Genomic DNA, 115,343 nt, shown 5'->3' with positions numbered 1-115,343 from the left:
TAGCGGTAGTGGTCCGCCTTGTACGGGCCGTCGACGTCGACGCCGATGTACGAGGCCTGCTCGGGGCGGAGCGTGGTGAGCTTCACGCCGAGCGCGGCGAGGTGCAGCCGGGCGACCTTCTCGTCGAGGTGCTTGGGCAGCGTGTAGACCCCGATGGGGTACTCGGACTGCTTGGTGAACAGCTCGATCTGGGCCAGGGTCTGGTCCGCGAAGGAGTTGGACATCACGAACGACGGGTGACCGGTGGCGTTGCCCAGGTTCAGCAGGCGGCCCTCGGACAGGACGATGAGGACCTTGCCGTCGGAGAAGGTCCACGTGTGGACCTGCGGCTTGACCTCGTCCTTGACGATGCCCGGGATCTTGGCGAGGCCGGCCATGTCGATCTCGTTGTCGAAGTGGCCGATGTTCCCCACGATGGCCTGGTGCTTCATCCGGGCCATGTCCGAGGCCAGGATGATGTCCTTGTTGCCGGTCGTGGTGATGAAGATGTCGGCCGTCTCGACGACCTCGTCGAGGGTCGTGACCTGGTAGCCGTCCATCGCCGCCTGCAGCGCGCAGATCGGGTCGATCTCGGTGACGATGACGCGGGCGCCCTGTCCGCGCAGGGACTCCGCGCAGCCCTTGCCCACGTCGCCGTAGCCGAACACGACGGCGGTCTTGCCGCCGATGAGGACGTCGGTGGCGCGGTTGATGCCGTCGATCAGGGAGTGGCGGCAGCCGTACTTGTTGTCGAACTTCGACTTCGTCACGGCGTCGTTCACGTTGATCGCCGGGAAGAGCAGCTGGCCGTCACGCTGCATCTCGTACAGGCGGTGGACGCCGGTCGTGGTCTCCTCGGTCACGCCGCGGATCTCCGAGGCGAGCTGGGTCCACTTCTGGGAGCCCTCGGTGATGGTGCGGTTGAGGAGTTCGAGGATGACGCGGTGCTCCTCGTTCTCGGCGGTGTCGACGGCGGGAACCTTGCCGTCCTTCTCGTACTCGACGCCCTTGTGGACGAGGAGGGTTGCGTCACCGCCGTCGTCGAGGATCATGTTGGGGCCGCCGGTGGGGCTGTCCGGCCAGGTCAGCGCCTGCTCGGTGCACCACCAGTACTCCTCCAGGGTCTCGCCCTTCCAGGCGAAGACGGGGACGCCCTGGGGGTCGTCCGCGGTGCCGTTCGGGCCGACCGCGATCGCGGCGGCGGCGTGGTCCTGGGTGGAGAAGATGTTGCAGGAGGCCCAGCGGACCCGGGCGCCGAGGGCGACCAGGGTCTCGATGAGCACGGCGGTCTGCACGGTCATGTGCAGGGAGCCGGTGACGCGGGCACCGGCGAGGGGCTGTGCCTCGGCGTACTCCTTGCGGATCGCCATCAGGCCGGGCATCTCGTGCTCGGCGAGGGTGATCTCCTTGCGGCCGAACGCGGCCAGGGAGAGATCGGCGACCTTGAAGTCCTGCCGGTTGTCGACAGTCGTCATGAAGAGCTGCTCCTCGGTTTCGGGGCGAGGGTGGTCAGGGCTGGTCTGCGCGGCGGCGGACACAGGGGTGCCCCGAAGAGGACACAGGGATGCCCGCGTGCGCGCAGCGCAGTCCGTCGGAGGCCCTCTCTCCCTCGGCCGGTCCCCGGTGGGACCGCCCGACCGCCATCAGCAGCGACGTCTGGCTCCGTCCCAAGCTACACCGGTCGGCCCTGCCTGCCCCAGTCCGCCTGGGTACGGATTGAGCCGAAGCCGGGGTCGGCACCGGCGGTGTCCGGGGCCGGGGTCCCCGTCCGTGAGCCCCGGGCGGGGTGGGACCAGGGACGGGAAGGGCCCGTCGCGCGCGTGCGCGACGAGCCCTTCCCGCGTCGGTGCCGGCCGGTGGGCTCAGTGCTCGGCGGTGGGGGCCGGGCCGCCGGGGGCAGCCTCGGCGTCGGCTCCCTTGGCGGCCTCGGCCTCGCTGTAGATGTCGGGTTCGAGGTAGATCACGCGGGCGATCGGGACGGCCTCGCGGATGCGGGCCTCGGCGGCGTCGATCGCGTGGGCGACCTCGGTGGCCGTCTCGTCGTGCCGGACGGCGATCTTGGCGGCGACCAGCAGTTCCTCGGGGCCGAGGTGGAGCGTGCGCATGTGGATGATGGCGGGGACGGTGTCGCCGTCGACGATCGCGGCCTCGATCTTCCTGACCTGGTCCGCGCCGGCGGCCTCGCCGAGCAGCAGGGACTTGGTCTCGGCGGCGAGGATGATCGCGATCAGGATGAGCAGGGCGCCGATGCAGAGGGTGCCGATGCCGTCCCAGACGCCGTCGCCGGTGAGCAGGGCGAGGCCGACGCCGCCGAGGGCGAGGACCAGGCCGACGAGGGCGCCGAGGTCCTCCAGCAGGACGACGGGCAGCTCGGGGGCCTTGGCGTGCCGGACGAACTCGGTCCAGGACTCGCCGGCGCGCAGGCCGTTGGACTCCTTGATGGCGGTCCGGAAGGAGAAGGACTCGGCGATGATCGCGAAGACGAGGACACCCACCGGCCAGTACCAGTGCTCGATCTCGTGCGGCTCCTTGATCTTCTCGTAGCCCTCGTAGAGGGCGAACATGCCGCCGACGGAGAAGAGGACGATGGAGACGAGGAAGGCGTAGATGTAGCGTTCGCGGCCGTAGCCGAAGGGGTGTTGCGGGGTCGCCTCGCGCTGGGCCTTCTTGCCGCCGAGCAGGAGCAGTCCCTGGTTGCCGGAGTCGGCCAGGGAGTGCACCGACTCGGCGAGCATCGATGACGAGCCGCTGAAGACGAACGCCACGAACTTCGCTGCCGCGATCGCGAGGTTGGCGGCGAGTGCCGCCACGATCGCCTTGGTGCCGCCTGACGCGCTCATGTGTCCGAGGTGTCCCTTCGCCTACGCGTGTGTCCGTGCGTGGGCTTGGGTACCCACGCTTGCGTCCGTCACCGGCCGGGCTTTGCCCGCCTTTTGCAGGGGGCATTGTTGCAGCCCGGTCCGGCGTCGGTGCGCCAGGCTGTGGATAAGCGGGCCGCCGCCTCGTCCACGGGGAGCGTGCCGCTCAGGCGATGACGGTGGCGCGGAACAGGGTGCCCGGTCCGGACACCTCCGCCCGCTCGTCCGCCGGTACGAAGACGGACTCGCCGGGGGCGAGCGTGTGTTCGCCCGCGCGGACCGAGCCGGCCGTGCAGAGGAGGATCTGCGGGGTCGCCCGGGTGAGGTCGTGCGGGGCTGTGGCCTCGGGCAGGACGTAGCGGGAGAGGCGGAACTCGTCGATGGGGGTCTCGTAGACCTCTTCGCCGTCGGGGGACGCCTCGGGGCGCAGCACGCCGGGGTCGGTCGCCTCGAAGCGGACGACGCGCAGGAGTTCGGGGACGTCGACGTGCTTGGGGGTCAGGCCGCAGCGCAGGACGTTGTCGGAGTTGGCCATGATCTCGACGCCGAGGCCGTTCAGGTAGGCGTGCGGGATGCCGGCGCCGAGGAACAGGGCCTCGCCGGGCTGCAGGGTCACGTGGTTGAGGAGCATGGCGGCGAGGACGCCGGGGTCGCCCGGGTAGTGGTGGGCGATGTCGGCGTACGGGGCGTAGGCGCCGCCGAGGCGGGCGCAGGCGGCCGCGGCCTCGGTGACCGTGTGGGCCGTCTCCTCGGGGTCGGCGCCCAGGATCGCGGTCAGCACCTCGCGCAGCGCGGCCTCTTCGGGCCGGGCGTGCAGGAGGTCGACGTACGGCTTGAGGGAGTCGACGTCTAGGCCGGCGAGCAGGTCGGCGGCCCGCAGCGGGTCGCGGAAGCCGCACAGGCCGTCGAACTCCGTGAGGGCGCAGATGAGTTCGGGCTTGTGGTTGGCGTCCTTGTAGTTGCGGTGGCCTGCGTCGATCGGGACGCCGCGCCGCTCCTCGTCCTCGTACCCCTCCTTGGCCTGTGCGAGGTCGGGGTGGACCTGGAGGGAGAGGGGGGCGCCGGCGGCGAGGAGCTTGAGGAGGAAGGGGAGGCGGGGGCCGAACCTGGCGACCGTCCGGGGCCCCAGCTCGCGTTCCGGGGCCGCGTCGATCACCGCGGTGAGGGGTCCGCGCCCGGTGCGGGAGGGGGCGCCGGGGTGGGCTCCCATCCACATCTCCGCCTGCGGTTCGCCGGTGGGCGCCACGCCGAGGAGCTGCGGGATGGCCGTGGTCGAACCCCAGGCGTAGGGGCGGACGGTGTTGTCGAGGCGGTCCATGCTGTGAGTTTCTCCGTACGTGGGGAGCCTGCGGGGCCCGGCCGGGGGCCGGGCTGCGGCAAGGATCAGGCTCCGGAGGCGAGCGACAGGTAAACGGCGGCGAAATCCGTGATGGCGATCATCTCCGCGAGGGTCTCCAGGTCGCTGCCCTCCTCCGGTTCCAGCTCGCTGATCGCGGTGTCGTGGCCGAGGGCCAGCTCGCGGGCGGCCGGGACGGCGCTCAGGCCACCGGTCGGGCGGTCGCGCAGCAGCACCACGCGCGCGTGGAAGGCGGGCGGGTCCTCGACGCGGTCGCGGAAGAAGTCGTCGGGGTCGGCGCTGGCGGCCAGCGGGCCGGAGAGCAGCACCGCATGGGAGGCGAGGGCTTCCGGGAGCTGGGCGGCGAGCGCCGGACGGCCCGCCAGGTCGGCGAGCGCGGAGGCGAAGCGGCGGCCCACGGGTCCCGCCGCCTGGCCCTCGGTCCAGATCACCGGGAGCGAGTCGGCCAGTTCGGCGGCGAGCGTCTTGGCCGGGTTGCCGTAGGTGGCGATGGCCGGGCCGCAGCGCTCGGCGACCTGGTCGAGACGGTCGGCGACCTTCTGCAGGGCGTCGGGCGGGGCGGTGACCACACCGGTGCGGTCCAGCAGGGCGAGCATCGGCGTGAGCAGGGCCCACAGGACGCCGGGGGCGGCGGCGCCGAGCGGCACCTCCTGCTCGTACGGACCGGTGGCCATCGGGACGAAGAGGCCGTGGGCGCGTTCCACCGCCTCGGCGACGGGGGTGCGGGCCGGGGCCACGGCGACGACCGTGCTGCCTCGGCGGTACGCCTGGTCGACGAGGAGGGAGAGGCCGGGCTCGCTGCCGTCCGCGGTGGCGACCAGGAGGAGGTCGACCGGGCCCGCCCAGCCGGGCAGCTCCCAGCGCAGGGCGCCCGCGGCGGGGGCCACGCCGGTGGGGTGGAGGCGGGTGAGGGGGCAGTTGGCCCCCGCGAGGGCGCCGAGCAGGTCGGCGACGCCCGCGGACGCCATGCCGGGACCTGCGACGAGGAGGGCGCGGGGACGCCCGTCCGGTTTCAGCCCCGGGATGCCGGCCTCGGCACCGAGCCGGATGGCCGTACGGACCCGGGCCCCCGCCTCGGCGGCGCCCCGCAGCAGGTCGCGGCGGTCGGCCTCCGACAGGGCGTCGGGGGTGTCCAGCAACGATTCGTCCAGCATGGGCGGAAGCCTCCGATTCGCCGGGTGCCCGGGTACGCCTTGTCGCCAGTTCGCCGGGTTTCCCGGCTCGGGCGGATCACGCCTCGCGCGCGAGCCCGATCGCGCGGGTCACGCGGGGCGGCGGGCCTCGTCGACGAGGAGTACGGGGATGCCGTCCCGGATCGGGTAGGCGAGGCCGCAGTCCTGGCTCGTGCAGGTCAGCTCGGTGTCCTCCTCCGTGAGGGGGGCGTGGCACGCCGGGCAGGCGAGGATCTCCAGGAGGCCGGCTTCGAGCGGCATGTCGGGTCCCTTCGGGGGCGGATTCGTGCGGTGTGCGGCCTGGTCAGGGTACCGCCGTGCGGGGGTCGGCGCCGGGGTTGGGGGCGGGTGCCGTTCGCCTCCGGCGGTCCTGCCCGTCCCTCCCCCGCTCTCGGCTTCGCTCGAGCGGGAGGTGTCCCCACCGAAGGACTGCGCCCCTTCGGCCCCCAGACGTCCGCCCGGTGGGGGCTGGTCGCGCAGTTCCCCGCGCCCCTGACGGGGCACGCTCACGCCCTGATGATCGCCAGGACTTCGTCTCTCACCTTCGCCATCGTCGGCTCGTCCTTCGCCTCCGCGTTCAGTCTGAGCAGCGGTTCCGTGTTGGAGGGGCGGACGTTGAACCACCAGTCGGCGGCCGAGACGGTGAGGCCGTCGAGGTCGTCCAGGGTGACGTCCTCCCGGTCTCCGTAGGCGGAGCGCACCGCGGCCAGACGGTCCGCCTGGTCGGCGACGGTGGAGTTGATCTCGCCGGAGCCGGCGTAGCGGTCGTACCGGTCGACGAGGGCGGAGAGCGGGCCGTCCTGGCCGCCGAGGGCGGCGAGGACGTGCAGGGCGGCCAGCATGCCGGTGTCGGCGTTCCAGAAGTCGGCGAAGTAGTAGTGGGCGGAGTGCTCGCCGCCGAAGATCGCACCGGTTCTGGCCATCTCGGCCTTGATGAACGAGTGGCCGACGCGGGTGCGCACCGGCGTGCCGCCGTGCTCGCGCACCACCTCGGGGACGGACCGGGAGGTGATCAGGTTGTGGATGATCGTGCCCTTGCCGCCGTGCCGGGCGAGTTCCCGCGCGGCGACCAGGGCGGTGATCGCGGAGGGCGGGACGGGGTTGCCCCGCTCGTCGACGACGAAGCAGCGGTCGGCGTCGCCGTCGAAGGCGATGCCGAGGTCGGCGCCCTCCTCGCGGACCCGCTGCTGGAGGTCGACGAGGTTCGCCGGGTCGAGGGGGTTGGCCTCGTGGTTGGGGAAGGTTCCGTCCAACTCGAAGTAGAGCGGGACGAGGTCGAGGGGCAGCCCGGCGAAGACCGTGGGGACGGTGTGGCCGCCCATGCCGTTGCCCGCGTCGACGACGACCTTCAGCGGGCGGACGGAGGTCAGGTCGACGAGGCCGAGCAGGTGCGCCGCGTAGTCCTCCAGCGTGTCCCGCCGGGTGATCGTGCCCGGCGTGGCGGCCGGTGCCGGTGCGCCCGACTCGCTCCAGTTCTCGGCCAGTTCACGGATCTCGGTGAGGCCGGTGTCCTGGCCGACGGGGGCGGCGCCCGCGCGGCACATCTTGATGCCGTTGTACCGGGCGGGGTTGTGGGAGGCCGTGAACATCGCGCCGGGCAGGTTCAGCGCGCCGGACGCGTAGTACAGCTGGTCGGTCGAGCAGAGGCCGATCTCGGTCACGTCCACGCCGAGCGCCGCCGCACCGCGCGCGAAGGCACGCGACAGGCCGGGCGAGGAGGGGCGCATGTCGTGGCCGGTCACGATGGCGTCCGCGCCGGTCACCCGTGCGAAGGCCGCCCCGAAGAGTTCGGCCAGGGTCTCGTCCCACTGGTCCGGGACCACCCCGCGCACGTCGTACGCCTTCACGATCGTCGACAGATCAGCAGCCACGGGCACATCCTCCAGAAGTCCTCACCGGCCACCCAAACTACCCGGCGGCGCCGGCGGTGGACCGTGTGACCTCCTGGAACGTCCGGCCGCATGGGCCGAAGGCGGGTGGGGCGGGCCGGGGGCGGGGACGGCGACCGCGCGACGTGCGTGGGCGGGGAGCGCAACGGCCTTGCGCGGGGCGCCTGTTGCCGAAGGAGCGGGTGCTCAGTTGTCCGGGGAGCGCAGGACCCGGAGGTGGCCGCGGCGGGCGACCTCCATCGGGTCCGCCGTGCGCGGACCGCCGCCGGCCTGCGCGGCGCGCTGCTGCGGACGGGCCGCCTCGCGCACGGCGTTGGCGAGCGCTTCCAGGTCGTCACCGCTGGGGCGCGCGGGCGCCGAGGCGTCCAGCAGCCGTACGACCTCCCAGCCGCGCGGCGCGGTGAGGCGCTCGGAGTGCTCGGCGCACAGGTCGTAGCAGTGGGGTTCGGCGTAGGTGGCGAGAGGGCCGAGGACCGCGGTCGAGTCGGCGTAGACGTACGTCAGCGTCGCGACGGCGGGGCGGCCGCAAGCGGTGCGCGAACAGCGACGTACAGGGCTCACGATGTTGGACGGTACCGCACTCTTGAGCGGGCCGCGACGACTCTCCACCAGGTCACTCCACCGTGTCGTGCTGTGAAACGCCCCACACTCCCCTCCGAACCCGGGGCGTTGACCTGCGAGTAACCCCTTGTCCGGGATGCCGAACGACATGGAAACCGGTCAAGTCTATGTACATATCATGCTAATTGGGGCCAGTTCGCCGATCTCGCAGAGGAACGGAATCGAGCCCAACCTTGGCTTGAATGGTCAATCTCCGACACGGCCGACCACCCTCCGGAGACCGTCGCGCGGCGAGCCGGTTGGACGCGCCGGGCCGGCCGTGCCAGGTCAGCGGCGGCGGACCGGCGGCGGCGCCGGGGGCGTGGAGCCGGGCGGGCGGGCCTGCCGGGGATTACGCTTCACAGGTGATGGACGACCTCGTACCGCCCCGCGCCGCCTTCGCACCCGGGCCCCGCCGCCGAGACCGGCACGGCAGGGGGATGCGCGGGCCCATCGCGCCGCCCCAGGTACCGCTCGCGGCGAGTCGCGCGGAGGTGTTCGCGGATCTGGTGCAGGACTCCGTGGAGCGACTGGAACGGCGGTTGCCGCAGCTCGCGGACATCGACTTCCTCGTGCTGGAGGTACCTCGGCTCGACGGGCCCGGCGACGGGGCGTGGAACGACGAGGCCGTGCCGCTCGGGGGGACCGTCGCGGCGCGGGAGGGGCGGCCGGCCCGGGTGGTGATCTACCGGCGGCCGGTGGAGATCCGTACCAAGGGACGCGACGAGCGGGCGGCGCTGGTGCACGAGGTCGTGGTGGAGCAGGTGGCGGAGCTGCTGGGGCTCAATCCGGAGAGCGTGGATCCTCGGTACGGGGAGGACTGACGCGGCACGGGGTGGTGGGGGTTTTCGCCCCCGCCGCCCCCACCCGTCCCCTCCTCGTCAGGGGCTGCGCCCCTGCGGCCCCCGGACGTCCGCCCGGTGGGGGCTGGTCGCGCAGTTCCCCGCGCCCCTGGAAAGCAGGGGCCTGCGCCCACTGCTCCCCAGGGCCTCGAAATCACCTCTGCAGGATCGACAGGTCCTGGTGTGCCTTCGGGACCGCTACCGTTCCGCGGTCGTCCGGGAGGGTCTGGATGGTGAAGGCGGGGACGGAGTCGAGCTTGGACTGCAGGAGGCGGGAGGCGTAGACGGGGGCGCCGGACGTGGTTTCGACGGTGAGGGCGTAGCTGCCCTTCAGGCCGCTCGGGGCCGGCATGTCCACGTGCTGGGTGGTGCCCGCCTTGATCGTGAAGGTCTTGGTCGTGGCCTCGCCGCCGCCACTGCCCGCGGACGCGGTGACCTTGACCTCGGCCGTGCCGGTCGGGGCGGTGAGGGCCAGGGTCGTGCCCTTGGCACGGTTGTCGGCGACTGTGGCGCGCGCGCCGACCGGGCGGGTCGCCGGGATGAAGGCGGTCTCCCGGTTGTCGCCCTTGCCGCGGACCACCCGGAGGGCGGCCACCACCGGGATCGCCCTGCCCGTGGGGGCGAGGAAGAGGGAGCCCTCCTCGCCACGGGTGATGTCGCCCAGATCGGCCGTGGCGGTCATGCCCGACTTGATGTGCAGCGTCTCGTGGCCCGCCGGGGTGATGGGACCGTTCGGCGAGGCGAGGCGGAGCTTCAGGTCGGCGTCCGTGTCGCCCGGGGCGAAGGCCACGAGGGTCACGGAGGTCGCGTCCTTCGGGATGCCGGGGAGGACGAGGCTGCCGGCCGGGTCGGCCGCTGCGGAGAGCCAGTCGCCGCCCAGCTTGTCGTCGAGGGCCTGGACGGCGGCGGCGACCCGGCCGCTGCGGACGCTGACGTGGACCGTGAGGTCGGCCTCCTTCGCCGCGGAGAGCGTGGAGAGCAGGACCGGCTCGGAGGCGCGCGGCCGGACCGTGATGCCGTCCCCCACCGTCGACTTCAGGACGCCGTCCTTCCCGTACAGCTCGATGTCGACGACGGCCGCCGAGTCGTCGGGGTTCACGAGGTGGACGTAGTCGGTGCGGCCCGCGGCGGTGCTCGCGCCCGGGAACCAGAACTCCGTGTCCGGGGCGGTGCAGTTGACACCGAGTAGGCCGCGGCCGGTGCCCGCGGCGACCTCGGTGGTCTCCTGGACCGTCCAGCCGGGGGCGGACTTCCCCTCGGCCGTGCCGATCAGCGCGGGCGCGTCACCGCCGTCGGTGCTGCCGGTGACGGGTTTGCCGGGCCCCTTGGCCTCGATGACGGGCTTGACGGGCTTGCCCTTGGCGTCCTTGCCGGGCTTGTCGTCCTTGCTGTCCTTGCTGTCCTTGTCGCCCGCGTCCGTCGACTGCCCACCCGCCGCGACGAGTTCGGCGCCTCCTTCGCCGCCGGTGTCCTTCGTGACGGGGGTGAAGGACGTGTACGCGGTCTCCGCCAGGTCCGAGGTGCTCGGCTGCGGGCAGAGCAGGCTCGTGCGCTGCACGGGCAGTTGGGCGGCCGCCTTCGCGGTGGTGTCACCGCCCGCCGTGTCGGGGGTGCTGATCACGGCGAAGCCGGTGACGGCGGCGAGGGCGGTCGCGCCGGCGATCAGGGACAGGGTCTGGCGGTTCACTGCTGGCTCCCGTCGCGGCGCTCGCTGTCGGCGCCGGTGCCGTGCGACGGGTCGTACGTCGCGTCGTAGCCCTGGGTGTACGTCTGGTCGTAGGGGGCCGTGGTGCCCCCGTAGGAGGCGTACGGGTCGTACTGGCCGCCCTGGTAGGGGTCGGCCTGGTAGTGCTGCTGGTCGTACGCGCCCGCCGGGTACTGCTGCTGGGCGCCCTGGAACTGCTGGTCGTACTGCCCGTATCCGGCGCCCGCGTCCGCGGGGGCCGCGTCCCATTCCCCGTAAGCCTGCTGCTGCGGGACCGGCGCGGCGACCGGTACCTCCTGCGGGAGGTCGGGCAGGCCGGGGTCGGTGGGCTGTTCGGCCTCGGCCTCGGCCTGGGCGCGCAGGCGGCGGGCGCGGCGGCCGTCGCCGGTGACGTCCTGGGCGGGGACGGCGACGGGCTCGTCGGGCAGGTCGTCGTCGACGTCCCGGCGGCGGCCCGGCAGGGCGAGGACCACGAGGACGACGGCGAGCGCGCCCTGCGCCCACAGCCGGCCGGTGTGGGTGACGGGGGCGTCGAAGGTGACGTCCAGCCGGCCGCCCGCCTCGGGCAGCCGGAAGCCCTGGGCCCAGCCGTCGACCGTGGTCGGGGTGAGCGGCTTGCCGTTGAGCGTGGCGGTCCAGGACTCGTCGGCGGTGTCGGCGAGGCGCAGGAGACGGCCCGGCCCGCCGGCCGGGAGGGTGGTGTGCACCTCGACGGGTCCCGCGGCGACGGCCTTCGGGACGCCGGAGCCGGTTTCGACGGTGACCCGGGAGACCTGGCGGTCCACCCGCCACAGGGCGCTGCCGTCCTGCTGGCTGAGGCGGCTCAGGCCGGGCGTGGCGTCCAGGACGCGGCTGACCTCGCGGGGGGAGCCGGGGCGGACGAGGACGTAGCGCACGGCGAAGCCGCCGAGTTCGTCGCTCTGGTCGGCGCCGGAGCCCGCGACGAGGTGGGCGACGACCTTGTCGAGCCGCTCGTTGTCCCCGGCCGCGGCCGTGAGTTCGGCGTCGCCGAGGCGGACGCCGGAGCCGCGGACCAGGGTGTAGCCGACCTCGGCGGTGGAGTCGCTGTCGAGGACCAGGGTGCGGGCCTGGTCGCGGGTGACGCTCTCCTCGGCGACGAACGCGGGCACCTGGACGGGGTCGCGGCGCTCCAGGGGGCCGTCGGCGCCGCCGAGGACCCAGCCCGCGGCGGCCAGCAGCGGACCGACGGCGGCGGCCAGCGCGATGAGCACGGCGACCGGCTGCCGCCAGCCGAAGCTCTGCTCGGCCACCCGGTGGCGGGCCCCGTCGGCGCCGAGGAGGGCGGCGGCGAGGAGGGCGATGCCGTAGACGAGGGTCGAGGGTCCCGCCCAGGTGGAGCCGTTGGAGAGGACCGCGAGGACGAGGGCCACCAGGGCGGCGGTCCAGGCGGTACGGATCGCCGGCTGACGCTCCGCGCGGAGCAGGGCGGCCAGCGCGGCGAGGACGACGCCGACGAGGGTCAGCCCGCCGACCGTGCCGGGCCCGCCGGGGCTGATGCCGAGCAGATCGGTCGCCGAGGCGGGGCTCCCGCCGTACTCCAGGCCGGCCTCCTCGAAGAAGCCGAACGGCAGCAGGGTCAGGGACCAGGGGGCGAGCATCAGCAGCGGGGTGCCGAGCTGGGCGACGAAGCGCGGGCCGTAGGCGGTGATCTCGCGGCGGCGTACGACGAGGACCCCGAGGCCGAGGAGCAGCGCGAGGGGCCACACGACGGGCGTGAACGCGGTGGTGATCGTCAGCAGCAGCGCGTACGCCCAGGTGGCGCGCCAGGTGCCGCGCGCCCCGGTGCGGTGGGTGAGCCCTGCGGCCGCGGCGCCCCCGCGGGCGGCCAGCGGCAGCAGGACCGCGAGGACGGCGGTGCCGATGCGGCCGGTCGCGAGCGCGCCGGTGACGGCGGGCAGGAAGGCGTAGACGACGGCGGCCCAGGCCCGCAGCAGCCGGGACTCGACCAGGGAGCGGGAGGCGAAGTAGGCGGTGAAACCGGCCAGGGGCACGGACGCCACCAGGAGCACGGTGACCGCCAGTCCGGCGGAGCCGAACAGGAGGGAGCCGAGCATGGCCACGATCGCCAGGTACGGCGGCGCGGCCTCGGAGCCGCCCGTCCCGACCGGGTGCCAGCCGTCCAGGTAGCGCGACCAGAGCGCGGCGGAGTCGGCGGGGGCGGGCAGCAGGGTGCCGCCCGCGAGCGCGCCGCCGCCGAGCAGTTCACGGCAGGCGAGGAGCGAGGCGAGCAGCAGCAGGGCGAAGAGCACGGGCCCGGGTGCGCGTGCGATGCGCTTGAGCCGGGCGAACCGCTCGACCTGGAGGAATTCGGCGTCGTCGTCCCCGGAACCCGGCTCGACGGCGCCGCCGTGCCGTCCGGCCTGGGGGGTCTCGGCGTCGGAGCTGCCGAACAGATCGCCGGCGACCTGTTCGACGGTGGCCCGGACGGTCGCGCCCGGGGGCGGGAACAGCGGTCGCAGCTCGCCCTTGTCCAGCTGTGAGCGGCCTCGTGCGCGTCGCCCGGCGATGATCCGTTCGGGCCGCAGCAGCGTGCTCAGCAGACCGCGGATCTCGTCGACGGCCTGTCCGGGGACCTTGCCGACGAGGTACGCGACGGTCCTGAGCAGGGTGCCGAGGACGATGCGCAGCAGCACCCAGGGGAGCTGCGCGGTACGGGAGTTGACGAGGAGGGTGTAGACCGCGCCCGCCTTGTCGACCATGTGCGGGGAGGCGGCGCTGCGGCCCACGCAGTCGACGGTGCGGCGCTCGCGCGAGGCGGCCTCGGCGTGCCGTACGACGGCCTCGGGGGCGACGAGGACGCGGTGTCCGGCGGTGGTCGCGCGCCAGCACAGGTCGATGTCGTCCCGCATGAGGGGCAGGCGGCGGTCGAAGCCGCCCAGTTCCTCGAAGACGTCACGGCGGATCAGCATGCCGGCGGTGGACACGGCGAGGCTGGGCTTGACGTGGTCGTGCTGGCCCTGGTCCTGCTCACGGCGGTCCAGGCCGGTCCAGCGGCGGCCGGAGTCGGCGATGGTGACGCCGACCTCCAGCAGCTGACGGCGGTCGTACCAGCCGCGCAGCTTGGGGCCGACGACGGCGACGTCGTCGCGGCCCAGCTCGCGTTCGTTCTCCACGGCCCGCAGCAGCTGGGCGAGGGCGCCGGGCTCGGGGGCGCAGTCGTCGTGCAGCAGCCACAGCCACTGGACCGGCTCTCCGTGCGGGAGTTCCGGCATGTCGTACGCGTCGTCGCGCCAGGTGCGGGTCACCGGGTCCCAGCCGCTGGGGCGTCTGAGGTACGCCAGGTCGTCCTCGGTGAGGACGCCCGCGGTGCGGTTGGCCTCCTCGACGGCCTGGCCGAAACCGGTCCGCCGGGCGAGGTGCAGGACGCGGTCCGCGCCGAGGGCGTCGGAGAGGAGCCGGGCGGAGTCGTCCGCGCTGCCGGTGTCGGCCGCCATGGCGCTCTGCACGGGGCGCTCCTGGCCGAGCAGTCCGGCGAGCGCGTCGGGCAGCCAGCGGGCACCGTCGTGCGCGACGAGGACCGCGGTCACCACATGGCGTGGGAACTCAGGAGCGGTGTCCTGGTGAACTGAGGTGTGGCTGTGCACGGACATCGAGGTACGGGCCCCGGTTCGATGGACTGCGGTGGACGTCTGTGTCCGGCGGGGACAGCGGGACGTCTCGGACGAGGGCCCACACTAACGGCTGAGCAGCACGGCGGCCCGCCGCCTGTGGACAACCCACGCGCGACGGGCCGTACGTGTTCGGTTGTCTCTGTTCGACTGTGCCCGGGACGGGTCGGGTGTTCCGGGACGGGTCAGACGGCCGCCTTCTTCAGACGCCGGCGCTCGCGCTCCGACAGGCCGCCCCAGATACCGAACCGCTCGTCGTTGGCGAGGGCGTACTCGAGGCACTCGGAGCGGACCTCGCAGGCGAGACAGACCTTCTTGGCCTCGCGGGTCGAGCCGCCCTTCTCGGGGAAGAAGGACTCGGGATCGGTCTGGGCGCACAGCGCGCGCTCCTGCCAGCCGAGTTCTTCGTCCGCGTCGTCGACCAGCAGTTGCTGCACGAGCTCGGTCATGTGCGCCCCTCGTCCGTCTTTCGCGTCCCCGTCGTGCGGCCGTTACCGATTTCGGCTGAACGACACGAGTGAAATTACAAGTGTGCTGCTACGGGCGAGTCAAGCCGAGATCTGCTATTGAGCCCCTTATTCACTCTGCGGAACCAAGGCTATGCGGAAAGTGTTCAAATCGGCATAAACCCTGACAGCAGCCTGACGGCAGGCGGGAGTTCCGGTGGGGGTTCTCCCTCCCTTACGGGAGAAGACGACCGGGAGTTCGATCTCGTTCCGACTCGTTGGAGTCGGCCCGCTCCGGACGCGCCCACGGCCCGCCACGCGCGTGCCGGCGGCTTGCCCGGTTGGACGCCATGTCTCCCCGAGACCCGGGGCACAAACCTTTCGCCGCGCGGATGCACCGAAAGAGGTGAACCGGCATCCACATACCGGACGGGAAGTTGACAGCGGAGGTGTGAGCCGCTGTGCTTGTGGGCATGCTCGCGAACTTGGCACTCACCTCGACCCGCTCCGCCGGGTCCCTCGGTGCTGCTCGCTGTAGCTGTCGCTGTTGCTGTCCCAGCTGTTGAGCCCTACGCGCTCCGGCTGCCACTGAGCCCCTCCCGGCTCGGCCGCTGTTCCCTCTTCGCCCGGACGACCGGGCACCCACCCCGACCGCGACCCATGCGGACGGCAGGTGACACCCCGCCCTCCCCCACGCACTCCGTCGAGGACATCCCCACTTCATGAACAGCGACAGCGACCTCCAGATCGCCGGCGACCTTCTCGAAGTACCGCACCTCCTCCAGGCGCCGCGCCAACACCCGGTCACCGTGGCCGAGTTCGCCGGACTGGCCCGTTCCCTCGCCGACGACCGCTCCCGGTGGGAGCACCTCGTCGAGTACGACGCGACCACCCGCTGGTACCACCGGCTGCTGACCGGCCCCGGGTACGAGGTGTGGCTGCTGTCGTGGGTGCCGGGGCAGGGCACCGGGCTGCACGGCCACGGGGGCTCCTCCGGCGTACTGACGGTGCTCGACGGCACGCTGACCGAGCGCACCGACCGGGGCACGCGCGTGCTCGGCGCGGGCGCGCAGCGCGTGTTCGCGCCGGGTTACGCGCACGAGGTCGTCAACGACGCGCTGGAGCCGGCCGTCAGTCTGCACGTCTACTACCCGGGCCTGACGGAGATGCCGATGCACGCGACGGCGTGCGCGGCGCAGGAGCCCGCCGTCACGGCCTGACCGGGGACCGCGGGAAACCGGCCGTGGTCCCGGGCGGGCGACCCGGTGTCGGTCCCGCCTGCGAGACTGCTTCCATGCGCATTGTGGTTCTGGCAGGCGGCATCGGTGGTGCCCGGTTCCTGCGCGGTCTGAAGCGGGCCGCGCCGGACGCGGACATCACGGTCGTCGGCAACACGGGGGACGACATCCACCTCTTCGGGCTGAAGGTCTGCCCGGACCTCGACACGGTGATGTACACGCTCGGCGGCGGCATCAACGAGGAGCAGGGCTGGGGACGGGCCGACGAGACCTTCCACCTGAAGGAGGAGCTCGCGGCGTACGGTGCCGGGCCCGAGTGGTTCGGGCTGGGGGACCGGGATTTCGCCACGCACATCGTGCGGACGCAGATGATCAGTGCCGGGTATCCCCTGAGCGCGGTCACCGAGGCGCTGTGCGACCGGTGGAAGCCGGGTGTGCGGCTCATCCCGATGACCGACGACCGTGTCGAGACCCATGTCGCCGTCACGATGCCCGCCGACGGCTCGGACACGGGGGCGGACTCGGGGTCGGGCTCGGGGTCCGGCGAGCGCAGGGCGATCCACTTCCAGGAGTACTGGGTCCGGCTGCGGGCCTCCGTGCCGGCCGAGGCGATCGTGCCGGTCGGCGCCGAGCAGGCGAAGCCCGCGCCCGGGGTGCTGGAGGCCCTGGCCGCGGCGGACGTGATCCTCTTCCCGCCGTCCAACCCCGTCGTCTCCATCGGCACGATCCTCGCCGTGCCCGGCATCCGGGAGGCGATCGCCGAGGCCGGGGTGCCGGTCGTGGGGCTCTCCCCCATCGTCGGTGACGCCCCCGTGCGCGGCATGGCGGACAAGGTCCTCGCCGCCGTGGGCGTGGAGTCCACCGCCGCGGCCGTCGCCGAGCACTACGGCTCGGGGCTGCTCGACGGCTGGCTCGTCGACACGGTCGACGCGGGCGTCGTCGAGCGTGTGCAGAGCGCCGGGATCCGGTGCCGGGCCGTGCCGCTGATGATGACCGACCTGGAGACGACGGCGGCGATGGCCCGCGAGGCGCTGGCACTGGCGGAGGAGGTGCGGGGAGCGTGAGCACGGGGAGCGGGAACGCGGAGAGCGGGAGAGACGTGATGCCCGGCGCCGGGTACCGGGTGTGGGCCCTGGAGGGCATCCCCGAGGTGCGCGAGGGGGACGATCTCGCCAAGCTGATCGTCGCGGCCGCGCCGGAGCTGGCCGACGGGGACGTGCTGCTCGTCACCTCGAAGATCGTGTCCAAGGCCGAGGGGCGTGTCGTCGAGGCGGCCGACCGGGAGGCCGCGATCGACGCCGAGACCGTGCGGGTGGTGGCGCGGCGCGGAACGCTGCGGATCGTGGAGAACCGGCAGGGGCTGGTGATGGCCGCCGCCGGGGTCGACGCCTCCAACACGCCCTCCGGGACCGTGCTGTTGCTGCCCGAGGACCCCGACGCCTCGGCGCGGGCCGTCAGGGACGGTGTCAGGGACGCGCTCGGCGTCGAGGTCGGGGTCGTCGTCACCGACACGTTCGGGCGACCCTGGCGCAGCGGGCTGACGGATGTCGCCATCGGCGCGGCCGGTGTGCGGGTCCTCGACGACCTGCGCGGCGGTACCGACGCGTACGGCAACCCGCTCAGTGCCACCGTCGTCGCCACCGCCGACGAACTGGCCGGAGCCGGTGACCTGGTGAAGGGCAAGGCCGCCGGGCGGCCCGTCGCCGTCGTGCGGGGGCTCGGGCACGTGGTGGCCGAGGACGACGGCGAGGGCACGCGGGGCCTGGTCCGGGGGGCGCGGGACGACATGTTCCGGCTCGGCACCTCCGAGGCCGTACGGCTGGCGGTGACGCAGCGGCGGACCGTCCGGGCGTTCACGGACGAGCCGGTCGATCCCGGGGCGGTGCGACGGGCCGTGGCCGCCGCGGTGACCGCGCCGGCGCCGCACCACACGACCCCGTGGCGGTTCGTGCTGCTGGAGTCCGAGGAGTCGCGGGTACGGCTGCTCGACGCCATGCGGGACGCGTGGATCGCGGATCTGCGGCGGGACGGCAGGAGCGAGGAGTCCGTCGCGAAGCGGGTGCGGCGCGGGGATGTCCTGCGCAACGCGCCCTACCTGGTGGTGCCCTGTCTGGTGACGGACGGGTCGCACGTCTACGGGGACGCGCGGCGGGACGCGGCCGAACGCGAGATGTTCGTGGTCGCGACCGGCGCCGGGGTGCAGAACTTCCTCGTCGCGCTGGCCGGGGAACGGCTGGGTTCGGCGTGGGTCTCGTCGACGATGTTCTGCCGGGACGTCGTACGGGACGTGCTGGAGTTGCCGCGGGAGTGGGACCCGATGGGGGCGGTCGCCGTGGGACACGCGGCGGGGGAGCCTCCGGCGCGGGCCGGGCGGGACGCGGGGGCGTTCATCGAGGTCCGGTGAGCCGAGCGGGCTCCGGAAGTCGTCGGGCGCCCTAGGCTCGTAGGACACGCATCTCTCTGCTCAGGACCTCCTCCTAGGATCTTCTCTTGGCCGGACGCTTCCCCCAGCGGCCCACCCGTACGACGGTGCGGGGCGGGCATGTCGTCGTGCCCGGCGGGGTGCCCCGGCAGGCCGTGGCGGCGGGGAAGCGGCGGACCTGGGTGCCGGAAGGGCCGCTCGATCCGGGGCTCGTGCTGGGGCCGCTGCGGCGGGGGCCGCACGATCCCACCTTCCGGGCCGTGCCGGACGGGTCCGTGTGGCGGGCCACCCGGACACCGGTGGGGCCCGGCTCCCTGCGGGTGGCCCTGCGGGGCGGTGTCGTCGAGGCGGAGGCGTGGGGGCCCGGGGCCGAGTGGCTGCTCGACGGGGTGCCGTCGCTGCTGGGGGCCTCGGACGAGCCGGACGCGTTCGTGCCCCGGCACCGGGTCGTGGCGATGGCCTGGCGGCGGCGGCCGGGGCTGCGGCTGACGCGGACCGGGCTGGTGCTGGAGTCGTTGATCCCGTCGGTGCTGGAGCAGAAGGTCACGACGGACGAGGCGTACCGGGCGTGGCGGCTGCTCGTACGGAAATTCGGGGAGCCGGCGCCGGGGCCCGTGCCGCCGGGGATGTTCGTGATGCCCTCGGTCCGGGAGTGGGCGCTGATCCCGTCCTGGGAGTGGCATCGGGCCGGGGTCGACGACAAGCGGGCGTCGACGATCCTGCGGGCGGTGCGGGTGGCGGAGCGGCTGGAGGAGGCCGTGGGGATGTCGCCGGAGGAGGCGCGGGCCCGGTGGGAGAAGGTGCCGGGGATCGGGCCGTGGACCTCGGCGGAGACCGTGCAGCGCAGTCATGGGGCGGCGGACGCGGTGACCACGGGGGATCTGCATCTGCCGGGGATCGTGGGCTTCGTGCTGGCCGGGGACCGGGATGCGGACGACTCGGTGATGCTGTCGTTGCTGGAGCCGTATGCGGGGCAGCGGCATCGGGCGGCTCGGTTGATCCTGTTGTCGGGGCGCGGGCCGGCTCGGCGGGCACCCCGGATGCCGCGGGGAGACATCGGGCGCCTGTAGTCGGCCCGGCCGCGGGCCCGGCGGGGGCTGCGCCCCGTGCTTTTCAGGCCCGCAGAGCCTGGGCTTTTAGGGGCGCGGGGAACTGCGCGACCAGCCCCCACGCACCCGCACCCGCACCCGCACCCGCACCCGCACCCGCACCCGACAACCACACCCGGCGCTCACTGGTCCGACGAGAAGCGGAGCGCCCCCGTGGGGATTTGGGCGTCGCACCAGACCCGGACCCCCGTGCGGAGTTCGTTGTCGGCGCCGATGACCGCGCCGTCGCCGATGACCGCGCCGGTGAGTACGGAGCGTTCGCCGATGCGGGCACGGGCGCCGATGAGGGAGTCGGTGATCACCGCGCCGGGTTCGACGACCGCGCCGGCCAGGACCGTGCTGCCGTAGACCCGGGCGCCCTCGCCGACGAAGGCGCCCTCGCCCACCACCGTGCCGCCGGTCAGCTTGGCGTCGCCCGCGACCCGGGCGGTGGGCAGGACCAGGCGGTCGCCGCAGCGGCCGGGGACGGCGGGTGACGGGGCGCGGCCGAGGACGAGGTCCGCCGAGCCGCGGACGAAGGCCGCGGGGGTGCCGAGGTCCAGCCAGTACGTCGAGTCGACCATGCCCTGCAGATGCGCTCCCGCAGCCAGCAGGTCCGGGAACGTCTCCCGCTCCACCGAGACCGGGCGGCCCGCCGGGATCGTGTCGATGACCGAGCGGCGGAAGACGTACGCCCCGGCGTTGATCTGGTCGGTGACGATCTCCTCGGGGGTCTGGGGCTTTTCCAGGAAGGCGAGCACCCTGCCCGTGGCGTCGGTGGGGACGAGGCCGTAGGCGCGCGGGTCGGTCACCTGGGTCAGGTGGAGGGAGACGTCCGCGCCGGTCGTTCCGTGGGTGGTGACCAGGCGGCGGATGTCCAGGCCGGTGAGGATGTCGCCGTTGAAGACGAGGACCGGGTCCTCGGGGCAGGAGTGCAGGTGCGAGGCGGCGTTGCGGATCGCGCCGCCCGTGCCCAGGGGCTCTTCCTCGGTGACGTATTCGAGGTGGAGGCCGAGGGCGGAGCCGTCGCCGAAGTGGGGTTCGAAGACCTCGGCGAGGTAGGAGGTGGCGAGGACTATGTGGTCGACACCCGCGGCTCTGGCTCTCGCCAACTGGTGGGTGAGGAAGGGGACTCCGGCCGCCGGGACCATGGGCTTGGGAGTGTGCACCGTGAGCGGACGCAGCCGGGTGCCTCTGCCGCCGACCAGGAGGATCGCTTCTGTCACCTGTCGTCTCTGCTTCCTGCCGGGACCGGCCGAACTGTCATTCGACCGGCCAGTGTATGCAGACCGTTCCACGGCGCCTTCGCGGCCGTGCGCCGGGCCGTCGGCGGGTGGCGAGGCGCGCAGGCGGCGGAGTCGCGTCGAGGGCGCGGCGGGCGCGCCCTCGGGTCCCCCGTGCTCCTGTGGCCGCGCTACCGGCCCTGATAGCGGGCGGCCTCCGTGCGGGCCGTACCGAGCTTTCCGTAGAGGCGCACCCCGGGGCACTCGGTCGCGAACCCGTCCCGGTGACCGGAGATCACATGCAGTTGTACCTTCTTGCCCTTTGCGTAGAGATTGCCACCGCCCGACGTGAGGTAGGTCTTGCCCTTGGGGTTCGCACCGTAAAGACCGAGTTTCCAGGCGGTTAGTTGCGCGATTCCCTTGACGGCCACCGCGGGCGGCTTGGTGGTGCCGTAGCTGCCGAGAACCGCGACACCCATGCTGTTGGTGTTGAAGCCGAGGGTGTGCGCGCCCATGACCGGCTTCGCGACGCCACCCGCGCGCCCCTCGTAGATGTTTCCGCACTTGTCGACGAGGAAGTTGTAGCCGATGTCCCGCCAGCCGCTGCTCACGACGTGGTAGCGGTAGATACTGCGGATGACCGAAGGGGCCTGCGCGCACTTGTAGTTGTTGCCGGAGGCCGTGTGGTGGACGAAGGCCGCGCTGACCCGTGTGGTGTAGCGGAAGTCGCGCTCGCGCAGCTTCTCGTCCGCGCCCCAGCCGGCGCGCGTGACGATGCGGGGGCGCGGGCCGATGTACGGCTTCACCCCGGGCACCACGTTCGCCAGCCGCTCCTCCGTCTCCTTGCGCGTCAGCGCCGGAATGGCGGTGGCGCCGAGCGGCGCGAGGTCGGCGTTGACGGCGGAGGCGGCGGCCGACTCGGCGGTCAGGGCGCCCAGCCGCGGCGCGTCGGCGGGGGTGCCGACGGGCGGCGGGTCGGCCGCGTGCACGGCGTTCGGGCCCGCGGCGCCCTCCAGGGTGCCGGTGCCCGGGTCGACCAGTTCGAGGCGTAGGCCGTCCGGGAGCATCTGGACGCCCGGCGCGGTTGTACGGCCCTGGGTCTCGGCGCGTACGCGCACCTCGACGCCGTCGGAGTCGCCGACCCACAGCGGGGCGGTGGAGCCGCGCACCCGGCCCGAGGAGCGCTCGGCGGTGTCGGGGTCGGCGGCGTGCTCGTGGTTGTGCGTCTCCACGTCCTGCCAGCCGGACCAGCGGTCGGTGCCCTTGGCGCGGGTGCGGACCTGGACGCGGCCCTGGAGTTCGGTGTCCGGGTTGTCCCAGACGACACCGACCAGGGAGAAGGACCGTACGTCCCGCTTGCCGAGGCCCTGTTCGGCGGCGGCCGGGCCGAGGTTCCGGTCCGTGCCGAGGGGGAGGAGGGGAAGGGACTGGGTGCTGCCGGACGCGGGCGCGAGCGCGAGCGGGGCGGTCGGGGCCGGGGTCCGCGCCGGGTGCAGGGCCGCCGTGGAGGACGAGTCCGTCGGGGTCGCCGCGGAGGCCGTCGCCGGGAGTGCCGCCGGGAGGGCGAGTGCCGCCGCGCAGGTGACGCCGATCGAGGACGCGAGGAATCGTGATCTACGCATGCGTCCGATCCTGGACATAGTCATACATATCTGTCCATCGCGGAATTGACGGTCCGTCGGCTGTGCTGCGCCGAACCGGTGGCGATTCCGGTCCGTCCGGGGCCGCGGGCAGGCCGGCCCCCGCGTACGCTTACGCGGGTGAACGCCACCGACCGCACCCCTGCCGACCTGCTGCGATCCGCGCTGGCCGCGGATCCCGCGCGCCCCCTGGTGACCTTCTACGACGACGCCACGGGCGAGCGGGTCGAATTGTCCGTGGCCACCTTCGCCAATTGGGTGGCCAAGACCGCGAACCTCCTTCAGGGCGAACTGTCTGCGGAGCCGGGTGACCGGGTCGCGCTGCTGCTGCCGGCCCACTGGCAGACGGCGGTGTGGCTGCTGGCCTGTTCGTCCGTGGGGGTGGTCGCCGAGATCGGCGGGGACCCGGCGGCGGCCGACGTCGTGGTGAGCGGGCCGGACACGCTGGACGCGGCCCGCGCGTGCACCGGGGAGCGGATCGCGCTCGCGCTGCGGCCGCTCGGGGGGCGGTTCCCGCAGGTGCCGGCCGGGTTCGCCGACTACGCGGTGGAGGTGCCCTCGCAGGGGGACCGGTTCGTGGCGTACGCGCCCGTGGATCCCGAGGAGGCGGCGCTGGTCGTGGCCGGGCGGGAGTTCAGCGGGGCGGAGGTCGTGGAGCGCGCCCGCGCGGAGGCGGGGGGCCTCGGGCTGACGGGGCCCGGGTCCCGGCTGCTGTCGGGGCTGGGGTACGACACGTGGGAGGGGCTCTCGGCGGGGTTGTACGGGCCGCTCGCGAGCGGCGGGTCCGTGGTGCTGTGCCGGCATCTCGGGGAGCTGGGTGAGGACGCGCTCGCCAAGCGGGTGGAGAGTGAGCGGGTCACGGCGACCTCGCGGTGACGCTCCGCTGCGGGGGGGGGCGGGCTCGGGTGTCGTGGCTCTTGGTGATGTGGCTCTCGGGGGTTGCGTGACGCGGTGACGCCGTGGGGGGTGCGGGGGGGGGTCGGGCGGCTGCGGGACCGGTGGGGGTTCTCGCGCCGTTCCCCGCGCCCCTATCGGGCGCGGCTGCCGCTCAGGCCCCTCGGGCAGCGCGGCCGTTCCCGGCGCTCCGGCACGGAGCTGTCGGCCCGGTGGGGGTTCTCGCGCCGTTCCCCGCGCCCCTGTCGGGCGCGGCTGCTGCTCGGGTCCCTCGGGCGGCGCGGTCCCTTCCGCCGCTCAGGTCGCCGAGCAGGCCGTCCCTCCCCCGTTCGGCCCAGCCCCGGCCGCCTCCTGGCCCCCCTCGCGCCATCGTCGTAGGTGTGGACGACGTCGGAGGCAGGGCGGTGGGGCTGGGGCCCGGTGCGGGCGGGTCGCCCACCGGGGCCGGGCCCCGGCGTCGGCGGCGGCGGTGGGTGCGGTGGGTGGCGGGCGGCGTGGGGCTGCTGGTCGTCGGGGCCGTGGGCGTGGGGTGGGTGGCGTACCGGAAGCTGGACGGGAACATCACGTCGGACCGGACGGCGGCGGACGAACTGGCGCGGTTCGAGAAGGAGCGGCCGACGGCGCTCGTGCGGGGCGCGCAGAACATCCTCGTGATCGGGTCGGACTCGCGGGCGGGGAACGGGAACGGCGCGTACGGGCGCGATTCGGGGACCGAGCGGTCGGACACCACGATCCTGCTGCATCTGGCGGCCGACCGGCGCAGCGCGACCGCGGTGTCGCTGCCGCGGGACCTGATGGTGGACGTGCCGAGCTGCCGACGGGCGGACGGCCGTCGCTCCGCGCCGGCGTTCACCATGTTCAACCGCGCCTTCCAGGTGGGCGGTTCGGCCTGCACGGTCCGGACGGTGGAGCGGATGACCGACATCCGGATCGACCATCACATCGTCGTCGACTTCCAGGGCTTCAAGGAGATGGTCGACGCCGTCGACGGGGTCGAGGTGTGCCTCGCCGCACCTATTCACGACAAGCAGGCAGGTCTGCGGCTGCCCGCGGGCAGGGTGAAGCTCACCGGGGAACAGGCGCTCGGATACGTGCGGGCCCGCAAGTCGCTCGGGAACGGCAGCGACACGGAACGGATGGACCGCCAGCAGCGATTCCTCGGGGCGCTGGCCGCGAAGGTGCGCGGCAATGACGTCCTGCTGAATCCGGTGAAGCTCTATCCGGTCCTGGACGCCGCCACCTCGTCGCTCACCACGGACCCGGGGCTGGCGAGTCTGCGCGGGCTCTACGACCTTGTGCGCGGTCTGCGCACGATTCCCATGGAAAAGGTGCAATTCCTGACCGTTCCCAGGAAGTCGTATGCGTACGACGCCAATCGTGATGAGCTCGTCGAACCGGCGGCACGGAGACTTTTCGCACGGCTGCGCGCCGACGAACCCCTGGCGATCGCCCGTGAACTGCCCGGCGGGAAGCGGGAAGCGCGCACGGATCGGCTTTCGGGAAGCCCGTCCGGGACTCCCGATCCGGTACCGACTTTCCGCGGGAGTACGGCCGCGGAGAAGGACTGCGCGTGACCCGAAAGCGGTTCCGCAGGTAAAGCGCGCGTCAACACCAGGAACAAATGCTCTAGGAAATGGGCAGATTGCCCAGGTGTAGGGACGTGCAATTTGTCACCGCCGTCGCTTGACGCCTGATCGGGCGGCTAGTGTGAGCGATCCGGTGCGTCAGGCCTTCGGTCGCGCACCAGTTGTATCGAGACCCGAGCGTCCTTTGAGGGGGAAGGCGCCGCGTGGCCCCGACGGAGGAATCAGACAACCGTGGACGCGCAAGGCCGTGGGCGGGCGGACGACATCGACCCCGCAGACCAGTGGGTACTCAACCCGAGCACCGGTGAATACGAACTGCGACTGAGTCCTTCCGCACCGCAGTCGGCGGTGCCGAGGCCGCGCCGGGCGGCGCCCGCCACGGCGGGGGCCAAGGTGACGGCGGGCGCCTCCGCGCGCTCCGCGTCGGCGGGCACGGACACCCGGGAGATCCCCGACACGCTGCCGGGACCCCGGCGTCGGCGGGGTGCGCCCGAGGAGGACCCGCTGCCGGGCCGTCGTGGCGGCCGGGGCAGGACCAAGGCGAAGCCCAAGAAGTCGAAGGGCAAGCGGATCCTGGTGTGGACGGGCGGCACGCTGGCCTTCCTGCTGATCGGGGCGACCGCCGGGGGTTACCTGTATCTCCAGCACCTCAACGGCAACATCGACAAGATCCCGGACGACGGCGCGAGCACCGGCGGCTTCAGCAAGGACCGGGCGATCAACCTGCTGGTGATCGGCACCGACAAGCGGACCGGCGCGGGCAACGGGAGCTACGGCGACAAGGAGAGCGTCGGCCACGCCGACACCACGATCCTGCTGCACGTCTCCAAGGACCGTACGAACGCGACCGCGATGAGCATCCCGCGCGACATGATCGTGGACGTACCGGACTGTCTGACCACGCAGGAGGACGGCTCCAAGGAGAACATCCGGGGCACGCAGAAGGTGCGCTTCAACACCAGCCTCGGCCAGGACGGTCGCACGCCGAGCTGCACCATGCGGACGGTCACCGAGCTGACCGGCATCAAGCCCGACCACTTCATGGTGGCCGACTTCAACGCCGTGAAGACGCTCTCCACCGCCATCGGCGGCGTCGAGGTCTGCCTCGCCAAGCCCATCAAGGACTCCAAGTCCAAGCTGGACCTCTCCGAGGGCAAGCACACCATCGAGGGCGAGCAGGCGCTGGCGTTCCTGCGCACCCGGTACAGCGTGGGCCTCGGCAGCGACCTGAGCCGGATCGAGCTGCAGCAGCAGTTCCTCAGCTCGATGATCCGCCAGATGAAGTCCGAGGACACGCTCACCGACCCGACGAAGGTGGTGAAGCTCGCCGAGGCCGCCACCAGCGCGCTGTCCGTCGACTCCAGGATCACCGACATCCAGAAGCTGGCCTCGCTGGGCCAGGAGGTCGGCAAGGTGAAGACGAAGAACATCACCTTCACCACCGTCCCGGTCGTCGACAACACCGACGGCGCGACCGTGCTGCCCATGCCGCAGAAGGCCGAGCAGCTGTTCTCGACGATCCGGAACGACATCTCGCTCACCGAGGTGAAGAAGCAGAAGAAGGCGAAGGAGGCGGCGAAGCTCAAGGGCAAGCGCGCCGACGCCTCCGAGGTCCGGGTCAGTGTCTACAACGGCGGTGCCGAGGCCGGCAGCGCACAGGCCACTCTCAGCTGGCTGCAGAATGATGTCGGCGTGACCAAGTCGAGCCAGCTCGGCAACGCCGACAAGACGTTGTCGAAGACGACCCTCGCGTACGACCCCGGCCAGGCCGACCAGGCGCGCAAGCTGGCCGACCTCATGGGTCTGTCCGCGTCCGCGCTCAAGCCCGGCAAGGGCAACAGCGAGACCAACGCCCAGGGACTGCCCTCGATGGTGCTGACCCTCGGCAAGGACTTCCAGGGAGCCGGGGTGCCGCTGGACGCGACGTCCGCGGCGGATCTGGACGTCGAGAAGAACACCGCGGACAAGGAAAAGTGCGCCAGTTGATGACCTGAGGGGGTCGTGGCGCGTCTTTCAGGACGCAAGTGCAGTCGAGGGTCGGTGACTCACCGGGCGGGCGCGGGAACGCGCCCGGCCGGTCGGTTCTGATGTCGCCGTGATGCCGTGGGGCGGCACGTGCCGCCGTAGCGACCCATGCCCACGTGTCATCCGGCCGGAACGCATGACGCGTTCAACAGAACATGAGTACATCCGAGCCGGGGTCTCGACAGTCCAACAGGAGGCGGGGGCGGCCCCGTCACAGCAGGGTGGGGAGGGGCAGGGAGATGGTACGGAGTGACGTGCGCGGGGACGGGGGGCGACCGCGCGTCGAGGAACCCGGCGACCAGGAAGGGGACCTGGAGCCACAGGGCGACGCATCCGGTTCCGACGGCGACTCGTCCGGCTCGGCCGGCGACGCGGACGTCAAGGTCCCGGAGCAGAGACGGGGCAACCGCCGGGGCGGCGGTGACGGCGGCGGGCGGGGGCGCGCGAAGACGAGCGCGAAGCCCCGGCGCAGACGGGTGCTGCGCTGGTCGGCGACGGTCCTGGCGGTAGTGATACTCGGCACCGCGGGCGCCGGTTACGTCTACTACCGGCATCTCAACGGCAACATCAAGAAGGAGAAGCTGAACCTCGGCGACACGAAGATCGCCGAGCCCACGCCCAACGCGGCCGGCCAGACCCCGCTGAACATCCTGCTCATCGGCTCGGACGCGCGGAACACCAAGGAGAACCAGAAGCTCGGCGGTGCCCGCGACACCTTCGACGGCCCGCCGCTGGCCGACGTCCAGATGCTGCTGCACCTGTCCGCCGACCGCAGCAACATGTCGGTCGTCAGCATGCCCCGGGACACCCTGCTCGACATCCCCAAGTGCACCGACCCGGACAGCGGCGAGGTGTACGGGGCGCTCACCCACACGATGACCAACCAGTCGCTGGAGCGCGGTGGCCCCGGCTGCACGGTCGCCACCTGGGAGAAGCTGACCGGCATCCGTGTCGACCACTTCATGATGGTCGACTTCGCCGGTGTGGTGTCGATGGCCGACGCGATCGGCGGTGTGCCGGTGTGCGTGAGCGCCAACATCTACTCGCACACCAGCGAGGGCAAGGGCTCGGGGCTGAAGCTGGAGAAGGGCACCACGTACATCAAGGGCAAGCAGGCCCTGCAGTGGCTGCGCACCCGGTACGGCTTCGAGGACGGCAGCGACATCGCGCGGGCCAAGGCCCAGCACCAGTACATGAACGCGATGGTCCGCGAGCTGCGCGAGAACGCCACGATCACCAACCCGAACAAGCTGCGCAGGCTGGCCGAGAAGGCCACCGAGTCCCTCACCGTCGACGACGGTCTCGGTGACGTCGCCAAGCTCTACGACCTCAGCACGGAGCTGCGCAAGGTCGAGCCGGCCCGGATCACGATGACGACGATGCCGTTCACGTACGTCGGCGCGCGCGTCGTGCCGAAGGAGGGCGACGCGGAGAAGCTGTTCCGGCTGGTGCGCGAGGACATCGCGCTGGACGGCAAGGACAAGAAGAGGACCGCCGCCGTGGAGGCGGGATCCGACGACCCGGCGGCGGCGACGGACCGGATCGGCGTGCTGGTGCGCAACGGCACCATGACGTCCACCCTGGCCCCGGTCAGCGGCCGCGCGCACACGGTGTCGCAGCTCCTGGTCAAGGACGGCTTCGCCAAGGCCACGTCCGACACGACCACCGCCGTCGTCGAGGACAAGACGGTCGTGCGCTATCCGAGCACGGAGCTGGAGGGCGACGCCCAGGCGGTCGCCAAGGCGCTCGGCATCCCGCTGGGCCAGGTGGAGAAGTCCACCGACGTCACGGGGGTCACGCTGTTCGTCGGCGCCGACTGGCGCGAGGGCGACACGTACAAGGCCGCGAAGACGGACGACAAGACCCCGGAGTCGGCGGACGCGCTGAACGGGGCGAAGACGGACGCCTGCATGGAGGTCAACCCGGGCTTCACCTGGTAGGTCCCGGACACGCTCGGGCTTCACCTGGTAGGTGCCGCACACGCCTCGGGCCCCTCTCGCGGACGGGAGGGGCCCGAGGCGTCGTACTGCTTCCGTGCCCAGCTCTCGGCGAGCACCGCGGGCTCAGCTCTCGGCGAGCACCGCGGGGCGGCGGGAGGCGATGACCTTGCGCGCCAGGGACCTCGGGCTGGTGAGGAAGCCGAAGCCCCAGGACATGTGCATGGTGGCGAGGGCGACGGGGATCTGCAGGCGGGCCTTGAGCGGCAGCCCCTTGCCCGCCGGGACCGAGCCCGCGACGATCGCCGCGAGATAGCCGCCAGGGACGACGAAGCCCAGCGGGGTCAGCAGGGCGCCGACCAGGACACCGGCCGCGATCGCGCAGACCGCGGCCGGCGGGGCGAGATAGCGCAGGTTGATGGAGCCCTCGTGGTAGCGGGCGACGACATGCCGCCAGCGCCCGTAGTCCTTGTACTGCTTGGCCAGCGCCTTCACGCTGGGCCGCGGCCGGTAGGACACCCGCAGCTCGGGCGAGAACCAGATGAGGCCGCCCGCCTCCCGGATGCGGAAGTTCAGCTCCCAGTCCTGGGCGCGGATGAACTCCACGTTGTAGCCGTCCTGCCGCTCCAGCGCCTCGCGCCGGAAGACGCCCAGGTAGACGGTCTCCGCCGGGCCGGCCTGCCCGCCCGTGTGGAAGGCCGCGTTGCCGACGCCGATCTTCGAGGTCATCGCGGCGGCGACCGCGTGCTCCCAGTCGTTCTCGCCCTCGGCGTGCATGATGCCGCCGACGTTCTGCGCGCCGGTCTCCTCCAGGAGCCGTACGGCGGTGGCGATGTAGTTCGGCGAGAGGATGCCGTGGCCGTCGACGCGGACCACGATCGGGTGGCGGGACGCCTTGATCGCGGCGTTGAGCGCGGCGGGTGTCCGCCCGGTGGGGTTCGGGACGGTGTGCACGCGCGGGTCCTCGGCCACGAGCCGGGCCGCGATCTCGTCCGTGCGGTCCGCGGACGGACCCAGGGCGATCACGACCTCCATCTCGCCGGCGTACTCCTGCGCGAGGATCGCTTGGACGGCTCCGCGCAGATGCCGCTCCTCGTTGAGGACGGGCATGATCACGGACACGGCGGGGAGCGGCACGTCGGGCTTGGCGTTCATAGAGGGCTCACGTTACCGCGAACGGGGGACACCGACGCGCGCCGCCCGGTCGCGTGGACGGGCCGTCGATCCCGGGGCCCTACGGTGCTCACGGTTCCCTGACTCCCCTCACCGGTCTCGCGGAGGTGTCCCCCGTGTCCACACCGCCCCGCCGCCCAGCCCGTCCGCAGCAGCCCCGCCCTCCCGTGCCCCCGCGGCGGCGGAGCTGGGCCATGCGGGCGGTGACCACGCTCTCCGTGGTGGTGCTGGCCGCCGCGGGCATCGGGCACGCGGTGGTGACCCGTCTGGACGGCGAGATCAAGCGGGTCGACGCCTTCAAGGACATGAAGAACCGCCCCGAGGCCGGCCACGGCATGAACGTCCTGCTGGTGGGCACGGACGGGCGCGACCGGATCAGTGAGGAGGAGCGGCGCAGGTACCGGCTGGGCGGCGCTCCCTGCCACTGCACGGACACGATGATGATCGTGCACATCTCGGAGGACCGGGAGCGCGCGAGCGTCGTGAGCCTGCCGCGCGACTCGTACGCCGAGACGCCCGGGCGGACCGACCGCGCCACGGGCCGGACCCACAAGGGTCACCCGATCAAGCTGAACGCGGCCTACGCGGAGGGCGGCCCGCAGCTCACCGTGCGCACGGTCGAGCACATGACCAGGGTGAAGATCGACCACTACGTCGAGGTCGACTTCACCAGCTTCATGCGGACCGTCGACGTCCTCGGCGGTGTCCGGATCTGCACCGCCCAGCCCCTCAAGGACTCCTACACCGGCCTCGACCTCACCGCCGGCACCCATGAGCTGGACGGCGGCCAGGCCCTGCAGTACGTCCGTTCCCGGCATGCCGACGGCTCCTCCGACCTCGGCCGCATGAAGCGCCAGCAGCGCTTCATGGCGTCGCTGATGTCCCAGGCCACCTCCTCCGGTGTCCTGCTCAACCCGATGAAGTTCCGGGACATCACCCAGGCCGTCCTCGGCTCCGTCCGCGCCGACAAGGAGTTCGGCACCGGCGAGCTGATCGACCTCGGCCGCGCGCTGCGGAACCTCACCCCGGCCTCCTCGGAGTTCACCACCGTGCCCATCGGGCGCATGGGGTACGCCGTGGAGGGCATCGGCTCGACCCTCAAGTGGGACGACGCGAAGGCGGCCCGCCTGTTCGAGGCCCTGCGCGACGACCGGCCCCTCTCCCCCTACAAGGCGCGTGCCCGCCACGCCCTCGTCGACGTCGCGCCCCAGCAGATCCGCGTCCAGGTCGAGAACGGCACGGCCGTCCCCGGCCTCGGCATGAAGGTCGACCGGCAGCTGGCCGCCACCGGCTTCCGCACCACGAAGGCCCCGGTCAACGCCCCGCGGCAGGACGTCCGCCGTACGGTCGTCGTCTACGACCCCCGCTGGGACCGCTCCGCGCACTCCCTCGCGACCGCCCTCCCGGGCTCGGAACTGCGCCCGGTGCGCGCCCAGGGCCCCACGCTCCGGGTCGTCGCCGGCACGGACTTCAAGCAGGTCCGCAAGGTGCGGGCGGAGAACACCGGGCAGGGCGAGTCGGGTGTGGTGCGGGGCGACCAGGTCTCGTGCTCCTGAGCGTCCCGATCATCCGGAGCGCCTGCTCTCCTACAAAACCGTGCAATTTGTGTCGGCTTCGCAACAGCCCTGCCTTTGTTTTTCATCGACCCTTGAAAAGGGCATGGCCCGACCCGGCACACTGGGCGCATGAACGATTGGCCCGAGGGATGGTCCGGCAACAACCGTGGCGGCGACTACGCCCAGCCCGACGGTCCGCATGTGATGCGCCAGGTCCGTCGCGGCCCGTCGGCACCCCCTCAGGGTGGTGTGCCCCAGCAGCCGTCGTACGGCGACCCGTACGGTGACGGCTACGGCAACAGCGGCCCCGACCAGTACGGCGGCAACCATCAGAGCGACTACAACACGGGCCAGGTCTACGGCGCCGGCGGCACCGGCGGGCCGGGCGGCCACGGCGGCGGCCGGGGCGACCGTCCCGCGCCGGACTGGCGGCGTCGTATCAAGCTGACGGCGATCACGGTCACCGTGGTGCTGCTCGCGACGACGATCGGCACGTACTTCTGGGCCGACTCCAAGCTGAACCGCGAGGTCGACCTGTCCAAGGTCATCGACCGGCCGGAGGCGGGCGAGGGCACCAACTACCTGATCGTCGGCTCCGACAGCCGCGAGGGCCTGTCCGCCGACCAGAAGAAGGAGCTGCACACCGGCTCCGCCGACGGCAAGCGCACCGACTCGATGATGATCCTGCACACCGGGTCCAACGGGCCGACGCTGGTCTCGCTGCCCCGTGACTCGAACGTCACGATCCCGACGTTCGTCGGCTCCGAGTCCGGCAAGACGTTCAAGGGCACCGGCCGGCAGGTGAAGCTGAACGCGGCGTACGCGGAGGACGGGCCCGAGCTGCTGGTCCGCACCGTCGAGGCCAACACGGGTCTGCACATCGACCACTACGTGGAGATCGGCTTCGCGGGCTTCGCGAACATCGTCGACGCGGTCGGCGGTGTGGAGATCGACATCCCCAAGGGCGGCCTGAAGGACACCAAGTCCGGCGCCAACTTCGAGGCCGGCAAGCAGACGCTGAACGGCGAGCAGTCCCTCGCCTTCGTCCGCACCCGCTACGCCCTGGCGCGCAGCGACCTGGACCGTACGAAGAACCAGCAGAAGTTCCTCGCGGCCCTCGCCGGCCAGACGGCGACGCCGAGCACGATCCTGAACCCCTTCAAGCTGTATCCGACGATGAGCGCGGGCCTGGACACCTTGATCGTCGACAAGGACATGAGCCTGTTCGACCTGGCCGACATGTTCTGGGCGATGAAGGGCGTGACCGGCGGCGACGGCAAGTCCATGAACATGCCGATCTCGGGCAGCACCGGCAACGGCAACCTCCAGTGGAACGCCGAGAAGGTGAAGCAGCTGGTGCAGCAGCTGAAGAACGACGAGACGGTGACGGTGTCGGACGGCAGCTGACCCGCACCGCGTGACCGAGGGGCATCCCGTGACGGGGTGCCCCTCGGTGGTTCGCGTACGTGTCGGTCAGGCGGTCGCGCCCGCCATCGTCCGGCACGTCTCGGAGCAGCGGCGACACGCCTCGGCACAGCGCATCATCTGCTGATCGTCCGGCATGGACATACACGCCTCCGCGCACATGTCACAGGCGCGGGCGCACATCGCGCACATCTCGGCGGACAGCGGCGAGCGGCGCATCATCATGTCCGCGCACATACGGGTCATCTCGGCGCAGTCCATCAGGGCGCGCATGATCTGCATCTGGGCCTGGCCGCCGGCCTGCATGCAGGAGCTCATGGTCTCCTCGCACATGCTGTGGCACGTCATGCAGGCGTCGATGCACTCCTGCATCTCCTTGCTCATGGTGGTCATGGCTCCGGCGTGCTGCGTCATGGCTCCTCCTGGGGGTGGTGGGAGCGGGGTCCGGGGCGGACCCCGTGCACTTCCGTCCTACGCCCGCCCGCCCCCGTCCGCCATCGGGCGGACGGAAACAATCCGCCCCTCATCGCCCCGGAAGACAACAGCCCCCGGCGGGGTGCCGGGGGCTGTGCACAGACCGATCCGCAGGGATTACGGCAGGTTGCGGGCCATGACGATCCGCTGGACCTGGTTCGTGCCTTCGTATATCTGCGTGATCTTGGCGTCGCGCATCATGCGCTCGACCGGGTAGTCGCGGGTGTAGCCGTAGCCGCCGAGGAGCTGGACGGCGTCCGTGGTGACCTCCATGGCGACGTCCGAGGCGAAGCACTTGGCGGCGGCGCCCTGGAAGGTGAGGTCCTTGTCGCCGCGTTCGGACTTGGCGGCGGCCTGGTAGGTCAGGGCGCGGGCGGCCTCGATCTTCATGGCCATGTCGGCGAGCATGAACTGGATGCCCTGGAAGTCGGCGATCGGCTTGCCGAACTGCTTGCGCTCCTGGACGTAGCCCTTGGCGTAGTCGAGCGCGCCCTGGGCGACACCGAGTGCCTGGGCGGCGATGGTGATCCGGGTGTGGTCCAGGGTCTTCATCGCCGTGGCGAAGCCGGTGCCCTCCTCGCCGATCATGCGGTCGGCGGGGATGCGGACGTTGTCGAGGTAGACCTCGCGGGTCGGGGAGCCCTTGATGCCGAGCTTCTTCTCCGGGGCGCCGAAGGAGACGCCCTCGTCGGACTTCTCGACGACGAAGGCGGAGATGCCCTTGGAGCGCTTGTCCGGGTCCGTGACGGCCATGACCGTGTAGTAGTCGGAGACGCCCGCGTTGGTGATCCAGCGCTTCACGCCGTTGAGGACGTAGAAGTCGCCGTCGCGGACCGCGCGGGTCTTCATGCCGGCCGCGTCGGAGCCGGCGTCCGGCTCGGAGAGGCAGTACGAGAACATCGCGTCGCCCTTGGCGAGCGCGCCCAGGTACTTCTTCTTCAGCTCCTCGGAGCCGGAGAGGATCACGGGCAGGGAGCCCAGCTTGTTGACGGCCGGGATGAGGGAGGACGACACGCAGGCGCGGGCCACCTCCTCGATCACGATGACCGTGGCGAGCGCGTCGGCGCCGGCGCCGCCGTACTCCTCGGGCACGTGCACGGCGTGCAGGTCGTTGGCGACGAGCGCGTCGAGCGCCTCCTGCGGGAAGCGGGCTTCCTCGTCCACGGCGGCGGCGTGGGGCGCGATCTTCGCCTCGGCGAGGGAACGGATCGCGTCACGGAGCATGTCGTGCTCCTCGGACGGGCGGTACAGGTCGAAATCAGCCGATCCGGCCAAGGTCTCTCACGCTCCTGACGCTAACTACCGTTAAGTAACTCAAATTTTAGAGGTCGGCCCACGGGACCGGTACGTGAGTTTGACGACAGGCCGCGGCGGCCCCGTCGGGGGGAATCTGCCCGGTGAGGGCCCCGGACACGCCCCGACTATGCTCACGTGCACGCATGCACTCGGTTGTGCGTGCGTGCAGCCCCGGCCGGACATCCCAGGAGCACTCATGGCCCTCAAGATCACCGTGATCGGCACCGGCTATCTCGGCGCGACCCACGCCGCGGCCATGGCCGAGCTGGGATTCGAGGTGCTCGGGCTCGATGTCGTCGAAGAGAAGATCGACATGCTGCGCCGGGGCGAGGTCCCGATGTACGAGCCGGGCCTGGAGGAGCTGCTGCGCAGGCATGTCGCCGGGATCGAGGGCTCCACCGGGCGGCTGCGCTTCACGACCGACTACGCCGAGGTCGCGGCCTTCGGCGACATCCACTTCGTCTGTGTGAACACCCCGCAGCGGCACGGCGAGTACGCCTGTGACATGTCCTACGTCGACGCGGCCTTCGCCTCGCTCGCCCCGCATCTGACGGGCCCGGCCCTCGTCGTCGGCAAGTCGACGGTGCCGGTGGGGTCCGCCGACCGGCTGGCCGCGTATCTCGCGGAGCACGCGCCCGCCGGGGCCGATGCCGAGCTGGCCTGGAACCCGGAGTTCCTGCGCGAGGGCTTCGCCGTGAACGACACGCTGCACCCGGACCGGATCGTGGTGGGTGTGCGCGGCGAGCGGGCCGAGAAGCTGCTGCGGGAGGTGTACACGACACCGGTGACCGAGGGGTCCCCGTTCGTCGTCACCGACTTCCCTACCGCCGAGCTGGTGAAGACGTCCGCGAACTCCTTCCTCGCCACCAAGATCTCCTTCATCAACGCGATGGCGGAGGTGTGCGAGGCCGCGGGCGGCGATGTCGCGAAGCTGGCGGAGGCCATCGGGCACGACGACCGGATCGGCAAGAAGTTCCTGCGGGCCGGCATCGGGTTCGGCGGGGGCTGTCTGCCGAAGGACATCCGGGCGTTCATGGCCCGCGCCGGCGAGCTGGGCGCCGACCAGGCGCTCACGTTCCTGCGGGAGATCGACTCCATCAACATGCGCCAGCGCGGTCAGATGGTGGAGCTGGCCCGGCAGGCACTGGGCGGCGGGTCCTTCCTGGGCAAGCGGGTCGCCGTGCTCGGCGCGACCTTCAAGCCCGACTCCGACGACGTACGCGACTCCCCCGCCCTCAACGTGGCCGGGCAGATCCACCTCCAGGGCGGCCAGGTCACCGTCTACGACCCCAAGGGCATGGACAACGCCCGGCGGCTCTTCCCGACGCTCGGGTACGCCGACTCCGCGCTCGCGGCCGTGCGCAACGCCGACATCGTGCTGCACCTGACGGAGTGGCGCGAGTTCCGCGAGCTGGACCCGGCGGCGCTCGGCGAGGTCGCGTCGACCCGGCTGGTGCTGGACGGCCGCAACGCCCTCGACCCGGAGCTGTGGCGGCTGGCGGGCTGGACGTACCGGGCGATGGGCCGGCCGACGGCCTGAGGACGCCGTCCGACGATGCAAGGACATCCGTCCGGTGCCGGGGTACGCGGGTGTCCGTCCTCCCGGGGACGGGCGACGCCGCTCCGGCCGAGGCTCAGTCGGCCGGAACGGCGTCTCCCCGCATTCTCCACGGTTCCGGGCGCCGGTGGGGGCGAAGCGCTTACTTCGCGCGGTAGCGGCGCATCTTGGCGCGGGCGCCGCACACCTGCATCGAGCACCAGCGGCCCCGGCCGGCCGGGCTGCGGTCGTAGTACGCCCAGTGGCAGTCGGGGGCCTCGCACGCCTTGAGGCGCTGCCAGGTGCCCGCCGTGAGGGCCTCGGCGACGGCCGCGGCCACGCGCGCGACCAGGGGTGCCGGGTCGGTGGCGGGGCGCAGGGCCGCGGAGCCGTCCTCGGCGGAGACCGCGACGATCAGGGGCGCGGCGGCCAGCAGCGTGCCGAGCGGGGTCACGGGGCCGTGCGGCGCGTGCCCGGCGTGGGCCAGCAGGGTCGCCCGCAGGGACTCCCGCAGCTCGCGTACGGCGGTGAGGCCGTCGTCGGGTGCCAGGCCGAGGCGGACGCGGCTCTCCGGGGTGTCCAGCGTGTCGGCGCCCGTCTCCAGGTCCAGCGTGTTCACCAGGCTCTCGACGAGGGCCAGGCCGCCGGGGGCGGACGCTCTCGCACTCATACCGGGGACGTTACCTCTATTTGGAATGCATGAGGTAACCGTTACTGGTTACTCTCCTCTACAGGTAACCGGAATCGCACGCAGCAACGAACAGGGAGAAGGCCATGGCCATCGCCGAGCTGGATGTCGTCGTTCTGGACTGTCCCGACCCGGCCGCGCTCGCCGGGTTCTACGCCGAGGTGCTGGGCGGGAAGGTCAGCGGGGAGGGGGACTGGGTGGATCTGGAGGTGCCGGGCAAGGGGGTGCGGCTGGCGTTCCAGCAGGCGCCCGGGTTCGAGGCGCCGCGGTGGCCCTCGGCCGAGCGGTCGCAGCAGTTCCACCTCGACCTGAACGTGGCGGACATGGACGCGGCGGAGAAGGAGGTGCTGGCGCTGGGGGCGACGGTGCTGGACGCGGAGGACCGGGAGCGGGGGTTCCGGGTGTACGCGGACCCCGCGGGGCATCCGTTCTGCCTCTGCCGCGCCTGAGTCCCCGACCGGGGCAGGGGTGCGGGGAACCGGGCGGCCGCGGGTCGTTCGCGGCCGGTCGCACGGTTCCCCGCACCCCTGACCGGGGCGCGGCGGCCCCCGTCAGCCGTCCAGGTCGGCGATGCTCGCCGTCGAGGCCTCCCGGCGGTCCTTCGCCGCTCTGGCCGTGAAGTCGGCGGTGCGCAGGACCCGCTGGACGTTGCCCCAGGTGAGGAGCGCGAGGTCGGCTTCGGGCCAGCCCCGGTGCATGAGTTCGGCGATCAGGCGGGGGTAGCACGAGGCGTCGTTGAGGTCCTCGGGGTGGGCGGCGCCGGAGTCGTACGTGCCGGACAGGCCCACGCACTCGGGGCCGGCGATCGCGCGCACGTGGTCGAGGTGGTCGGCGACGTCGCGGACGGACGGGCCGGTCTGCTCGGCCGTGAGCGGCACCATGCACAGCCCCCGTGCCTCGCCCAGCGCGGCCAGGAGGTCGTCGGAGAGGTTGGCGGGGTGGGCCCGGAGGGCGCCCGCCGCCGAGCGGGTGCACACGACCGGGGCGCGGGAGAGTGCGAGCGCCCGGCGCACGGTCGCCTCGCCGGCGCCGGAGAGGTCGGCGAGGACGCCGATGCGGTTCATCTCGCGGACCACCTCCTCGCCGAACCGGCTCAGCCCCGACTCGCCCGCCCAGGAGGCTCCGGCCAGGGTGAGGGCCTTCAGGCCGAGCGTCTGCAGCGAGCGCAGGATGCCCAGGGAGCCGCCGATCGCCGGCGCTCCGGCGGGGCCGAGCAGCACGGCGACGCGGCCGCGGTTGCGGGCGTCGGTGGTCTCCCCCGCGCTGTTCACCAGCCGCAGGCCCTCGGGGTGGGCGTCGACGACCGTCCGGACCAGGTCCAGCTGCTCCAGGGTGGCGTCGACGGGCCGCTCGCCCGCCGGGCCCTCCGGGAGGTGCAGCGACCAGAACAGGGCGCCGATGTGGCCCTTGCGCATCCGCGGCACATCGGTGTCCACACCGCCCTCGCCCAGCTCCAGGTCGTACCGGGGGAGCTGGCGCAGCACCCAGGGCAGTCCGCTGTAGCCGTCGGCCACGGGGTGGGCGGCGAGGAAGGCGTGCGCCTCGGCCAGCTCGTCGGAGGGCTCGGAGGACTCCGAGGACGGTTCCGTGGACGGCCCGGTGGACGGCCCGGTGGACGGCTCGGTGACGTGGGAGGCGTCCGGGGCCCGGCTGCCGTCGGACCCGGGTCCCCCGTCGCCGGGGGCTATGGGCTCCGTGCCCGGGGGCCGGTGGCCGCGTTTCCCGGGCCGGTCGTGGGGGGTGTCGGGGGGCGTGTCGAGTTCGCCGGCCTCCCCCGCGGCGTGCAGTTCGTCCTGCAGATCTGCCATGGCGGACCTCCGTAGCCGTTGGGTGATCGCAGTACTCGTCACCGTGGCACGGAGGCCGTCCGCCTTCCTGGTGGGTGGGGCGTTCGGGTTGAACGGCGGCACCGGGCCCGCCGTACGCCACCCGGGTGATGTCCGGGCGGCGCCCGGGGTCACCCGTGCGGCCGTGTCAGCCGTCCAGCTGTTCGCGCGTCGCGTTCGACGGGCCCGTCCGGGCCTGGAGGTCCCGGGCCACGTCCTCCGCGGCGCCGAGCACCCGGACCGCGTTGCGCCAGGTCAGCTTGGCCAGGTCGGTCCGGGACCAGCCGCGGTCGAGCAGCTCGGCGATCAGGTGCGGGTAGCAGGAGACGTCGCCCAGGCCGTCCGGGAGGAAGGCCGTGCCGTCGTAGTCGCCGCCGATGCCGAGGTGGTCGATGCCGGCGACCTCGCGCATGTGGTCGAGATGGTCCGCGACCGTGGACACCGTGGCGGCCGGGCGGGGGTTGCGCTCCTCGAAGGCCCGGTGGACCGCCATGGCCTCGGGGGTGGTGTCGAGGTGGTGCAGACCGTGGGTCCGCATGTTCTCGTCGGCGTCGGCCGTCCAGTCCACGGCGGCCTGGAGGACGAACTTCGGCACGAACGTCACCATCGCCACGCCCCCGTTGGCCGGGAGCCGTTCCAGGACGTCGTCCGGGATGTTGCGAGGGTGGTCGCAGACCGCCCGCGCGGAGGAGTGGGAGAAGATCACCGGGGCGGCGGAGGTGTCGAGCGCGTCGCGCATCGTCGTCGCGGCCACGTGCGAGAGGTCGACGAGCATGCCCTCGCGGTTCATCTCCCGCACGACCGCCCGGCCGAAGGCCGACAGACCGCCGACCGCCGGCTCGTCCGTCGCGGAGTCCGCCCAGGGGATGTTGTCGTTGTGGGTGAGCGTCATGTAGCGCACGCCGAGCGCGTACAGCGCCCGCAGGGTGGCGAGGCTGCTGTCGATGGAGTGGCCGCCCTCGGCGCCCATCAGCGAGGCGACCCGGCCCTCGGCGCGGGCGGCCTCCATGTCGGCGGCGGTCAGCGCGGCCCGCAGCTCGGCGGGGTAACGGTCGATCAACTGCCGTACGCAGTCGATCTGTTCGAGGGTCGCGGGCACCGCCGCCGGCAGGAACGCCTCGTTCGAGGGCACGTACACCGACCAGAACTGCGCGCCGACCCCGCCCGCGCGCAGCCGTGCCAGGTCGGTGTGCAGGAACGCGCTCTGGTCGACGGCGATGTCCCGCGCGTCGAGGTCGTAGCGGACCTGTTCGCGCAGCGCCCAGGGCAGGTCGTTGTGCCCGTCCGCGACCGGGAACTCCCGCAGCAGCTCCCGGGCCGCCTCCAGCGATGTCATGGCCATCTCCCCCGTGTCCCCCGTGATCCCCGTCATGTCCGTGCCGCCTACTTCCCGAAGCCGAAGCCGCTGCCCGCTCCCTCGGCCTTGGCGCGCAGCCGCTTGCCCTTCTCGGTCGCCTGGTCGTTCAGCTCTTGCTGGAACTCCCGCATCCGGCCGAGGAGTTCCTCGTCCTGCGTGGCCAGGATGCGGGCGGCCAGCAGACCGGCGTTGCGGGCCCCGGCGACGGAGACCGTGGCGACGGGCACCCCGGCCGGCATCTGCACGATCGACAGCAGCGAGTCCATGCCGTCGAGGTACTTCAGCGGCACGGGCACGCCGATGACCGGCAGCGGGGTCACGGACGCGAGCATGCCGGGCAGATGGGCGGCGCCGCCCGCGCCCGCGATGATCACCTTGATGCCCCGGCCCGCCGCGTCCTCGCCGTAGGTGATCATCTCGCGCGGCATCCGGTGCGCGGAGACGACGTCCACCTCGTACGCGATCTCGAACTCGGCGAGGGCCTGCGCGGCGGCCTCCATGACGGGCCAGTCGGAGTCCGACCCCATGACGATGCCTACGACGGGGCTCATTCTGTGATCGTGCCTCTCAGGTATCCGGCGGCGTGACGGGCGCGCTCCAGCACGTCGTCGAGGTCGTCGCCGTAGGTGTTGACGTGACCGACCTTACGGCCGGGCTTCACGTCCTTGCCGTACATGTGGATCTTGAGCTTGGGGTCGCGGGCCATGCAGTGCAGGTACGCGGAGTACATGTCGGGGTAGTCGCCGCCCAGCACGTTGACCATGACGGTCCACCGCGCGCGCGGGCGCGGGTCGCCCAGCGGCAGGTCGAGGACGGCGCGTACGTGGTTGGCGAACTGCGAGGTGATCGCGCCGTCCTGGCTCCAGTGGCCGGAGTTGTGGGGGCGCATGGCCAGCTCGTTGACGAGGACGCGTCCGTCGCGGGTCTGGAACAGCTCGACGGCGAGGTGACCGACGACGTCCAGCTCCTTGGCGATGCGCAGGGCCATCTCCTCGGCCCCGAGGGCGAGTGCCTCGTCCAGGTCGGGTGCGGGCGCGATGACGGTGTCACAGACGCCGTTCACCTGCCGCGACTCCACGACCGGGTAGGCGACGGCCTGGCCGTGCGGCGACCGTACGACGTTGGCGGCCAGCTCCCGGACGAAGTCGACCTTCTCCTCCGCGAGGACCGGGACCCCGGCGCGGAACGGCTCGGCGGCGTCCTCGACGGAGCGGACGACCCAGACGCCCTTGCCGTCGTAGCCGCCGCGGACCGTCTTGAGGATGACCGGAAATCCCTCACCCTCGGCGGCGAACGCGGCCACGTCGTCGGGGTCCGCGACGATGCGGTGCCGAGGACAGGGCACACCGATCTCCATGAGCTTCGCCCGCATCACCCCCTTGTCCTGGGCGTGCTGGAGCGCCTCCGGACCGGGGCGCACGGGGATGCCGTCCGCCTCCAGAGCCCGCAGGTGCTCGGTGGGTACGTGTTCGTGATCGAAGGTGATCACGTCGCAGCCCTGCGCGAACGCACGCAGCGTGTCGAGGTCGCGGTAGTCGCCGATGACGACATCACCGACGACCTGCGCCGCGGAATCCTGAGGGGTGTCACTGAGGAGCTTGAACCTGATGCCGAGCGGGATGCCCGCCTCGTGTGTCATACGAGCGAGCTGCCCCCCGCCGACCATGCCGACTACCGGGAACGTCACGCCCCCAGGGTATCGGCCATGGAATCGGCCACTCCCGGGTGCCCTTCTCCCCGCCCGATTCCGCCCAGGAGCGCCCCGGCACGGCCCCGTGACCTCCTCCGTGTCCCGGCTGTGAGCTTCCGCACAGGCATTGCCCAGGGGGGCTGGTTAGCATGGCGGAACCAGTGGATTTTCGACCGAAGATCAACTCATTTCGGACGGGGCAGCGACCGGCCGACCACCGGCACGACACCGACCGGACCGAACGACGGGGGCCGCACACGATGGGACATACCAGCTCGGGGCCTGATCCAAGGCCCCACGGCGCCCTGCGCCGCCGGATCGACCTGCTCGTACGCGAGGTCGTCAAGTTCGGCGCGGTGGGCGGTGTGGGGCTGCTGGTCAACCTCGCGGTGTTCAACCTCGTACGGCACACCACCGAGCTGCAGGTCGTGCGGGCCAGCGTCATAGCCACGGTCGTCGCGATCGCGTGCAACTACGTCGGCTTCCGCTACTTCACGTACCGGGACCGCGACAAGAGCGGCCGGACGAAGGAGATGTCGCTGTTCCTGCTGTTCAGCGCGGTCGGACTGGTGATCGAGAACGGGGTGCTCTACACGGCCACCTACGGCTTCGACTGGGACACCCCGCTGCAGTCCAACGTCTTCAAGTTCCTCGGCATCGGCGTCGCGACCCTGTTCCGGTTCTGGTCGTACCGCACCTGGGTGTTCCGGGCGCTCCCGGCGCGTGAGGCCGTGGCGAGCGCGGAGTCGTTCCTCGAAGCGGAGGCCGTCCACCCGCCGGCGGTCACGGGCAAGCGGCGCTGAGGGCTCCCCCGGTCACGGGCGGGCACCCCTGAGGGTCACCGGACGGGCCGGTCGTCACCGGACGGGCCGGGCGTCACCGGACGGGCCGGGCGTCACCGGACGGGCCGGTCGTCACCGGACGGGGTGCGGACCGGCGTCCGCGACAGGAAGAGCCCGAACACCGGCGGCTGTGCCTGCAGCATCTCCAGGCGCCCTCCGTCGGCCTCCGCGAGGTCGCGCGCGACGGCCAGACCGATGCCCGTCGAGTTGCGTCCGCTGATGGCGCGCTCGAAGATCCGCGCCCCGAGGTCGGCGGGCACCCCGGGCCCCTCGTCGGTGACCTCGATCACCGCCTGGTTCCCGATGACACGGGTGCGCAGGGCCACCGTGCCGCCGCCGTGCATGAGCGAGTTCTCGATCAGCGCGGCCAGCACCTGGGCGACCGCGCCCGGCGTGCCCACGGCCTGCAGGTGCCGCTTGCCCGAGCTGACGACGGCCCGCCCGGCGCTGCGGTAGGCCGGCCGCCACTCCTCCAGCTGCTGCTTGATGACCTCGTCCAGCTCGAAGGAGACGGCCGAGCCGTTGCGGGGGTCGCGGGAGTTGGTGAGCAGCCGTTCCACGACGTCCGTGAGGCGCTCGACCTGGGTGAGCGCGATGTGCGCCTCCTCCTTCACCGTGGCGAGGTCGTCGGTGAGGGTGATCTCCTCCAGCCGCATGGACAGCGCGGTCAGCGGCGTGCGCAGCTGGTGGGAGGCGTCCGCCGCGAGACGCCGCTCGGCGGTCAGCATGCGGCCGATGCGCTCGGCGGAAGCGTCCAGGACGTCCGCGACCCGGTCCAGCTCCGGGACGCCGTACCGCTTGTGCCGGGGGCGCGGGTCGCCCGAGCCGAGCCGTTCGGCGGTCTCGGCGAGGTCGGTGAGCGGTGAGGCGAGGCGGTTGGCCTGGCGTACGGCGAGGAGGACCGCGGCGATGACGGCGAGCAGGGCGACCGCCGCGATGATCAGCAGCGTACGGCCGACCTCGCGGCTGACCGCCGAGCGGGACTCCTCGACGGTGACGGTCTCGTCCTTCTCGCCCCTGGCCTCGTGGCGGATGACGTCGCCGACGGGCTTCTCGCCGATCTCGATGGTGCTCTGGCCGGGGATCTCGATGCGGGCGTAGCGCTGGTCGCCGACCTGGTCCCGGAGGACCTCGGCGGTGATCCGTTCGTCGCCGATGATGCGGCTGTCCACGATGCTCGTCAGCTGGACCGCCTCGGACTCCACCCGCTCCTGGGCGCTGTTGCTGATCGTGCGGGTCTCCACGATGACGAGGGAGACCCCGAAGACGGCGATGACGACGAGGACGACGGCGAGGGTGGACTGGATGAGACGGCGGCGCACGCTTGCCCTCCGAACGGGGCGGGGTGTTCTGGGGACCTCGGGGTGGAGTGTTCCGGGGACCTTCGATTGTGCGGCACCCGGGGCGGGCCGCCGGGCCGGGAGCGGGCGCCTGCCCGCGCGGGGCCTGCGCGGCCGGGGGGTGACCGTGGTGCGGTCCTGCGGTCGGGGGTGACCGCGTGGAGCCTTCCCGTCGGGGGCGGCCTGTGTGGCCTTCCCGTCAAGGGTGACCGCTCGGGCCCCCGTCAGGGCGGCCGTGGTGGCGCCCTCCCGTCGGGGGTGGACGTCACCCGTGGCCGACCCCTCGGGAGCGCGGACGCCACACCCGTGCTGCCGCGGCGGGTGCCCGGGGAACCGCGCGGCCGGCCACGACCCACCGCGGCCGGCACACGACGCACTCCCCCGGGCCGCGGGGCGCCCGGCCCCACCGACCTGCTCAGTTCTTCTCGAACCGGAACCCGACGCCCCGCACGGTCGCGATGTACCGCGGATTCGCCGCGTCGTCGCCCAGCTTCTTGCGCAGCCAGGAGATGTGCATGTCGAGGGTCTTGGTCGACGACCACCAGGTCGTGTCCCAGACCTCCCGCATCAGCTGGTCCCGGGTGACGACCCGGCCCGCGTCGCGTACGAGCACTCGGAGCAGGTCGAACTCCTTGGCCGTGAGCTGCAGCTCCTCGTCACCCATCCACGCCCGGTGCGACTCGACGTCGATCCGCACCCCGTGGGTGGCGGGCGGCTGCGCCGGCTCCGCGGCGCCGCGCCTGAGCAGCGCCCGGACCCGGGCCAGCAGTTCGGCGAGCCGGAAGGGCTTGGTGACGTAGTCGTCGGCGCCCGCGTCGAGGCCCACGACGGTGTCCACCTCGTCGGCACGCGCGGTCAGGATGAGGATCGGCACGGTGTGCCCCTCGGCGCGCAGCCTGCGGGCCACCTCCAGGCCGTCCATGCCGGGCAGCCCCAGATCCAGGACGACCAGGTCGATGCCACCTTGCATGCCGGCGTCCAGCGCGGTGGGACCGTCCTCGCGGACCTCCACCTCGTACCCTTCCCGGCGCAGTGCGCGAGCCAACGGCTCCGAGATGGACGCGTCGTCCTCGGCGAGCAGTACACGGGTCATGGGGTGATGGTAGTCCGACGAGAACCGCAGGTGGAGGGTGATCGGCAAGCGGGATTCACACCTTGTCCGAGGGTTCTCTCACCTTCCCCGCGCATGATCCACTGCGGCGGGCGATTCGTCCCGCCACCCGTGAAGATCCACACCGGTGTGTGATGCCAGGTGAAGAAGGCGGCGCGAAGCGGTGCGGATCGCGCGCGGGTCTCGTGGACACGGCACTCCGGCACCCCCCACGCCCGGTCCACCACCTGCGTCCATCCATCCCGAACTCGACCGGGACCTTCGAATGCACGCCCACGGTTGCGTTCTTACCTGTGATCCGCCTCTCAAGCGCTTCCTTTTCGCGCGTCCTTCTGACGTATGGTGACGGAACGCCTGTAGCGACACGAGGGGACCTTCAGCGGCATATCCGCGCGGAAGGTCTCTTTCCTGTGCGTAAGGACAGGTACGCAATGACCTGTGGCCGGGCCCCGGACACGCGGGACGCAACGCTGCGTCAACGCGCGTAGAGGGGCGTGGATCCCGGTGGTCGCCGTCCGCCGTCCCGTGACCCGGGGCGGACCCCCGTGTGGCGGGGCGGACGTTCCGGCCGTCCGGTGCCGGCCGCCCCACCACCGGGCGCGCGCCCCCACGTGCGCCGTCCCGATCTGCAAGGAACGACCATGGCGTCCAGCCTGACGAAGGACCCGGCCGGCCGGGGAACCCCCGGCACCGAGGCCACCTTCTTCGGCCACCCCCGCGGACTGGCCACTCTCTTCATGACCGAGATGTGGGAGCGGTTCTCCTACTACGGCATGAAGGCCCTCCTCACCGTCTACCTGCTCTCCGGCGGCCCCGACGCCGGCAAGGGGAGCATGGGCGGCGGCCTGGCCATGGACCTGGCCACCACCACCACGATCGTCGCCGTCTACTCGGCGATGGTGTACCTGCTCGCGATGCCCGGCGGCTGGCTCGGCGACCGTGTCTGGGGCCCCCGCAGGACGGTGGCGATCGCCGCCGTCACCATCATGGCCGGGCACCTGGTGCTCGCCCTGCCGGGCGGTCAGGCGCCGTTCTTCGCCGGCCTGGCACTGGTCGCGGCCGGTTCCGGTCTGCTGAAGGCCAACATCTCCACGATGGTGGGCCACCTCTACGACGGCCCCGGCGACCCGCGGCGCGACGGCGGCTTCACGATCTTCTACATGGGCATCAACGCGGGCGCCTTCTTCGCCCCGCTGGCCATCGGCACCGTCGGCCAGGAGGTCAACTGGCACCTCGGCTTCGGTCTGGCGGCGGTCGGCATGGCCATCGGTCTCGCCGTCTTCCTCGCCGGCAGCCGGACCCTGAGCCCGACCAGCGACATCGTCCCCAAGCCGCTGGCGGCCGAGGAGCGCGCCGCCTGGCTGCGCGAGGGCCTGCTCTGGCTGGCCGTCGCGGCCGTCTTCTACGGTGCCGTGGGTCTCAGCGGCCACTTCACCCTGAACTGGGCGATGATCCCGCTGACCGTCATCGGTCTCGTCGTCCCGGCTGGTGTGCTGCTGCGCATCAAGCGGGACAAGGAGCTGACCACCGCCGAGCAGTCCAGGATGACCGGCTACATCTGGTTCTTCGTCGCCGCCGCCGTGTTCTGGATGATCTACGACCAGGGCGCCTCGACGGTCCAGGCCTTCGGCTCGAACGACCAGAAGGTGGCCGGCTCGCTGCTCGGCTTCGAGTTCCCGACCTCCTGGTACCAGTCGCTGAACCCGCTGTTCATCATGGCGCTGGCCCCGGTGTTCGCCTGGCTCTGGCTGTGGCTCAACCGTCAGGGCCGGGAGCCCAGCACGGCCGTGAAGTTCGCGATGGCCCTGGTGCTCATCGGTGTCTCGTTCTTCTTCTTCCTGATCCCGCTGGGCATGGCGGCGAACGGCACCCTGGCCAGCCCGATGTGGCTGGTGGGCATCTACTTCATCCAGACCGTGGGCGAGCTGTGCCTGTCCCCGGTCGGCCTGTCGGTGACGACGAAGATGGCTCCGGCCAAGTACGCCAGCCAGATGATGGGCGTGTGGTTCCTCGCGGTCACCGCGGGCGACTCGATCACCGGTCTGCTCTCCAACCCGGCCGTCGGCGGCTTCGACCTCAGCGGCACGGGCATGGTCGCCGTGGAGGCCACCCTCGCGGTCCTCGCCGGCTTCGCGATCCACATGTACCGCAAGAAGGTCAGGGCCCTCACGGGCGACGTCAACTGACCTCCGGCTCCGGCCGATCACGGGCAGGGCCGCCGTACCTCCGGGTGCGGCGGCCCTTACCGTTCCGCTTCCCGTGCCGCGCTCCCGGCGTCACGCGCGTACGCCCCTCCGCCTCAGGCGGGCGGTTCGGGGACGGTGGTGTCGCGGCGGGTGTCGGGGGTGAACCACGGCAGGCCCGGGTCCGGGACCGTACGGACGGCGGGCGGCGTACGGGGGTGTGCGTGGGCCGCGTTCGAGGGGCCCGGCCGGGGCACCCACGCCGGCAGGCGCCGCCCGCGTCCCCTCCCCTCAGGCGCCGTGCGCGCCGGGCGCGCACGGTCCACCACGGCCATGCCCGTCCGGAACAGCACCGCCGGGACGACGAGGCAGAGCATCAGCCAGAAGAGGGTGACGCCCCAGGGACGGCCCACGGTCCACGGCCGTTCGGCGAGGACCTTCCCGCCGTACGTGAGGGAGACGGTGTAGTCGCCGTGGGCCCCGGCCGCGAGGTCCACGGGCAGCGTGATCCGTGCCCTGCCGCCGGGCCGGATCGTTCCGCGCCAGCGCTGTTCCTCCCGGCGCGGGGCGAACACGCCGTGGGAGGTGCCGACCTGGAAGACGGGGTTCCTGACCGGTGAGGTGCCGACGTTGCCGACGGTGAGGACGAGTTCGCGGGCGGGGGGTGCGCCGAACCAGGTCAGCAGCCCGTCGGAGCCCGTCAGGCGAGCGTCCGTCAGCAGCGAGAGCCGGCCGCCGCCGGCCTCCCTCGGCAACGGTTCGACCGAGTGCCCGGCGACCTGGAAGGCCGCGTCGGCCGCCGCCTTCGGGCCCGTGATGGTGGAGACGTGCACGACGCAGGGACAGGGCACCGGGGGCTCGGACACCGGCAACTCCCGTCGGAAGCCGCCCTTGCCATCGGCGGTGACGGCCCGCCCGTCGGCGTTGGCGCAGGAGTCGGTGCCGCCGGGCACCCCCCGCGAGGGCGTTGCCCGGCCGCAGATGAGCATCATCAGGATCGCCTTCGGCCGCCATCCGTCACCGGTCACGGTGACCGAACCGCCGGTTCCGGCCTGCGCCTTGGACAGCTTCACGGTCGGCCTGTCCGCGGCCAGCGCGCTCCCGCCGCCGAGGGGCGCCGCCAGGAGGGCCAGGACGAGCCACACGGTGAGCGCCCCGGTGAGCGCCGGGGCGCGCGGGGTGGGGTGCCGTGTCGGGTGTGCCGCCGGGCCCGGCCGCCTTCTGCTCACGTTCCGGCTCCCGTCAGCGACGTACCGCCTGGTTCCTGCGGGTCACCCACAGGGCTCCCGCCGCGCCCGCGAGCAGGACCGTCCCGCCGAGCGTGCCGAGCGCGACCGCCGAGTCCAGGGGCCCGGTCCGCGGAAGCTCGCCGCCCGAGCCGCCGGTGCCACCCGTGGCGCCCGAGCCGCCCGTGGCGGATCCGCCGCCCGTACCGCCCCCGCCGGCGGCCTTGACGTCGAGGGTGAGCGAGGGGCCGGGATCGTTCCCCGGTGTGCAGGTGGTCACCGTGCCGAGGGCCTTGATGGTGAGGACACCCGCGGTGAACTCGACCTTGCCGGTCTTCTTCGGGGTGTACGTACCGCTCAGGTCATTGATCTTGATCGGCGTGTTGGGCGGGATCGCCTCTTGGTTCGCCGGCCCGGTCACCGTGAGCGTCCCGCTGTCGGCCCCGCCCAGCTCGATCGTGGCGCTCGGCGTCATCGCGCCCTTGCCCAGCTCCACCGGGCTGGACGACACGCCCTTCTGCCAGGACATCGTGATCTTGTAGCCGTCGCCGCTCTCGACACCCTTGATGTCGATCGGCGACACCGCGGACTTGTCCCCGATCGGCGTCTTGCAGTTGTACTCGACGTCCACGACCTCGGCATGGGCCACCGGGGCGGCCATCAGCACCGCCGATCCGGCCAGGGCCGCGAGGGTCGCGAGCGCGGCGGTTCGTTTCTGGTACGTCCGGTACGACACCTCGGCACCCCACATTTCTGACGGAACATCAGATCGGCGGCTCAAGGTACGCCGGGGCCCGTGTAGAAGGAAGACACACGCAGGTGTCGGATGCGTGTCGATGCCCCGGGGCGACTGCCCGGGGCGCAAAGGGGGGCGGCAGGGGCGTAGTGGGCACGGCGCGGCTCGACGTCCACACCGGCGCCCGGCTCTCCATGGCTACACGCTGGACCCACGGTCAACGGTCCGCGCCGGCCGCCTCGCGCTCCGCGACCACGGGCTGGACCCACGGTCAACGGCCCACGCCGGCCGCCTCGCGCTCCGCGACCACGGGCTCGGCCCCACCGCAGCAGGCCCGGCCCGCATCGCCGCACCATCGGCCCGCATCGCCGCACCATCGGCCCGCATCGCCGCACCATCGGCCCGCATCGCCGCACCATCGGCCCGCGGCGACCCGCCGGAGGCGGCCCGCCCCGGTCAGGCCGGCGCCCCCAGCTCCGCCCACACCGTCTTCCCGGACGCGCCGGGCTCCCGTACGACCCCCCAGTCCAGACACAGCCGCTGCACGATGAACATGCCGTGCCCGCCCGGGCGGCCCGCCCGGTGCGGGGTCCGGGGAGCCGGATCCCCCGTCCCCCGGTCGGAGACCTCGATGCGCAGCACCTTGTTGTCGGACCCGATCCGCAGCTCGGCGGGGCCCTCGGCGTGCAGGCACGCGTTGGTGACCAGCTCGGAGACCACCAGCAGGACGTCCTCGGCCGCCGCCCGCTGGTCCGCGGTCGCGGCCGGCAGCCAGCCCCACTCGTACAGCGCCTGGCGGGTGAAGTCGCGGGCGAGCGGCACGACGCCGCTCTCGCCCTCGAAGCTGAGCCGACGGGACCGACGCCCCGTGGCGGGGACCACGGGCGGGTCTCCCCCGGGCGCTCCGGAAGCGCCGCCGGCACCCGGTTCCGGGCCGCGGTCGCCCGGCGAGAAGGGCCGGGTGGTGCTCATCAGCGCTTCACCTCACCGATTCACCAGTACACGATTCAGGACTCATCAAGGATGCGGGACGCCGGCCCGCGGCACATGCTGTCTTCCGATGTCACCCATTGCGCCATCCGTACTCCCCGTCACATTCGCCGAACTTCCGAGTCGCCGCCGAGCCGTCGTCGGGCCGCCGTCGCACCGCCGTCGAGCAGCCGCGGAGCCGCCCGCGGACCCGCGCCGTACGCCCCGTCGCCCGTCCACGCCCCGCCACCGGGCCCTGCCGGCGGCCGGCCCGCTCGCCGGGACGTTCAGCATCTCTCCTGCCCGAGCGAACCGTCAGAACACCCATGTTTTCGGCACAGAAGCTGTGACGCGAACAATCAGCCGGTCGGGACGGGATGCCGGGGCCCTTTCGCGGGCCGGGCGGCAGGCCCGACGGACGTGGCGGCCGGACCGACGGCGCCCTCGGGCGAGGGCCGCGGACGACGGACGCGGGCCTAGTCCCCCAGGGCCGCGTCGAGGGTGTCGTGGACGGTGAACACCGCGTCCGCCCCGGTGATCTCGAAGACCCGCGCCACCGCCGGGAGCATGCCCGCCAGGTGGACTCCGCCGCCCGCCGACTCCGCCTTGAGCCGCACGCCCAGCAGGACGTTCAGCCCGGTGGAGTCACAGAACTCCAGCAGCGAGCAGTCCACCACCAGACGCGTGAAGCCCTTTTCCAGGCAGCTCTCGAGTGGCTCGCGCAACAGATCGGCGGTGTGGTGATCCAGCTCACCCGCCGGCGTCACCACGGCGCTGGAGCCCTCTTCCCGCACCTCGACCCGTAGCCGGCCCGACTGTGCGCTGCCGACCGTCCCACGGTCCATGCCGTCTCTCTCCCGACCGTCGTGACTGCTGACTCGCCCTCGAACACTACGCCTTCTCCACACTCTCCGACACCCGAACAATCCCCCGAAAAGGGACATTTCAGTGCAGGACGCACTTGCGACGACGTCCGGAAAGCGGGTAGGGCTAGTACTGCACCAAACGACACGGCCGGCTTTGGAGGCGCCGCACACCGCAGTGCACGTACAGGCATCGGCGGCCATATGCCGAGAACGATGGAGGACATCATGTCACCCCGGCTCGACGCATCGCATACCCAGAGGGCGACGTCGGCATCCGCCCCGGAAGAGACGCAGGACGACCTCGCCCACGATCCGGGCGACGGACTCGCCGACCTGCCGGAGATCCCCCCGTACGACGAGGTGGGACCGGTGGACGCCCGGGCGTTGTCCAAGACCCTCTTCGAGCGGCTGGAGTCCCTCGAGGAAGGCACGTACGAATACTCGTACGTCCGCAACACGCTGGTCGAACTCAACCTGGCGCTGGTCAAGTTCGCCGCCTCCCGGTTCCGCTCGCGCAGCGAGCCCATGGAGGACATCATCCAGGTCGGCACGATCGGCCTGATCAAGGCGATCGACCGCTTCGAACTGAGCCGGGGCGTCGAGTTCCCCACGTTCGCGATGCCCACCATCGTCGGTGAGATCAAGCGTTTCTTCCGCGACACCAGCTGGTCCGTACGCGTACCGCGCAGGCTTCAGGAACTCCGGCTCGACCTGGCCAAGGCCGGTGACGAACTGGCCCAGAAGCTCGACCGCGCCCCCACGGTGGGCGAGCTGGCGGAGCGCCTGGGGCTGACCAACGACGAGGTCGTCGAGGGCATGGCGGCCTCGAACGCCTACACCGCCTCGTCCCTGGACGCCCAGCCGGAGGAGGACGACTCCGAGGGCGCGCTGGCCGACCGGATCGGCTACGAGGACCACGGGCTCGAAGGCATCGAGTACGTCGAGTCCCTGAAGCCGCTGATCGCCGGACTGCCGCCGCGCGACCGGCAGATCCTCTCCCTGCGGTTCGTGGCCAACATGACGCAGTCCGAGATCGGGGACGAACTGGGGATCTCCCAGATGCACGTCTCCCGGCTGCTGTCCCGCACGCTGGTGCGGCTGCGCAAGGGACTGACTCTGGAGGAGTGACAGCGGTCACCGTGACCGTGAGAGAAGGCGGCCGGGTGCGGCAGGAGTTGCGACACTCCTCGCGTACCCGGCCGAACCGTTTCCGGCCTGCCGATCTCTCACCCCCCTTACCGCAAGAAACCCCTTCCCTCCGGTTCACCTTCCGTCACTATGGTCACGCGCCAGAGTGTTCGGTGTTCCAGAAGCCGACTGGCGGTCACGGGGGTGCGAGGAGGCACGAGGATGACTCGGGCTCGGGACGAGCGCTCCGGCGACGACGACGGCCACGAGAAACGGCAGGACACCGGTACGCCGGGCGCACGCCCCGACGACGGGTCCGAGCACCGGCACGCGAACGCGTCGGACGCGCGGCTCACCGCGCTGTTGCGCGCCGACTCGCCGATCGCGTACACGGCCCTGCGCGAACTGCGTGAGCGCCACCACCCGTCGGTTCTCGCCTACGCCCGGCTGTGTGCCGCGAGCGAGTCCTCGGCCCTGGAGCTGGCGACACAGGCGTTCACGACCGCCACCCGGGAGACGGCGCGCGGCACCGAGGCGGCCGTGCCCTGGCGCCACCAACTGCTCCTGCTGACCGTCCGCGTGGCCGCCACCTGGACCACCGACGAACACGCGACCGGTCTCGCACCCGCCCTGCGCCCGGTGCTGGCCGCGGCGGGCCCCGAGGGCCCCGTCCCGCCCCTGCTCGCGGCGTTCCAGCTCCTGCCGCCCCGGCCCCAGGGACTCATCTGGTACGGCGCCGTGGAGCAGGAGCCGGACGAGCGCACGGCCGTGCTGCTCGGCCTCACCCCCGACGACGTCGCGTACAGGCGGGAGTCCGCGCTCCAGCCCCTGCGCCAGGCATGCCTCCGCGTGCGTCTCGCCGCCTCGGACGACCCGCGTTGCCAGGACTTCCGCCGGCTGATCGAGGAGTCCGTACGACCGGACTCCCCTCGCCACAGCACCGATCTGCACGCCCACATGGCGTACTGCCCCTATTGCGCCGGCGCCTACGAGGAGCTGTGCGCCCTGCGCGACAGCCCGCGCGCGACCCTGGCGGAGGGGCTGCTGCCCTGGGGCGGTACGGCGTACACGCGCGGCTCCCGCGGCGCCCGGGGCGCGGGCGCGGAGGACTTCACGGACCCGGAGGCCCAGGGGCGGGACGAGGCGGCCCGGACGCCCGGGGCGGGCGCCAGAGGGGGCGGGTGGGCCGAGGCCGCCGCCGCGACCGCCGCGGCGGCGGAGGCGTGGACGGAGTCGGGCCTGGGCGGCGGAGCCCCCGGCAGGAGCGCAGCTCCCGGGGCCGGTCCGGCGGGGGCGTCGGACTCGGGTACGGGCACGGCGTCGGGCTCCGGGTCTGGCAGAGGCAGCGGCTCCGGCACTCGCTCTGGGCCCGGCCCTGCCTCTGCCGCTGCCTCCGGCTCCGGCTCCGGCTCGGGGCAGGGGTCCGGCGCCTATTCCGCTTCGGCTTCCGGATTCCCCTCCGGTGACTCCGATTTCGGCTCCGCTTTCGGCTCCGATTTCGGCTCCGACTTCACCTCCGGGTTCGGCTCCGGCGACGGGGACCGTTCCGTCGGCGGGATGGGAGCCGAGCCTCGGGCCGGGGCGGCGACGGCCGCCGGGGCCTGGGCGGCGGGACCGCCCACGGAGCCCCTGGCCCCGCTCGGGGCCGAGGCGCCGGACGGGGTGCCGCGGGCCAAGTGGTCGCGGTCCCGCCGGATCGCGCTGACCTCGGTGGCCCTCGGGGTGGCGCTGGCGCCGCTGCTGGCGTTCCTGGTGTTCTCGGGACCGGTCGGCTCGTCGTCCGACGACGCGGCCGGTTCCGGTGGTACGCCCGCGGTGCCGCCGTCGGAGTCGGTGACCCCCACCGCCCCGCCGAGCCCGACGCCGTCCCCGACCCCCTCGGAGACCGCGAGCCCCTCGAAGCCCCCGCGGAAGGAGAAGCCGACGCGCAGCCCCAGCCCGAGGCCGTCCGACACGGGTTCACCGACGCCGTCGCCGCCGTCCGGAGGGCCGCTGAGCGGTGCCTACACGCAGGTCGTGAACGTCGCCTCGGGGTTGTGCCTGGACATCCGGGGCCCGTTGGCGAAGGGCACCGACGTCGTCACGGCCACCTGCTCCTCGCGCGCCACCCAGCGCTGGCGGCTCGATTCCGGGCGTGCCGTCCTCCAGTCGTTCGCTGATCCCGACCTGTGCCTGGACAGCCGTGGGGCGGTCGACGACGGGGTGGGCGTCTGGGAGTGCGACTCGCTCGACGGGGAGAACGGCGACAACCTCAGGTTCGAGGTGGACTCCCGGGGGGCGATCCGCCCGGCGGTCGCGGGGCGGTTCGCCGTGACGCCGGACGCGCTCGGTTCCGTCGGCTTCGCCGTGGCGTCGGGGCGCGAGGGGCAGCGGTGGAAGGCGGGGGCCGGGCCGGTTTCTTCCTGAGACAGGTCCGGACCGGCCCCTTCCTGGGACCGGTCCGAACCGTCTGCGGGCCGGGGCCGGTCAGACGACGCGTACGCCCCTGCGCCACACGCCCGTGACCAGGGGCACTCCCGGCCGGTAGGCGAGATGGACATGGCTGGGCGCGTCCAGCAGAGCGAGATCGGCGTACGCGCCCGGCGTGAGCCGGCCGACGTCGTCGCGGCGGAGCGCCCGCGCGCCGCCCGCCGTGGCCGCCCAGACCGCCTCGTCCGGTGTCATCCCCATGTCCCGTACGGCGAGCGCGACGCAGAAAGGGACGGACGAGGTGAACGACGACCCCGGGTTGCAGTCCGTGGAGAGGGCGACGGTGACACCCGCGTCGAGGAGGCGGCGGGCGTCGGGCCACTCGGCGCGGGTGGAGAACTCGGCGCCGGGCAGGAGCGTGGCGACCGTGCTGCCGCTCGCGAGGGCGTCCACGTCGGCGTCGGTGAGGTGGGTGCAGTGGTCCGCGCTCGCCGCGTCCAGTTCGACGGCGAGCTGGACCCCGGGGCCGTAGGAGAGCTGGTTGGCATGGATGCGCGGGTGCAGGCCCCTGGCCCGGCCCGCCGTGAGGATCGCGCGGGCCTGGTCGCCGTCGAAGGCGCCCTTCTCGCAGAAGACGTCGATCCAACGGGCGTGCGGGGCACAGGCGTCGAGCATCTCGCCGGTGACGAGCGCGACGTAGGCGGCGGGGTCCTCGGCGTGGTCGGGGGAGACGATGTGGGCGCCGAGGTACGTCACCTCGTCCGTGTGCCGGGCGGCGATGCGCAGCGCCCGCGCCTCGTCGTGGACGGTCAGGCCGTAGCCCGACTTGGTCTCGAAGGTGGTCGTGCCCTGGCGGAGGGCCTCGCGGAGGTAACGGGTGAGGTTGGCCTCCAGTTCCTCGTCGGTGGCGGCGCGGGTGGCGGCGACGGTCGTGCGGATGCCACCCGCGCTGTAGGCCCGGCCGGACATGCGGGCGTTGAACTCGGCGGTCCGGTCACCCGCGAAGACGAGGTGGGAGTGGGAGTCCACGAAGCCCGGGATCACCGCCCGTCCACCGGCGTCGACCCGATTGTCAGTGGCGGGTGCTTTGCTCTGATCACCGGTCCACGCGATGCGGTCGCCGTCGATGACGACGGCCGCGTCCTGGATCAGTCCGAGAGGGGAACCGTCGCCGAGAGAGGGGTCGTTGGTGACCAGGGCGGCGATGTTGGTGATGAGCGTGCTGGCGGTGCTCGCCGAGTGGGCGGGGCTGTCGGTCGTCGGGCTGCTCATGGCGTCCTTGGTTGCCTGGTCGGCGGTCGGTTCGGGGTCGGGATCGAGGTCGGGGGGCCGGCCCGGGGGCGGGCCGGCCCGGGTCATCCGCGCAGCGCTGCGACGGCGTCCGCGAGGGCTCTCGGCACATCCGGTACGCGCGTGTGCGCCCCGTCCCGTACGACGTGCCGACCTCCCACCACCGTGTGCGACACGTCCGCTGCCGACGCGGCGAATACCGCCGTCTCCGCGCCGAGCCGTGGCAGCGGCCCCGCTGTCCTGACCGAGTCGAGCGCGATCGTCGTGAAGTCGGCGAGCGCGCCCGTCTCCAGGGTGCCGGCGTCGTCCCAGCCGATCGCCGCGTGGCCGTCGGCCGAGGCCGCCCGCAGAAGGGCCGCCGCCGTCCAGTGACCGCGCGTACGGGTGCGCAGACGCTCGTTCAGCTCCATCGCGCGCGCCTCTTCGAGCAGGTCGATGACGGCGTGGCTGTCGGAGCCGAGGGAGAGCGGGGAGCCCGCCCGTTGCAGGGCGACGGCCGGGCCGATGCCGTCCGCGAGGTCCCGTTCGGTCGTGGGGCACATGCAGGTGCCGGTGCCGCTGCCGCCGATGAGGGCGATGTCCTCGTCGGTGAGGTGGGTGTTGTGGACGCCCGTCGTGCGGGGGCCCAGCACACCGTGGTCGGCGAGGAGCTGGGCGGGGGTGCGGCCGTGCGCCGCGTGGCAGGCGTCGTTCTCCGCCGTCTGCTCCGACAGGTGCACGTGCAGCGGGGCCCGCCGCTCCTCGGCCCAGCGCGCCACGGTCGCCAGCTGCCCGGCCGGCACGGCCCGTACGGAGTGCACGGCCGCACCGATCCGCGCGTGATCCCGGTCCTTGAGAACAGAACAGCGTTCCGCCCAGTCCTCCGCCGTGCCGTCGGAGAAGCGGAGCTGGTGCTGGTCGGGTGCCTTGCCGAAACCGGCGGAGAGGTAGGCCGTGTCGAGGAGGGTGATCCGGATGCCCGCCTCGGCCGCGGCCTCGATCAGCGCCTCACCCATGGCGTTCGGGTCGGCGTACGGGGTGCCGCCGGGAGCGTGGTGCACGTAGTGGAACTCGCCCACCGCCGTGATCCCGGCCAGCGCCATCTCCGCGTACACGGCCCGCGCGAGGGCGTGATAGGTGTCCGGGGTCAGCCGGTCCGCGACCCGGTACATGACCTCGCGCCAGGTCCAGAAGGTGCCCGAGCCGACCTGCACGGTGCCGCGCAGGGCCCGGTGGAAGGCATGGCTGTGGGCGTTGGCGAGGCCCGGCAGGGTGAGCCCGCGCAGAACGACCGCGCCCGGCGGCGGGGCGGGCGTGCCGGTGCGCACCGCGGTGATGCGGCCGCCGGTGCCGCCGGTGCCGCCGGTGGTCACCGTGAGGGTCACGCCCGGCTCGACGTGCGTGCCGAGCCAGGCGTGTTCGAGCCAGTAGGTCGTCTCCGTCACCTGCGGGCCAGCCCTTCCAGTACGTCGGCGAGCGCGGTCACCCCGGCCAGGCAGTCGTCCTCGGCGGCGTGTTCGGCCGGGGAGTGCGAGACACCTGTCGGGTTGCGCACGAACAGCATGGCGGTCGGGACGGTCCCGGAGAGGATCCCGGCGTCGTGTCCGGCACCGGTTCCGAGGACCGGCACCTTCAGGCCTGCCGTGTCCCGGCCCAGGATGCGGGCGATCTCGTCACGCAGGGCGTGCTCGAACTCGACGACGGGGGTGAAGGACTCCCGGACGACGTCCAGTTCGATCCCGTGCTCCCGGGCGTAGTCGCGGGCCGCCTCCTCGATCGCGCCGACGACCGTGTCGAGCGTCGCCTGGTCCTCGGCGCGGGAGTCGAGCCAGCCGCGGACCAGGGAGGGGATGGCGTTGACCCCGTTCGGCTCGACGGAGATCTTGCCGAAGGTGGCGACGGCTCCGGCCAGCCGGGCCTCGCGGCGGGCCGCGAGGACGGTCTCCGCGTACGACAGCATGGGGTCCCGGCGGTCGACGAGGCGCGTGGTCCCGGCGTGGTTCGCCTCGCCGCGGAAGTCGAACCGCCAGCGCCCGTGCGGCCAGATCGCGCTGGCGATCCCGACGGCGTCCCCGGACAGGTCCAGGGCCCGCCCCTGCTCGACGTGCAGTTCGACGAAGGCACCGATGCGTGCGAGGCGTTCGGGATCGGCGCCGATGCCCTCCGGGTCGTATCCGGCGGCCTCCATCGCCCGGGGGAGGGTGACGCCGTCGCCGTCGGTGAGCCGTCCCGCCTGCTCGGCGGTCAGCTGTCCGGTGGCCAGCCGGGAGCCCACGCAGGCCAGGCCGAAGCGGGCGCCCTCCTCGTCACCGAAGTTGACGATGGCGAGCGGCTTGTCGAACCGCGCTCCCCGGGCGCGGAGTTCGTCGAGCGCGGCGAAGGAGGAGACCACGCCGAGGGGGCCGTCGAAGGCCCCGCCGTCGGGCACCGAGTCGAGGTGCGACCCGGTGACCACGGCGTCCCCGGCGGTGGGGTCGCCGAGCCAGGCCCACTGGTTGCCGTTCCGGTCCACCTCGTGGTGCAGGCCCCGGTCCCGGGCCTGCTCCTCGAACCAGGCCCGGCAGTCGGCGTCGGCGGCGGTCCAGGCGAACCGGCGGTAGCCGCCGGAGCCGGGGTGCCGGCCGAGGGGCAGCAGGTCGCGCCACATCTCGTGGAAGGAGGCACCGCCGGTGACGGGGCGGGGGGCACGTTCGTGCGCTCCCGCCTCCGCGCTGCCGTCGCGCCCCTCTTCACGCTCCCCTGCGCGCTGGGTCACGCGTCCTCACCCTCGCGCATCGGCACCCGTACGCCCCGGTCGTCGGCGACGGACTCGGCGATGTCGTAGCCCGCGTCGACGTGCCGGATGACGCCCATGCCGGGGTCGTTGGTCAGCACGCGGCGGATCTTCTCGCCGCCCAGCTTCGTGCCGTCGGCGACCGTGACCTGGCCGGCGTGGATGGAGCGGCCCATGCCCACGCCGCCGCCATGGTGCAGGGAGACCCAGGACGCCCCCGAGGCCACGTTCACCATCGCGTTCAGCAGCGGCCAGTCGGCGATGGCGTCGGAGCCGTCGAGCATGGCCTCGGTCTCGCGGTAGGGGGAGGCGACGGAGCCGCAGTCCAGGTGGTCGCGGCCGATCGCCAGCGGTGCCGCCAGTTCCCCGCTCGCCACCATGTCGTTGAACCGCTCACCGGCCTTGTCCCGCTCGCCGTAGCCGAGCCAGCAGATACGGGCGGGGAGGCCCTGGAAGTGGACGCGTTCGCCGGCCATCTTGATCCAGCGGTGCAGGGACTCGTTCTCCGGGAAGAGGTCGAGGATCGCCTTGTCGGTCTTGGCGATGTCGGCGGGGTCGCCGGAGAGCGCGGCCCAGCGGAAGGGGCCCTTGCCCTCGCAGAACAGGGGCCGGATGTAGGCGGGGACGAAGCCGGGGAAGGCGAACGCCCGGTCGTAGCCGGCGAGCTGGGCCTCGCCGCGGATGGAGTTGCCGTAGTCGAAGACCTCGGCGCCGGCGTCCTGGAAGCCGACCATCGCCTCGACGTGCCGGGCCATGGACTCGCGGGCGCGGGTGGTGAAGCCGGCCGGGTCCTTGGCCGCGTAGGACGCCATGTCGTCGAAGTCGACGCCCACGGGCAGGTAGGCCAGCGGGTCGTGGGCGGAGGTCTGGTCGGTGACGATGTCGACGGGGGCGCCCGACGCGAGGAGCCGGGGGAGGAGGTCGGCCGCGTTGCCGAGGACGCCGATCGAGAGCGGGCGGCGGGCGTCACGGGCCTCGACGGCCAGCTGGAGGGCGTGGTCGAGCGAGTCGGCCCTGACGTCGAGGTAGCGGTGCTCGATGCGGCGGTCGATGGCGCGGGGGTCGCAGTCGATGCAGATCGCGACGCCGTCGTTCATGGTCACCGCGAGGGGCTGGGCGCCGCCCATGCCGCCGAGACCGGCGGTGAGGGTGATGGTCCCGGCGAGGGTGCCGCCGAACTTCTTGGCGGCGACGGCGGCGAAGGTCTCGTAGGTGCCCTGGAGGATGCCCTGGGTGCCGATGTAGATCCAGGAACCGGCGGTCATCTGGCCGTACATGGTCAGCCCGAGCTGTTCCAGCCGGCGGAACTCCTCCCAGTTGGCCCAGTCGCCGACGAGGTTGGAGTTGGCGATGAGGACACGGGGCGCCCACTCGTGGGTCTGCATGACACCGACGGGGCGGCCCGACTGGACCAGCATGGTCTCGTCCTGCTTGAGGGTCTGCAGGGTGCGGACCATGGCGTCGAAGGAGCGCCAGTCCCGGGCGGCCTTGCCCGTGCCGCCGTAGACGACGAGCTTGTCGGGGTGCTCGGCGACCTCGGGGTCGAGGTTGTTCTGCAGCATGCGCAGGGCGGCTTCCTGCTGCCAGCCCAGGGTGCTGAGTTCCGTACCGCGCGGCGCTCGAACGGGGCGGGGTCCTGACACGGTCTGCCTCCAGCTCTATACAGCAACTATTCACATCCTGACTTGCTGAATAGAACTAGTCAATACATCGGTAGGGCCAGCGGCGGCGCGCCGCGGGTGTTTGGCTGGACACACTGGATCCATGGGCTCGGACGACGACACGACAGCGGGGGACGGGATGGGAGACACGACGAACGGGACCGGCGGGGACGGGCCCACCGCCCGGCACGCGGAGGCGGCCGGGGACGGCGAGCCGACACTGCGGCTGTACGACACCGACGACGAGCGCGCCGCGCGGCGGGACGAGGCCGTGCGGGCGGCGGTGGAGCAGGGGCTGCTGTCCCCCGGCACCCCGGTCGTCGCCCTCCTCGACGTCAACGGGATCCGGGCCTCGGCGGGAGCGCTGCGGAGGGCGTTCGACGCGGTGACGGCGCCGGGGACGCCCGTGCTGCACGCCTTCGCGGTGAAGGCGACACCGCTGGTGCCCGTGCTGCGGCTGCTGCGCGAGGCGGGGATCGGCGCCGAGGTCGCCAGCGCCGGGGAGCTGGCCCTCGCGCGGGCGGCCGGGGTGTCGCCGCGGCGGACCGTGCTGGACTCGCCCGCCAAGACCCCGGCCGAGCTGCGGGAGGCGCTGGCGCTGGGCATCGCGGTCAACGCGGACAACCCGCAGGAGCTGGACCGGATCGACGCGCTCGTCCGGTCGGCCACCACCCGCTCCCCCGTCGGCATCCGGGTGAACCCGCAGGTCGGCTCCGGCGCGATCGGCGCGCTGTCGACGGCGACGGCGACCTCCAAGTTCGGCGTGGCCCTCCGGGACGAGGGAGCCCGGGAGTGGGTCGTCCAGGCGTATCTGGACCGCCCCTGGCTGAGCCGGCTGCACGCGCACAGCGGGTCCCAGGGGATGCCGCTGTCGCTGATGACCCGGGGGATCACCGAGACGTACGAGCTGGCCGAGGAGATCAACCGGCGGATCGGGCGGCGGCAGATCGACACGATCGACATCGGCGGCGGACTGCCGGTGAACTTCGCCTCGGAGGCGGCCACCCCGACGTACGAGCAGTACGCGCGGCTGCTCGCGGAGGCGGTGCCGGGGCTGTTCGACGGGCGGTACGGGCTGGTGACCGAGTTCGGCAGGTCGCTGCTGGCGAAGCACGGGTCGATCGTCGCCCGCGTCGAGTACACCAAGAGCGCCGGCGGGCGGGCCATCGCGGTCACGCACGCGGGGGTGCAGGTGGCAACGCGGACGGTGTACGCGCCCGGGTCCTGGCCGCTGCGGATCGCCGCGTACGACGCGAAGGGCCGGGTGAAGAACGGGCCGGTGGCGGTGCAGGACGTGGCGGGCCCCGCCTGTTTCGCGGGGGACCTGCTGGCGGAGGGGCGGCCGCTGCCACTGCTGGAGCCGGGCGACTACGCGGCCGCGCTGGACACCGGCGCGTACTACTTCGCGCACCACTACGCCTACAACTCCCTTCCCCGGCCCGGGATCTACGGATACGCCCCCGGGGACGGCCGGACGCGGTTCGCGGTGGTGCGGCAGGCGCAGACCGTGGAGCAGATCGTGGCCGAGGCGGGGGGAGCGGAGAGGTCGGGGCTGCTGGGGCTCTGACCCGCACCGCCGGACTCGACCGATGGCCCGATGTCGCCCGCGCCCCGGGTCGCCGAGGAGCGCCCGGAGGTGGCGCGGGGCGCCCGGCCCCGGGATGCGCACCAGACATACGCCCCTCACGCCCCCCAGAGTGAGGGACATCCGGCGCCCGGCCCGCGCCCGGTATGCGGCCCGGCCGCATAGCCGCACCTCAGCGCGTCGGCGGACCGCCCGGCACCCAACAGCGGCGAAAAGCAGGCAAGTCGACCTACCTTAGTCGGCTCTCCGCATGTTCCGCTGGAAAATGCCAGATCACTCACTCCCCACGCACACGTTGCGTAGCGTCTGCGTCACTCAGCCGAACCGCAGGCAGGAGGGGAGCCACGGTGCCCGGAATCGACGAGTGTCTGGTGGAGGCCATGAGGCTGCCCGGTGCCCTGGGCGCCGCGGTGGTCGACTGGACCAGCGGGCTGGCCCTGGGCACCGTCGGGGAGGCACCCGGCGGTGACCACGAGACGACCGCGGCGGAGGCGGCGGAGCTGGCGCGGCTGGCGGCGGAGCACCGGGCGTTCGCACCGGAGGAGGGCTCGGACTGGTCCGGCGCCGATCTGCCGGTCGAGGACCTGATCGTCAGCAACCGGGACACGTACCACGTGCTGCGGTTCGTGCGGACGACGTTCGACAGCAGTGTGTTTCTGCACCTGTGGCTGACCCGTTCGGACGGCAACCTCGCGCTGGCCCGGATCCGGCTCGGCGAGATGGCGGGACGGCTGGTGCTGGCATGAGCGTGATCACCACACCGGCGCCCCCGCTGCCCGTGCGCGGCGAACACTTCCGGCAGGCCGTCTCCCCGATGCTGAGCCGGCTCGCCGCCGAGCGGGCCACCGGCGTCCTGCTGCGCGAGAGCGGCTCGTTGTACCTGTCCGAGGGGGAGGTCGTGCATGCCGAGAGCCCCCGCTCCCCGGGCCTCGACGTGCTGCTCGCCACCGGGGGCGTCCTGGACCGCGACGGCTGGCGGGAGGCGGTCGACACGGCCGGGGCCGGGCTGCGGGTCGGACGGTTCCTCGTGGACAGCGGCCGGGTCGCGCGGGGCGCTCTCGAACTGTGCCACGCGGGGGCGCTGTTCGACGCGGCGTACTTCGTGCTCGGCCCGAGCAGCGCGCCGGCCAGCTTCCGTTACGGGGCCGCGCACTGGCTGGGGCCGATCCGTCCGGTGCCGGTGGCGGCCGTGGCGCGCGAGGCCCGGCGCCGCCGCGACCTGCTGCACCGCATCTGGCCCGACGCCGAGACGGACGACGCGCCGCTGACCAGGGCCGCCGACCGGGGCGTGTCCCCGGTCCCGGCCCGCCAGGGAGCCGTGCTCGGCCAGGTGAACGGCCTGCGCACGGCCGCCGAGATCTCCCTCACCCTGGGCCGTCCGGCCTTCCACACCCTGGTGGACGTACGGCGGCTGGCGGCCGCGGGGCTGATATCCGCGACCCGGCCCAGCCCGGTGGGAACCCCACCGGCACCGGCAGGCCCGGACCACCACTCCCGGGCCCCCCACCCCGAGCACTCCCCCGCCCCGCACCCGGCCCACACCGCGACGCCACCCGGTCCGGACCGCCTCACCCCACCGTCGGCCCTCACCCCACCGGCCGCTCCGGGCAGGCACGCGGCCACCGGACCCGCGACGGCCGGACCCATGACCGCCGGATCGGCGATCGCCGGATCCGCGGCCACCGCCGCGGCCCCGTCCCTCGTCCCACCTTGGCCCCTCACCACCACAGACCCCGACGTGGCTCTACTGCAAAGGCTCAGGGATGCGCTGGAGGCCCTTTGAGCGGCAGCGGGAGCGTCCCGCCGAGAGGAGACTGCTCATGGCCGCGGAGGCCGAAGTCCTCGACGAACTGCATCGGTTGAGGGCCCGTGTACCCCAGCTGACCGGCGCGCTCGCGGCCAGCGTGGACGGGCTCGTGCTCGCCCACGACACCCCCGGCGTCGAACCGGAGGGCCTCGCGGCACTCACCGCCGCCGCGCTCGGCGTCGCCGTACGGATGACGGACACCGCCGGCCGGGGCGAGCTGCGCGAACTGCTGCTGCGCGGCGACGACGGTTACGTGGCCACGTACGCGGCGGGCTCCTCCGCCGTGCTGACGCTGCTGGCCCGGGACCGGGTCAACGTGGGCCGGCTGCACCTGGAGGGCCGCCGGGCCGGCGGCCGGATAGGCGAGCTGATGGACGCCCGGCCCCGGCCGGACGACACCGCGACCACCGAGACCAGGCCGGTCACCAGGAACCCGGCCCGTGCGGTGGCGAGGACGACGAGCACGGCCACGAGCACGGCCACGGCCGCCGCCTCCCCGGCACCGGCCAAGGCCACGGTCAGGTCGACCATGCCCCGCCGCACTCCCCGTGCCCTCCCCACGCGCACCACCCCCCGAACCACTCCCAACGCACCTACCACCAGTGAAAGCTGAAAGGACACCGCACACCATGGCCAACACCGAGACCACGTTGAAAGAGGCCCTCGCGTCCATCGAGGGCGCGACCGGCGCCGCCCTGGTCGACTACACCAGCGGCATGGCACTGGGCACGATCGGCGGCAGCAAGGGGTTCGACCTCAACGTCGCCGCCGCCGGGAACACCGACGTCGTCCGAGCCAAGCTGCGCACCATGGAACACCTCGGCCTCAAGGGCGAGATCGAGGACATCCTGATCACCCTGTCCGACGCCTACCACCTGATCCGCCTGCTCACCGGCCGCGGCGGCAACGGCCTCTTCCTCTATCTGGTGCTCGACGCCAAGCGGGCCAACCTGGCCATGGCGAGGCACCAGTTGAAGCGGATCGAGGCGGAGCTGGAGGTCTGACCCGACCGACACCAGGGCTCCGGCGGCGCACCCCACCCGGGGAGCGCCGCCGAGCGCGTTCCCGGCGCCTCCGGCCCCACCTCCCCCGCCCGCACACTCGTGCGAACACCGCCCCTCCCGCTCCGCTACCGTGTCCGCCCTGGGACCAGGAGAAGAGGACGACGGTGGGGACAGTGGTACGGGGGACGGTGCTGGCACAGCTGGCGCTGCTGGCCGGCGTGCTGACGGGGTGCGCGGAGCCGGCGGAGGTCGGCGACGGAAAACCGTCGGCGAGCGCGGGCGGGCCGGCGGAGGAGCGGTCCGGGTCGGGGTCGTCGAAGGACACCGTCAGGAGCGGCGGCAGCGTGGGGGCGGCCGGTTCCGCCTGCGAACTGCCGGTCACTTTCGAGACCGCCGAGAAGTGGCGGCCGGAGGCCGTCGAGACCGGGGCGCCCGGCGGCGGGAGCGGTTCCGAGGAGGACGAGCTCGCCGCCGAACTGGCCGAAGGGCTGCTGCACCAGGGCCCGTTCACCGCCGCGTGCGAGATCGACGCCAAGCCCGCCGGGAACATCGGCTTCCTCCGCGTGTGGACCGGCGAGGCCGGCGCGAAGGGCGGTGACGCGAAGGCCCTGCTCAAGAAGTTCGTGGCGGCCGAGGGCGACACCGGCGAGGCCGAGTACCGCGCGTTCCGCTCGGAATCGGGTGTCTCCGGCGCCGAGGTCGAGTACCTCTACACCAGTGAGGCCCTGGAGGAGACCAAGAAGGAGCGGGCCTTCCTGACGGTCACCCCGGAGGGGCCCGTCGTCGTCCATCTCGGCGGCCTCGACACCGAGGAGCACGAGGAGATGCTCCCGGCGTACGAGCTGGCCAGGCGGACCCTGAGCGCCGGCTGAGGGGGCGCGCGGCCTGGGCCCTTCTGGCGGATCTCCGCGGCGTCGCGACGCCCGGCACGCCGGGAGCACGCACCGAACGCCGCTCCTTCTCCCACGGAGATCCGTCAGAAGGGCCCTACCGCCGGCCGCCCCCGGGTGCCGCGTCACCCGCGCCGAGCCCGGTGATCCGGTACGCGTCCACCCGCTTGCCCGCAGGCCCGCCGCCCCGCGCGGACAGCCGGTCCACCGGGACCCAGTGGAGCCGGCCCGCGGCGTGTTCGCGGCGGCCGAGCCAGGCCGCCCTGAGGCGCAGGCCGGCGCCGACTCCGGCGAGCAGCAGACCGCCCGCCGCGGGCAGCGCGAGGGACGAGCCCAGGGCGAGCGCGAAAGCGAGCAGCAGCCACCAGCGGTGCCCCCGGCGCCAGTTGCGCAGGGTCACGGCACGGTCCTGGAGGACGTCGTGCTTGCCGGCGCGCACGGCGGCGCGCTCCGGCGCGAGATACCGGCCGCGCCGTGCCCACGCCACCGCTGCGGCGGCGACGAGGAACATGGCGGCCCCGGCGAGCACGCCGATCCGCCGCCCGGTCAGCCCCGGCGGTACCGCACCGGCCCCCGCCGCGATCAACCCCAGCCACCACGACGGCCCCGCTCCGGCCCGCACCACCACGGCCACCCGAGCGAGCCCCTGCCCTCCGCGCGCCACGCTTGTCCCCCTCCCGTCCCGTGCTCGGGACGTCGTCACGACGGTCGCGGGCACCGTATCCGGCGAACGTGAAACGCGCCTGAGAAGCAGCGGATCTCCCGGTGGGAGGGGCTACTCGACGAACAGACCCCTGCTCGCCGCCCTCGCGTCGAACTCCTCCAGCCGGGCCTGGGCCTCCGGCAGGTCGTCGCACATCGCCTCCAGGAGCACCCGGCCCAGCAGCATCGGGGCACAGGCCGTGTCGAAGGCCAGTCCGGTGCCGACGGCCGCCGGCAGCAGCAGGTCGGAGACCTTGGCGACGGGCGCGAACGCGGAGTCGGCGACGGTGACGACGAAGAGGCCGGCCTCCCTGGCGTACGCCAGGGTCTCGACGACCTCGCGCGGATGCCGGGGCAGCGCGAAGCAGAGCAGCGCGCTCGCGCCCGCCCGTACGGCGGCGTCGATACGGTCGTGCAGCATGCTGCCGCCCTCGTGCAGCAGCCGTACGTCCGGGTGGACCTTGGCGGCGAAGTAGCCGAAGCCGTACGCCTGGGAGGCCGCGGCCCGCAGCCCGAGCACGGGCAGCGGGCGGGACGCGGCCAGCAGGCGCCCGGCCCGCGCGACCGGGCCGGGATCGGCGAGCACCTCGGCCAGATGCCGCAGGTTCTCGATCTCGGCCTCCACGGCCTGCTGGTACTCGTTGTAGGCGGTGGTGTCCGGGGCCGGCTCGGCGGGCGCGACGTCGCGCAGGTGGCGGCGCAGCGCCGGGTAGCCGTCGAAGCCCAGCGCCACCGCGAAGCGCGTCACGGACGGCTGGCTGACCCCGGCCAGCTCCGCCAGTTCCACACTGGACAGGAACGGCACGTCGGCCGCCCGCCGCACCATGCTGTGGGCGATGCGCCGCTGCGTGGGCGTCAGCCGGTGGCCCTCGAAGAGCGCCTGCAGCCGCGCGGCGGGACTGTCCGTCACGCCCGTGCCCTTGTCCGCGCTCATCACGCGCTCCCCCTCAGTGGGTCCGCCTGGACGTCCGTCCAGATCTCGGTGAACCGGTCGAGCAGTACGGCCGCCGCGCCGACGTCCGCCGTCAGCGGCCGGTCGGCCGGGTCCGCGTCGAGCACGGTCTCGGCCAGTTCCAGCGCCCTCGCGACGGGCAGTCCGGGATCCGGCCGCAGATCGCGCTGGCGCAACGCCCGGACCGCGGCGACCAGTTCGCACCCGACGACCAGCCGGTACGGGCCGCACGCCCGCAGGGTCTGCCGGGCGGCGAGCGAGGCGAAGCTGGCCTGTTCCTCGACGCCCCGGGAGAGTACAGCGTGGCCGAGCGACGCGGGCGCCGAGAAGGCCCGCAGATCGCCGAGGGCGGCCCCGGCGGCGTACTCCAGGATCATCACGCCCGAGGACGCGGGTTCGTGGTCCGCGAGGAAGGGGCGCAGCCGGGTGTAGGCGGGCTCGTTGAGCGAGGAGAGCCGGGAGGTCGACAGCCGCGCCACCTGCGTCACGGCGAGCCTGAAGTGGTCCAGGGCGAGGGCGAGCTGGGCCTGGTAGAAGCCGCCGTGGTGGTAGGCGGCCAGGTCCTCGGGGCAGATCAGCGGGTTCTCCGCCGCCGCGTTGATCTCGATCTCCAGGACACCCTCCAGGGCGTCGGCCGCGTCCAGGGCGGGCCCGTGGATCTGCGGCAGACACCGGAAGCCGTACGGGTCCTGGATGCGGCCCAGCGGGGGCGTGGGCCGGTCGGCCGCCCCGATCAGCTCCCGCATGCGCCGGGCCACTTCGCGCGACCCCCGGTGGGCGCGCGCGACGTGCACGGGCGCCGCGTACGCCTCGTGCGAGCCGTCCACGGCGAGCAGCGACAGCGCGGCCACGACCTGGGTGGCGGCGATCAGCCCCCGCAGCTCGTGGAGCGCGAGCGCGGCCTGTCCGAGCGTGAGCGCGTTGCTGCTGATCAGCGCGAGGGCGTCGTTGTTGTCGAGCGGCTGGGCCTCGGGGACCCCGGTGCCGGCCTCGAACCGCGCCCCGGTCTCCCCGCCGGTGCCCGGTCCCCGCCACGGGTGCTCCCCCGCGAGGGCCAGCCCCATCTGGGCCAGTGCCGCGATGTCGCCCGTACCGACGGACCCGAACTCGTTCACCACGGGGTACGCGCCGCTCTCCAGCGCCTCGCAGAGTGCGGTGACCACGCTCGGCCTCAGTCCGGCGCCGCCCGCGAGCAGCTGGTTGGCGCGGACGGCGAGCATGGCCCGTACCTGCCGGGCGGGCAGTTCGTCCCCGACGGCGCCCGCGTGGCTGCGCAGCAGCCGCAGCCCGTGCTCGGCGGCGGCCTCGGTGGGCACGTCCTCGCTGCGGTTGGCGCCGACTCCGGTGGAGCGGCCGTACACGCGTCCGGTCGCCGCGATCTGCCGGGCCGCGTTCCAGGACTCCTCGGCCCGCCGCATCCCCTCGCTGCCGGGTACGGGCCGCGCGGTCCCGTCGGCGAGCCGGACGACGTCGGCGACCCCGAGGGCGTGCCCGTCGAGGACGACGAGGCCGCCGCCCCCGGCGACGGCGGCGGTGCCCGACGCACCCACGATCGGAGAGGACCTCATCCGCAGCCTCCAGCCCCGCACGGACACCGGTGTCCTGGCACCGGCCGGTCGGCGGCCGGCCGTTCGGCCACCCGGTATTCAGACACCGAGAACTCTGCATGAGGCTATACAGGCAGGGCAAGAGATGCCGGGCACCGGCGTGCGCGGACGTGCTCCCCGGCGGCCGGAGACCCGGTGGCGGTGCGCGCGTGAGGCGCGGGGAAACCGGTGCGCGAACAGGGGGGCTAACCCCAGTGCCAGGCGGCCCGCGGCTCCCTACCGTGGACGGCATGACCGGTATGGACGCTCGTGACACCCGGCTCGGGGACACCGAGCTGAAGAAGGAACTCGCCGCCACCCTGCACGCCCGCCGAGAGCTGGGCGAGGAGTACGAGTCGGCGCTCGTCGACTCGTTCCTGGAGAAGGTCGACCAGCGCATCGACGGCGCGGTGGACCGCAAGGTCCGGCGTCAGGTCGCCGAGCAGCAGATGGTGGTGGCCCGCGGCAGCCGCACGCCCAGGTCGACCGACAGCTGGGGCGAGCGCTACGGCTTCGGGGTGGTCTCCCTCGTCGCCGCCATCCCCCTGTCCGGCATCGGCGGCGGCGTGGCCGACCTCCGGGGCCTCTTCGTCACCTGGGCGGGCATCGTGGGCGTGAACCTGGCCTGGGCCCTGCGCGGTTCGTCGACCCTGCGCCGGCTCGGGCGCGGGAGCACGGACCCGGACTGACGGCGGTGACCCGCACGCCGGTCGCCGGAAGAGGTGTGCGCGGGGACCGCCGCACCCCCGTGTGACGGGGGGCGGGACGACGGCGGTCCCCGCGGGGGACGCGGGCCGGGTCAGGACCGGGCTTGCGCGTCCTTGGCGTCCATGGAGGTCCGGGAGCCGCTCCGGAGGTCCTTGACGCCGTTTCGTCGTCGGCCGGGGCGGGGAGCCGCTCCCGCCCTGCCGACATCCACCAATGTGCCGGACCCGTGTTAAGCGAGTGCTGCGTGGACGTGACGCCCTCGTACCACTTCTGCGAAGTCAAACCCCTGCCTCGCAACAATTTTCGACGCAGGGGGCCCTTTGCGGGCATTTCGTCTCCGTGACACGCGTCCGGCGGGACCGCCGGGCGGCCTGTCGCCGCTACACCCCGCCCTTGGCGAGGAACGCGAGCAGGTCCTGCCGGCTGACGACCCCGGTCGGCTTGCCCTCGACCAGCACGATCGCCGCGTCGGCCGTACCGAGCACGGACATCAGGTCGCCCACCGGCTCTCCGGAGCCGACCTGCGGCAGCGGCGCCGACATGTGCTTCTCCAGCGGGTCGTCGAGCGAGGCACGCTGGGTGAACAGGGCGTCCAGCAGCTCCCGCTCGACGACGGAGCCGACCACCTCGGCGGCCATGACGTCCGGGTGCCCGGCGCCGGGCTTCACGATCGGCATCTGCGAGACGCCGTACTCGCGCAGCACCTCGATGGCCTGGCCGACCGTCTCGTCCGGGTGCATGTGGACGAGCGAGGGGATGGCGCCGTGCACCTTGTCGTTCAGGACGTCGGCGACGCGGGCGCTCGGGCCCTCGTCCTCCAGGAAGCCGTAGTCGGCCATCCACTCGTCGTTGAAGATCTTGCTGAGGTAGCCGCGCCCGCTGTCGGGCAGCAGGACGACGACGACGTCGTCCGGGCCGAGCCGCTCGGCGACCTCCAGCGCGGCGACGACCGCCATGCCGCAGGAGCCGCCCACCAGCAGGCCCTCCTCCTTGGCGAGGCGGCGGGTCATCTGGAACGAGTCCTTGTCGGACACGGCGACGATCTCGTCGGCGACGGTCCGGTCGTAGGCAGTCGGCCAGAAGTCCTCACCGACGCCCTCGACGAGGTACGGCCGCCCGGAGCCGCCCGAGTACACGGACCCCTCGGGGTCGGCTCCGATGACCTGGACGCGGCCGTCGCTGGCGTCCTTGAGGTAGCGGCCGGTGCCGGAGATGGTGCCGCCGGTGCCCACGCCCGCCACGAAGTGCGTGATCCGCCCCTCCGTCTGCTCCCACAGCTCAGGGCCGGTCGAGTGGTAGTGGGAGAGCGGGTTGTTGGGGTTGGAGTACTGGTCCGGCTTCCAGGCCCCGGGGGTCTCCCGCACCAGCCGGTCGGAGACGTTGTAGTACGAGTCGGGGTGCTCGGGGGCGACCGCGGTGGGGCAGACGACGACCTCGGCGCCGTAGGCCCGCAGCACGTTGATCTTGTCGGTGCTCACCTTGTCGGGGCACACGAAGATGCACTTGTACCCCTTCTGCTGAGCCACGATGGCGAGCCCCACGCCCGTGTTTCCGCTGGTGGGCTCGACGATCGTGCCGCCGGGCTGCAGCTCGCCGCTCTTCTCCGCCGCCTCGATCATGCGCAGCGCGATGCGGTCCTTCACGGAACCGCCGGGGTTGAAGTACTCGACCTTGGCCAGGACGGTCGCCTGAATGCCCTCGGTCACGCTGTTGAGCCTCAGCAGCGGGGTGTTGCCGACGAGGCTGATCATCGAGTCGTGGAATTGCACCGTTGTCTCCGGAGCCGCAAAAAGGGATGGTCGTAATGTTCCGCCAGCCTAAGCCCCACCCTCACTCTTCTTCTCCCTGTTCACCCGTCGTCGGGATTGGCCGAGGGCCGGTACGGGGCAAGGAGTGGGTACGGAACGAGGAGGTGGCGGCGACGCATGACGAGCATGTCGAGAGCACGGGTGGCCCGCCGCATCGCGGCGGGCGCGGCGTACGGCGGGGGCGGCATCGGGCTGCTGGGCGCCGCGGCCGTGGGTGTGCTGCTGGCCGAGGTACGGATGGCCAGGCGGATCGTGGGCAACGGGCACAGCCCGCACCCGCCGAGCGCGGAGGGTGTGTACGGTCACACGCACGGCAGCCCGTACGGCCGCGCGTACGGCTACGACTCGTACGGCAGTTCGTACGACGCCCCTGACGATCCCCCGCTCCGCCTCGTCATGCTCGGCGACTCCACCGCCGCCGGCCAGGGCGTCCACCGGTCCCGGCAGACCCCGGGCGCGCTGATCGCCTCGGGGCTCGCCGCGGTCGCGGAGCGCCCGGTGCTGCTGCGCAACGTCGCGCTGCCGGGCGCCCAGTCGGACGACCTCGACCGGCAGGTCGCGCTGGTCCTGGAGGATCCGGCCCGGCTCCCCGACGTCTGCGTGATCATGATCGGGGCGAACGACGTGACCCACCGGATGCCGCCGACGCGCTCGGTCCGCCATCTCTCGGCGGCCGTGCGGCGGCTGCGGACCGCGGGGGCCGAGGTGGTGGTGGGCACCTGTCCCGACCTCGGCACCATCGAGCCGGTACAGCAGCCGTTGCGCTGGCTCGCCCGCCGGGCCTCGCGGCAGCTGGCGGCCGCCCAGACGATCGGAACCGTCGAGCAGGGCGGCCGCACCGTGTCGCTGGGGGACCTCCTCGGCCCCGAGTTCGAACAGAACCCCCGGGAGCTCTTCGGCCCCGACAACTACCACCCCTCCGCCGAGGGCTACGCGACCGCCGCGATGGCCATGCTGCCGACGGTGTGCGCGGCGCTGGGCCTGTGGCCGGCGGACGAGGAGCGGCCGGACGTCAGCCGCCGCGAGGGGTTCCTGCCGGTGGCCCGGGCGGCCGCGGAGGCCGCGTCCGAGCCCGGCACCGAGGTGACGGCCGCGATGCCGACGGGGCCGCGGGGGCCCTGGGCCCTGCTCAAGCGGAGGCGCCGGCGGCGGGTACCGGCCACGGACCCGGCCCCGGCCGCCTCCGCGGAGGCGCAGCCGGGCGCCTAGTGGCTCGGGGGTCCGGGTGCGTCGGCGGGTGCGGCCCGGCGGGGCTTCTCGCGCAGTTCCCCGCGCCCCTGAAAAGCAGGGGCTCCGCCCCCTGCCGTCCAGGCCCGCAGGCCGCCGTTCTTCAGGCCCGCAGGGGCCTGGGCTTTCAGGCCCGCAGGGGCCTGATGCTTCCAGGGGCGCGGGGGCCTGATGCTTTCAGGGGCGCGGGGAACTGCGCGACCAGCCCCCACGCACCCCACGCACCCGCACCCGCCGACGCACCCCCGCCCCCGAGCCACTGGGCGCCCCACCCCAAAAAGCAAGCGCTTAGAAAAGTGCGGTCGGCGTCACACCCGACTACCCGTGACCCCGCCCATACGTACGGGTAACTTCCCCCACAGCCCTGCTTTCCGTCGTATGCCAATGGAGCCGTGATGCCCGAAGCCGTGATCGTCTCAGCCGCCCGCTCCCCCATCGGCCGCGCTTTCAAGGGCTCGCTGAAGGACCTGCGCCCGGACGACCTGACCGCCACCATCGTCGCCGCCGCCCTCGCGAAGGTCCCGGAGCTGGACCCGAAGGACATCGACGACCTGATGCTCGGCTGCGGCCTCCCCGGCGGCGAGCAGGGCCACAACCTGGGCCGTATCGTCGCCGTACAGCTGGGCATGGACCACCTGCCGGGCTGTACCGTCACCCGCTACTGTTCCTCCTCGCTCCAGACCTCCCGCATGGCCCTGCACGCCATCAAGGCCGGTGAGGGCGACGTCTTCATCTCGGCGGGCGTGGAGGTCGTCAGCAGCACCGCGCGCGGCACCAGCGACATCCCCACCGCACGCAACCCCCTCTTCGCCGAGGCCGAGGCCCGCACGGAGGCCGTCTCCAAGTCGGTCGGCGCCTCCTGGCACGACCCGCGCGAGGACGGTCTGCTCCCCGACCCGTACATCGCGATGGGGCAGACCGCCGAGAACCTGGCCCGCCAGTGGGGCGTGACCCGCGCGGACATGGACGAGTTCGGCGTCCGCTCGCAGAACCTCGCCGAGGAGGCCATCGGCAAGGGCTTCTGGGAGCGCGAGATCACCCCGGTGACGCTGCCCGACGGCACGGTCGTCAGCAAGGACGACGGCCCGCGCGCGGGCGTCACCCTGGAGGCCGTGCAGGGCCTGAAGCCGGTCTTCCGCGAGGACGGACTGGTCACCGCCGGCAACTGCTGCCCGCTGAACGACGGCGCCGCCGCCCTCGTGATCATGTCGGACACCAAGGCCCGCGAGCTGGGCCTGACCCCGCTCGCCCGGATCGTCTCGACGGGCGTCTCCGGCCTCTCCCCCGAGATCATGGGCTACGGCCCGGTGGAGGCGTCGAAGCAGGCCCTGTTCCGTGCGGGCCTGAGCGTCGGCGACATCGACCTGTTCGAGATCAACGAGGCCTTCGCCGCCCAGGTGATCCCGTCCTACCGCGACCTGGACATCCCGCTGGACAAGCTGAACGTGAACGGCGGCGCCATCGCCGTCGGCCACCCCTTCGGCATGACCGGCGCGCGCATCACCGGCACGCTCATCAACTCCCTCCAGTTCCACGACAAGCAGTTCGGCCTGGAGACGATGTGCGTCGGCGGCGGTCAGGGCATGGCGATGGTCATCGAGCGCCTCAGCTGACCCGCCGCCCGCCCGCGGAGCCGTGACTGTTCGAACGCGCTCCGCGATGCCATGGCCCGGAGTCCCGATTTTCCGGGGCCTCCGGGCCGTTTTGTGATCCAATCTCCCCCAGGATGTGACCTATCTCCCTTCGGAGAGGGATTTACGCAGGTCAGAGTCGTTTCACTACCAAACATCGGGCCCAGATTCCTGCCCGATTCGTGACGTTACGCACTGACAGCTGGTTAGTCCGCCCTTCAAGCTGATGTAGGAAGTCGGGGGTCGACTTTGAACCGGGAGTACGTCAGTGAGCGCTATGCCGATCGCCTTGCTGCTCACCACGGCCGCCACCGCGGCCGTGGGCGTCGCCGTCCTGCGCACCCTCACGGGGCTGCGCCGACAGGTCACCGCCCTGCGCGCCGAGCTGGCCGAGAGCCGGGCCGCCGGGGTGCGCGTGCCGGTACCGGCCGCCCGGCCGGCCGCCGACACGGAGGAGATACGCGCCGCCGTCGCCGAGGCGCTCGCCGAGGAGCGGGAGCGCGAGCTGGCCGAGGCGAGGGCATTCTGGGCGGCGCAGGAGTCCCGCGACGTCGCCGACGCGCCCTCCCTGCTGGGGCTGCCCGAGAGCGACCTGTTCATGCCCCGGCAGTCCGACTTCGCGGGCCTGGACCACCTGGAGCCCGTGATCGAGCCCAGCCTGGAGGGCGACGAGTTCGCCCCGGACTCGGCCGAGCTGGCCGCGGCCCGCCGCCGGCACCCCTCGCACCCCGACTTCGTGCCGGTGCAGTCGCCCGTCACCAACGACCACGAGCGCACGGTCGCCTGCCTGGAGGACCTGGCCGCCTCCCGCACCGAGCTGGCCGACGTCCGTCCGGGCCCCCTCGGCACCCTCGACGTCTACGTCTTCGCCGACGGCACCACGCTCTGTATGACCCCCGGCCACCGCGAGACCGCCGAACGCCTGGCCACGGCCCTGCAGACCGGTGACACCCCGGTCCTCCTGGGCGGCTCGGGCATCTCGGGCGCGTACACCCTGACGTTCGAGTGCGGCGACGACATGGTCTACATCCTGGCGGACCGGGTCATCGCGTCGCTGTAGGGGCCGCCGCCGCGCCCCGGGCTCACACCCCGGCCCGCCGCTGGGCCTCCTCCACCAGTGCCACGGCCTCCGCCACCGCGCCCTCGTCACCGAGGACCAGCGCGAGATCGTTCCCGGCGACCATGACCTGATCGGCTGCCGCGAACATCCCCACGTCCGGCATCTCCCGGGCGTCCGTGCCCGGCGCCTCCAGCCGCTGGGCACGCCGTGCCATCTCCCTGGCCAGCGCCAGCGCCTCCGCGGCGGCCCCCCGCTGCAGCCTGCTCTGCGGGGCGGCCCGCAGGCGGTCGGCGAAATGATCCACGGCACGGGTCAACGGTGTCGTATCAAGCACGCCGCGAGAGTACGCGCCTTCACCGGACTGTTGCCAACAGCCCGCCACTCAGGCAACGTGACCTGAAGGACCGGCTTACATTCCCTTTCGTCCGGAGGCGCCGATGTCCCAAGTCTTCTCCGAGGAGACCCACCGCAACCTGCTCGCCCGCATCCCTCACTGCACCGGTCGTGAAGTCTCCGACTGGCTCCGCAAAGTCGACGACGGCCCCGCTCTCCACAATTTCGAGGAGAAGGTCAGCTGGCTCCGGCACGAGTACGACCTCGCGTACGGACACGCCAAAGCGATCATTCACGAGTACGACCTGAGGAGGGCCGCGCGGAAACTCCGCTGAAGACGCCGAGAACCACGAAGGGCCCCCGGACCGTGAGGTCCGGGGGCCCTTCATCGCCGGGGGCGGGATCACTCCCGTCCCCTGGGCGTCACTCCTAGTCGTCGCCGCTGAAGATGGCGACCAGACGGAGCATCTCGACGTAGATCCACACGAGGGTCATGGTCAGGCCGAACGCGGCCAGCCAGGCCTCCTCGCGCGGGGCGCCGTAGGCGATGCCGTCCTCGATCTGCTTGAAGTCGAGGGTCAGGAAGAACGCGCCGAGCAGGATCGCGAGGATGCCGACGACCGCGCCCAGCGGGCCCATGCTGCGCAGTCCGCCGTCGGGGGCGAGCCCGAAGACGACGAGGAGCAGGTTGACCGCCATGACCAGGACGAACGCGATCGCGATGGTCATGCCGATGCGGGCGTACCGCGCGGTGACCCGGATCCAGCCCGCCTTGTAGACCAGCAGCGTGGCGCCGGAGACGGCCATCGTGCCGAGCACCGCCTGGAAGGGCGCGCCGCTCCACTGCGTGTTGAACATCTCGCTGAGCACGCCGAGGAAGACACCCTCGAAGGCGGCGTACGTCAGGATCAGCGCGGGCGAGGCCTTGCGCTTGAAGGACTGCACCATCGCCAGGACGAAGGCGATGAGCGCGGCGCCGATGGCCAGGCCGTAGCTCGTGGGCGACACCGGCAGGAGGGCCCAGGCGAGGACCGCGCCGACGACGACCGTGCCGAGCGTCATGGCCGAGCGCATGACGACGTCGTCCATGGTCATGGCGCCCGTGCGGGCCGGGGCCTGCGGCGGGACGCCGTGCTGGACGTCCTGCTGGGCGTACGGGTTCGTCGCGTACGGGTTCCCACCCTGCTGGGCGTAGGGGCTGCCCTGGGTGCCGACAGCTGCTCCCCCGGCCTGCGGCGCGGTGTTGAAGCCCGCGTAGCCGTTGTCGCGGCTGAACCCCCGTCGCGAGAAGACCGGGTTGCTGCTCCTCATTTCACTCCTCCATGGCCACCCTGCGTGGCCTTGGCTCAAGAGTAATAGGTAGGCAAAGGATTGACTCTACTGCTTGGGGAGGATCTTTCCCTGCCATGTCCTCGAACACGCTACGCGTCTCCGTGATTCCCCGCCCCACACCCCACAACCCCTGACCAACCCGGTACGAGTCCGCGATCATCCGGAGACCGAACACGAGAGCGCCCACACCGTCACGCGCCCCCGGGGCGCTGCTCGCCCGAGGGCGGCATGTGAGAGTGTGGGCGAAAAAGTTCGACTTTGGTCGGAGGTGCCCGGAACCGGACTTGAACCGGTACGCCCGCGAGGGGCAGCGAGGTTTAAGCTCGCCGTGTCTGCATTCCACCATCCGGGCAGGCCATGGGCTCCGCGCTGAGCTTCCGAGCCTATCGGGAGGCTCCCCCCGAACACTCGCCCGGCGGACCGATGTTGTCTTATTTTATTGACGTCTGAGGGTGCATCAGCCCACGGAACACGCCATCCGCACTTGCCAATAGCCTTCCGGACGGCCCGACCGGGCGTACGGGGAATGACGGAATTTCACCGCCCGAACGAGCGCCCCGGTGAGGACACGCGGGGTGACGCGGCGGTTCTCGTGGGTCATCGCGGTCCCGCGTCCGGGATCTGACGGTCCCTCGAATCGGACAGGAAACCTCAACCGCGGGCCACCCGGCCCGGCGCACGCCGGCTGCTTCGGCAGCCCGCTCTCCGGGCGGACGCCGCCGTCATCCCCAGGTATGACGCACCGCCCGCCCGTCCGTCGCAAGTCTGCCCCCGGAACCAGGACAGCGGCTGACTACACGGCTCCCTTACCTCGGGACGATGGAGACATCCACGAAGCGACCGGCTTCCGGCCTGCCGCGCCGCACGGCCGGGCACGCCCCGGGCCGTCCTTCCGGCGCCCCCTCGACCGTCACCCGCCCCAAGGAGCACCCACCCGTGACCACCACTCCCCTCGCCGACCGGGCCACCGTCGTGGCCGCCCGCGCCACGGAACTGTCGAAGGTCTACGGACAGGGCGAGACCCGGGTGGTCGCGCTGGACCAGGTCTCCATCGACTTCCGGCAGGCCCAGTTCACCGCGATCATGGGCCCCTCGGGCTCCGGCAAGTCCACGCTGATGCACTGCGTGGCGGGCCTGGACACCTTCTCCTCCGGCTCCGTCCGCATCGGCGACACCGAGCTGGGCTCGCTCAAGGACAAGCAGCTCACCAAGTTGCGCCGGGACAAGATCGGGTTCATCTTCCAGGCGTTCAACCTGCTGCCCACCCTGACCGCGCTGGAGAACATCACCCTCCCGATGGACATCGCGGGCCGCAAGCCGGACAAGCAGTGGCTGGACACCGTGATCCGCATGGTGGGCCTCGCCGACCGGCTCAAGCACCGGCCCGCCCAGCTCTCCGGCGGCCAGCAGCAGCGCGTGGCGGTGGCCCGCGCCCTCGCCTCCCGCCCGGACATCATCTTCGGCGACGAGCCGACCGGAAACCTCGACTCGCGTTCGGGCGCCGAGGTGCTGGGCTTCCTCCGCAACTCCGTACGGGAGTTGGGGCAGACCGTGGTGATGGTGACCCACGACCCGGTGGCCGCGGCCTACGCGGACCGGGTCGTCTTCCTCGCCGACGGACGCCTCGTGGACGAGATCCACGAGCCGACGGCCGACTCCGTCCTCGACCGCATGAAGCGGTTCGACAGCAAGGGCCGTACGAGCTAGGCGCTCCCCCTCACCCTCGCCCCGCCCCTCCGACCCCTGACAGGGACCCCACTCATGTTCCGTACCGCCCTGCGCAACGTGCTCTCGCACAAGGCCAGGCTTCTCATGACCGTGCTCGCGGTGATGCTCGGCGTCGCCTTCGTCTCGGGCACGCTGGTCTTCACGAACACCATCTCGGACGCGCTGCAGCGGAGTTCGGCGAAGGGCTTCGACCATGTGGACGTCGCGGTCCGGCCGGGGTATCAGCCGGACGAGGGCGACACCGTCGCCGAGCAGCCCAAGCTGACGCCGGGTCTGCTGAAGAAGATCGAGGGGGTGCCCGGCGCCGAGTCCGCGATCGGTGTGGTGAGCGGGTTCACCGCCCTCGCCGACAAGGACGGCAAGCTGATCGGCGGCGGCTTCCAGTCGCAGGGCGGGAACTTCTGGGGGACGGACGATCCCCGCTATCCGCTCCGGGACGGCACCGCGCCGAAGGGCACGGACGAGGTCGCCATCGACGCCGAGACCGCGAAGCGGGCCGGGTACCGGGTGGGCGACACCATCCGGCTGTCCGTCGACGGCCCGGTCCTCACCCCGACCGTCAGCGGGATCTTCACGACGGACGACGGCAACGTCGCGGCCGGCGGCAGCCTCGCCCTGTTCGACACGGCGACCGCGCAGAAGCTGTTCCACGACGAGGGCGAGTACGACGAGATCACCGTGGCCGCGGCGGCCGGCACCAGCCAGACCCGGCTGCGGCAGGCCGTCGACAAGGTCCTCCCCGAGGACACCGCGGAGACGATCACCGGACGGCAGCTCGCCGATCAGCAGGCCACGCAGATCGCCACCCAGATGAGCGGCATGAAGAACGCGCTGCTGGTCTTCGCCGGGATCGCCCTGTTCGTGGGCACGTTCATCATCGCCAACACCTTCACGATGCTCGTCGCCCAGCGCACCAAGGAGCTGGCGCTGCTGCGTGCCGTCGGCGCCTCCCGCCGCCAGGTGACGCGGTCCGTGCTGATCGAGGCGTTGGTGGTGGGCACGGTCGCCGCGGTCACCGGCCTCGTCGCCGGCGTCGGCATCGGCGCCGGGATGCGCGCCCTGATCAGCACCCTCGGCGAGACCGTCCCCGACGGCCCGCTGGTGGTCTCCCCCGGCACGGTCGCCACCGCCCTGCTGGTCGGTGTGCTGGTCACCATGCTGGCCGCCTGGCTGCCGGGCCGCCGCGCCGCGAAGATCCCGCCGGTCGCCGCGATGAGCAGCGTCCACGCGAAGGCGACGACCAAGTCGCTCGTCGTACGGAACACCCTCGGCGCGCTGCTGGCGGGCGCCGGCGCGGCCACCGTCCTGTACGCCACCACGATGGACGGCTCGGACGGCCAGGCCCCGATGGGCATCGGCGCGGTCCTGCTGATCATCGGTGTCTTCGTCCTCACCCCCCTGCTCTCCCGCCCGCTGATCGCGGCCGTGTCCCCCCTCATGCGGGTCTTCGGGATCTCCGGCAAGCTCGCCCGGCAGAACTCCGTGCGCAATCCGCGCCGTACCGCCGCGACTGCCTCGGCGCTGATGATCGGCCTGACGCTGATCACCGGGATGACGGTGATGGCGGGAAGCCTGCAGCAGGCCATCTCCAGGATGGCCGCCGACGCGATCAAGGCGGACTACGTCGTCTCGATGACCAGCGGCAGCTACCTCTCCCCCGACGTGGAGAAGAAGCTGTCCGCCACCGAGGGCGTCACCGCGGTCTCCCCGCTGCGCAACGCCGAGTCCCGCATCGGGGACGAGACCGAGTACCTGACGGGCGTCAACGGCGCGGCGATCGGCAAGGTCACCGACCTGCCCCTCGACTCGGGGACGTTCAAGGTCGGCGGTGCGGACGTCGTGGTGGACGCGGACACCGCCGCCCGGCGCGGCTGGAAGGCCGGCGCGGAGTTCACGGCCGGCTTCGAGGGCGGCGAGAAGCAGAAGCTGACGGTCGCCGGGGTCTACGAGAGCAACGAACTGATCCGGGGCATCCTCCTGGACAACGCCACGCTCACCGAGCGGCTGCCGGCCTCCGCCGACCCGGCCGACATGATGGTCATGGTGAAGACCTCGGCGGGTGCCTCCGACGCCACCAAGGACCGGCTGGAGAAGGCCCTCGGCGACAACCCGGCGATCAAGGTCCAGAGCAGCCAGGACCTCTCCGACGACATCGCGCAGATGTTCACGCTGATGCTGAACATGCTCTACGGCCTGCTGGCCATGGCCGTGATCGTCGCCGTCCTCGGTGTCATCAACACCCTGGCCATGTCGGTCTTCGAGCGTTCGCAGGAGATCGGCATGCTCCGGGCGATCGGTCTCGACCGGCGGGGCATCAAGCGGATGGTCCGTCTGGAGTCCCTCGTCATCTCCCTGTTCGGCGGTGTCCTCGGCATCGGCCTCGGCGTCTTCTTCGGCTGGGCCGCCGGCGAACTCCTCGCCAGCCGGATGCCGACGTACGAACTGGTCCTGCCCTGGGCCCGGATGGCCGTCTTCCTGCTGCTGGCCGCCACGGTGGGCATCCTGGCCGCGCTGTGGCCGGCCCGCCGCGCCGCGAGGCTCAACATGCTGGCGGCGATCAAGTCGGAGTAGCCGCGCGGGAGCGGCGACGACTGGTGCCGAGGGGCCCCGTTCCGGTGCGGAACGGGGCCCTTCGCGCGCCCCCGTACGGCCGCTCACGCCCCTGTACGGGGAGTCAGGCTCCCCAGGTCCGGGCCCTGAGCGGGAGTCCCGACGCACCCCCTTCCGAGGGCCGTACGGCCAGCACCTGGTTGACGCCGAGCCGGTTGCGCTCGAAGCCGAGGGCACAGGCGGCCATGTAGAGGCGCCAGACCCGGGCGCGGCCCGGACCGGCGAGGGCGACCGCCCGGGCCCAGCCCGTTTCGAGCCGGGTGACCCACGCGCGCAGGGTGAGGGCGTAGTGCTCGCGGAGGGACTCCACGTCCCGGACCTCGAACCCGGCGCGTTCGAGCTGGGTGACGGTGGTGCCGACGGGGGCGAGTTCGCCGTCCGGGAAGACGTACGCGTCGATGAAGCCGTCGAGGGAGTAGGTGCCCTCGTCCTGCTGGGGGCGGCGGGAGATCTGGTGGTTGAGCAGCCGTCCGCCGGGGGCGAGGAGCCGGTACAGGTCCCTGGCGTACTCCAGGTACCGGTCGGCGCCGACGTGTTCGGCCATACCGATGGAGGAGATGGCGTCGTAGGGCCCGTCGACCACGTCCCGGTAGTCCTGGACGCGGATCTCGACGCGGTCGGTGAGGCCCTCGTCGGCGACCCGCTTACGGGCGTACGCGGCCTGCTCCTGGGAGAGGGTGACGCCGACGACGTGGACGCCGTACTCGCGGGCCGCGTGCACGGCCAGGGAGCCCCAGCCGCAGCCGACGTCGAGGAGCCGCATGCCCGGGGCCAGGGCGAGTTTGCGGCAGACGAGGTCGAGCTTGTCGTGCTGGGCGGCTTCGAGGGTGGCGTCGGGGGCGGGCCAGTAGGCGCAGGAGTACACCATCGAGGGGCCGAGGACGATCTCGTAGAAGTCGTTGCCCACGTCGTAGTGGTGGCTGACGGCCCGTCTGTCGGTGCGCCGGGTGTGCCGGTGGCGGGCGCGGACCTCCTCGCGGGGCGGGGCGGGCGGGACCAGCACGGCGGGGCCGACCAGCCTCAGCAGATCCCTGACGGCCGCGCGGGCCTCCGGGTCGCGCAGGGCCCGGCCCGGGCTCCGGGCGCCCTCGTCCCGCTCCCACACATGGGCGGCCACCAGGTCCAGTACGGCGTAGAGGTCCCCCTCGACGCCTAGGTCGCCGGCGACCCAGGCGCGGGCCAGGCCCAGTTCGCCCGGCTTCCACAGCAGCCGGCGCAGGGCCCTGCGGTTGCGTACCACCAGGGCGGGGGCCTCCGGTGGGCCTGCCGTCGAGCCGTCCCAGGCCCGCAGCCGGACCGGGAGCGGTTCTCCCGACAGCTGCTCGAACAGGTTCTTCAGCCGCGACGCGGCGTCCTGCATGGCGCACACCTCCGTGACAGGAGATCCCGGAATGTCCAACGCCACGGTAATCACCTGCGGGGCTGTGCCGTATTCCCGTGGGGAGGTGTGTTCTGCGGGTGCGGGTGCGTGGGGGCTGGTCGCGCAGTTCCCCGCGCCCCTAGAAGCCCAGGCCCTGCGGGCCTGAAAGCCAACGGCCCTGCGGGCCTGAAAAGCATGGGGCGCAGCCCCTGCTTTTCAGGGGCGCGGGGAACTGCGCGAGAAGCCCCACCGGGCCCGCACCCGACAACGCACCCGCACCCCCGAGCTCCCCCCACGCACCCCGAAGGGCCCCCCGCACCACGGATGGCGGGAGGCCCTTCGGAGGACACCAGAGGTCAGGACGTCAGGACGCCTTGGCCTTCTCCGCGGTCTTGCTCGCGGCAGCGACCGGCGCGGGCGCCGGCTTGGCGGCCTCGTAGAACTCCTCGCGAGGAGTCTCGATGGCGCCCAGGGAGACCACCTCGCGCTTGAGGAACATCGCGAGGGTCCAGTCCGCGAAGACACGGATCTTCCGGTTCCACGTCGGCATCGCCAGGCCGTGGTAGCCGCGGTGCATGTACCACGCCAGACGGCCCTTGAGCTTGATCTTCATCTTGCCCATGACGATCATCGCGACGCCCTTGTGGAGGCCGAGACCCGCCACCGCGCCCTTGTTGGAGTGCGCGTACTCCTTCTGCGGGAAGCCCCGCATACCGGAGACCACGTTGTCGCCGAGGACCTTCGCCTGACGCAGCGCGTGCTGGGCGTTCGGCGGGCACCAGGCGTTCTCGACGCCGGCCTTGCGGGCCGCGACGTCCGGGACCTGGGCGTTGTCGCCCGCGGCCCAGATGTAGTCGGTGCCGGTGACCTGGAGGGTCGGCCGGGCGTCCACGTGGCCGCGGGGGCCGAGGGGGAGGCCGTAGCGCGAGAGGACCGGGTTGGGCTTGACGCCGGCGGTCCAGACGATGGTGTTGGAGTCGACTTCCAACCCGTTCTTCAGCACGACGTGGCCGTCTACGCAGGAGTCCATGGAGGTGTTGAGGTAGACCTCGACCCCACGGCCCTCCAGGTGCTCCTTGCCGTAGCTGCCGAGCTTCGGACCGACCTCGGGGAGGATCTTGTCGGCGGCGTCGACGAGCACGAAGCGCATGTCCTCGCGGGACACGTTCTTGTAGTACTTCGCGGCGTCGCGGGCCATGTCCTCGACCTCGCCGATGGTCTCCGCGCCGGCGAAGCCACCGCCCACGAAGACGAAGGTCAACGCCTTGCGGCGGACGTCCTCGTCGGTCGTGGAGTCGGCCTTGTCGAGCTGCTCCAGCACGTGGTTGCGCAGGCCGATGGCCTCCTCGATGCCCTTCATACCGATGCCCTGCTCGGCGAGGCCGGGGATCGGGAAGGTGCGGGAGACCGCGCCGAGCGCGATCACCAGGTAGTCGAAGGGCAGCTCGTACGCCTCGCCGACCAGCGGGGAGATCGTGGCGACCTTGCGGTCCTGGTCGATGGTGGTGACCCGACCGGTGAGGACCTCCGCCTTCGGCAGCACGCGTCGCAACGGGACGACGACGTGCCGGGGGGAGATGCTGCCGGCGGCGGCTTCGGGGAGGAAGGGCTGGTAGGTCATGTACGACCGGGGGTCGACGACCGTGACGGTCGCCTCGCCGTAGCGCATCTTCTTGAGGATGCGCCGAGCTGCGTACAGGCCTACGTACCCACCGCCTACTACGAGGATCCTGGGACGCTCCGTGGTGCTCATGCCATCGAGTATGTACCCGCCATCCGGGGGTCGCTCGTGCGCCCCTTCACAAGCTTCCTCGCCCCCTCTGCTACACTGCGCGACCCCTTGGGCGGGACCCGCGGTCCACCAGGGAACCAGCCGGTGGGTTTGACCGTTGTCAAGGCCGCGTGAACTGCCGTTCCGGTCTCCCGGGAGCGCTGGACCACCCCTCGGTTTCACACGGACGAGACCCCCGCGACACCCCCTCGGGGACGCCCCGTTGACCCCCCGAAGCCCCGGAACGCTCTGCGGAGCCTCAAAACATCGCTCAACTGGGCCGATTCTCTTGTGAAGAACTTCACGAAGTTTCCCGGCGGACGGCCGGCGAGGGGCGCCGGAGCACCCCTCGGACGCGCTCATACGTTATCCGAACAGCTCAAGCGAGGCTACTGATGAGTAGCAAAACAGGCGCGGTCCGCCCGGGAGCTAGGCGACGGACCAGGCGATTCCGTCCAGAATGTCGTGTTCGCTGACCACGACCTCCGACGCGCCGATCCGCTCCATGATCGAGAGCAGGACCAGGGCGCCCGCGGCGATCACGTCCACCCGCCCCGGATGCATCGACGGCACCGCCTGCCGCTCGGCGTGCGTCGAGGCCAGCAGCCACTCGGTGATCTCGCGGACGCGGTCGTGGGAGACCCGGGAGTGGTGGATGGCCGCCGAGTCGTACGCGGGCAGGTCCTGGGCGATCGCGGAGATGGTCGTCACCGAACCGGCGAGCCCGACGAGGGTGTGCGCCTCCCGCAGCGGGACGTCCCGCTCGGCGAGGTCGAGGGCGGCCTCGATGTCGGCGCGGATCGCGGCGATCTGCTCCGGCCCGGGAGGGTCGACGACGGCCCCGCCCCGGACGAGGTGCCGCTCGGTCAGCCGGACGCAGCCGATGTCCACGGACCGGGCGCCGCGCACGTGGCCGTCCCCGACCACGAACTCGGTGGAGCCGCCGCCGATGTCCACCACCAGGTACGGCGTGGTGAGATCGGTGCGGCCCGTCAGCTCCTTGGTGGCGCCCGTGAAGGAGAACTCGGCCTCCCGGTCGCCGGAGATCACCTCGGGCTCGACGCCCAGGATGTCGAACACCCCGCGGACGAACTCGTCCCGGTTCTCGGCGTCCCGGGAGGCGGAGGTGGCCACGAAGCGGACCCGCTCGGCGCCCAGTTCCCTGATGAGGGCCGCGTACTCCCGGCAGGCCGCGAAGGTCCGCTCCAGCGCCTCGGGCGCCAGCCGCCCCGTACGGTCCACGCCCTGGCCCAGCCGGACGATGGTCATCCGCCGGTCCAGCTCGATCAGTTCACCGGTGGCCGGGTCGCAGTCGGCGACCAGCAGCCGGATGGAGTTCGTGCCGCAGTCGACGGCGGCGACCCGGGTCACTGGCCGTCCTCCTTCGAGGGCTCCGGCGCGGGCACCACGCACGGGCCCTTGGCCCACCACTCGGGCAGCATCGCGATCGCCTCGTCGCCCAGCGGGTTGACGCCGGGACCGGCGGCCAGCGAGTGCCCCACGAGGACGTGCAGGCACTTCACGCGGTCCGGCATGCCGCCGGCGCTCGGGAAGCCCTCCAGGACCTCGATCTCGTCGCGGCGGGCGATGTAGTCCTCGTGCGCGGCCCGGTAGGCGGCGGCCAGTTCGGGGTCCGTCGCCAGCCGCTGCGTCATCTCCTTCATCACGCCGTTGGCCTCCAGCGTGCCGATCGCGGAGGCCGCGCGCGGACACGTCAGGTAGTACGTCGTGGGGAAGGGCGTCCCGTCCGGCAGGCGCGGGGCCGTCTCGACGACGTCCGGCTGGCCGCACGGACAGCGGTGCGCGATCGCGCGGAGGCCGCGCGGGGGGCGCCCGAGCTGCTGCTGGAACGCCTCGACGTCGGCGTCGGTCGGCTCGGTGCGCTCGGTGGTCGGCGGAGGGGTCTGCATAACCTGCTACTCAAGTCCTCGGTGTGGCTCATCGGTCGACGGTCACGGAGGTGACCGTCCGGCTGTCGGCGGCGTCGGCCTTGTCGACCCCGTCCCAGACATTGGTGTACCAGGGACGGTCGGCCGCCCCCTGGGTCGTACGGGACTGCTTCGCGGCGTCCGGGTCGATCATGGTGTAGCCGGTCTCGCCCGGCATCACGTAGTGCAGCCGCTCCCGGATGCGCTGCTCGGCGTACGCGTCGTCCTGCCAGCGCGCCTTGAGGTCGCGCAACTCCTCGACCCGCTCGCGCGCCTCCTGGCGCTGCCGCTGCATGTCGGCGATCTCGGCGCGCTGGGAGACGTACTGCCTTATGGGATAGGCGAGCGCCACGATCATCGAGCAGAGGACGAGGGCGAGCAGGGCGGCCCGGCCGGTCAGCCGGGAGCGGCGGACCTGGCGCTTGGCCTGGGAGCGGTAGACCCGGGCGGCCGTCTGCTCACCGAGCACCTTCAGCCGGGTCGCGGTGGAGAAACGGTCCCGGTCCCGGTCCTTCACGGCCATGTCCCGCGTCCCCTTCCGCTGCTGCCTTCTCCCGCGCACGCGCGTACGTCCCCGCACACGGTACGGGACCGGTACGGGGACGTACGTACGACTGGCGCGGGCTTGGCCCTCAACGGGTCAGTCGGCGGCTCAGCCCTTGAAGCGCGGGAAGGCGGAGCGGCCGGCGTAGACCGCGGCGTCGTCGAGGATCTCCTCGATGCGCAGCAGCTGGTTGTACTTGGCGACGCGGTCCGAGCGGGCCGGGGCGCCGGTCTTGATCTGGCCGCAGTTCACCGCGACGGCGAGGTCGGCGATGGTGACGTCCTCGGTCTCGCCGGAGCGGTGGGACATCATGCACTTGAAGCCGTTGCGCTGGGCCATCTCGACGGCGTCCAGGGTCTCGGTCAGCGAACCGATCTGGTTGACCTTGACGAGCAGGGCGTTGGCCGAGCCCTCCTCGATACCGCGGGCGAGGCGCTCGGGGTTGGTGACGAAGAGGTCGTCGCCGACGATCTGGACCTTGTCGCCCAGCTTCTCGGTGATGGTGTTCCAGCCGGCCCAGTCGTCCTCGAACAGCGGGTCCTCGATGGAGACGAGCGGGTACGACGCGACGAGGTCGGCGTAGTACTCCGTCATCTCGGCGGCGGAGCGCTCCTTGCCCTCGAAGGTGTAGACGCCGTCCTTGTAGAACTCGGAGGCGGCGACGTCGAGCGCGAGGGCGATCTGCTCGCCGGGGGTGTAGCCGGCCTCCTTGATGGCCTCGAGGATGAGGTCGAGGGCGGCGCGGTTGGACTCCAGGTTCGGGGCGAAGCCGCCCTCGTCGCCGAGGCCGGTGGACAGGCCCTTGGTCTTCAGCACCTTCTTGAGGGTGTGGTAGACCTCGGCGCCCCAGCGCAGGGCCTCGGAGAAGGACTCCGCGCCGATGGGGGCGATCATGAACTCCTGGATGTCCACGTTGGAGTCGGCGTGCGAGCCGCCGTTCAGGATGTTCATCATCGGAACGGGCAGCAGGTGCGCGTTCGGGCCGCCCAGGTAACGGAAGAGCGGGAGGTCGCTGGCCTCGGAGGCGGCGTGGGCGACGGCGAGGGAGACGCCGAGGATGGCGTTGGCGCCGAGGGAGCCCTTGTTGTCGGTGGCGTCCAGGTCGAACATCGCCTGGTCGATCAGGCGCTGCTCGGTGGCGTCGTAGCCGACGAGCTCCGGGCCGATCTGCTCGATGACCGCGAGGACGGCCTTCTCGACGCCCTTGCCGAGGTAGCGGTTGGGGTCGCCGTCCCGCAGCTCGATGGCTTCGAAGGCGCCGGTGGAGGCACCGGAGGGAACGGCGGCACGACCCGTGCTGCCGTCGTCGAGGCCGACCTCGACCTCGACGGTGGGGTTGCCTCGTGAGTCGAGGATTTCCCGGGCTACGACGACGTCGATGGACGGCACGAGCATCTCCTTCATGGGATGTGACGCTGGTTGTGCGGGGCCGCTTGGGGCCGTGCGACTAGAGCCTAACCGCCCCCGGGCCGTCGGCAGCCGACCGACCGTCCCGTGGACAGACAGACCGTACCCATTGTTCCCGCCCGGAACAAAGAGGGGGTGAACAAGAGAAGTCGCCGACGGTGCAAAAAAAATGAGCCCCGCCCCGATGCGTACGCAAAAAAAGCCCCGCCCCGGTGCGTACGGGGGAATGCGCACCGGGGCGGGGAGCTCGTGGGGACGGGGGACGGCCCTCACGAGGTCTTCACTCTGGAGGACACGGATGTGAGCGGGCTGCGGTTCAGCCGGGGAGCGGCCTGGTTCCCAACCCGGCTGAACCTGCCCTCGCCTGCCCGGCCGTGGGGGCGGCCGTGGGGTCGGCAGGCGTGTGGCGGCCGTCTCGGACGCCGTGGGTCAGCTCAGGTGGAGCTGCTGGCCCGGGTAGATGAAGTCGGCGTCGTCGATGATGTCCTTGTTCAGCTCGAAGAGCTTCTCCCAGCCACCCTTGACGTTCTTCTTCGCGGCGATGCCGCTGAGGGTGTCCCCCTTGACGACCTTGTACTCGCCGTCGCCCTTCTTGACCTTCTTGCCGGTCGGGGTCTTGACGGTGGCGCGCTCGGAGGAGCGGGAGGCGCGGTTGTCCTCGGTGCTCTTGGTGCTCTTCCCGGTGCTCTCCTGCGTGCTCTGCGAGGAGCCGGAGGAGTTCGTGGTGCCGGAGGAGGCGGGGGCGCCGTCGTACGAGGCGCCGGACAGGCCGGTGCCGCAGACCGGCCAGGCACCCTTGCCCTGGCCCGCGAGGACCTTCTCGGCTATCGCGATCTGCTGGGCCTTGCTCGCCTGGTTGGCGGTGGAGGCGTACTGGGTACCGCCGTAGGCGGCCCAGGTGGAGGCCGAGAACTGCAGGCCGCCGTAGTAGCCGTTGCCGGTGTTGATGGACCAGTTGCCGCCGGACTCGCACTGGGCGACGGCATCCCACTCGGAGGCGGTGGCGGCCGAGGCGCTGCCGGCGGCCATCAGCGGGGCGGCTACGGCGGCGGCACCGGTGACGCCGACGACGGCGATGGCGCGAGCGGCCTTGGACGGGCGACGGTGCTTGCCCTTGCTGGAGAACAGCATGGAGAGATCCCCTCACCGACGCCTGCGAGGTGAGCTGTCGGGTTCGGGCCGGTTGAGTTGCCCGGCCGCGCACGCTCGCCTCTCGGCTCACGTCGCGCGGCTTCACCCCCAGCCGGTTCCGGTCGTGCGCCCCCGAAGGGCCGCAACCGCCGGACCCGGCACTTACCTTGGGTCCCCCGCTCCTGCCTACGGCGCTTGACGCGACGACTGTTCCTCACGGCCGATGGCAGGATTCGGCGTGCCGACCGGGAGGGCCCGCTGTGGCGAGCGGTCACGACCGTAAACAGGTGATTGCCCGAATTTCAAAGACGATCACGGGGTCTGTGATTCATCTCCCACGGAGATCAAAACGGGCAATCGGGGTCGAACCATGACCCGAACTGCCGCTACTTTTTGCCCGTTTCGGCACCGACTTCGAGGGTCTGACCGGGAAGGATGAGGTCCGGGTCGGTTCCGACCGTGCGCTCGTTCTCGGAGTACAGCGACCGCCACCCGCCGTCCAGGCCGAGCGAGTTCACGATGCCGGTCAGGCTGTCGCCCACCCGGACGGTGTAGGCACCCTCCACGGCCTCGCGCGAGGCGCCGCCGTCCCGCGAGGCGTGGCGGCCGGAGGAGGCGCCGTCGGCGCGCGAGCCGTCGCCGGACTCCGTGGCGGAGCCGGTGTCCGTGCCGGAGCCCTCCTCGGCGCTGGCGCCGCGGTGGCGGCCCGTACCGCTCTCGCCGTCCTCGGAGGCCGCGGAACCGTCGCTCCGGCGCGCGTCGTCCGACGTCCCGCCGTCGGACTCCCGGGAGTCGCCGTCGCCGTCACCGGAGCCGGTGGAGTCCGCGGAGTCGGTGTCCGTGGTCGCCTTCGCGGAACCGTCGGCCGTGTCCGCGGACGCGTCCGGCGAGGCGGCCCGCTTCCCGGACCCGTCGCCGGAGTCGGCGTCGTCGGTCGACTTGGCCGAGTCGGCGGAGCCGGCCGAGTCCGGCGAGGCGGAGGAATCCGACGAACCGGATGTACCGGAACCGCCGCCGGAGTTCGACGCGTCGTCCACGACGCCGGTGTCCACGTCGGCGGAACCGGAGTCGCCGCCGAGGTTGTGGAGCAGTCCGCAGGTGGACCAGACGCCGACGCCCTGGTCGGCGAGGACCTTCTCGGCCACGGCTATCTGCTGGGAGCGGCTGGCCAGGTCCGCGGTCTTCGCGTACTCGAGGCCGCCGTACTTCTCCCAGTTGGCCTGGGTCAGCTGGAGGCCGCCGTAGCGTCCGTTCCCGGTGTCCGCGCTCCAGAAGCCACCGCTCTCGCACTCCGCCACCTGGTCCCAGGTGGTTCCGCTCGCCGCACTCGCGCCGGTGGCGCCGAGGAGCGGGATGGCGATGGCCGACCCGGTCACTCCCGCCGCGACGAGGAGAGCCGGAGCCTGGCGGGGGCGACGGTGACGACCGTTCCCGGAGAGCATGCGGTTGCCTTTCACACGACAGCGATGGCCTGCGCGACGGGCGTGATGACCCCTTCGCACTGACGTGTGAACGTATCGGCAGTCGATCAGTTGTCACAAGTTAATGCAGCGCAGATCACGTGAAGATCACGGAGTTGAGAGAACGTCAACTTCTGGCGCGGATCGGGGTAGTACTACGGGCCGTCGGGGTATCACTACGGGCTGCTCACGGCGCGATCACGGTGCACTCATGACCGCTTCCGCGGGGTGAATTCCACCGGAAGCGTGCGCAATCCCCGCATGATGAGACCTCCTCGCCATCGCAAATCGGCCGAATCCACGGCGAGTCGCAGATCCGGGAGGCGGGTGAGGAGCGTCGCCAGTGCGGTCTGGCCTTCGAGCCGGGCGAGTGGCGCGCCCAGGCAGTAGTGGATGCCGTGGCCGTAGCCGAGGTGCTGGTTGTCACGGCGGGAGAGGTCCAGGGTGTCGGGGTCGTCGAAGCGGGCCGGGTCGCGGTCGGCCGCCGCGAGGACGACGAGGACGGGGTCGCCGGGGGCGATGTCCTGCCCGCCGAGGGTGAGGGGTTCGGTCGCGAAGCGCCAGGTGGCGAGTTCGACGGGGCCGTCGTAGCGCAGGAGTTCCTCGACACCGGTTTCGAGCAGCCCGGTCTCCCCGGCGGCGAGGGAGGTCTGCAGGCGGGCCCGCTGCTCGGGGTGGGTGAGGAGGGCGTACGTGCCGTTCCCGATGAGGTTGACGGTGGTCTCGAACCCGGCGAACAGCAGGATGAACGCCATCGCCGCCGCCTCGTTCTCGGTCAGGTGCTCACCGTGGTCGGAGGCGCGGATGAGCGCGGAGATGAGGTCCTCGCCGGGCGCGGGGTGGTCGGTGAGCCCCTCCCGCTTGCGGTGGATGAGGTCGGCGAGATAGCCGCGCATCTTCTTCACCGACCGTGCGACACCGCCGCGCGGGCCACCACCGTGCCGGATCATCATGCCCGCCCAGTCCCGGAAGTCGTCCTGGTCCTCGCGGGGGACGCCGAGCAGGTCGCAGATCGCGTAGATGGGCAGGGGGAAGGCGAACTCGTGGATGAGGTCGGCCTCCCCCCGGTCCGCGAAGCCGTCGATGAGCCGGTCGGTCAGCTCCTGGACCCGGGGGGCGAACTCGGCGACCCGGCGGGGCGTGAACGCCTTCGAGACGAGGCGACGGAGCCTGGTGTGGTCCGGCGGATCGATGTTCAGCAGATGCGTCATCAGCTCGGCCTTGCGCTCACCGGGAATACCCGTCTTCCCCCTGGCGTGCGCGGGCTCGGCGTGATGCGCCGGGTTCTTCGACAGCCTCCCGTCGGCGAGGGCCTGCTTCGCGTCGCCGTAGCGGGTGACCAGCCATGCCTCCACACCACTGGGCAGACGTGTCCGGTGGACGGGGGCGTGCTCTCGGAGCCAGGCGTACGCCGGGTAGGGGTCGGTGGCGAACTCCCAGGTGAAGAGCTCGGGCGCGCCGGTACCCGTGGGCACGGCGGAGCTGGGTGCGGGCTGGTTGGTCACCCGCCGACGGTATCCGGCGCCGGCGGGGCGGCCTGCCCGTGCCCCGGGTGCCGACGGAGCGCCGGCGACGGAGACCGGCTACCGGCTACCGGCTACCGGCTACCGGCGGTCGGCGGTCGGCGGTCGGCGGTCGGCGGTTCAGGTTCCGTCGGTCTCCGTCTCCGGGTCCGTTTCCGTGTCCGTGTCTGCTTCCGTCCGTTCCTCCGGTTCCGGGTGGACGCCCTCCGCGATCCGGATCGCGTCCCGGTACGCGCGGGCCGCCGCCCGGAGCGCCGCCTCGGGGTCGATGCCCCGGGACTCGGCGTCGGCGGCGAGGGCGAGGAGTCGGTGGCCGAGGTCGTCGCCGACGGGTATCGGGACGTCGAGGCCGGCGGTGCGGACGCGCGAGGAGAGCTTGGCGGCGAGGGCGAGACCGGGCTGGCCGAGGGGTACGCCGTCGGTGACCGACTCGCGCCGCTTCTCGACGGCCTTGGTGCGCAGCCAGTGCGCCTTGACCTCTTCCGGGGTCGTGGCCGTCGCGTCGCCGAAGACGTGGGGGTGGCGGTGGATGAGCTTGGTGACGATGCCGGCGGCGACGTCGTCGACGGAGAAGGGGGCGTCGGGGTCGTCCTCGGCGATGCGGGCGTGGAAGACGACCTGGAGGAGGACGTCGCCCAGCTCCTCGCGGAGTTCGTCCCGGTCGCCCTCCTCGATGGCCTCGACGAGCTCGTACGCTTCCTCGATGCCGTACTTGGCGAGGCCCCGGTGAGTCTGCCGCGAGGACCAGGGGCACTCCGCGCGGATCCGGTCCATCACCTGGACGAGGTCGAGGAGACGGGCGCCGGGGAGGTCGTAGGAGGCGGGCAGCAGCTCCAGCGACGGCATCCGGGCGCGGCCGGAGCCGGCGAGGCGGGCGAGGCCGTCGGTGAGGCGGGGCTCGCCCTCGGCGCCGGCCACCACGACCACCGTGCGGTCGCCGGCGCAGTCGTCCACCAGGTCCTCGGCCGTCGGGGCCGCCCGCTCGACCGTGATCCCCGCCTCGCGGAGGTAGGGGAGCTGGGGATGCGCCGCGTCCGCGCAGAGCACGCGGTCGGCCCCGTGCAGTGCCTGCCAGGCCGGCCAGGAGAGCAGGCCGGGCGCGACCCGGTGGCTGGTGGTGAGCAGGACGACCCGGCCGGGGGCCGTGCTCTCGGGGGCCGTGGTGGCGGAGGTGCCGTCGGGGCGGTGTGCGTTCACACCACGAACGTAACCCACGTCACGGACGGCCCCCGGAGTTGTCCACAGGCAGGCGCCCGGGGCATCGGCGGGGGCCCGGAGGTCACCCCTGCGCCTGCTCCGGCGTCGCCGCCCGGGTGACCTCCTTCAGCCACGGTGTCTTCGCGTCCACCAGCCCGACCCTGCCGGACGACGGGTCGACGCCCCAGCTGCCGTAGCGGGGGTTGAGGTCCACGTCGAGTTCCTTCGACGCCTTGGAGAGCGCCTTCCAGAAGACGGCGCCGCCCTCCGGGGTGTTGAGGTCGGCTCCGAGGGCGGCGGAGAGTTTCTGGACCTCGACGTCGCTGCGGAGGCTCTCCTCCAGCTGCCCCGGGGCGACGCTGTAGCGCTGCAGGTAGGCCGTCTCCAGGGCCTCGGCCCCGCCGGCCTGCGCCTCCAGGTCGGCCCGGTACTTCTGGACCTCCTTGCGGGTGACGGTCACGCCGGCGTCCTTCAGGGCCTGGTCGAGGACCTTCTCCAGGACCATGCCGTTCAGGGTGTTGCGGGTGAGGGCGCTGCTCTGGGCGACGGCCTGCTGGTACTGGCTGTCGTCCGTGCTGACGGCGCGCTGGGCGGTGCGCACCTCGTTCACCCTGTTCTCCAGCTGCGCGACCGTGATCCGGTCCTGGCCGACGACGGCCGCCGCGCCGGGATGCGCGTCGTTTCCGCAGGCGGTGAGGAGCGGGGCCGCGGCGGCGATCGCTGCGGAGAGGAGGAGCGCGGAGCGACGGCGGCGGTGCAAGAAAGCCTCCCGAGGAGATTGTGAAGACTGGTGTGGGCGCGCAGCGCCTCGATGAGGGGTGGTGGTCGGGCGACGGGCGGGCGCACAAAGTCTTGCGGTGATCGATGGTAGGCAGTGGCCCTGCTCTCGGCCAGCCATTCGACCAACGATTCACGCCGACTTCGGGCACCGTCGCTCCAGGAGTCCGCCGCCACCGGCCCGGCGCGGCCCGTCCCCGGCCTCCACTGCGTGCGCCGGGCGGGGGCCCGCCGTCCGCCTCAGCCGCGTACCTGGCCCAGCCACTGCAAGGTGCGCCGGACCTCGGCCGCGAGGGGGTGGCCGGGGCCGCGCAGCCGTTCCACGTCGAGCAGCAGGCGGCCCAGGGTCTCGTGGGCGGCGCCCCGGTCGCCGAGGGCGAGCAGCAGGTGGCCGATGCGGCGGCGGACGTCGAGGGCGAGTTCGGGGTCGCCGCCGACGTACTGGTTCTCGTAGTAGGGCAGCAGGGAGCGGTACTCGGCGAGGGCCGCGGCCGGTTCGCCGAGCTGTTCGAGGCACTGGGCGGAGTCGTAGCGCCAGCGCAGGGCCTGGGGGTCGGCCTGTCCGGCCTCGGTGGCCCGCTCGTCGGCGAGGCGGCGCAGCTCGGGCAGGGCGCGGCGGTACTGGCCGTCGTCCATGAGGGTGGCCGCGTACTGCTTGCGCAGGGTGCGCACGACGGGCGAGTGCTCGCCGTGCTGGGCGGCGGCGGCCGGGAGGATCGCGCCGAGGATGTCGACGGCCTGGGTGATGCGGCCCTCGCCGAGCAGCCGCTTGACCTCGTCGACGGCGCCCGCCACATCGGGCTTGTCGACGGCGGGCACGGGGTCGGGCACGGCGGACGGCTGCGGCGCGGGGATGCGGGCGCGGTCCGGCCAGGGGGCGTGTGGGCGCAGAAAGGGGCGCGTGGGGTCGAGCGGGGAGCCGGTGGGCATGCCGCGCGCGGGCAGCAGCGGGAGGAGCTGTTCGTACGTCTCCTGCGCGGAGGACGGACGGTGCTGCGGGTCCTTGGAGAGCAGCCGCAGGACCAGGGCCTCCAGGTTCTCCGGGACCTCGGGGCGCAGCCGGCGGACCGGGACCGGGGGCTCGTAGAGGTGGCGGTGCAGGACTCCGAGGGCCGTGGAGCCGGTGAAGGGGACGTTCCCGCTGAGCAGTTCGTGGATCAGCACACCGAGGGCGTACAGGTCGGTGTAGGGGCCGACCGCGCCGCCCATGGCCTGTTCGGGGGCCATGTAGGCGGGGCTTCCGATGGGTGAGCCGGTGTGGGTCAGGCGGGTGGTGTCGGTGTCCATCACGGAGGCGACGCCGAGGTCGAGGACGGTGACCGTGCCGTCCTGCTTGACCATGACGTTCCGCGGCTTGAGGTCGCGGTGGATGATCGGCACGGCGTGCACGGCCGACAGCACGGCGCACAGCTGCGCGGCGACCGAGACGGCCCACTGCCACGGGTACGGGTCGTGCTCGGCGAGGTGGTCGGAGAGGTCGGCCCCGTCGACGTACTGCATGACGAGGAACAGCTCCTCGCCCTCGCTGCCCGCGTCGTGCACGGTCACCAGGCCGGGGTGGTCGACCTGGGCCGTGACGCGGCACTCGCGCACGAAGCGGCGGCGCAGCTCGTCGGCCTCCTGGCCCGCGACCTTGTCCGGGCGCAGCAGCTTGACCGCCACGCGCCGGTCGAGACGCTGGTCGTACGCCGTCCACACCTGGCCCATGCCGCCCTGGCCGATGAGCGTGGACAGTTCGTAGCGGCCGGTGATCAGGCGTCCGGGTCCCTTCCCCTGGGTCACCGGTCTCCTTCGTGATTGCGGAGATAGTCACTCAGCTCGTCCAGCTCGGCGCGCACCTGGTCGATGCGGGCGGGCCCGGGGCGCTGCGGCTCCGGGGCGGGCCGGGGCTGCGGCGGGGCCTGGTGCTGGACGGGCGGCTGCGGGACCGGCGGCGTGGGGGTGTAGGGCTGGGGGGCCTGGACGGGCGGGTAGCTGTACCCGCTCTGCCCGGTGTTGTAGCCGGTCTGCTGCGCGTACCCGGTGGTCTGGGCGTACGGCGACGCGTGGAGCCCCCGGGCGCCGCTGAAGTGGCGTATGTCCGCGTACAGGTAGTACGCGACGATCGCCACGAGTCCGCCGAACAGCAGTCCCATGCCGACGTCGCCGCGCCAGGTGGTGAACTCCTCCTCGCCCGGGTCGGTGCCGATGATGTACAGCGTCACGACGATGTGGACGAGCGACAGGGCGAACAGCCACCAGTCGCGGGGCCTGCGGGTCACCGAGGCGAGCCGCACCATGCAGGCCCAGGCGAGCAGGCCACAGCTCATGACCGCGACCACCACGAAGATCACACGGAGTGTGACCTGGCCCCCCTGGTCGGGGCCGGGGGGCGGTGTCGGCGCATAGCCGTGGCCTTGCATGGCTGCTCCTGAGGGCCTGGTGAGAGTGAACGCGCGATGTCGTCCCGAGGGTATCGGTCGATCACGACATGAGGTCCAGGGATGTGGACAACCGTTGTAGTACTGCAGTGCTGGTCACGCCGCCACGGGCGGAGCGGTTCCGTCCGGTAGCCGGGATCGTGGCGGGAGTTGGCGGGAGTCGGTGGCTGACGGCGGGAGTCGGCCGGGGCGGGCGGGCGCCCTCCGGTGTCCGCCGCGAGGTCTCAGTCCGGGGCGACGGTGCCGTCCGTCAGTCCGTCGTACATGCCCCTCACCAGGCGTTCGCCCAGGCGGCCGGCCTGGCGCAGGGCGTCCTCGAAGGCGGCGAGGGCGCGGAAGCGTTCGCCGTAGCGGCGCTGCTGGTCCAGGGGCAGCCGGGGCAGTTGGAGGCGGCGTACGTCGAGGCGGGTCGCGGTGGAGGCGTAGCTGCTGGCCTGGCGGCTGTTGGCGGTGCCGCGCAGGAAGCCGGCGACGAACCACGCGTCCAGCGCGGCCCGGTCGGGGCGCAGCAGGGTGAGGTTGCGGCCGAGGGCGGCGCCCGCGGTCTCCTCGTCGATCACCCGCGCGACCCCGCCGCCGCCGAGGACGGGCACGACGATGTCACCGGCCTCCACGAGCACGGGGTCCTCGCCGGTCCCGGGCAGCGTTCCCGAGGGTGCCGTGCCGGCCAGCACGTCGTGGTCGGTGAGGACGCGCGTGTGGGGGCCGCTTCCGCCGGTGCGCAGCACCAGGGCTCCCCCGCGCGCGAGTTCGCCGACCGTGGTGAGCGGCCAGCGCGCGGACCCCGCCTCCTCCCCGGCGAGCGCGGGTGTGAGGTCGGTGGTCAGGCGGAGCGTCTCGCCGAGGCGTTCGCGCACGGCGGTCAGCTGCTCGGCTCCGCCGCCCGCGGCCGGGGGCGGCAGATGCCGGGCGGGGGCCAGGTCCACGTCGTCGTCGAGGAGTTCGATGACCGGCAGCGAACGGCTCAGCCCCGGCTGTTCCGCCACCTCGCCGGTCCGGTCGAAGGTCCGCCAGGCGTCGAGCACGGCGGTGCGGACGGCCGCCCGGTCGGACCCGCCGCGCCCCTCGTGGACGAGCCGGCCGGTGTCGACGAGCAGCAACTCGGGCGGCACGGAGGCCCGGCCGGGCCTGCGCAGCACCCACAGGTGCAGCGGGATGTTGTACGGGGGTGCCGCGCCGACCGGCAGGGCGATCACGGCGCGCAGCGCGCCCCGGCGCAGCAGGTCGGCACGGATACGGCGCCCCGAGCGGCGGCTCGCGACGGCCGGCGGCATCAGCAGCACGGCGGTGCCGCCGTCCTGAAGACGGGCCAGCGCGTGCTGCACCCAGGCGAGTTCGGACTCCGTACGGGCCGGGAAGCCGTACTCCCAGCGGGGGTCGTAGGCCAGTTCGTCGTGGCCCCAGTTGCGCTCGTTGAACGGCGGGTGGCACAGGACGGCCTCGGCCCGCAGCGGCTCGTGGGCGTCCGCGCGGAGGCTGTCCCCCGCGGCGGTGCGGACCGCGGCGTTCCCGCTGCCGAGGGCGAGGCGCAGGGCGGTGAGGGCGGCCAGTTCGCGGGAGCTGTCCTGGCCGTACAGCTCCTGGCCGGGGCGGGCGGCGACGGCGTGCAGAAGCGCGCCGGTGCCGCAGGCCGGGTCGAGCACCGAGCGGGCGGGCCCGGCGAGTTCGGCCATCAGCTCGGCGAGGCCGGCCGGAGTGAGCGTGTACTGGCGCGGGTTGGCGTCGAGGTGCCGGGCGAGCAGGAACTCGAAGGTCTGCCGCGCGCCCAGGTCGGCCGCGAGTTCGGTGGCGCCGCGCAGCAGCGGGATCGAGGGCAGCAGCCCGGCGGCCGTCGGCCGGGGCACGGCGGACTCGGGTGACGGGCCGAGGCGCGGGGCGAGGACCTGCCACAGCGGCTCGGCCAGGTCCCGGGCCAGCTGCCCGTCGTCGGGGCAGGCGCTCGACTCCAGCCAGGCCAGGGGCCGCTCGTGGAGGTGGAGCAGTGCGCAGCCCACGTGCACCAGGGCGGTGACGGGTCCTTCCGGGTGCCCGGTGACCTGCTGCCAGACACGCTCCTTCAGGGGCACCTCGGCGAGCTTGCCCTGGTGGCGCAGCCACTCCTCGACCTCGCCGAGCGCGAAGGCCGGACTGGTCTCGGTGCCGCCGACCGGTTTGGGGAAGTCGGCATGCCGACGGCGCCAGTTGCTGACGGCGGCGCGCCCCACGCCGGCGAGCCGCGCGATCTCCGCGGCGGTGACCTCTGTTCCGTTCCCCTGCACGCGCCCGGCTCCCCTCGTACCTGGTGGTGTGACGTCGAGCATACCGACGGGCGCAAGATCTACCCCTTCACATCGTGAACGGACTCAAATCTGTGAACCGTGTTGACTCGGTTCACAGGCTCTGCTCTGATTGACCCATCGAACGACGGACTGCCCCAACCGGGCGGTCACACGTCTGCCGTGCTGTCACACCGGGGGAAGGCCGCGGCGCGCAGCGCCACACCACCGCTCGTCCCACACAGCTCACACCGATTTCCCAGGGGGGAACTCCCATGCGTCGCACCGCACTCGCCGCTCTCTGCATCGCCGCCGCGGCCACCTTCTCGCTCACCGGCTGCCTGCCCGGCGAGGACAAGGCGGACGGCCCGTTCGCCGGTCTGACCGGCGGCGAGATCGCCGACAAGGCCGTGAAGGCCACCTCGGGCGCCGACTCGCTCCGGATGAAGGGCGAGATCCAGGACGAGTCCGCCGGCGGCACGGTCCGGATGGACATGGCGATGAACCGGAAGGGCGAGTGCGCCGGCACCATGAGCATGGGCGGCGAGGGCCAGGCCGAGCTGATCAAGGTCGGCGACACCCTCTACATGAAGTACGACGAGGCCTTCCTGCGCGCCCAGTCGAAGGACTCCTCCAAGGAGGAGGCCGACATGGTCGTCGACATGCTCGCCGGCAAGTGGACCAAGACGTCCGCGACCTCCGCGGACTCCAAGGACATGGCGAGCTTCTGCGACCTCGACACCGTCCTCGCGGACTTCGAGGACGTCAACTCCGACGCCACGCGCGGCAAGACCGCCGAGGTCGACGGCACCCCGGCGATCGTCCTGAGCGAGAAGGACGGCAAGGACAGCTACACCCTGTACGTCGCCACCAAGGGCGAGCCGTACCTCCTGCGGGTCGTCAGCAAGTCCGCGAAGGAGCCCGGCGACCTGGTCTTCACCGACTTCGACAAGCCGGTTCCGGCCAAGGCCCCCAAGGGCAAGGTCATCGACATGGACAAGGACTTCGGCTGATCCGCCGCGCCGCGCGGCGGCACCCCGACGGCCTCAGCCCGCGTGGAAGCGGGCCGGGGCCTTCGTCGGGTTGCCGCCGGTGGGCAGCTTCTGCTCCGGACAGGTGCGCAGCACCCGCTTCATGGCGGCCTGTTCGGCGGAGGTGACCCACAGGCCGTACTTCGTCTTCACGGCGACCTGGGCGGCCACATAGGTGCAGCGGTACGCCTTGTTGGGCGGCAGCCAGGTGGCCGTGTCACCGTCGCCCTTGCCCCGGTTGGTGCCGGAGTCGACCGCGAGCAGGTTGAGCGGGTCGTTGGCCAGGGCTATGCGCTTGCTGTCGTCCCACTTCTGGGCGCCCTTCTGCCAGGCGTCGGAGAGGGCCACCACGTGGTCCACGTCGACCTTGCTGCGGCCCCGCACGTACGGCACGTCCTTCCCCGTGTACGGGTCGGGGTCGAGCATCCCGGACGCCACCGTGCAGTCCCCGTCGCGGAACTTCACGTCGTCCAGGTCGCGTTTGAGTATGTCGTCGCGGGTGTCGCAGCGGTTGGAGTCCGTGTCGGCCCAGGCGCTGCCGAACTCGTCGCGGTCGTAATCGTTCTTCGGCGCCCGCCCCTTGACGGTCAGCGCCTCCGCGGCGGCGTACGCGGCGCCCCCGCCCCCGGCGGGGTTCTCCTGCGGTCCGGCCGAACCGCCCGTGCCGTCCAGTTCGCAGCCGGTCGCGGCGGCCAGCACCAGAGCGACGACAGCGACCCCACCCCTCAGACGTACCACGCGACACCCCTTCCCTCTGTTCGTTGCCGTTCGGCGGTCCCGCTCAGGGTTCCCCGTCCTGCCTGCTCAACACCGTAACCGTCGCCGGACGCACCGGTGGTGGGTGCCCGGCGGGCACCCACCACCTCACCGAACCCCTACGACCCGAGGATCGACGCCAGGAACTCCCCGGTCCACCCCAGCAGATCCCGCCCGAGCAGCGGCTTCCCGCCCACCTTCGCCGTCTTCGGGCGGGGCACCAGCACCTGGTGGGCGGCCGGCTTGATGACCGTGCCGGGGTACAGACGCTTCAGGCGCAGCTCCTGCGACTCGCGCAACTCCACGGGCGCGAAACGGATGTTGGTGCCCTGGAGCACGATCTCGCCCACCCCGCAGGCCCGGGCGAGCATGCGCAGTCCGGCGACGAGCAGCAGGTTCTCCACCGGCTCGGGCAACTTGCCGTACCGGTCGACGAGTTCCTCGCGCACCGCGGCGATGTCGGCCTCGGTGTTGACGGAGGCGATCGCCCGGTACGCCTGCAACCGCAGCCGCTCGCCAGGCGCGTAGTCGTGCGGGACGTGCGCGTCGACCGGCAGCTCGATCTTCACTTCCAGCGGCGGCTCCTCCTCGATGCCGCCGCTCTCCAGCTGGCGCCGGTAGTCCGCGACCGCCTCGCCGACCATCCGCACGTACAGGTCGAAGCCGACCCCCGCGATGTGGCCGGACTGCTCGCCGCCCAGCAGGTTGCCCGCGCCGCGGATCTCCAGGTCCTTCATCGCCACGTACATGCCCGCGCCCATCTCCGTGTGCTGGGCGATGGTCGCGAGCCGTTCGTGCGCGGTCTCCGTCAGCGGCTTCTCGGGCGGGTAGAGGAAGTAGGCGTAGCCGCGCTCACGGCCCCGGCCGACCCGGCCGCGCAGCTGGTGCAGCTGCGACAGGCCGAAGGTGTCCCCCCGCTCCACGATCAGCGTGTTCGCGTTGGAGATGTCGATGCCCGACTCCACGATCGTCGTGGAGACGAGGACGTCGAACTTCTTCTCCCAGAAGTCGACGACGACCTGCTCCAGCGCCTGCTCCGACATCTGTCCGTGGGCCGTCGCGATCCGCGCCTCGGGGACGATCTCCCGCAGCCGGGAGGCCGCGCGGTCGATGGACTCGACCCGGTTGTGGATGTAGAAGACCTGGCCCTCGCGCAGGAGTTCACGGCGGATCGCCGCGCCGATCTGCTTCTCCTCGTACGGGCCGACGAAGGTCAGGACCGGGTGGCGCTCCTCCGGGGGCGTGGTGATCGTCGACATCTCGCGGATGCCGGTGACCGCCATCTCCAGGGTGCGCGGGATCGGGGTCGCGGACATCGTCAGCACGTCCACGTTCGCGCGCAGCTTCTTCAGCTGCTCCTTGTGCTCGACGCCGAACCGCTGCTCCTCGTCGACGATGACCAGACCGAGGTCCTTGAACTTCGTCTCGGAGGAGAACAGGCGGTGGGTGCCGATGACGATGTCGACCGCGCCCTCGCGCAGCCCCTCCAGGGTGCCCTTGGCCTCGGTGTCCGTCTGGAAGCGGGACAGGGCCCGGACGTTCACCGGGAACTGCGAGTACCGCTCGCTGAAGGTGCCGAAGTGCTGCTGCACCAGCAGGGTCGTCGGCACGAGCACGGCGACCTGTTTGCCGTCCTGGACGGCCTTGAAGGCGGCCCGGACCGCGATCTCCGTCTTGCCGTAGCCGACGTCGCCGCAGATCAGGCGGTCCATGGGGACCGTCTTCTCCATGTCCTCCTTGACCTCGGCGATCGTCGTCAGCTGGTCGGGGGTCTCCGCGTACGGGAAGGCGTCCTCCAGTTCACGCTGCCACGGGGTGTCCGCCCCGAACGCGTGACCGGGCGCCGCCATCCGTGCGGAGTACAGCTTGATGAGGTCGGCGGCGATCTCCTTGACCGCCTTCTTCGCGCGCGCCTTCGTCTTCGTCCAGTCGGCGCCGCCGAGGCGGTGCAGGGTCGGCGCCTCGCCACCGACGTACTTGGTGATCTGCTCCAGCTGGTCGGTGGGGATGTAGAGGCGGTCGCCGGGCTGGCCGCGCTTGGCGGGCGCGTACTCGACGACCAGGTACTCGCGGGTCGCGCCCTGCACGGTCCGCTGGACCATCTCGATGTAGCGGCCGACACCGTGCTGCTCGTGCACGATGTAGTCGCCCGCCTCCAGCGTGAGCGGGTCGATGGTCTTGCGGCGGCGGGCGGGCATCCGGGCGCCGTCCTTGCCGGCCGCCTTCTGCCCGGACAGGTCGGTCTCGGTGAGGACCGCGAGCTTCAGGGCGGGGTCGACGAAGCCGTAGTCGATCGAGCCGCACGCCACGTGCACGACCGAGGGGGCGATCTCCCCCAGCTCGGCCTCCAGCCGGGCCGGGACGCCCTCGCCGCCGAGCACCTCGACCGTGCGGGCGGCCGGGCCGTGCGCCTCGGTCACGAAGACCGTGCGCCAGCCGTCGGCGAGCCAGCCCTTGGTGTCGGCGAGGGCCTTGGCCGTGTCCCCCCGGTACGTCTCGGGGGCGTGCATCCCGAGCTTGAGGGTGTCGGAGTCCAGCTCCTCGTCGGCCGCGAACGGCGACACCGACCACCACATCATGTCCAGCTCACGGGCCCGGTCGCGGACGTCCGCGATGGACCGCAGGGAGGCCGCGCCGACGTCGATCGGCGCCTCGCCGCCCCCGGCGGTCGCCGCCCAGGACGCCTGCAGGAACTCCTGCGAGGTGGCCACCAGGTCCGCCGCCCGCGTCCGCACCCGCTCCGGGTCGCACACGATCGCCATCGCGCCCTTCGGCAGGACGTCGATCAGCAGTTCCATGTCGTCGACGAGGACCGGGGCGAGGGATTCCATGCCCTCGACGGCGATCCCCTCGGCGATCTTGTCGAGGAGTTCGGCCAGCTCGGGGTGGCGTTCGGCGAGGGCACGGGCGCGGGCGCGCACGTCGTCCGTGAGGAGCAGCTCACGGCAGGGCGGCGCCCACAGGCCGTGCTCGGCGACCTCCAGCGATCTCTGGTCGGCGACCTTGAAGTACCGGATCTCCTCGACGTCGTCGCCCCAGAACTCCACCCGCAGGGGGTGCTCCTCGGTCGGCGGGAAGACGTCCAGGATGCCGCCGCGCACGGCGAACTCGCCGCGCTTCTCGACCAGCTCGACGCGCGCGTACGCGGCTGCCGCCAGGGCCTCGACCGTACGGTTCAGGTCGGCCGTCCCGCCCGTGCGCAGGGCGACCGGCTCCAGGTCGCCCAGGCCCTTGACCTGCGGCTGGAGCACCGAGCGGACGGGAGCGACGACGACCGAGACGGGGCCGGTCTCCGGGTCGTCCGGGCGCGGATGGGTCAGGCGGCGCAGGACGGCGAGACGGCGGCCGACGGTGTCGCTGCGCGGGCTGAGGCGCTCGTGCGGAAGCGTCTCCCAGGCGGGGTACTCCACCACGCCGTCCGGGGGCAGCAGCGAGCGCAGGGCCGCCGCCAGGTCCTCGGCCTCACGGCCCGTCGCCGTCACGGCGAGGACGGGGCGGCCGGCGTCCCGCGCGAGGGCGGCCACGGCGAAGGGGCGGGCCGCCGGGGGGCCCACCAGGTCGATGTGGGAGCGGTGTCCGTCGGATGCCGCCCTGATCGCTTCCGCGAGGGGGGCGTCCTTGACTACGGCGTCTAGCAGGCCGTGGAGGCTCATTCGGGGCGTTTCCCGTCCGGGTGGGCAAGAGGTGGGGTCTGGTGGGGCAAATGCTGCGGGGCAACAGGTGAGGGCAACTGGTGAGGGGCAACACGAACGCCCGGACTCGTGTGACGGGCCGGGGGTGTCCAGGGTACGACGGGTGGTGCGGGGGCCGCGGACGACTTTTCCTCGCCCCCGCCGCCCCTGCCCGTCCCTCCCCCACTCTCGACTTCGCTCGAGCGGGAGGTGCCCCCACGCGGGGCTGCGCCCCTTCGACCCCCAGACGTCCGCCCGGTGGGGGCTGGTCGCGCAGTTCCCCGCGCCCCTGGAAAGCAGGGGCTGCGCCCACTGCTTTCCAGGGGCGCCTAGTCTCTATGGGCGCCCCTGTCCCCTGTCGAACGTGAGCACCCATGGCATCGAGCGCCCCGTCCACGGAGTCGTCGGGTCCGGCGCTCATACCGGGGCCGGTCGCGGCGGTGGCCCCGCCCCGTGGCCGGCGCCTCTCCCTCGCGGGCCGGGAGCCGTACCTGCTCGCGTTCCTGTTGTTCGCGGCGTACGCGACGGTGTCGGTCGGGCGGTACCTGCGGATGGGGACCCGTTCGTACGACCTGGGCATCTACGAGCAGACCGTGCGGGCGTACGCGCACTTCCAGGCGCCGATCGCCGAGCTGAAGGGGCCCGGGTACAACGTGCTCGGGGACCACTTCAGCCCGGTCACCATGCTGCTCGCGCCGTTCTACCGGCTGTTCCCCACGTCCGTGACGCTGCTGGTCGCGCAGGCGGCGCTGTTCGCGCTGTCGGCGGTGCCGGTGACCCGGGCGGCCACCCGGGCGCTGGGGCGGGCGCGCGGACTCGCCCTGGGGGTGGCGTACGGGCTGTCGTGGGGGCTGCAGAACGCCGTGGACTTCGACTTCCACGAGATCTGTTTCGCGGTGCCGCTGATCGCCTTCTCCCTGGAGGCGCTGCTCGCCCGGCGGTGGCGCGCCGCGCTGCTCTGGGGGCTCCCGCTGGTCCTGGTCAAGGAGGACCAGGGGCTGACGCTGGCGGTCGTCGCGGCCGTCGTCGCGCTCCGGGCCCGGCGCCACGGCGCGCCCCGGGTGGTGCCGTACGCCCTCGCGGTCGCGGTGTTCGGCGCGCTCGCCACCCTGCTCGCGTTCACCGTGCTCATCCCGGCCTTCAACACCGCCGGCTCCTCCGACTACCTGGCGAAGGTCGGCGGCGGGGGCCCGCTCGACGGCCTGGACGTCAAGCTCCGTACGGTCCTGTGGCTGCTGATCCCGACCAGCGGGCTGCTCGCCCTGCGCTCCCCGCTCGTCCTCGCCGTCCTGCCCACCGTGGGCTGGCGGTTCGTCGCCTCCGACCACAACTACTGGGGCACGGCCTGGCACTACAGCGCCGTCCTGATGCCGATGCTCTTCCTCGCGCTCGTCGACGCGCTGCCCGGCGCCCGTCGCAGCCTCCGCCCGTGGCTGCGCTCGTACGCCCTGCATCTGCCCGCCGCCGTCCTCGCGGCCTCCGTCGCGCTGACGCCCTCGCTGCCCCTGGGCACCCTCACCGAGGGGTCCGCCTATCGTGTCCCGGCCGAGGTCGGGGCCGTGGAGAAGCTGCTGGGCACCGTCCCCGACGGAGCCACCGTCGAGGTCAACATCGGCCCCATCAGCCGGCTCACCTCCCGCTGCCGCGTCTTCTGGATCGGCCGGACCGGGGGCCTCGCGCCCGACTACATCGCCTTCAACAACCGCACCGGCTGGGTGAAGGACGTCCCCGCGTACGCCCGTCAGCTCCACCCCCGTGACACGTATGTGCTGCGGGGCGTCATCCAGGGCTTCGTCCTGCTGAAGCGCACGTCCCCCGAGCGAGGGGCCTCCTAGAACGGGCGGAGCCCGGCGCCCGGAAGCCTTCGCCTCCGGACGCCGGGCCCTCCCCCGGTTTCCCCCGTTCCCCCGTTCCCCGGGCCCCCGTGCCCGGTGGCTATTCGGTGGCGATCGCGTTCAGCACGTTCATGCGGCCCGCCCGGAACGCCGGGACCAGCGCGGCGAACAGGCCCACGAAGGCCGAGCCGATGAAGACCCCGATGATCGTCGGCCACGGGATGTCGAGAACGTTCAGGCCCTCCAGGGCGAGGAGCTGCTGCGCGGTGGCGCCCCAGCCCATGCCCAGCCCCAGGCCGAGGAGCGCGCCGAAGAGGGCGATGACGACCGACTCCAGGCGGATCATGCGGCGCAGCTGGCGGCGGGAGAGGCCGATCGCCCGCATCAGGCCGATCTCGCGCGTCCGCTCGACCACCGACAGGGCCAGCGTGTTCACCACGCCCAGGATCGCGACGATGATCGCCAGGGCGAGCAGGCCGTAGATCATGTTCAGGAGCTGGTCGATCTGGCCCTTCAGGGCCTCCTTGTAGTCCGTCTGGTCGCGGACCTCGTACTGCGGGTAGTCGTGCAGCGCGTCCTTGAGGGACGTGTACGCGGCCGCGTCCTGGCCCTCCTTCGCCGAGGCGAAGAGCAGCTGGTCGAGGGGCATCCTGTCGGCCGGCACGTACCTGGCCATCGTGTCGATGGAGGTGTACATGGCCCCGGCGTCGATGACGACGTCGCTGCTGGTGATCGCGCGCACGGTCAGGTCGGCCGTGCGGCCGTCCTTGAAGGCGACGGCGATCTTCGAGCCGAGCTCGATGTCGTGGTCCTTCGCGAACTTCTCGTGGACGGACATCGAGTCGCGCTTGTAGGCGTCCGGCAGCTTGCCCGCGACGACCTCGGTGGCGAGGTCGGTGGCGTAGCTCGGGTCGGCGGCGGTGATCGCCGTGTCCTTGAGCGTCTTGCCGTCGGGGGTGGTGAAGTCGGCCTGGGTCCACTTGTACTCGGTGAGGCTCTCGATGCCCTTCGCGGAGCGCGCCGCCTCGACGGCCTGCGGGGTGATCAGCTGGCCGGTGTCGGACTGGATGATGAAGTCCGTGCCGACCGTCTTGTCGAGCTGCTCGGTGGCCGAGGCGACCATGGAGGAGCCGACGACCGACAGACAGGCGACCAGGGCGAGGCCGATCATCAGGGCGGCGCCGGTGGCCCCCGTGCGGCGGGGGTTGCGCAGTGCGTTGCGCTCGGCCATCCGGCCTACGGGTCCGAAGGCCCGCAGGACGACCGCGCCCAGCACCCGCACCACCGCGCCGGCCAGCAGCGGGCCGATGACGACGAAGCCGATGAGGGACAGGACGACCCCGCCGCCGAGCCACATCGAACCCTCGCTCGCCTTGTCGGCGGCGGAGGCCAGGTAGAGGCAGTAGCCGCCGGCGCCGGTCAGCAGGAGTCCGATCACGGCCCGGACGAGGCCGGCCTTGGCGTCCAGCGGGGCTCCGGCGTCGCGCAGGGCGGCCATCGGGGAGACCTTGCCTGCGCGCCGGGCGGGCACGTAGGCGGCGAGGACGGTGACGACGATGCCCAGGAGCAGGCCGACGGCCGGGGTGGTCCAGGCGATGGTGAGGTCGTCGGTGGACAGGTTCATGCCGGTGGCGCTCATCAGCTTCATCAGCCCGATGGCGAGGCCGACACCGCCGGCGACACCGAGGACCGAGCCGAACACGCCCAGGAGCAGCGCCTCGACGAGCACCGACCGGTTGACCTGGCCGCGGCTGGAGCCGATGGCCCGCATGAGGCCGATCTCGCGGGTGCGCTGGGCGACCAGCATCGAGAAGGTGTTGATGATGAGGAAGATGCCGACGAGGAAGGCGATCCCGGCGAAGCCGAGCATGGCGTACTTCATCACGCCCATGAACTCGCCGACGTCCTTGGCGTTGGCGTCCGCGACCTCCTTGGCGGTCTGCACCTTGTAGCCGCCGCCCAGTTCGGCGGAGACGTTCTTCTTCACCTGCGCGTCCGTGAAGCCGGCGGCGGCGGTGATGTTGACGTTGGTGTAGACACCGGTCTCGCCGACGAGGGTCTTCTGCGCGGTGGCGGTGTCGAGGTAGAAGATCGCGGCGCCCGGGTTGGTGACCTGGAAGTCGGCGATGCCGGAGATCTTCGCCTCGTGCGTACCGACGGCGCTGATCACGCCGATCCCGTCGCCGAGCTTCAGGTCGTGCTTGTCGGCGGTGTCCGCGTCGACCATGATCTGGTCCGGGCCGCGGGGCGCGTCGCCGGAGGAGATCTTCATGGTGCGGGCGTCGTTGGCGTTCCAGTTGCCGACGATGGTCGGGGCGCCGCTGGTGGGCGAGAGGCTGTCCTTGTCGGCGTCGACGACCGTGACCGAGGTTGAGAAGACGGTCCCCTCGGCCGACTTCACGCCGTCCGCGCCGCCCACCTTGTCGACGACGGAGGCGGGCATGACCGGTGGCTTGCCGGTGTCGGACTGTGTCTCACCGCTGTCCGAGGCGCCCTTGGCGCTGACCGTGACGTCGGAGGAGGTGGCCGCGAACAGCTTGTCGAACGTGGTGCCCATCGTGTCGGTGAAGACCAGGGTCCCCGTCACGAACGCCACCGACAGCATGACCGCGATGGCCGAGAGCGCCATCCGCCCCTTGTGCGCGAAGAAGTTGCGCAGCGAGGTCTTCATGACGGTCATGAGGTACGCCCCCGGGCGTCGAAGTCCTTCATCCGGTCCAGCACGGTGTCGGCGGTCGGCTTGAGCATCTCGTCGACGATGCGGCCGTCCGCCAGGTACAGCACGCGGTCCGCGTACGAGGCGGCCACCGGGTCGTGGGTGACCATCACGATGGTCTGGCCCAGTTCGTCGACCGACCTGCGCAGGAAGCCCAGGACCTCGGCGCCGGCCCGGGAGTCCAGGTTGCCGGTCGGCTCGTCGCCGAAGATGATCTCCGGCCGGGCGGCCAGCGCCCGGGCCACGGCGACGCGCTGCTGCTGGCCGCCGGAGAGCTGGGTGGGCCGGTGCTTGAGCCGGTCGCTCAGGCCGACGGTGTCGACGACCCGGCCCAGCCACTCCTTGTTCGGCTTGCGCCCCGCGATGTCCATCGGGAGCGTGATGTTCTCGATCGCGTTCAGCGTGGGCAGCAGGTTGAACGCCTGGAAGATGAACCCGATCCGGTCCCGGCGCAGCTGCGTGAGCTTCTTGTCCTTGAGTCCGGTGATCTCGGTGTCGTCGAGGTAGATCTGACCCGACGACACGGTGTCGAGTCCGGCGAGGCAGTGCATGAGGGTGGACTTGCCGGACCCCGAGGGGCCCATGATCGCGGTGAACCGGCCCCGCGCGATGTCCACGTCCACGTGGTCGAGGGCGACGACGCGGGTCTCCCCGGACCCGTACGCCTTGACGACCTGCCGCGCCCGCGCGGCAACGGCCGTAGTCCCTCCAGTACCCCCGTGCCTGGTGATGGTCACAGCCGATGTCACGGTATGTCTCCTAAGTCGGGCAGCGGATGGTTCCGTTGCTCAGTGGACGAGCCGTACGAGCGTGGTGCCGGGCCGTACGCGGTGCTGTGCTGCTGAGTCTGGCCTCCGGAAGGGGCCCGGCGCGCTGGTGCCCAGCGCAGTCTTCTGCTGGGGAAAACCCCACCCCCACCGGTCCGGTACACCGCCCCCCAGCGGCGTAAAGCCAGGTTAAGGACGGCAGGTGCCCGGTCTCCTCCTCCGTCGGTACGAACCCGTCCCCAGCCGTAGTGCGGAGGTACCCCTAGGGGTTGTCGCCCGGTGGGAGGAGACGGTCTCGGGGTCGGCCCCCCTTCCCGCGCTGCGACCAGGCTGCACCCTGCCGTGGCGTGAGGGTCAATGGCATGGTGGTCGACGGCAGATAGGTGCAAGGGGAAGGCATCCGGTGGACGACGATTCCGTGGGCGGCAATCCGGTGGACGACATACGCCCCGTCCTGCGCGACTCGGCACAGCGCACCGGACCCGACCGGCGAGGAGCCGTCACCGCCGCCCTGATGCTGGCCATGGGCCTGGCGGCACTGGACTCCACGATCGTGTCGACCGCCGTACCGCAGATCGTCGCCGACCTCGGCGGCTTCTCCGTGTTCTCCTGGCTGTTCTCCGGCTATCTGCTCGCCGTCACCGTCACCCTGCCCGTCTACGGCAAGCTCTCCGACACCTTCGGCCGCAAACCGGTGCTGGTCGTGGGCGCGGTCCTGTTCCTGCTGGGCTCCCTGCTGTGCGCGCTGGCCTGGAACATGGGCTCCCTGATCGCCTTCCGTGTCGTCCAGGGCCTGGGCGGCGGGGCACTGCAGGGCACGGTCCAGACCCTGGCGGCCGACCTCTACCCCCTGGAGGAGCGGCCCAGGATCCAGGCCAGGCTGTCCACGGTGTGGGCGGTGTCGGCGGTGGCGGGCCCCGGGGTGGGCGGCGTCCTGGCGGCGTACGCGGACTGGCGGTGGATCTTCCTGGTCAACCTCCCGCTCGGCGCGGCGGCGTTGTGGCTGCTCGTCCGTCATCTCCACGAGCCGCGGCGGGAGTCGACGGGCCGCCCCCGGGTGGACTGGGCGGGCGCCCTGACCGTCTTCGCCGGCGGCGGGGCGCTGCTGCTGGCCCTGGTGCAGGGCGGGGTGGCCTGGGCCTGGCTCTCGCCGCCCTCGCTCACCCTGCTCGGCACGGGGGCCGCCCTGATCGCCCTGCTGGTGCTGATCGAGCGCCGGGCTGCCGAACCGATCATCCCCGGCTGGGTGTGGCACCGGCGCACGATCGCGTCGGTGAACCTGGCGCTCGGCGCGCTGGGTCTGCTGATGGTCGCGCCGACGGTGTTCCTCGCGACCTACGCCCAGTCGGTGCTGGGACTGGCGCCGGTGGCCGCCGGGTTCGTGGTCTCCGTCTGGACGCTGAGCTGGCCGGTGTCGGCGGCCCTCAGCCAGCACGTCTACCGCCGTATCGGCTTCCGCGACACGGCACTGCTCGGGATCGCCGCGGCCGCGGCGCTCCTGTTCGCCTTCCCGTTGCTGCCCTACCCGGGCGAGGCGTGGCAGCCGGTGCTGCTGATGCTCCTGCTGGGCGCCGCACTGGGCCTCTTCCAGCTCCCCCTGATCATCGGCGTCCAGTCGACGGTGGCGTGGGAGGAGCGCGGCACGGCCACCGCGTCGATCCTCTTCTGCCGCCAGACCGGGCAGACCCTGGGAGCCGCGGCCTTCGGCGCGGTCGCGAACGGGGTGCTGGCCTCCCGGCTCGGCGGCGCCGGAGACCTGGACAGCGTGACCCGGTCCCTGGGCGCGGGCACGGCCGCCGAGCCGGTCCGCCGCGCGCTCGCGGACGCGGTCCACGCCGTCTACCTGGGCGCGGCGTGCGCGGCGGCGGTGGCGTTCCTGGTGCTGCTGACGGCACCGCGCAGGTTCCCGGTCCTCGCCGCCGACAGTCCTGACCCTCGTTCAAAAATCTGAGTTAATCCGGGTAACACCCCAGGTCAGCGTGAGATACGTCCAGTAAGCGCATACCGACCGATCAGTTTGTCGAAAAGCTCGCACACCGCCGCACCCCCGAGTAGCGTTCACGCCCGCCCCCCGCTCCCCGCGGTCCACGAAGGACCCGAGCCGCGCAAGGAGACCAAGGGATGACCGATGCCTTCTCGTCACCCCCGCACCAGCCGCCGTACCGACCGCCGCACTCGCCGCACCCTCCGCACACCTCGTCCCCCTCGTACCGGACCTACCCCTGGGACCCCCAGGAGCCGGCCGCGGCCCCGGCCCCCCGGTCCGCCCGCACGCACCCGCCCCTCGGTCACCACAGCGACCTGCGGGTGCTGCGCAGCGCGTACCGCTGGCAGCGGCGGGTGGCGACGCTGGCCGCGCTGGGCTACTTCGTGCTCTTCCTCGTCCTGTCCGCGTTCGCCCCGTCGTTCATGACGAGCGAGGTCAGCGGCGGACTCTCCACGGGCCTGCTGCTCGGCCTGCTCCAGGTCCCGGTGACCTGTCTGGCCATCTGGCTGTACGAGCACACCGCGCGCCACCGGGTCGACCCGCTGGCCGACCGCATCCGCGAACTGGCGGCGGCGGACGCGCGGCGGGGGGCCGCCCGATGACCACGCTCACCCCCCTGACCGCCGCCGCGGGCGGCCTCGCCGAGTTCAGCGGGTCGGCCCGGGCCATGTCGCTCGTCGGGTTCACGGCGGTCGCCACGATCACCCTGCTGCTCTGCGTGATGACGGGCCCGGACCGGGACGACCTCGACGAGTTCTACACCGGCTACAGCTCCCTCTCCCCGCTGCGCAACGGCCTCGCCATAGCGGGCGACTACATCTCGGCGGCGACGGTGCTGGGCACCGGCGGAGTGATCGCCCTCTTCGGCTACGACGGTGTCGTCCTCGCCCTCAGCACGGCCCTGTCCCTGATGCTGCTGATGTTCCTGCTCGCCGAACCCCTGCGCAACGCGGGCCGGTTCACGATGGGCGACGCGCTGGCCCGCCGGATGCCCGGCCGGTCCGTACGGATCGTCGCCTGCGTCGTGACCATCGCCGCCCTGATGCCGATGATGCTGGTCCAGCTCGCGGGCACCGGCGACCTGCTGGCGTTCGTCCTCGGCTTCTCCAGCGACAGCCTGAAGACCGGTGTCGTGGTGGTCGTCGGCGCGCTGATGATCGGCTACGCGGCGATCGGCGGCATGAAGGGCACCGCCCTCATCCAGATCATCAAGATCGTGATGCTGCTCGGCTCGGGCGCGCTGATCTCCGTACTGATCCTGGACAAGTTCGGCTGGGACCCCGGTCTGCTGCTCGGCACGGCGGCCGAGCGGAGCGGCATCGGCACCGGCTACCTCCGCTCCGGGCTGCAGTTCTCCGGCGGCCCACACCCCGAACTCGACATGATCAGCGCCCAGTTGACGGTCGTCCTCGGCGGTGCCTGCCTGCCCCACGTCACCATGCGCATGTACACGGCGAACAGCGCCCGCCAGGTCCGCCGCTCGCTCTCCTGGGCGGTCCCCTCCGTCGCCCTCTTCGTCCTGATCATCTCGGTGATCGGCTTCGGGGCGACGGCCCTGATCGGCCGCGAGGCGATCGCGGGGGCCGACCCGCAGGGCAACACGGCCTATCTGCTGGGCTCCATGGCGGCGTTCGGCACGGAGGTGTCCACGGCGGAGACCCTGCTCTTCACCACGGTCACCACGGCGGTCTTCCTGACCCTCCTCGCGTCCGTGGCCGGAATGATCCTCGCCTGTGCCAACTCCCTCGCCCACGACGTCTTCGCGGCCTGCGCCCCCCGCCCCCTCACCCCGCGCCGCGAGATGACCGTCGCCCGGCTCTCGGCGGGCGCGGTCGGCGTCACGGCGATCCTCCTCGCCACACTGGTCCAGCACCGCAACCTCCAGCCGCTGGTCACCCTCTCCTTCTGCCTCGGCGCCTCCGCGATCGCGCCCGCGCTGGTCTACGGGCTCTTCTGGCGCCGGTACACCCGTACGGGGCTGATGTGGACCCTCGTCGGCGGCAGCCTCTCGGTCCTCGTCCTCATGACCGGCACCAACCTCGTCTCCGGCTCCCCCTATTCGGCGTTCCCACGCGCCGACTTCAACTGGTTCCCGTTCACCACGACCGGCCTCGTCTCGATCCCGCTGGGCTTCCTCGCGGGCTGGCTCGGCACGGTGGCCTCCGGCGGGGAGCGGGCCGGGGAGCAGCGGCGGCAGTACGAGGCGGTGGAGGGGTGGATCCTGGCGGGGGCGGCTCGGCGGGACGGGGGCGCCTGAGGAGGCGGGGGGTTCGGTTCGTGGGCGGGTGCGGGTGGGTGGGACGGGGGCGCCTGAGGGGGCGGGGGGTTCGGAGCGTGGGCGGGTGCAGGTCCGGTGGGGCTTCTCGCGCAGTTCCCCGCGCCCCTGAAAAGCAGGGGCTGCGCCCCATGCTTTTCAGGCCCGCAGGGCCTGGGCTTTCAGGGGCGCGGGGAACTGCGCGGCCAGCCCCCACGCACCCGCACCCGACCACGCACCCCTAGAAGGCCGCCCCCTAGTCCGTCAGCGCCGACAGACTGTCCCGGATGCAGTCCATCTGCGCCCGCACCTCGTCCCACCTCTCCCCGTGTTCCCGCAACACCCGCTCCGTCTCCCGCACCACCCACTCCTCCCGCCGCCGCGCCTCCGCCAGCGCCTCGGCGGCCCGCTCCTCCGCGTCGTCCTGCATCCGTACGGCATCGGCCTCCGCCGCCTCGAACTCCCGTTCCGCCTCGGCGAGGGCGGCCTCCGCCCGAGCCACCCGTTCGGCCAGCCCGGCGTCGAACGCGGCCTCCCGTTCGGCCGCCTCCCGCTCGATGCCGGCCACCCGCTCGTCGTACTCCTTGGCCAGCTCGGTGAGCATCCCCTCGGTCCGCTCCCGCACCTCCCGCAGCGCGGCCAGCGCCTCGCCCCGGCCCTCCTTCACCCCGCGCCGGGCCTCGATGCGCAGTTCGTCGGCCTCGGCCCGGGCGGCCAGCACGACCTGCCGGGCCCGTTCCTCGGCCTCGCCCCGCACCCCGTCGGCGTATGCCTGCGCCGCCTCCCGCAGCCGCAGCCCGGCCTCCTCCGTCTCGGCGACGATCCGCCGGGCGCCCTCCCGGCCGCGTTCGCGTACGGCCGCGGCCTCCTCGACACCGAGGGAGAACAGCTGACGGGCACCCTCGCCGAGCGCCTCGTAGGTCTGCGGGGTCAGTCCGGCGACCGTCTCGTGCAGCCGGTCGAGTTCGATGCCCATCTCCCGGGCCAGCACGGTCAGCCGGGCGGCCCGCTCCCACGCGGCGTCCCGGTCCCGTGACAGGGCCGCCGTGCGGGCGTCGACCTGGTCGGTGCGGTAGCCGCGCCGCACGACGTCGAACTCGAAGTCATGGGGTGCCGTCGGTGCGCTGCTCATGCTGGGCCCTCTCCGCCGGACGCACACGAAATGATGATTTCGCGCACATCTTGATGTATCGGACAGAAAGGTTCATAACGCGACACTCCGTGCGGGGGTCACGGGAGGACCCGCACACGCCGGGCGGGAGCGGGGGCCCGGGCAGGGGCGGCCGGCGCACGCGAAGGGCCCGGCCCGGTCGTACGGGACCGGGCCGGGCCCTCGGCACACCTGCGCGTGGCGCGGCGGTGTCAGCCGCGACGGATCACAGCAACCCGTCCCACATCTGCTCCAGCAGCACCGACCACCAGCTCTCCGGCGAGGCGAGCGCCGCCGGGTCGAGCGCGGCGAGCTGCGCCTGGAAGTCGACGGTCCAGCGGCCCGCCTGCTCCTGGTTGAGCCCGAACCGCAGCC

At 72.4% G+C, this 115,343-nt stretch carries 91 protein-coding genes, 1 tRNA gene and 1 riboswitch (2 of these 93 cut by a window edge); of the genes, 35 read left to right on the top strand and 57 right to left on the bottom strand.

All coding sequences use genetic code 11. From position 1 onward, the window contains the following. The 7 genes from ahcY to SCAB_RS26290 all read right to left on the bottom strand — a co-directional run. On the bottom strand, positions 1-1,454 hold the 5' portion of the coding sequence (gene ahcY / locus SCAB_RS26315) for an adenosylhomocysteinase (protein ID WP_013003123.1). 4 nt of this gene lie to the left of the window's left edge; the window shows 1,454 of its 1,458 coding nt (coding positions 1-1,454); the start codon lies at positions 1,452-1,454; its stop codon lies off the left edge, out of view. A gap of 387 nt (positions 1,455-1,841) precedes the next feature. Further along, on the bottom strand, positions 1,842-2,819 hold the full coding sequence (locus tag SCAB_RS26310) for a cation diffusion facilitator family transporter (RefSeq protein WP_013003122.1): 978 nt from the start codon (positions 2,817-2,819) through the stop codon (positions 1,842-1,844). Between the two features lie 184 nt (positions 2,820-3,003). Beyond that, positions 3,004-4,155, bottom strand: a complete 1,152-nt coding sequence (manA, locus tag SCAB_RS26305; protein WP_013003121.1) for a mannose-6-phosphate isomerase, class I — start codon at positions 4,153-4,155, stop codon at positions 3,004-3,006. Positions 4,156-4,220: 65 nt separating this feature from the next. Then, positions 4,221-5,348 (bottom strand): SIS domain-containing protein, encoded by a 1,128-nt coding sequence (locus SCAB_RS26300; RefSeq protein WP_013003120.1) that lies wholly within the window; start codon positions 5,346-5,348, stop codon positions 4,221-4,223. 108 nt (positions 5,349-5,456) lie between these two features. Further along, positions 5,457-5,627 (bottom strand): Trm112 family protein, encoded by a 171-nt coding sequence (locus SCAB_RS45280; protein ID WP_005485663.1) that lies wholly within the window; start codon positions 5,625-5,627, stop codon positions 5,457-5,459. Positions 5,628-5,872: 245 nt separating this feature from the next. Beyond that, positions 5,873-7,237 carry a phosphomannomutase/phosphoglucomutase gene (locus tag SCAB_RS26295; RefSeq protein WP_013003119.1) on the bottom strand — a complete coding sequence of 455 codons (1,365 nt, stop codon included), beginning with the start codon at positions 7,235-7,237 and terminating at the stop codon, positions 5,873-5,875. A 204-nt stretch (positions 7,238-7,441) separates the two neighbouring features. Beyond that, complete coding sequence (locus SCAB_RS26290; protein WP_013003118.1) at positions 7,442-7,864, bottom strand: DUF3499 domain-containing protein; 423 nt, start codon at positions 7,862-7,864, stop codon at positions 7,442-7,444. 359 nt (positions 7,865-8,223) lie between these two features. Here SCAB_RS26290 and SCAB_RS26285 point away from each other — a divergent pair, with 359 nt between their 5' ends. Further along, the gene (locus tag SCAB_RS26285) at positions 8,224-8,679 is read left to right on the top strand and encodes a metallopeptidase family protein (protein ID WP_013003117.1); all 456 of its coding nucleotides are present in this window, start codon (positions 8,224-8,226) and stop codon (positions 8,677-8,679) included. Between the two features lie 172 nt (positions 8,680-8,851). Here the strand turns inward: SCAB_RS26285 and SCAB_RS26280 are convergent, their stop codons facing one another. The 3 genes from SCAB_RS26280 to SCAB_RS26270 form a co-directional block, all read right to left on the bottom strand. Beyond that, positions 8,852-10,384: a DUF5719 family protein gene (locus SCAB_RS26280; RefSeq protein WP_013003116.1), complete on the bottom strand. Its 1,533-nt coding sequence runs from the start codon at positions 10,382-10,384 to the stop codon at positions 8,852-8,854. Continuing rightward, a complete protein-coding gene (locus SCAB_RS26275) occupies positions 10,381-14,013 on the bottom strand; it encodes a glycosyltransferase family 2 protein (protein WP_013003115.1) in 3,633 nt (1,210 codons plus the stop codon). The genes SCAB_RS26280 and SCAB_RS26275 overlap by 4 nt, the downstream gene beginning before the upstream one ends. Before the next feature lie 203 nt (positions 14,014-14,216). Further along, positions 14,217-14,480, bottom strand: a complete 264-nt coding sequence (locus SCAB_RS26270; RefSeq protein ID WP_003975777.1) for a WhiB family transcriptional regulator — start codon at positions 14,478-14,480, stop codon at positions 14,217-14,219. A 719-nt stretch (positions 14,481-15,199) separates the two neighbouring features. On the opposite strand from SCAB_RS26270, the gene SCAB_RS26265 reads away from it, so the two are divergent. The 4 genes from SCAB_RS26265 (at position 15,200) to SCAB_RS26250 (ending at position 19,207) form a co-directional block, all read left to right on the top strand. Then, positions 15,200-15,697, top strand: coding sequence for a cupin domain-containing protein (locus SCAB_RS26265; RefSeq protein WP_013003114.1), 498 nt, complete (start codon positions 15,200-15,202; stop codon positions 15,695-15,697). A 74-nt stretch (positions 15,698-15,771) separates the two neighbouring features. Continuing rightward, entirely contained in the window at positions 15,772-16,779 is a 1,008-nt protein-coding gene (cofD, locus tag SCAB_RS26260) for a 2-phospho-L-lactate transferase (protein WP_013003113.1), read from the top strand. A gap of 38 nt (positions 16,780-16,817) precedes the next feature. After that, on the top strand, positions 16,818-18,119 hold the full coding sequence (locus tag SCAB_RS26255; protein WP_037726159.1) for a coenzyme F420-0:L-glutamate ligase: 1,302 nt from the start codon (positions 16,818-16,820) through the stop codon (positions 18,117-18,119). Positions 18,120-18,205: 86 nt separating this feature from the next. After that, positions 18,206-19,207, top strand: a complete 1,002-nt coding sequence (locus tag SCAB_RS26250) for a DNA-3-methyladenine glycosylase family protein (protein WP_013003111.1) — start codon at positions 18,206-18,208, stop codon at positions 19,205-19,207. A gap of 161 nt (positions 19,208-19,368) precedes the next feature. Here SCAB_RS26250 and manB read toward each other — a convergent pair whose 3' ends face one another. Beyond that, complete coding sequence (manB, locus tag SCAB_RS26245; protein ID WP_013003110.1) at positions 19,369-20,451, bottom strand: mannose-1-phosphate guanylyltransferase; 1,083 nt, start codon at positions 20,449-20,451, stop codon at positions 19,369-19,371. A 188-nt stretch (positions 20,452-20,639) separates the two neighbouring features. After that, positions 20,640-22,088, bottom strand: a complete 1,449-nt coding sequence (locus SCAB_RS26240; protein ID WP_013003109.1) for a peptidoglycan recognition protein family protein — start codon at positions 22,086-22,088, stop codon at positions 20,640-20,642. Positions 22,089-22,208: 120 nt separating this feature from the next. Here SCAB_RS26240 and SCAB_RS26235 point away from each other — a divergent pair, with 120 nt between their 5' ends. The 4 genes from SCAB_RS26235 to SCAB_RS26220 all read left to right on the top strand — a co-directional run bounded on the left by SCAB_RS26235 (position 22,209) and on the right by SCAB_RS26220 (position 28,533). Next, entirely contained in the window at positions 22,209-22,964 is a 756-nt protein-coding gene (locus SCAB_RS26235; protein WP_013003108.1) for a TIGR03089 family protein, read from the top strand. A gap of 398 nt (positions 22,965-23,362) precedes the next feature. Beyond that, complete coding sequence (locus tag SCAB_RS26230) at positions 23,363-24,556, top strand: LCP family protein (RefSeq protein WP_041669667.1); 1,194 nt, start codon at positions 23,363-23,365, stop codon at positions 24,554-24,556. 243 nt (positions 24,557-24,799) lie between these two features. Beyond that, the gene (locus tag SCAB_RS26225) at positions 24,800-26,554 is read left to right on the top strand and encodes an LCP family protein (RefSeq protein WP_013003106.1); all 1,755 of its coding nucleotides are present in this window, start codon (positions 24,800-24,802) and stop codon (positions 26,552-26,554) included. 278 nt (positions 26,555-26,832) lie between these two features. Next, positions 26,833-28,533 carry an LCP family protein gene (locus SCAB_RS26220; protein ID WP_041669665.1) on the top strand — a complete coding sequence of 567 codons (1,701 nt, stop codon included), beginning with the start codon at positions 26,833-26,835 and terminating at the stop codon, positions 28,531-28,533. Positions 28,534-28,656: 123 nt separating this feature from the next. Here SCAB_RS26220 and SCAB_RS26215 read toward each other — a convergent pair whose 3' ends face one another. Beyond that, complete coding sequence (locus tag SCAB_RS26215) at positions 28,657-29,685, bottom strand: glycosyltransferase family 2 protein (RefSeq protein ID WP_013003104.1); 1,029 nt, start codon at positions 29,683-29,685, stop codon at positions 28,657-28,659. Between the two features lie 134 nt (positions 29,686-29,819). On the opposite strand from SCAB_RS26215, the gene SCAB_RS26210 reads away from it, so the two are divergent. After that, complete coding sequence (locus tag SCAB_RS26210; protein ID WP_434991430.1) at positions 29,820-31,259, top strand: LCP family glycopolymer transferase; 1,440 nt, start codon at positions 29,820-29,822, stop codon at positions 31,257-31,259. A gap of 129 nt (positions 31,260-31,388) precedes the next feature. Then, positions 31,389-32,666, top strand: a complete 1,278-nt coding sequence (locus SCAB_RS26205; RefSeq protein WP_041669663.1) for an LCP family protein — start codon at positions 31,389-31,391, stop codon at positions 32,664-32,666. Between the two features lie 66 nt (positions 32,667-32,732). Here SCAB_RS26205 and SCAB_RS26200 read toward each other — a convergent pair whose 3' ends face one another. Both SCAB_RS26200 and SCAB_RS26195 read right to left on the bottom strand, forming a co-directional pair. Next, positions 32,733-33,098, bottom strand: coding sequence for a four-helix bundle copper-binding protein (locus SCAB_RS26200; protein WP_013003101.1), 366 nt, complete (start codon positions 33,096-33,098; stop codon positions 32,733-32,735). Positions 33,099-33,275: 177 nt separating this feature from the next. Then, positions 33,276-34,433, bottom strand: a complete 1,158-nt coding sequence (locus SCAB_RS26195) for an acyl-CoA dehydrogenase (protein ID WP_013003100.1) — start codon at positions 34,431-34,433, stop codon at positions 33,276-33,278. 217 nt (positions 34,434-34,650) lie between these two features. Between SCAB_RS26195 and SCAB_RS26190 the strand changes: the two genes are divergently transcribed. Beyond that, complete coding sequence (locus tag SCAB_RS26190; RefSeq protein WP_013003099.1) at positions 34,651-35,994, top strand: UDP-glucose dehydrogenase family protein; 1,344 nt, start codon at positions 34,651-34,653, stop codon at positions 35,992-35,994. Between the two features lie 160 nt (positions 35,995-36,154). Here SCAB_RS26190 and SCAB_RS26185 read toward each other — a convergent pair whose 3' ends face one another. Next, entirely contained in the window at positions 36,155-36,661 is a 507-nt protein-coding gene (locus SCAB_RS26185) for a CGNR zinc finger domain-containing protein (protein ID WP_013003098.1), read from the bottom strand. Positions 36,662-36,765: 104 nt separating this feature from the next. On the opposite strand from SCAB_RS26185, the gene SCAB_RS26180 reads away from it, so the two are divergent. After that, entirely contained in the window at positions 36,766-37,128 is a 363-nt protein-coding gene (locus SCAB_RS26180; RefSeq protein ID WP_013003097.1) for a VOC family protein, read from the top strand. A gap of 102 nt (positions 37,129-37,230) precedes the next feature. Here SCAB_RS26180 and SCAB_RS26175 read toward each other — a convergent pair whose 3' ends face one another. From SCAB_RS26175 to SCAB_RS26160, 4 genes are all read right to left on the bottom strand, one after another. Then, positions 37,231-38,487 carry a dipeptidase gene (locus SCAB_RS26175; protein ID WP_041669661.1) on the bottom strand — a complete coding sequence of 419 codons (1,257 nt, stop codon included), beginning with the start codon at positions 38,485-38,487 and terminating at the stop codon, positions 37,231-37,233. Between the two features lie 166 nt (positions 38,488-38,653). After that, the gene (locus SCAB_RS26170) at positions 38,654-39,841 is read right to left on the bottom strand and encodes a dipeptidase (protein ID WP_086022966.1); all 1,188 of its coding nucleotides are present in this window, start codon (positions 39,839-39,841) and stop codon (positions 38,654-38,656) included. Positions 39,842-39,888: 47 nt separating this feature from the next. Further along, positions 39,889-40,413: a 5-(carboxyamino)imidazole ribonucleotide mutase gene (gene purE / locus SCAB_RS26165; RefSeq protein WP_013003094.1), complete on the bottom strand. Its 525-nt coding sequence runs from the start codon at positions 40,411-40,413 to the stop codon at positions 39,889-39,891. Further along, positions 40,410-41,549, bottom strand: coding sequence for a 5-(carboxyamino)imidazole ribonucleotide synthase (locus SCAB_RS26160; RefSeq protein ID WP_013003093.1), 1,140 nt, complete (start codon positions 41,547-41,549; stop codon positions 40,410-40,412). The genes purE and SCAB_RS26160 overlap by 4 nt, the downstream gene beginning before the upstream one ends. A 263-nt stretch (positions 41,550-41,812) precedes the next feature. Between SCAB_RS26160 and SCAB_RS26155 the strand changes: the two genes are divergently transcribed. Next, positions 41,813-42,355 carry a GtrA family protein gene (locus SCAB_RS26155; protein ID WP_037726169.1) on the top strand — a complete coding sequence of 181 codons (543 nt, stop codon included), beginning with the start codon at positions 41,813-41,815 and terminating at the stop codon, positions 42,353-42,355. A gap of 92 nt (positions 42,356-42,447) precedes the next feature. Here the strand turns inward: SCAB_RS26155 and SCAB_RS26150 are convergent, their stop codons facing one another. Both SCAB_RS26150 and SCAB_RS26145 read right to left on the bottom strand, forming a co-directional pair. Further along, positions 42,448-43,716 (bottom strand): ATP-binding protein, encoded by a 1,269-nt coding sequence (locus SCAB_RS26150; RefSeq protein ID WP_013003091.1) that lies wholly within the window; start codon positions 43,714-43,716, stop codon positions 42,448-42,450. A 433-nt stretch (positions 43,717-44,149) separates the two neighbouring features. After that, the gene (locus SCAB_RS26145; protein WP_037726315.1) at positions 44,150-44,827 is read right to left on the bottom strand and encodes a response regulator transcription factor; all 678 of its coding nucleotides are present in this window, start codon (positions 44,825-44,827) and stop codon (positions 44,150-44,152) included. A 659-nt stretch (positions 44,828-45,486) separates the two neighbouring features. On the opposite strand from SCAB_RS26145, the gene SCAB_RS26140 reads away from it, so the two are divergent. Continuing rightward, the gene (locus SCAB_RS26140) at positions 45,487-47,031 is read left to right on the top strand and encodes a peptide MFS transporter (RefSeq protein ID WP_013003088.1); all 1,545 of its coding nucleotides are present in this window, start codon (positions 45,487-45,489) and stop codon (positions 47,029-47,031) included. 113 nt (positions 47,032-47,144) lie between these two features. Here the strand turns inward: SCAB_RS26140 and SCAB_RS26135 are convergent, their stop codons facing one another. The 4 genes from SCAB_RS26135 to SCAB_RS26120 all read right to left on the bottom strand — a co-directional run bounded on the left by SCAB_RS26135 (position 47,145) and on the right by SCAB_RS26120 (position 50,804). Beyond that, positions 47,145-48,257, bottom strand: coding sequence for a hypothetical protein (locus SCAB_RS26135; RefSeq protein ID WP_013003087.1), 1,113 nt, complete (start codon positions 48,255-48,257; stop codon positions 47,145-47,147). Between the two features lie 13 nt (positions 48,258-48,270). Then, complete coding sequence (locus SCAB_RS26130) at positions 48,271-49,005, bottom strand: hypothetical protein (protein ID WP_037726175.1); 735 nt, start codon at positions 49,003-49,005, stop codon at positions 48,271-48,273. Positions 49,006-49,446: 441 nt separating this feature from the next. Continuing rightward, positions 49,447-49,962 carry an ATP-binding protein gene (locus SCAB_RS26125; RefSeq protein WP_041669659.1) on the bottom strand — a complete coding sequence of 172 codons (516 nt, stop codon included), beginning with the start codon at positions 49,960-49,962 and terminating at the stop codon, positions 49,447-49,449. A gap of 473 nt (positions 49,963-50,435) precedes the next feature. Then, positions 50,436-50,804, bottom strand: coding sequence for an STAS domain-containing protein (locus SCAB_RS26120; RefSeq protein WP_013003084.1), 369 nt, complete (start codon positions 50,802-50,804; stop codon positions 50,436-50,438). Positions 50,805-51,038: 234 nt separating this feature from the next. Between SCAB_RS26120 and SCAB_RS26115 the strand changes: the two genes are divergently transcribed. Together SCAB_RS26115 and SCAB_RS26110 are read left to right on the top strand one after the other, a co-directional pair. Then, complete coding sequence (locus SCAB_RS26115; protein WP_013003083.1) at positions 51,039-51,953, top strand: RNA polymerase sigma factor SigF; 915 nt, start codon at positions 51,039-51,041, stop codon at positions 51,951-51,953. Positions 51,954-52,175: 222 nt separating this feature from the next. Then, positions 52,176-54,359, top strand: a complete 2,184-nt coding sequence (locus tag SCAB_RS26110) for an RICIN domain-containing protein (protein WP_013003082.1) — start codon at positions 52,176-52,178, stop codon at positions 54,357-54,359. Positions 54,360-54,419: 60 nt separating this feature from the next. Here the strand turns inward: SCAB_RS26110 and hutI are convergent, their stop codons facing one another. The 4 genes from hutI to hutU all read right to left on the bottom strand — a co-directional run bounded on the left by hutI (position 54,420) and on the right by hutU (position 60,047). After that, the gene (gene hutI / locus SCAB_RS26105; RefSeq protein WP_013003081.1) at positions 54,420-55,721 is read right to left on the bottom strand and encodes an imidazolonepropionase; all 1,302 of its coding nucleotides are present in this window, start codon (positions 55,719-55,721) and stop codon (positions 54,420-54,422) included. Continuing rightward, entirely contained in the window at positions 55,718-57,076 is a 1,359-nt protein-coding gene (locus SCAB_RS26100) for a formimidoylglutamate deiminase (protein WP_013003080.1), read from the bottom strand. The genes hutI and SCAB_RS26100 overlap by 4 nt, the downstream gene beginning before the upstream one ends. Continuing rightward, a complete protein-coding gene (locus SCAB_RS26095; RefSeq protein ID WP_013003079.1) occupies positions 57,073-58,278 on the bottom strand; it encodes an allantoate amidohydrolase in 1,206 nt (401 codons plus the stop codon). Before SCAB_RS26095 ends, SCAB_RS26100 begins: the two co-directional genes overlap by 4 nt. A 104-nt stretch (positions 58,279-58,382) precedes the next feature. Next, positions 58,383-60,047 carry a urocanate hydratase gene (gene hutU / locus SCAB_RS26090; protein ID WP_013003078.1) on the bottom strand — a complete coding sequence of 555 codons (1,665 nt, stop codon included), beginning with the start codon at positions 60,045-60,047 and terminating at the stop codon, positions 58,383-58,385. A 157-nt stretch (positions 60,048-60,204) separates the two neighbouring features. Between hutU and SCAB_RS26085 the strand changes: the two genes are divergently transcribed. The 6 genes from SCAB_RS26085 to SCAB_RS26060 all read left to right on the top strand — a co-directional run bounded on the left by SCAB_RS26085 (position 60,205) and on the right by SCAB_RS26060 (position 65,333). Then, positions 60,205-61,632 carry a type III PLP-dependent enzyme domain-containing protein gene (locus SCAB_RS26085; RefSeq protein ID WP_037726322.1) on the top strand — a complete coding sequence of 476 codons (1,428 nt, stop codon included), beginning with the start codon at positions 60,205-60,207 and terminating at the stop codon, positions 61,630-61,632. A gap of 365 nt (positions 61,633-61,997) precedes the next feature. Next, the gene (locus SCAB_RS26080) at positions 61,998-62,396 is read left to right on the top strand and encodes a hypothetical protein (RefSeq protein ID WP_013003076.1); all 399 of its coding nucleotides are present in this window, start codon (positions 61,998-62,000) and stop codon (positions 62,394-62,396) included. Further along, on the top strand, positions 62,393-63,433 hold the full coding sequence (locus tag SCAB_RS26075; protein ID WP_013003075.1) for a hypothetical protein: 1,041 nt from the start codon (positions 62,393-62,395) through the stop codon (positions 63,431-63,433). The genes SCAB_RS26080 and SCAB_RS26075 overlap by 4 nt, the downstream gene beginning before the upstream one ends. Before the next feature lie 37 nt (positions 63,434-63,470). Next, positions 63,471-64,070 carry a roadblock/LC7 domain-containing protein gene (locus tag SCAB_RS26070; RefSeq protein ID WP_013003074.1) on the top strand — a complete coding sequence of 200 codons (600 nt, stop codon included), beginning with the start codon at positions 63,471-63,473 and terminating at the stop codon, positions 64,068-64,070. 16 nt (positions 64,071-64,086) lie between these two features. After that, entirely contained in the window at positions 64,087-64,461 is a 375-nt protein-coding gene (locus SCAB_RS26065) for a roadblock/LC7 domain-containing protein (protein ID WP_013003073.1), read from the top strand. Positions 64,462-64,625: 164 nt separating this feature from the next. Next, positions 64,626-65,333, top strand: coding sequence for a lipoprotein (locus tag SCAB_RS26060; protein WP_013003072.1), 708 nt, complete (start codon positions 64,626-64,628; stop codon positions 65,331-65,333). Between the two features lie 115 nt (positions 65,334-65,448). Here SCAB_RS26060 and SCAB_RS26055 read toward each other — a convergent pair whose 3' ends face one another. The 3 genes from SCAB_RS26055 to SCAB_RS26045 form a co-directional block, all read right to left on the bottom strand. Then, positions 65,449-66,015, bottom strand: coding sequence for a hypothetical protein (locus tag SCAB_RS26055; protein WP_013003071.1), 567 nt, complete (start codon positions 66,013-66,015; stop codon positions 65,449-65,451). A gap of 111 nt (positions 66,016-66,126) precedes the next feature. Further along, complete coding sequence (locus SCAB_RS26050; protein ID WP_037724962.1) at positions 66,127-66,987, bottom strand: MurR/RpiR family transcriptional regulator; 861 nt, start codon at positions 66,985-66,987, stop codon at positions 66,127-66,129. Continuing rightward, positions 66,987-68,573, bottom strand: coding sequence for an aromatic amino acid ammonia-lyase (locus tag SCAB_RS26045; protein WP_037724963.1), 1,587 nt, complete (start codon positions 68,571-68,573; stop codon positions 66,987-66,989). Before SCAB_RS26045 ends, SCAB_RS26050 begins: the two co-directional genes overlap by 1 nt. 278 nt (positions 68,574-68,851) lie before the next feature. Here SCAB_RS26045 and SCAB_RS26040 point away from each other — a divergent pair, with 278 nt between their 5' ends. Continuing rightward, entirely contained in the window at positions 68,852-69,280 is a 429-nt protein-coding gene (locus tag SCAB_RS26040) for a hypothetical protein (RefSeq protein WP_041669655.1), read from the top strand. A 399-nt stretch (positions 69,281-69,679) separates the two neighbouring features. On the opposite strand, the gene SCAB_RS26035 is transcribed toward SCAB_RS26040, so the two are convergent. Then, positions 69,680-71,068 (bottom strand): cystathionine beta-synthase, encoded by a 1,389-nt coding sequence (locus tag SCAB_RS26035; RefSeq protein ID WP_013003067.1) that lies wholly within the window; start codon positions 71,066-71,068, stop codon positions 69,680-69,682. A 156-nt stretch (positions 71,069-71,224) separates the two neighbouring features. On the opposite strand from SCAB_RS26035, the gene SCAB_RS26030 reads away from it, so the two are divergent. The 3 genes from SCAB_RS26030 (at position 71,225) to SCAB_RS26020 (ending at position 75,025) form a co-directional block, all read left to right on the top strand. After that, positions 71,225-72,316, top strand: a complete 1,092-nt coding sequence (locus tag SCAB_RS26030; RefSeq protein WP_013003066.1) for an SGNH/GDSL hydrolase family protein — start codon at positions 71,225-71,227, stop codon at positions 72,314-72,316. Between the two features lie 413 nt (positions 72,317-72,729). After that, the gene (locus SCAB_RS26025; protein ID WP_041669653.1) at positions 72,730-73,947 is read left to right on the top strand and encodes an acetyl-CoA C-acetyltransferase; all 1,218 of its coding nucleotides are present in this window, start codon (positions 72,730-72,732) and stop codon (positions 73,945-73,947) included. Between the two features lie 295 nt (positions 73,948-74,242). Then, on the top strand, positions 74,243-75,025 hold the full coding sequence (locus SCAB_RS26020) for a hypothetical protein (RefSeq protein ID WP_013003064.1): 783 nt from the start codon (positions 74,243-74,245) through the stop codon (positions 75,023-75,025). A gap of 22 nt (positions 75,026-75,047) precedes the next feature. Here SCAB_RS26020 and SCAB_RS26015 read toward each other — a convergent pair whose 3' ends face one another. Beyond that, positions 75,048-75,359, bottom strand: coding sequence for a hypothetical protein (locus SCAB_RS26015; RefSeq protein ID WP_173402906.1), 312 nt, complete (start codon positions 75,357-75,359; stop codon positions 75,048-75,050). A gap of 103 nt (positions 75,360-75,462) precedes the next feature. On the opposite strand from SCAB_RS26015, the gene SCAB_RS26010 reads away from it, so the two are divergent. Then, positions 75,463-75,693 (top strand): DUF4287 domain-containing protein, encoded by a 231-nt coding sequence (locus SCAB_RS26010; RefSeq protein WP_013003062.1) that lies wholly within the window; start codon positions 75,463-75,465, stop codon positions 75,691-75,693. A 94-nt stretch (positions 75,694-75,787) separates the two neighbouring features. On the opposite strand, the gene SCAB_RS26005 is transcribed toward SCAB_RS26010, so the two are convergent. Together SCAB_RS26005 and SCAB_RS26000 are read right to left on the bottom strand one after the other, a co-directional pair. Beyond that, positions 75,788-76,669 carry a Bax inhibitor-1/YccA family protein gene (locus SCAB_RS26005; protein WP_013003061.1) on the bottom strand — a complete coding sequence of 294 codons (882 nt, stop codon included), beginning with the start codon at positions 76,667-76,669 and terminating at the stop codon, positions 75,788-75,790. Positions 76,670-76,959: 290 nt separating this feature from the next. Next, positions 76,960-77,042 (bottom strand) — tRNA-Leu (locus SCAB_RS26000). 584 nt (positions 77,043-77,626) lie between these two features. Between SCAB_RS26000 and SCAB_RS25995 the strand changes: the two genes are divergently transcribed. Together SCAB_RS25995 and SCAB_RS25990 are read left to right on the top strand one after the other, a co-directional pair. Next, complete coding sequence (locus tag SCAB_RS25995) at positions 77,627-78,397, top strand: ABC transporter ATP-binding protein (protein ID WP_013003060.1); 771 nt, start codon at positions 77,627-77,629, stop codon at positions 78,395-78,397. A 54-nt stretch (positions 78,398-78,451) separates the two neighbouring features. Continuing rightward, a complete protein-coding gene (locus tag SCAB_RS25990) occupies positions 78,452-80,989 on the top strand; it encodes an ABC transporter permease (RefSeq protein WP_013003059.1) in 2,538 nt (845 codons plus the stop codon). A 103-nt stretch (positions 80,990-81,092) separates the two neighbouring features. Here SCAB_RS25990 and SCAB_RS25985 read toward each other — a convergent pair whose 3' ends face one another. The 14 genes from SCAB_RS25985 to SCAB_RS25920 all read right to left on the bottom strand — a co-directional run bounded on the left by SCAB_RS25985 (position 81,093) and on the right by SCAB_RS25920 (position 98,804). Next, entirely contained in the window at positions 81,093-82,388 is a 1,296-nt protein-coding gene (locus SCAB_RS25985) for a class I SAM-dependent methyltransferase (protein WP_013003058.1), read from the bottom strand. A 364-nt stretch (positions 82,389-82,752) separates the two neighbouring features. Next, on the bottom strand, positions 82,753-84,141 hold the full coding sequence (locus SCAB_RS25980; protein ID WP_013003057.1) for an NAD(P)/FAD-dependent oxidoreductase: 1,389 nt from the start codon (positions 84,139-84,141) through the stop codon (positions 82,753-82,755). 447 nt (positions 84,142-84,588) lie between these two features. Next, a complete protein-coding gene (locus SCAB_RS25975; protein ID WP_013003056.1) occupies positions 84,589-85,530 on the bottom strand; it encodes a Ppx/GppA phosphatase family protein in 942 nt (313 codons plus the stop codon). Then, positions 85,527-86,069, bottom strand: a complete 543-nt coding sequence (locus SCAB_RS25970; RefSeq protein WP_013003055.1) for a DUF501 domain-containing protein — start codon at positions 86,067-86,069, stop codon at positions 85,527-85,529. The genes SCAB_RS25975 and SCAB_RS25970 overlap by 4 nt, the downstream gene beginning before the upstream one ends. A gap of 28 nt (positions 86,070-86,097) precedes the next feature. After that, complete coding sequence (locus SCAB_RS25965; RefSeq protein WP_013003054.1) at positions 86,098-86,610, bottom strand: FtsB family cell division protein; 513 nt, start codon at positions 86,608-86,610, stop codon at positions 86,098-86,100. Positions 86,611-86,739: 129 nt separating this feature from the next. Further along, positions 86,740-88,020, bottom strand: coding sequence for a phosphopyruvate hydratase (gene eno / locus SCAB_RS25960; protein WP_013003053.1), 1,281 nt, complete (start codon positions 88,018-88,020; stop codon positions 86,740-86,742). A 447-nt stretch (positions 88,021-88,467) separates the two neighbouring features. Further along, a complete protein-coding gene (locus SCAB_RS25955) occupies positions 88,468-89,169 on the bottom strand; it encodes a LysM peptidoglycan-binding domain-containing protein (RefSeq protein WP_013003052.1) in 702 nt (233 codons plus the stop codon). A 4-nt stretch (positions 89,170-89,173) separates the two neighbouring features. After that, positions 89,174-89,373, bottom strand: a riboswitch (cyclic di-AMP (ydaO/yuaA leader). A 182-nt stretch (positions 89,374-89,555) separates the two neighbouring features. Next, positions 89,556-90,611 (bottom strand): LysM peptidoglycan-binding domain-containing protein, encoded by a 1,056-nt coding sequence (locus SCAB_RS25950; RefSeq protein WP_013003051.1) that lies wholly within the window; start codon positions 90,609-90,611, stop codon positions 89,556-89,558. Positions 90,612-90,838: 227 nt separating this feature from the next. Continuing rightward, positions 90,839-92,134 (bottom strand): cytochrome P450 family protein, encoded by a 1,296-nt coding sequence (locus tag SCAB_RS25945; RefSeq protein WP_013003050.1) that lies wholly within the window; start codon positions 92,132-92,134, stop codon positions 90,839-90,841. Between the two features lie 138 nt (positions 92,135-92,272). Then, on the bottom strand, positions 92,273-93,349 hold the full coding sequence (locus SCAB_RS25940) for a nucleoside triphosphate pyrophosphohydrolase (protein ID WP_013003049.1): 1,077 nt from the start codon (positions 93,347-93,349) through the stop codon (positions 92,273-92,275). Between the two features lie 82 nt (positions 93,350-93,431). After that, the gene (locus tag SCAB_RS25935; RefSeq protein WP_013003048.1) at positions 93,432-94,109 is read right to left on the bottom strand and encodes a SurA N-terminal domain-containing protein; all 678 of its coding nucleotides are present in this window, start codon (positions 94,107-94,109) and stop codon (positions 93,432-93,434) included. Positions 94,110-94,366: 257 nt separating this feature from the next. Continuing rightward, positions 94,367-95,860 carry a serine/threonine-protein kinase gene (locus SCAB_RS25930; RefSeq protein ID WP_267888863.1) on the bottom strand — a complete coding sequence of 498 codons (1,494 nt, stop codon included), beginning with the start codon at positions 95,858-95,860 and terminating at the stop codon, positions 94,367-94,369. Between the two features lie 44 nt (positions 95,861-95,904). After that, positions 95,905-96,528 (bottom strand): hypothetical protein, encoded by a 624-nt coding sequence (locus SCAB_RS25925; RefSeq protein ID WP_013003046.1) that lies wholly within the window; start codon positions 96,526-96,528, stop codon positions 95,905-95,907. A 242-nt stretch (positions 96,529-96,770) separates the two neighbouring features. Further along, a complete protein-coding gene (locus SCAB_RS25920; RefSeq protein WP_013003045.1) occupies positions 96,771-98,804 on the bottom strand; it encodes an N-6 DNA methylase in 2,034 nt (677 codons plus the stop codon). Between the two features lie 272 nt (positions 98,805-99,076). On the opposite strand from SCAB_RS25920, the gene SCAB_RS25915 reads away from it, so the two are divergent. Beyond that, positions 99,077-99,814 (top strand): hypothetical protein, encoded by a 738-nt coding sequence (locus SCAB_RS25915; protein WP_013003044.1) that lies wholly within the window; start codon positions 99,077-99,079, stop codon positions 99,812-99,814. Between the two features lie 33 nt (positions 99,815-99,847). Here the strand turns inward: SCAB_RS25915 and SCAB_RS25910 are convergent, their stop codons facing one another. Then, entirely contained in the window at positions 99,848-100,570 is a 723-nt protein-coding gene (locus SCAB_RS25910; RefSeq protein ID WP_013003043.1) for an HNH endonuclease family protein, read from the bottom strand. Between the two features lie 137 nt (positions 100,571-100,707). Further along, the gene (mfd, locus tag SCAB_RS25905; protein ID WP_013003042.1) at positions 100,708-104,241 is read right to left on the bottom strand and encodes a transcription-repair coupling factor; all 3,534 of its coding nucleotides are present in this window, start codon (positions 104,239-104,241) and stop codon (positions 100,708-100,710) included. A 392-nt stretch (positions 104,242-104,633) separates the two neighbouring features. Between mfd and SCAB_RS25900 the strand changes: the two genes are divergently transcribed. Next, positions 104,634-106,094 carry a DUF2079 domain-containing protein gene (locus tag SCAB_RS25900; protein WP_041669650.1) on the top strand — a complete coding sequence of 487 codons (1,461 nt, stop codon included), beginning with the start codon at positions 104,634-104,636 and terminating at the stop codon, positions 106,092-106,094. A gap of 100 nt (positions 106,095-106,194) precedes the next feature. Here the strand turns inward: SCAB_RS25900 and SCAB_RS25895 are convergent, their stop codons facing one another. Together SCAB_RS25895 and SCAB_RS25890 are read right to left on the bottom strand one after the other, a co-directional pair. Then, the gene (locus tag SCAB_RS25895; protein ID WP_013003040.1) at positions 106,195-108,774 is read right to left on the bottom strand and encodes an ABC transporter permease; all 2,580 of its coding nucleotides are present in this window, start codon (positions 108,772-108,774) and stop codon (positions 106,195-106,197) included. Then, positions 108,771-109,559 (bottom strand): ABC transporter ATP-binding protein, encoded by a 789-nt coding sequence (locus SCAB_RS25890; protein WP_013003039.1) that lies wholly within the window; start codon positions 109,557-109,559, stop codon positions 108,771-108,773. Before SCAB_RS25890 ends, SCAB_RS25895 begins: the two co-directional genes overlap by 4 nt. Before the next feature lie 532 nt (positions 109,560-110,091). Between SCAB_RS25890 and SCAB_RS25885 the strand changes: the two genes are divergently transcribed. From SCAB_RS25885 to SCAB_RS25875, 3 genes are all read left to right on the top strand, one after another. Further along, on the top strand, positions 110,092-111,528 hold the full coding sequence (locus tag SCAB_RS25885; protein WP_037725062.1) for an MFS transporter: 1,437 nt from the start codon (positions 110,092-110,094) through the stop codon (positions 111,526-111,528). A gap of 170 nt (positions 111,529-111,698) precedes the next feature. After that, complete coding sequence (locus tag SCAB_RS25880) at positions 111,699-112,166, top strand: DUF485 domain-containing protein (RefSeq protein WP_013003037.1); 468 nt, start codon at positions 111,699-111,701, stop codon at positions 112,164-112,166. Next, positions 112,163-113,821, top strand: coding sequence for a sodium/solute symporter (locus SCAB_RS25875; RefSeq protein ID WP_013003036.1), 1,659 nt, complete (start codon positions 112,163-112,165; stop codon positions 113,819-113,821). Before SCAB_RS25880 ends, SCAB_RS25875 begins: the two co-directional genes overlap by 4 nt. Before the next feature lie 253 nt (positions 113,822-114,074). Here the strand turns inward: SCAB_RS25875 and SCAB_RS25870 are convergent, their stop codons facing one another. Next, a complete protein-coding gene (locus tag SCAB_RS25870; protein WP_013003035.1) occupies positions 114,075-114,950 on the bottom strand; it encodes a hypothetical protein in 876 nt (291 codons plus the stop codon). A 244-nt stretch (positions 114,951-115,194) separates the two neighbouring features. After that, positions 115,195-115,343, bottom strand: partial view of an SUKH-4 family immunity protein gene (locus SCAB_RS25865; protein ID WP_013003034.1) — the 3' end only. The gene runs 2,599 nt beyond the window's last position; only the last 149 of its 2,748 coding nucleotides appear in the window; its start codon lies beyond the right edge, outside the window; its stop codon occupies positions 115,195-115,197.

This window comes from Streptomyces scabiei 87.22 (genome assembly GCF_000091305.1).
GTDB classification, from domain to species: Bacteria; Actinomycetota; Actinomycetes; order Streptomycetales; family Streptomycetaceae; genus Streptomyces; species Streptomyces scabiei.
The sequence above is the reverse complement of the archived record's forward strand: the minus strand, read 5'-3'. Positions and strand labels throughout refer to the sequence as shown.

What these genes read in the sequence shown, in the direction of transcription:
- SCAB_RS26310 (WP_013003122.1), bottom strand. Translation starts at nt 2,819, where the DNA reads ATGAGCGCGTCAGGCGGCACCAAGGCGATCGTGGCGGCACTCGCCGCC.
- manA (WP_013003121.1), bottom strand. Translation starts at nt 4,155, where the DNA reads ATGGACCGCCTCGACAACACCGTCCGCCCCTACGCCTGGGGTTCGACC.
- SCAB_RS26300 (WP_013003120.1), bottom strand. Translation starts at nt 5,348, where the DNA reads ATGCTGGACGAATCGTTGCTGGACACCCCCGACGCCCTGTCGGAGGCC.
- SCAB_RS45280 (WP_005485663.1), bottom strand. Translation starts at nt 5,627, where the DNA reads ATGCCGCTCGAAGCCGGCCTCCTGGAGATCCTCGCCTGCCCGGCGTGC.
- SCAB_RS26285 (WP_013003117.1), top strand. Translation starts at nt 8,224, where the DNA reads ATGGACGACCTCGTACCGCCCCGCGCCGCCTTCGCACCCGGGCCCCGC.
- SCAB_RS26275 (WP_013003115.1), bottom strand. Translation starts at nt 14,013, where the DNA reads ATGTCCGTGCACAGCCACACCTCAGTTCACCAGGACACCGCTCCTGAG.
- SCAB_RS26270 (WP_003975777.1), bottom strand. Translation starts at nt 14,480, where the DNA reads ATGACCGAGCTCGTGCAGCAACTGCTGGTCGACGACGCGGACGAAGAA.
- SCAB_RS26265 (WP_013003114.1), top strand. Translation starts at nt 15,200, where the DNA reads ATGAACAGCGACAGCGACCTCCAGATCGCCGGCGACCTTCTCGAAGTA.
- cofD (WP_013003113.1), top strand. Translation starts at nt 15,772, where the DNA reads ATGCGCATTGTGGTTCTGGCAGGCGGCATCGGTGGTGCCCGGTTCCTG.
- SCAB_RS26255 (WP_037726159.1), top strand. Translation starts at nt 16,818, where the DNA reads ATGCCCGGCGCCGGGTACCGGGTGTGGGCCCTGGAGGGCATCCCCGAG.
- SCAB_RS26240 (WP_013003109.1), bottom strand. Translation starts at nt 22,088, where the DNA reads ATGTCCAGGATCGGACGCATGCGTAGATCACGATTCCTCGCGTCCTCG.
- SCAB_RS26220 (WP_041669665.1), top strand. Translation starts at nt 26,833, where the DNA reads ATGGTACGGAGTGACGTGCGCGGGGACGGGGGGCGACCGCGCGTCGAG.
- SCAB_RS26215 (WP_013003104.1), bottom strand. Translation starts at nt 29,685, where the DNA reads ATGAACGCCAAGCCCGACGTGCCGCTCCCCGCCGTGTCCGTGATCATG.
- SCAB_RS26205 (WP_041669663.1), top strand. Translation starts at nt 31,389, where the DNA reads ATGAACGATTGGCCCGAGGGATGGTCCGGCAACAACCGTGGCGGCGAC.
- SCAB_RS26200 (WP_013003101.1), bottom strand. Translation starts at nt 33,098, where the DNA reads ATGACGCAGCACGCCGGAGCCATGACCACCATGAGCAAGGAGATGCAG.
- SCAB_RS26190 (WP_013003099.1), top strand. Translation starts at nt 34,651, where the DNA reads ATGGCCCTCAAGATCACCGTGATCGGCACCGGCTATCTCGGCGCGACC.
- SCAB_RS26185 (WP_013003098.1), bottom strand. Translation starts at nt 36,661, where the DNA reads ATGAGTGCGAGAGCGTCCGCCCCCGGCGGCCTGGCCCTCGTCGAGAGC.
- SCAB_RS26180 (WP_013003097.1), top strand. Translation starts at nt 36,766, where the DNA reads ATGGCCATCGCCGAGCTGGATGTCGTCGTTCTGGACTGTCCCGACCCG.
- SCAB_RS26175 (WP_041669661.1), bottom strand. Translation starts at nt 38,487, where the DNA reads ATGGCAGATCTGCAGGACGAACTGCACGCCGCGGGGGAGGCCGGCGAA.
- SCAB_RS26170 (WP_086022966.1), bottom strand. Translation starts at nt 39,841, where the DNA reads ATGACATCGCTGGAGGCGGCCCGGGAGCTGCTGCGGGAGTTCCCGGTC.
- purE (WP_013003094.1), bottom strand. Translation starts at nt 40,413, where the DNA reads ATGAGCCCCGTCGTAGGCATCGTCATGGGGTCGGACTCCGACTGGCCC.
- SCAB_RS26155 (WP_037726169.1), top strand. Translation starts at nt 41,813, where the DNA reads ATGGGACATACCAGCTCGGGGCCTGATCCAAGGCCCCACGGCGCCCTG.
- SCAB_RS26145 (WP_037726315.1), bottom strand. Translation starts at nt 44,827, where the DNA reads ATGACCCGTGTACTGCTCGCCGAGGACGACGCGTCCATCTCGGAGCCG.
- SCAB_RS26140 (WP_013003088.1), top strand. Translation starts at nt 45,487, where the DNA reads ATGGCGTCCAGCCTGACGAAGGACCCGGCCGGCCGGGGAACCCCCGGC.
- SCAB_RS26130 (WP_037726175.1), bottom strand. Translation starts at nt 49,005, where the DNA reads ATGTGGGGTGCCGAGGTGTCGTACCGGACGTACCAGAAACGAACCGCC.
- SCAB_RS26125 (WP_041669659.1), bottom strand. Translation starts at nt 49,962, where the DNA reads ATGAGCACCACCCGGCCCTTCTCGCCGGGCGACCGCGGCCCGGAACCG.
- SCAB_RS26120 (WP_013003084.1), bottom strand. Translation starts at nt 50,804, where the DNA reads ATGGACCGTGGGACGGTCGGCAGCGCACAGTCGGGCCGGCTACGGGTC.
- SCAB_RS26115 (WP_013003083.1), top strand. Translation starts at nt 51,039, where the DNA reads ATGGAGGACATCATGTCACCCCGGCTCGACGCATCGCATACCCAGAGG.
- SCAB_RS26110 (WP_013003082.1), top strand. Translation starts at nt 52,176, where the DNA reads ATGACTCGGGCTCGGGACGAGCGCTCCGGCGACGACGACGGCCACGAG.
- hutI (WP_013003081.1), bottom strand. Translation starts at nt 55,721, where the DNA reads ATGACCCGGGCCGGCCCGCCCCCGGGCCGGCCCCCCGACCTCGATCCC.
- SCAB_RS26095 (WP_013003079.1), bottom strand. Translation starts at nt 58,278, where the DNA reads ATGTGGCGCGACCTGCTGCCCCTCGGCCGGCACCCCGGCTCCGGCGGC.
- SCAB_RS26085 (WP_037726322.1), top strand. Translation starts at nt 60,205, where the DNA reads ATGGGAGACACGACGAACGGGACCGGCGGGGACGGGCCCACCGCCCGG.
- SCAB_RS26075 (WP_013003075.1), top strand. Translation starts at nt 62,393, where the DNA reads ATGAGCGTGATCACCACACCGGCGCCCCCGCTGCCCGTGCGCGGCGAA.
- SCAB_RS26070 (WP_013003074.1), top strand. Translation starts at nt 63,471, where the DNA reads ATGGCCGCGGAGGCCGAAGTCCTCGACGAACTGCATCGGTTGAGGGCC.
- SCAB_RS26065 (WP_013003073.1), top strand. Translation starts at nt 64,087, where the DNA reads ATGGCCAACACCGAGACCACGTTGAAAGAGGCCCTCGCGTCCATCGAG.
- SCAB_RS26050 (WP_037724962.1), bottom strand. Translation starts at nt 66,987, where the DNA reads ATGAGCGCGGACAAGGGCACGGGCGTGACGGACAGTCCCGCCGCGCGG.
- SCAB_RS26045 (WP_037724963.1), bottom strand. Translation starts at nt 68,573, where the DNA reads ATGAGGTCCTCTCCGATCGTGGGTGCGTCGGGCACCGCCGCCGTCGCC.
- SCAB_RS26040 (WP_041669655.1), top strand. Translation starts at nt 68,852, where the DNA reads ATGGACGCTCGTGACACCCGGCTCGGGGACACCGAGCTGAAGAAGGAA.
- SCAB_RS26030 (WP_013003066.1), top strand. Translation starts at nt 71,225, where the DNA reads ATGACGAGCATGTCGAGAGCACGGGTGGCCCGCCGCATCGCGGCGGGC.
- SCAB_RS26025 (WP_041669653.1), top strand. Translation starts at nt 72,730, where the DNA reads ATGCCCGAAGCCGTGATCGTCTCAGCCGCCCGCTCCCCCATCGGCCGC.
- SCAB_RS26020 (WP_013003064.1), top strand. Translation starts at nt 74,243, where the DNA reads ATGCCGATCGCCTTGCTGCTCACCACGGCCGCCACCGCGGCCGTGGGC.
- SCAB_RS26010 (WP_013003062.1), top strand. Translation starts at nt 75,463, where the DNA reads ATGTCCCAAGTCTTCTCCGAGGAGACCCACCGCAACCTGCTCGCCCGC.
- SCAB_RS26005 (WP_013003061.1), bottom strand. Translation starts at nt 76,669, where the DNA reads ATGAGGAGCAGCAACCCGGTCTTCTCGCGACGGGGGTTCAGCCGCGAC.
- SCAB_RS25990 (WP_013003059.1), top strand. Translation starts at nt 78,452, where the DNA reads ATGTTCCGTACCGCCCTGCGCAACGTGCTCTCGCACAAGGCCAGGCTT.
- SCAB_RS25985 (WP_013003058.1), bottom strand. Translation starts at nt 82,388, where the DNA reads ATGCAGGACGCCGCGTCGCGGCTGAAGAACCTGTTCGAGCAGCTGTCG.
- SCAB_RS25980 (WP_013003057.1), bottom strand. Translation starts at nt 84,141, where the DNA reads ATGAGCACCACGGAGCGTCCCAGGATCCTCGTAGTAGGCGGTGGGTAC.
- SCAB_RS25970 (WP_013003055.1), bottom strand. Translation starts at nt 86,069, where the DNA reads ATGCAGACCCCTCCGCCGACCACCGAGCGCACCGAGCCGACCGACGCC.
- SCAB_RS25965 (WP_013003054.1), bottom strand. Translation starts at nt 86,610, where the DNA reads ATGGCCGTGAAGGACCGGGACCGGGACCGTTTCTCCACCGCGACCCGG.
- SCAB_RS25955 (WP_013003052.1), bottom strand. Translation starts at nt 89,169, where the DNA reads ATGCTGTTCTCCAGCAAGGGCAAGCACCGTCGCCCGTCCAAGGCCGCT.
- SCAB_RS25950 (WP_013003051.1), bottom strand. Translation starts at nt 90,611, where the DNA reads ATGCTCTCCGGGAACGGTCGTCACCGTCGCCCCCGCCAGGCTCCGGCT.
- SCAB_RS25925 (WP_013003046.1), bottom strand. Translation starts at nt 96,528, where the DNA reads ATGCAAGGCCACGGCTATGCGCCGACACCGCCCCCCGGCCCCGACCAG.
- SCAB_RS25915 (WP_013003044.1), top strand. Translation starts at nt 99,077, where the DNA reads ATGCGTCGCACCGCACTCGCCGCTCTCTGCATCGCCGCCGCGGCCACC.
- mfd (WP_013003042.1), bottom strand. Translation starts at nt 104,241, where the DNA reads ATGAGCCTCCACGGCCTGCTAGACGCCGTAGTCAAGGACGCCCCCCTC.
- SCAB_RS25900 (WP_041669650.1), top strand. Translation starts at nt 104,634, where the DNA reads ATGGCATCGAGCGCCCCGTCCACGGAGTCGTCGGGTCCGGCGCTCATA.
- SCAB_RS25895 (WP_013003040.1), bottom strand. Translation starts at nt 108,774, where the DNA reads ATGACCGTCATGAAGACCTCGCTGCGCAACTTCTTCGCGCACAAGGGG.
- SCAB_RS25885 (WP_037725062.1), top strand. Translation starts at nt 110,092, where the DNA reads ATGCTGGCCATGGGCCTGGCGGCACTGGACTCCACGATCGTGTCGACC.
- SCAB_RS25880 (WP_013003037.1), top strand. Translation starts at nt 111,699, where the DNA reads ATGACCGATGCCTTCTCGTCACCCCCGCACCAGCCGCCGTACCGACCG.
- SCAB_RS25875 (WP_013003036.1), top strand. Translation starts at nt 112,163, where the DNA reads ATGACCACGCTCACCCCCCTGACCGCCGCCGCGGGCGGCCTCGCCGAG.
- SCAB_RS25870 (WP_013003035.1), bottom strand. Translation starts at nt 114,950, where the DNA reads ATGAGCAGCGCACCGACGGCACCCCATGACTTCGAGTTCGACGTCGTG.